Source organism: Sphingomonas sp. ABOLH (assembly GCF_003951715.1).
GTDB classification, from domain to species: Bacteria; Pseudomonadota; Alphaproteobacteria; order Sphingomonadales; family Sphingomonadaceae; genus Sphingomonas; species Sphingomonas hankookensis_A.
In genome coordinates, this window is the sequence record NZ_QQWV01000011.1 from 1 (window position 1) to 103,043 (window position 103,043).

Genomic DNA, 103,043 nt, shown 5'->3' on the forward strand with positions numbered 1-103,043 from the left:
TTCGGCCGCCTCAAGGACTGGCGCCGCGTCGCAACCCGCTACGACCGCTGCCCGACAGCCTTCTTCTCCGCCATCGTCCTCGCTGCCACCGTCATCTTCTGGCTGTAATCAACGAGTCCTGACCCTACGGTGTCCTATCGTTCTGACCGGCAAGAGCGGCAGCACGGTGGTTTGGCAGCGCCGTCGATGGGACGAACAGGCTTTTCCGTTGCGCTGCTATTGCTCCTGACCAATTGTTCGCCAGCAAATCGCGGCGACCTTTCACCAGTCGCCGGTCCGGGCGTGACGCTGGCATCGACCGAAGGCCTGCCGGACGACACCGCACGCCTGTCCGGCAGCGGGGTTACGGCTGACGTTACCGGGCGCTGGTCGCAGCAGAACGAGACGATCGAGATACGCTATCGGGCAGGAGCGGTGCCGGTTCGTATCGCGATACGGGGCGGAGCGACAGGTATCGCCCGCCCGGCGACCTCCGCGTGGGACCGCACGAAACCCTTTCCCGGCAATGCGATCGGTCGACCGTTGCTGGACGAGGCGCCGCTGACGATCGCGGCCAACGGCGAGGCGCGGGTACAGATCGAGTTCGCGCGGGCGAACGACACGCCCTTGTCGATCGGCGATAGGGTGACGCTGGCGGTGCCGATGCCCGACGGAGCGCGCGCGGTGACGTTTCGTGCAGGCGGGGAATAGGCGACCCGCTACGTCCTACGTCGCGCTGCAAGGTGACGCGAGCGATGGGACGTGACAGGATCGAACCGCACGCTGCCGAAACGGACGAACGACTCGCCCGGCGGCTGGTGAAGGAGAGGATCGATGTCGCGTCTGGTCAGGCAGCTGTCGGCCTATGCCGAATATCATCGCAACGGACATAATGTCGCGACGCACATGGTCGGCATTCCGCTGATCCTGTTCGCCATCGCCGTACTGCTGTCGCGGCCGGCAATCGCGCTGGGCGAGGGGCTGGTGGTCACGCCGATGATGATCGTCGCGGCGGTTGCGGCGGCCGGCTATCTGCGGCTCGACCTGATGTTCGGTGCGGTGCTCGCGGCGTTCCTCGCGCTGATCACGTGGGCGGGGAGCGGGGTGGCCGCCTGGTCGACCGGCGCGTGGCTGGCGGTCGGGCTGGGCAATTTCGTGGTCGGGTGGACGCTGCAGTTCGTCGGCCATTATTTCGAAGGGCGCAAACCGGCATTCGTCGACGACCTGTCGAGCCTGTTCGTCGGGCCGCTGTTCGTGGTGGCCGAGGCGGCGTTTATGCTGGGCCTGCGGCAGCCGGTGCGGCGGGCGATGGAAGGGGCCCTCCGCCCGCATTGACGCGGGCGGGGCGGCCCGTCCGGATCAGTCGAACAGGCTCGACACCGACGATTCGTCGGCGATGCGGCGGATCGCTTCGGCGAGTAGCGGGGCGATGGTCAGGTGGCGGATCTTCTGCCCCTGCGCGATCACGTCGTGGTTGCCGATCGAATCGGTGATGACCAGTTCCTCGAGCGCCGATGCCTCGACCCGGGCGACCGCGCCGCCCGACAGGACGCCGTGGGTGCAATAGGCGACGACGCCGACCGCGCCGGCCTGCTTGAGCGCCGCGGCGGCGTTGCACAGCGTGCCGGCCGAATCGACGATATCGTCGATCAGGACGCAGAAGCGGCCCTCGACATCGCCGATGATGTTCATCACTTCCGATTCGCCGGCGCGCTCGCGGCGCTTGTCGACGATGGCGAGGGGGGCGTTGTGCAGCCGCTTGGCGAGGCTGCGCGCGCGGACCACGCCGCCGACGTCGGGCGACACGACCATCAGGTTATGTTCGCCGAACCGGGTCTTGATATCCTCCGACATCACCGGCGCGGCATAGAGATTGTCGGTCGGGATATCGAAGAAGCCCTGGATCTGCCCGGCGTGGAGATCGACGCACAGCACGCGGTCGGCGCCGGCCTCGGTCACGATGTTCGCGACCAGCTTGGCCGAGATCGGGGTGCGGGGGCCGGGCTTCCGGTCCTGTCGCGCATAGCCGAAATAGGGGATGACGGCGGTGATGCGCCGTGCCGACGCGCGCTTCAGCGCGTCGATCATGATCAGCATCTCCATCAGGTTGTCGTTGACCGGATAGCTGGTCGACTGGACGACGAACACGTCCTCGCCGCGGACATTTTCCAGCACCTCGACGAAGATTTCCTCGTCGGCGAAGCGGCGCACGCTGGCCTTGGTCAGCGGGATTTCCAGATAGTCCGCGATCGCGGTCGACAGGGGAAGGTTGGAATTGCCCGCCAGCAGCTTCATGGGTGCGCCCGTATCCATGATGGAAAGAATGGGAGCGCCATAGAGCGCGCGGACGAATTGTGAAACCCATGTGACGCGAAGGGATGAACGATGGTCGAGGTGACGTTCACGCCGACGGCTGAGGATTATGTCGCGGTCCAGCGGGCGATGTTCGTGCGGTCGCGGCGGTCGCGGCGGTTCCGATGGCAGATGGCGCGGTTGCTGGCGTTCATGATCGTCGCCATGGCTGCGATCCCGTGGCTGGTCGACGGACGCGTGACGAAGGCGGCGCTGCTGTGGATGATGCCGTTCCCCCTGTGGGGCATGGGTGCCATAGGGATCATCATCGGCTGTAACTGGCTGCTGCTGCCACGGCGTGCGCGGCGGCTGTTCGCGCAGCAGAAGACGCTGCACCACGATCATCATGGCATGTTCGATGCGACCGGGGTCCGGCTCACCAGCGTGCGGTGTAACGTCGTGCTGCCATGGCACGAACTGCTCGGCTGGCATGCCGGGCGGAAGGTCGTGCTGCTCTACAACAACGAAATGCTCGCCAATTTCGTCCCGGTTCGTGCCTTCGGCCCCGGGGAGCTGGCGCAGGTCGAGACGCTCCTGACGCAAGCGGGCGTGCCGCGCCGCTGACGCGGTTGCCGCCGCCCCGTGCGCTCCCTAAACGGCGGGCATGACCGTCACCCGTTTCGCCCCCAGCCCGACCGGCTTTCTCCATATCGGCAACCTGCGTACCGCGCTCCACAACTGGATGTTCGCGCAGAAGGCGGGGGGCAGGTTCCTGCTGCGGATCGACGATACCGATGCACAGCGCAGCGAGGAGCGGTTCGTCGCGGCGATCAAGCGCGATCTGGCGTGGCTGGGGCTGATGCCCGATGGCGAGGAGCGGCAATCGGCGCGGTTCGATCGCTATGAGGCGGTGTTCGCCGACATGGTGGCGCGCGGGCGGATCTATCCGGCCTATGAGACGCCCGAGGAACTGGATCTGCGGCGCAAGATTCTGGCCGGGCGGGGGCTGCCGCCGGTTTATGATCGCGCGGCGCTGAAGCTGAGCGACGAGGATCGCGCGCGGCTGGAGGCGGAGGGGCGGCGGCCGCACTGGCGGTTCCGGCTGGAGGCGGAGCCGATCGCATGGGACGACATGGTGCGCGGGCCGCAGCGGTTCGACGGGGTGCTGCTGTCCGATCCGGTGGTGCGGCGCGCCGACGGGTCGTGGCTGTATCTGCTGCCCTCGGTGATCGACGATGCCGATATGGGGGTGACCCATGTCGTGCGCGGCGAGGATCATGTGTCCAACACCGCGACGCAGATGCAGATGTTTGCCGCCATGGGCGCAACGCCGCCGGCGTTCGCGCATGAGGCGCTGCTGGTCGGCAACGAAGGCAAGCTGTCGAAGCGGCTGGGGTCGCTGGGCGTCGAGCATTTCCGGGAGCAAGGGATCGAGCCGGAGGCGGTCGTCGCGCTGCTGGCGCGGCTGGGGACCAGCGATCCGGTCGAGCCGGTGGTCGATCCGGCGCCGTTGATCGCGGCGTTCGATTTCGGCCGCTTCGGGCGCGCGCCGGCGCGGTTCGACGAGGGCGAGCTGGCGCAGGTGAATGCGCGGATCGTGCACCAGCTGCCGTTCGAGCGGGTGCGGCAGGCGCTGCCCGAGTGGATGGACGCGGCGGCATGGGATGCGGTGCGCGGCAATCTGGAGCGGGTCGCGGACGCCGCCGACTGGTGGCGGGTGGTGACCGGGCCGGTCGATGCGCTGCCGGTGGCGGAGGAGGATCGTGCGTTCCTGACCCGCGCGGCGGAGGTTGCCGCCGGGCTGGCATGGGTCGATCCGTGGGCGGAGCTGACCAGTGCGCTGAAGGCCGAGACGGGCCGCAAGGGCAAGGCGCTGTTCCTGCCGCTGCGACGCGCACTGACCGGTATGGACCATGGGCCGGACATGGCCGCGCTGCTGCCGCTGATCGGGCGCGAGCGGGCGGTCGCACGCCTGACGGGCTGACGCGCACGTCAGCTTTACACCGCCCTCGATAGGGTATCTCATCGCATCGGCCGACTGGACGGCAGGAGATACGAATCGAGAAGGAAGGTGGCATGGCATATCAGGGACAACGTGGCCTGAACCCGGTGGGATTGGGCATTGCGATTGCGATCAACGGCGGCCTGCTGGCCGTGGCGATCCTGACGGCGACGACGGTGGTCACGCGGATCGATCCGTGGAAGCCGATCGAAGCGGTCAACGTCCCCATCGAACCGCCGCCCCCGCCCGTCGATATGCCCAAGCCGGTCGAAAAGGCGCTGCCCGATCCCGCGCCGGTCCCGCCGCTCTACGCACCGCCCGCGCCGATCCCGGTGCCGGGCCCGATCATGACCACCACGACCGACATGCCGGTGGCGCCACCGCCCGTCGCCCCGGTGGTGACCGCGCCCGGCGGTACGGGCACCGGCAGCCCGGTGACGGTCGCCAGCCCGCTGCCGGTGCTGGTCAATGCCAGCATCGACCCGCGCTACCGCGCCGATTTCCAGCCCGATTATCCCGCGATCGAACGCAATCTGGCGCGCGACGGCGTGGTGGTCCTGCGCGTGCTGGTCGGTGCCAATGGCCGGGTGAGCGCGGTCGAGCAGGTCAGCGCTACGAGCGATGCGTTCTTCGAAGCGACCAGGCGGCGCGCGCTGTCGAAATGGCGCTTCCGCCCGGCGACCCGCGACGGGGTGGCGGTGGAGAGCTGGCGCGAGATGACGGTGCGCTTCACCATGGAGGATCGCTGATCGGGGTGGCCCGTACCTCGCCGGGGTGCGGGCCTTTAGAAGAGTTGGTTCACGCGAAGGCGCGGAGGCGCGGAGGGGGTGCGTCCGCTGCAACCCGATCCGCGCCAGCAGCCTCGGATCGACCGGGGCAAGCGGCGAAATCGTCTCCCGTTCGCGAGAGACTCGCCTGGAACGCAACCCCTCCGCGCCTCCGCGCCTCCGCGTGAACCATCCTTCTTCTGCACCCGTCCCGAGGGGCTGGCGATCAGACGCCCCCGCGACTATCTTGGCCGGAGTGAAGATTCGCCATCTATTCTCGCCGGTTCATGCCATTCGCGATTTCGTGAACTTCGCCCGCGCGCGCGAAAAGCATGAATGGTGGTTCCTGCTGGCATCGATCTGCGTCGTGCTGGTGATCGGTTGGGCGTTCGTCCACGATTCGCATTTCGAACGCGAGTACAAGCCGAACATCATCTATGTCGAAAGCTGGCCGGCGAACCGCACCGACGAAGAGATCATCGCCCAGCAGCAGATCGACCTGGCCAAGGAACGCGCCGAGGCCGCCGAGTTCGAACGCGAACGTGCCGCGCGGCAGGCGGAATGGAAGAAGATCGACGACAAGCTGAAAAGCTGGGGCATCTGACCCGCTTGGCAACCGCCGGGACGCCCGACGACGCGCGCTGGATGGGCGTCGCGCTGACGCTGGCCGAGCGGACGCGGGGACGGACCGCGCCCAATCCCAATGTCGGGTGCGTGATCGTCCACGACGGTCGGATGGTCGGGCGCGGCTGGACCCAGAGCGGCGGGCGACCCCATGCCGAGGCGGCGGCGCTCGCACAGGCCGGGGAACGGGCGCGCGGCGCGACCGCCTATGTCACGCTGGAGCCGTGCGCGCATGTCTCGACGCGGGGGCCGGCCTGTTCGGACCTGCTGGTGGCCAGCGGGGTAGCAAGGGTCGTCATCGCCCTGACCGATCCCGATCCGCGGACCAACGGACAGGGCATCGCGCGCCTGCGGGCAGCGGGCATCGATGTCGTCTGCGACGTGCGGGCGGACGATGCGGCACGCAGCATGGCCGGGTTCCTGAAGCGGCGGGCGCTCGGGCGGCCGTTCGTCACCCTGAAGCTCGCCCTGTCGCTCGACGGGGCGGTGTCGCGCGCCGACGGGCAAAGCCAGTGGATCACCGGACCCCAGGCGCGCGCGCACGGCCATCTGGAGCGCAGCCGGCATGAGGCGATCCTGGTCGGACGCGGCACGGCGGAGATCGACCGGCCGGCGCTGAACGTCCGCCTGCCCGGCTTGGCCGAACGCAGTCCGCAGCGGGTGGTGCTGTCGGCGGACAGCGCGGCGCTGGACGGGTTCGCGATGCTGTCGTCGATCGATGCGCTGGCCAGCCTCTCCGGCGATCATGTGCTGGTCGAGGGCGGGGCGGCGACGGCGGCGGCGTTCCTGCGCGCGGATGTGGTCGACCGGCTGCTGCTGTACCGGGCGCCGATCCTGATCGGCCATGGCCGGACGCTGCCCGATATCGGATTGCCCGATCTGGCACAGGCGCATGGGCGGTGGCGGCTGTACGACGCCCGGATGCTTGGCAGCGACCGGCTGGAGGTCTACGAGCGCGTCAGGATCGGGCGATAGCACCCGTTCGTCATCTCCGCGCAGGCGGGGATCCGTATACGCCGTCGGTAGCGAACGTGCCGAACCGTCAGCGGCTATGGCTTCCCGCCTTCGCGGGAATGACGAAGGAGCAGTTACCGAGCGATCCGTGAGAAGGAGCGAAGCGTGTTCACCGGGATAGTCAGCGACGTAGGGCGCATCGAATCGATCGACGGGCCGGGCGACCTGCGCGTGAAGATCGCATGCGCCTATGACACCACGACCATCGACATGGGCGCGTCGATCGCCTGTTCGGGCGTGTGCCTGACCGTGGTCGAGAAGGGCCCGAACTGGTTCGCGGTCGATGTGTCGGGCGAAACCGTGTCGCGCACCGCCGACCAATGGGTCGCGGGCCGTCCGCTGAACCTCGAACGCGCACTGAAGCTGGGCGACGAGCTGGGCGGGCATATCGTTACCGGCCATGTCGATGGCGTCGGCACGGTCGTGGACGTCGAGGCCGACCAGGATTCGACCCGCGTGACCTTTGCGATTCCCCGCGCGCTCAGCCCGTTCGTCGCGACCAAGGGGTCGGTGACGATCGACGGCGTGTCGCTGACCGTCAACGACGTCGCCGACGATGCGGCGGGCACGCGCTTTACCGTCAACCTGATCCCCCATACCCAGGCGGTCACCACGCTTGGGACCCTTGCCATCGGGCAGTCGGTCAATATCGAGATCGACGTGCTCGCCCGTTATCTGATGCGAATGGAACAAGTCCGTGGCCAACGCTGAACTGGCGGGTCTCCGCCACGCCTTCCTGTCGTCCCCCGAAGAGATCATCGACGAGGCCCGCAACGGGCGGATGTTCATCCTGGTCGATGACGAGGACCGGGAGAATGAGGGCGATCTGGTCATCCCGGCGCAGATGGCGACGCCCGATGCGGTCAATTTCATGGCGCGCCACGGGCGCGGGCTGATCTGCCTCGCGATGACCAGGGGGCGGGTCGAGCAACTGGGTCTCGACCTGATGGCGCGCAACAACGGCACGCGGCACGAAACCGCCTTCACCGTCTCGATCGAGGCGCGCGAGGGGGTGACGACCGGTATCTCGGCAGCCGATCGCGCGCGGACCATCGCGGTGGCGATCGATGCGAGCAAGGAAGCGTCGGAGATCGTGACGCCCGGCCATGTCTTCCCGCTGGTCGCGCGCGAAGGCGGGGTGCTGGTGCGCGCCGGCCATACCGAGGCGGCGGTCGACGTATCGCGCCTTGCCGGGCTCAACCCCTCGGGCGTGATCTGCGAGATCATGAACGAGGACGGCACCATGGCGCGGATGGACGACCTGGTCGGCTTTTCGCAGCTGCATGGCCTGAAGATCGGGACGATCCGCGACCTGATCGCCTATCGCCGGCGCCACGACCATCTGGTCGAAAAGCGCGCGGAGACGGTGTTCGAGAGCGAGTGGGGCGGCGAATGGCGCGCCATGACCTTCTGGAACAAGGCGACGGGCAGCGAGCAGGTCGCGCTGGTCAAGGGGCTGATCGATCCGGGCAAGCCGACGTTGGTCAGGATGCACGCGCTGTCGCCCTTTGCCGACCTGTTCGGCGAGGGGGGCGAGCGCGGCGGGCTGCTCAGCAAATCGATGCGGATCATCGGCGAGGAAGGGGCGGGTGTGGTCGTCGTCATCAACCGCCCGCGTCCCGACGGGCTGACCCTCGCCATCCACGCCCGCAGCGGGGCGCCGGTGCCCGACATGGAGGAACTGCGCGACTATGGCGTCGGGGCGATGATCCTGAACGAACTGGGCGTCGAGGACATGGTGCTGCTGACCAACACCCATCACACGCTGGTCGGGCTCGACGGCTATGGGCTGAAAATCGTCGGCGAACGGCCGATCACGGAGGATTGAACATGGCGAAGGTGCTGATCGTCGAGGCGCGGTTTTACGACCATCTGAACGACCTGCTCTTGGAAGGCGCGCGTGCGGCGATCGAGGCGGCGGGGCATGAACATGAGACGGTCACCGTCCCGGGCGCGCTGGAAGTGCCGGGAGCGATCGCGATCGCCGACGCCGCCGAGACCTATGACGCGTTCGTCGCGCTGGGCGTCATCATCCGCGGCGAGACCTATCATTTCGAGGTCGTGTCGAACGAGAGCGCGCGCGGGATCATGAACCTGAGCCTCGAAGGCGTGCCGGTCGGCAACGGCATCCTGACCGTCGAGAACGAGGCGCAGGCGCTGACCCGGGCGAAGAAGGACGAGAAGGACAAGGGCGGCGAGGCGGCCAAGGCGGCGCTGGCGATGCTGGCGCTGCGCGAGCGGTTTTCGGTGTGACCTAGCTCCTCCCCGCCCGCGGGGAGGAGTTTTCAAGCCGGCGCTACCTCTCCGACCGGCCCCACCTCCGCCGGTTCCCCGCGCGAATAGACACCGGTGAGCAGCCCGGCGGCCAGCACGCGGCCGGCCATCGCCTCCACCACCGCGCTGCGGCCCGGATTGGGATCGAGGTGCGGGGCGTCCTTCAGCGCGAACAGCTGGAAGGCGTAGCGATGCTCGCCATGGCCGGTCGGCGGGTCGGGCGGCAGCCACCCTTCGCGCAGATAGCTGTTGCGGCCGACATCGCCGTGTACCGCGTCGCCGTCGCCATCGGGCTGGATCGCGTCTTCGGCCAGCTGTCCATCGGCCGGGGCGATGTCCCACAGGATCGCATGGACCAGCGGCTGGGGCGAGGGGGCGTCGGCATCCTCGACGATCAGCGCCAGCGACGTGGCAGCCGCCGGCACGCCGCGCCAGTGGAGCGGCGGCGACACCCCCTCACCATCGGCGGTGAAGCGGTCGGGCAGCCGCTGGCCATCGGCAAAGGCGAGGCTGGCGAGGTCGAGGCTGTCGAAGCTGCCCAGCGCCGGATCGACGATCGTCAGCTTGGAGGCGCCCGCACGGACGTTGCGCAACAACGCGCCCAGCCATCCCGGAACATGTTCGAGCATGTCGGTCCTTTCGATAATGGTCGGAACCAGAACCGGCGAAGGGCGCGGCGGGGTCCGTGGTGCGGAAATTTTGGACGGGGCACGATCGGATACCCGGCGGGGTTGCTGCGTTGCAGCAAGGGAACTTGCCGCAAGGAGCCGTCCATGTCCGCATCCACCGAAACACCGCGCCTCGCGCTCGCGTTGCAGGGCGGCGGCGCGCATGGCGCCTATGGCTGGGGCGTCATCGACCGGCTGCTGGAAGAGGATCTGCCTATCGTCGCGGTCAGCGGCGCGTCGGCGGGGGCGCTGAACGGTGCGGCGCTGGTCACCGGGCTGGCGGCGGGCGGACGGCAGGGGGCGAAGGACGCGCTCGAACGGCTATGGGACACGGTGTCGCGCAATTCGCCGCTGCAGGTGTTCGACTTCGGGATGTGGGCACCGCCCTTGTTCGAACCGGCGCTGCGCCGCTCGCTGGAGGTCGGCAAGCTGCTCGGCCGTTATGTCGCGCCGCTGTCGCCGACCCTGCGCGACATGCGGTCGCTCCGGCGGGTGGTGGAGGCGAGCCTCGACCTGTCGCTGCTGACCGATCCCCGTGCCATTCCGCTGTCGATCGCGGCGACGCGGGTGTCGACGGGTGCGGCGCGGCTGTTCGGCAATGCGGAGATCACGCTCGACGCGCTGATGGCCTCGGCCTGCCTGCCCGACCTGTTCGGCCCGGTGACGATCGACGACGAACCCTATTGGGACGGCGGCTTTTCGGCGAACCCTGCGCTCGAGCCGCTGATCTTCGACGGGCACGGACAGAGCGACCTGCTGATCGTGCAGATCACGCCGTTCGTGACGCAGGACACGCCCGAGTCGCTGGTCGAGGTGATGGGGCGGATGAGCGATATCGGCTTCAACGCTTGCCTGCTGCGCGACCTGAAGGCGTTGACACAGGTGCAGGAGATCGCCCGGCGCGCGCCGCCGATCGACGATAACTTCACCGCGCTGGCGAACACCAACCTGCATCTGATGGAGGCACCGCACGCGCTGGCGGCGCGGGGGCCGACCGGCAAGATCGACACGCGCCGCTCGCAGCTCGATGGCCTGCGCGAACTGGGCCGCGAAACGGCGGATGCGTGGTTGCGGGACCATGGCGCAAAGCTCGGCCGCAAGTCGACGCTGACCGCCCTGCCCGAGGCGGTGACGGCTTAGGCCGTCACGATCGCCCCGCCGACGACGGTGACCGGCCAGGGGGTGAGCGACCGGCCGGGGCAGGGGCCGCCGAGGCAGCGGCCGTCTCGAATCGCGAACAGCGCGGCATGCCAGCTGCACGTGATCGCGCTGCGGTCCGGGGTCAGATAGGCGTCGAGCGTTTGCGCCAGCGGCAGACCCATATGCGGGCAGCGGTCGACATAGCCGAATACTGCCTGCCCTTGCCGGACGACGAAGCCGTGGAAGCGTCCGGCGCGCAGTTGCAGGACGTAATTGCGCGCGGTGCCGTCGGGGATGTCGCTCAATGGCCCGATCGTCACCCCGGCCGGGGTCGCGAAGACGCGTTCGTCGGTCATCCGGGCAGCTGCGCCTTGGCGAAACCGGTCCACACATCGTCATAGTCGAGCTGCATCGTCGGCGTGGCCATCGCCCACGCGGTCGGGCGGACGACGTGGCGGGTCTCGAACATGAACGCCATGGTGTCGGCGATGCGGTGCGGCTTCAGATCGGCGGCGACGGCCTTCTCATAGCTCGCCTGGTCGGGGCCATGGCCGTTCATCTGGTTGTGGAGCGATGCACCGCCGGGCGCAAAGCCGCCTTCCTTCGCATCATAGGCGCCGGTCACCAGCCCCATGAACTCGCTCATGACGTTGCGGTGGAACCAGGGTGGGCGGAACGTGTCCTCCGCCACCATCCAGCGCGGCGGGAAGATCACGAAGTCGCAATTGGCGGTGCCGGGCGTCTCGCTGGGCGATGTCAGCACGGTGAAGATCGACGGATCGGGATGGTCGAAGCTGACCGTGTTGATCGTGTTGAAGCGGGTCAGGTCGTAGCGGCAGGGGGCGAGGTTGCCGTGCCATGCGACGACGTCGAACGGGCTATGGTCGAGGGTAGTTATCCACAGCCCGCCCTGAAATTTCTGGATGACGTCGCAGGGGGCGTCGCTGTCCTCGAACCAGGCGGAGGGCGTTTCGAAGTCGCGCGGATTGGCGAGGCCGTTGGCGCCGATCGGCCCCAGGTCGGGCAGGCGGAACAGGCTGCCGTAATTCTCGCAGACATAGCCGCGCGCCTGTCCGTCCGGCAGCTTCACCCGGAAGCGGACGCCGCGCGGGATCAGCGCGATCTGCAACGGCGCGACGTCGATCCGGCCCAGTTCGGTGTCGATCGCCAGCGCGCCCTGTTGCGGCACGATCAGCAATTCACCATCGGACGAGAAGAAGGCGCGGTCCATGTCCTTCGTCGCGGCATAGAGGTGGACGCCGACGCCGCTCTGCGCGGCGACATCGCCGGTTGCGCCATAGGTGACTAGGCCGTCGACCCAGTCGGTCGGATCGCTCGGGAGCTGTAGCGGGTCCCAGCGCATCCGGTTGGGGCTGGGCGGGGTGTCTATGGGGGCGGACTGGAGGTGGCTGGCGCCCACATAGGGCACGAACGCACCGTGATTGGCGGTCGGGCGCAGGCGGTAGAGCCATGACCGGCGGTTCTCGGCACGCGGCGCGGTGAAGGCGGTGCCGGACAGTTGCTCGGCATACAGGCCGAAGGGGACGCGTTGCGGGCTGTTGCGGCCGATGGGGAGCGCGCCGGTGACGGCTTCGGTGGCGATGTGGTTGGCGAAACCGGGGTGGTAGGTCATGGTCACCTCATCTTTCGTCCGGCGTTCTGTCGTCACCCCGGACTTGATCCGGGGTCCCGCTTCTTCGCTACTGTCGGAGAGGAAGCGGGACCCCGGGTCAAGCCCGGGGTGACGTCGTGGTTGGGTCGACCCGGTCGTTGCCCGCCGGGCCGTCAGTCGCAGCGAAGCCGCGCCCTGTGGCCCGGCTCCGTCGCGCTGGCCGGGCGCGGGGCCGGGGCCTTCGCCCCGGCATTCGCTCGACGCTTAGGCGTCGACCGTAATCACCCCGCGCCGAATCTGATCCAGCTCGATGCTCTCGTACAACGCCTGGAAATTACCGTTGCCGAAGCCCTCATTCCCCTTGCGCTGGATGATCTCGAAGAAGATCGGCCCGAACATCGGCTCGGTGAAGATTTGCAACAACAGCCCTTCGTCGCCGACATTGCCGTCGATCAGGATGCGGTTGCGCTTCAGGCGTTCGAGGTCCTCGCCATGGCCCGGCACGCGCTTGTCGACCAGTTCGTAATAGGTCTCGATCGTATCCTGCAGCTTCACGCCGCGCGCGCGCAGTTTTTCGACGGTTTCGAAGATATCCTCGGTAGTGAAGGCGAGGTGCTGGATGCCTTCGCCATTATAGTCGCGGATGAATTCCTCGATCTGGCTCTTGTCGTCCTGGCTTTCGTTCAGCGGGATGCGGATCGCCTTGTCCGGGGCGATCATCGCCTGGCTGAACAGGCCGGTCGCCTTGCCCTTGATGTCAAAATATTTCTGCTCTTCGAACCCGAAAATCTGGTTGTAGAAGGTCGACCAGGTCCGCATCTGCCCGCGCTTCACATTGTGGGTCAGATGGTCGAGCAGGTCGAGGCCGACATTGTTCTCGGCCTCCGCTTCCGCCGCGCCCGGCACCGCTTCCCAATCGTCGTACAGCGAACCCGCATCGCCATGCTGGTCGACCAGATATAGCATCGACCCGCCGATCCCCTCCAGCGCATAGCCTTCGCCCAGTACGCCGCGCGACGCGTCGGCCGGTTTGGCACCGCGCGCGACCGCTGCGTCGAACGCCGCCTTCGCATCCGCCACCCGGAACGCCATCCCCGACGCCGATGGGCCGTGCTGCGCAGCAAATTCCGCAGCATGGCCGTCCGGAATGCGGTTCAGCAGCAGGTTGATGCGGCCCTGCTTGTAGCGGACCACGTCGCGCGTGCGGTGCTTCGAGGCGGCGACGAAGCCGAACTGTTCCAGCTGCCCAGCCATGCGGTCGAGATCGGGGGCGGTGAATTCGCAGAATTCGAACCCGTCGAGGCCCATCGGGTTGACGTCCATGTGGTCCACGGCTGCATCCTCTCCAATTCGTATCAATTGATACCAATCTGTTCCTATGGATCAGTCGAGTCAAGCGTCTCCCATGGCGGCGGCGACCAGCGTGCGGCGAGGTGGTCGATGAAGGCGGTCACCGCCGGGCGTGGGTCTTCGCCATGAACGGCGTGGATGGCGAGGTCGCGGGGCCCCTCCCATGCCGGCAGCACGCGCACCAGCCGCCCCTCGGCCAGCGCCGGCCCGACATCCCATAGCGAACGCAGCGCGATGCCGACCCCGGCCAGCGCCAGTTCGCGAACGATCTCGCTGGAATTGGTGCGGACATGGCTGCGGCCGGTCACCTGCGCCCGACCGCCGGGGCGCAGCAGCGCCCACGGCAACTGGCCCTCGGCGGCGAGCAGCCGGTGGCCGGCCAGTTCCCGGGGGTGGGTGGGTACGCCATGCTCGGTCAGATAGGCCGGGCTGGCGCAGACGATGCGGCGATTATCGGCCAGCCGCCGCGCGACATGGCCGGCGGGCGGATCGGCCGTGATGCGGATCGCGCAATCGATCCGCTCGGCCGCCAGATCGACATAACTGTCGGACAGCGACAGTTCGAGCTGCACCGCCGGATGATCGCGCAGGAAGTCGCCCAGATGCGGCGCGACATGCAGCCGCGCGAACGAGGTCGGCGCGGCAATGCGCAAGGGGCCGGCGGGGGCGGCGGCGGCCCCGGTCACCCGCGCTTCGGCTGCCGCCAGTGCCGACAGGATCGGCGCCAGGTCGGCATGCAGTTGCGCCCCGACCGGGGTCGGGTGCAGCCGCCGCGTGGTCCGTTCGATCAGCCGGGCGCCGAGCCGTGCCTCGAACCGGGCCAGCCGCTTCGACACCATCGCGGGCGAGATGTTCAGCACCCGCGCGGCGGCAGCGATGCTGCCGGTGTCGAGGATCGCGGCGAACAGTTCGTGGTCGGGATCGAGCGGCATTCGTTCCTCGGCGGAATGGCTGTGCTGCGATTATGGGTGGTTCCGGCGGGAAAGACGAGGGCGTATGGTTCCTGCCATATCGTCATTCCGGCGAAGGCCGGAATCCATGGATTCGGGACGTGGCGGCCCCTTCGCGGCGCTTCGTGACCATGGATCCCGGCCTGCGCCGGGATGACGAATAGGAGACAATGCTATGCCGGAAACCTTCGTCGAACGCGCAGGATTGTGGGTCGCGGTCGAACTGGCCGCCTTCCTCGAACGCGATGCGCTGCCCGGCACCGGCATTCCGGCGGACTCCTTCTGGGAAGGGACCGCCGCGATCTTCGCCCGGTTCGCACCGGAGAATCGCGAGCTGCTGGCCCAGCGCGACCGGTTGCAGGCGCAGCTGGATGCCTGGTTCGTCGAACGGCAGGGGCAGGCGATCGATCCGGCCGAGCAGTCGGCGTTCCTGCGCGATATCGGCTATCTGGTCGAGCAGCCGGCGCCGTTCACGGTGCATCCCGACAATGTCGACCCGGAGATCGCGACTTTGGCCGGGCCGCAGCTGGTCGTGCCGATCCTGAATGCGCGCTTCCTGCTGAACGCGGCCAATGCGCGTTGGAGCAGCCTGTACGACGCGCTGTACGGCACCGATGCGCTTCCCGGCGCGCCGGCGGCGGGCGGCTATGACGCGGCGCGCGGGGCGGCGGTGATCGAGCGGGCCAGGGCGTTTCTCGACGAGGCAGTTCCGTTGGCGAACGGCAGCTGGCGCCACTGGGACGGTGGTACGCCCGAGCTTGCCGACGCTTCGCAGCTGGTCGGGCGGGCGGGCGACAATTGGCTGCTGCGTCACCATGGGCTGCACATCGAACTGGTGATCGACCGCGCCCACCCGATCGGCGCCGGCGATCCCGCCGGGCTGGCCGACATCCTGCTCGAATCCGCGCTGACCACCATCTGCGATCTGGAGGATTCGGTCGCGGCGGTCGATGCCGAGGACAAGGTCGCGGCGTACGCCAACTGGCTGGGGCTGATGCAGGGGACGCTGACCGCGCGCTTCGCCAAGGGCGGGCGCGAGGTGACGCGGGCGCTGGCGGAGGATCGCCGCTATGTCACGCCCGAGGATGGCGAACTGGTGCTGCCGGGGCGCTCGCTGCTGTTCGTGCGCAATGTCGGGCATCTGATGACGACGCCCGCCGTCCGCCTGCCGGACGGCAGCGATGCGCCCGAAGGCATGCTCGACGCGATCGTCACCAGCCTGATCGCGTTGCACGACCTGAACGGCCCGCGCGCCAACAGCCGCGCCGGATCGATCTATATCGTCAAGCCCAAGCAGCATGGCCCGGAGGAGGTCGCCTTTACCGACCGGCTGTTCGATGCGGTCGAGGACCTGCTGATCCTGCCGCGGTACACGATCAAGGTCGGGGTGATGGACGAGGAGCGGCGGACCTCCGCCAATCTGGCCGCCTGCATCCATGCGGTGCGGCACCGGATCGTGTTCATCAACACCGGCTTCCTCGACCGCACCGGCGACGAACTGCACAGCGCGATGCATGCCGGGGCGATGATTCCCAAGGGCGAGATGAAGGGCGCGGACTGGATCGTGGCGTACGAGGATCGCAACGTCCAGATCGGCCTTGCCTGTGGTCTCGGCGGGCGGGCGCAGATCGGCAAGGGCATGTGGGCCGCGCCCGACCGGATGGGTGACATGCTTAGCCAGAAGATCGCGCATCCGATGAGCGGGGCAAGCACCGCCTGGGTCCCGTCGCCGACCGCGGCGACGCTGCATGCGCTGCATTATCACGCCATCGACGTCGCGGCGCGGCAGGCGGCAAGGGCCGGCGAGCCGGTGGCGTCGCTCGACCGGCTGCTGACGCTGCCGTTGGCCGGGCGGCGCAACTGGGACGCGGCGGAGGTGGCGCGGGAGTTGGACAACAACGTCCAGGGCATTCTCGGCTATGTCGTGCGCTGGATCGATCAGGGGATCGGCTGTTCGAAGGTGCCCGACATCCATGACGTCGGCCTGATGGAGGACCGCGCGACGCTGCGCATTTCGTCGCAGCATGTCGCCAACTGGCTGCTGCACGGGGTCTGCACGACCGCCGACGTCGATGCCGCGTTCGAACGGATGGCGGTCAAGGTCGATTCGCAGAATGCCGACGACCCGGCGTATCGGCCGCTGGCGAGCGGCATCGCGCTACAGGCGGCGCGGGCGCTGGTGTTCGAGGGGCTGGAGCAGCCCAATGGCTATACCGAGCCGTTGTTGCACGCGTATCGGGCGGTCAGGAAGGCAGCGGGGTGAGCGGGCGGTATGGATCATCGCTGCATGGCTCTCCCCGCTAGTGCGTCTGCTGACGCCTGGTTGCGGACGCACCGGCATCCACTAGACTAGCCGCCATGAAGATGATGCCCGCACTTTGCATTGCGATGGCGACGATGGCCGGGTGTGTCGCGAATTTCGCGTCCGCTCAAGCCGGCGCTCCCCCGCCTTACGATCACTGCTTCGCGGGTCCCTTCGTGCTCACTTTCGAGCGCGGCTCGGCACAGCTTACGGAATGGCATAGAGAGGTGCTTGCCACGGTTCGATCGGAAGCAAAGCACTGCGGTGGTGTAATGATGATCGAAAGCTATCCTTCCGATGACGGGCCGCCTGATTTGCAAAGGCGGCGGGCATCTGTAGTGTTTGACCACTTGAAGAATAGAGGCGTCCTTCCGGACAGGGTTGCGATTGGGCTGCCGGCGCGGCCATGGCCGACACCCACCGAGGACGGACGCCAACGGCACATTCAAGTCTTTCTCGCGATCTGGCGCTGAACAGGCGAACGTCCGCTTCCCACCGGAAACTTGTCACCCCGCCGCGACACCGCCCGCCGCCGGCTCCAGCGCATTGATCGCGGCATGGACCCGCGCCTCGATCTCCTCGCGCGGCAGACCGGCCGGGATGGGATCGAGGAAGCTGATGGTAATCACCCCCGGCCGGCTCGGCCCCTTGCGCGGCATGCAATGCCCGCTGTCGAGCGCGACCGGGACCACGGGCATATTCAGCGCCTTGTACAGCCCGGCGAAGCCCGATCGCAGCGGCGGGGCTTCGCCGACCGCCACCCGCGTGCCTTCGGGAAAGATCAGCACCGAGCGGTTCTCCGCCCGCGCCACGGCGGCTTCCTTCAGCATCTGGCGCAGCGCCTTGGACGATGCGTCCCGGTCGACACCGATCGCGCCATAGGCCTTGGCCGTCTTGCCCCAGAAGGGCATGTCGATCAGCTCACGCTTCATCACGATCAGCGGACCATCGATCAATTCGGCCATCTCCAGCGTCTCGAACATCGCCTGGTGTTTGACCGCGAACAGATAGGTGCCGCGCGGGCGCTCCCCCTCCACCCGCACCCGAACGCCCAATATCCAGCGGGCGAGGAAGCGGTGGACGCGGATCCAGACATGGGCGTGGCCGTGCATCGCGTCGCGGCCGATCGCGGCGGAGATCGGCGCGGTCAGTACGATCGGCACCGACGCGCCATAGAACAGGATGCGGAACAGCCAGGTGCGGACCCACGCGATCACAAATCGATCCCCAGCCGCATCACCAATCCCCGCACCAGATATTTGTTGTACTCGCCGAACAGCAGCGCGAAGCCGGGATTGGCGGTGACCGGATCGCGCACGATCTCGACCGAGTTGCCGAGCGCATGGCGCAGCTCCATGGCTGCCCGGGCCATATGCCAGTTGGAGGTGACGAGGCGGATCGAGCGATAGCGGTTGCGCCGGACCCAGTCGGCGGTCTCGTCGGCGTTCGACCGGGTGTCGACCGCCTCATGGCCCAGATCGACGCAGCAGCGGAACAGCCGGCGCGGCGCACCGTTCGCGGCGGCAAGTTCGTCGGGGCGCACATCGGGATCGACGCCGGTGACTAGCATCCGCCTCGCCTCGCCCCGCTCGATCACGGCAAGGCCGCGCTCGATGCGACCGGGGCCGCCGGTCGGCACCACCACGCCATCGGTGCGGCGCGCATCGGTGAGCGGCGTCGGCAGCGTGACCGAGAACAGAGCAAAGCCCAGCGCATAGAGCAGCAGGACGACCGCGAAGATGCGCCCCATCACAGCACCCGCGCCAGTCGCCGCAGCACCGCGATCCGCGCCGCCAGCATCGCAAGGCCGGTAAAGGCGAAGGGCAGGGCGGCGATCAGCGCCCAGTCGGCACCCGCCAGCGTCACGCCGTCGGCCAGCTGCGATTCGAGCGTCGCCATGCGTTCGCCGAGCGCCACGATCACCAGCGCGCCCGCCAGCGCGCCGATCAGCCCACCGGTCAGCGTATCCTGCCCGATGCGGCGCTGGAACAGGCGTGCGATCTGAAGGTCGGTCGAACCCAGCATATGCAGGATGTCGATCGTTCCGCGATGCGTATCAAGCCCTGCGCGTGCCACGAGCAGCACGACGGCGGCGGTTGCGCTGGCCATCACCAGCACCAGTCCGAACGCGGTTAGCCCGATCGCGCCGACGAAGCTGCGCACCGGGGCGAGCCACGTCGCATGGCGGTCCACCCGGATGCCTGCGCCGACGCCCTTGGCCAGCGCCTCGACCCGCGCGACCGCCGCGTCGTCGCCGCTGCGCAGGTCGACGTCGATCATCGCCGGCATCGGCAGGTCGGCGTCCAGCCCCGCCTCGCCCAGCCAGGGTCGCAGCAATTCGGCGAGGCGGGCACGGTCGACCTCCGCCGCGCGGGCGACGTCGGCCGAGGCCTTGAGCCGCGCCAGCAGCCGGACGACCTCGGCATCGCGCCGGGCGGCGTCGCCTTCGATCACCTGCACCGTCAGTCGCGCGGCCAGCTGGCGGTCGAGCGCCCCCCCGGCATTGCGCGTCGATAGGCCGAGCGCGGCGCTCAGCGTCGTCAGGAAGATCATGATCGCCATGATCCACACCATCGCGCGGCGCCCCTGCCGGTCGTCGAGCAGCGGCTGTGCGGCCGAGCGTGCGGTCATGCCGCGCCTGCGACAAAGGGATCGACCAGCCGCCCGCGATCGAGCTGCATCAGCCGGGCATCCGGTACGCGGTCGAGCAAATGGTGGTCGTGCGTCGCCATGACAACCGTTGTGCCCAGCCGGTTAAGCGAGGCGAACAGCTTCAGCAACCGTTCGGCCATGTCGGGATCGACATTGCCGGTCGGTTCGTCGGCGACGAGGATTTCGGGCCGGTTGATGACCGCGCGGGCGATGGCGACGCGCTGCTGCTCCCCGCCCGACAGCGTCGGCGGACGCGCATCGGCGCGATCGCTTAAGCCCACCCAGGCCAGCATCTCCCCCACCGGCTCGGCAATGTCCTCCTCCGGCATACCCGCAACCCGCAGCGGCAGCGCGATATTGTCGCGTGCCGAGAGGTGCGGCACCAGCCGGAAATCCTGGAACACCACGCCGATGCGGCGGCGAAACCCTGGCAGGCGACCGCGCGGCGAGGTCACCATATCCTCGCCGAACAGGCGGATGACGCCCCGACTGGGCCGCTGCGACAGATAGAGCAGGCGCAGCAGCGACGTCTTGCCCGCGCCCGATGCGCCGACCAGGAAATGGAACGTCCCGGCACTGAGCGTGAAGCTGACATCGCTCAGCGTTTCCGGCCCCTGACCATAGCGAAGGCCGACATTTTCGAACTGAACGATGCTGGCCACGGGCGCCCTTGCTTCCACCGGTCTTCCGCCCATCGCACAAGGTCGCGATTGTCTCAAGCATCACGCAATCGCGCCTTGCCATGGACCGCCAACCCGCCGTAGATTCGGCGCTCGGATTATAGTCGCGCCCAGTTGGCTCCGCAGGTTGGCGGCCCGGCGCGGCCCATGCAGGGGGCAGGGGACGATGATCCTCGAATGTACGCAATGCCATATGCGCTATCTGGTCGCCGATTCCGCGATCGGACCGGCCGGGCGCACCGTGCGTTGCGCCGGTTGCCGGCATAGCTGGTTCCAGCCGCCCGCGATGCTTGACCTCGGCACCACCGCCGCGGTCACCCCGCCTAGCGAGCCGGCGCGCGTGGCCCAGCCGGCGATGGCCGATGCGGCTGCCGACGCCCCCCGTCCGCGCAGCGCGCCGCCGGTGGCGCCGGCGGCGACGCCCGACGCGCCCTATGCCGAAGCGCCGCGTCCCGCGCCGCTGCGCGCGCGCAGCACCGAACCGCGCTGCTATGTCGATCCGGAGGCCGAACGCGCCGAGCGGGGCGAACCGATCAACGCCTTCGCCCATCAGGCCCCGTTCGTGCCGCGCCGCAACCCGGCGCGCCGCCGCACCGCCATCGCGGTCGCCGCCGGCGTCGCGATGCTCGCGGCCTGTGGCGGCATCCTCTACACCGGAACGCCCGGCATCGCCGAACAGCTCGGCCTGCCGATCGCGTCGAGCGCCAGCGACGCGCTGAAATTCGCGATCAACACGCCCGAACGCCGCCTGCTGTCGAGCGGCAACGAACTGTTCGCGGTGTCGGGGCGGATCATCAACGAAACCGGCAGCCGCCAGCGCATTCCCGACATTCGCGCAGTGTTGAAGGACAGCCAGAACCGCGACGTCTATAGCTGGACGATCAAGCCGCAGACGCGGGTCATCGGGCCGAGCGGGAGCCTGAGCTTCAACAGCGCCGCGCTGGACGTGCCGGCGAACGCCAAGGAACTCGAACTGAGTTTCGCTTCGGGGCTGTAAGACGGTCGGGCACAGCGCGCTACCTCCCCCCATCGTCACCCCGGACTTGATCGGGGGTCCCGCTTCTTATTTTTCGCGCGGCAGATAAAAAGCGGGACCCCGCGTCAAGCCCGGGGTGACGTGAAAAGCAGGATTCACGCCGCGATCGGAAAGCGCAGCAGCCGGTCCTCCAGCGCGATCAGCGCCTCTGCGCCGGTCCCGACCGCGCGCACGATCTCCGGATGATGCGCGTCCAGCCCGCCGGTCAACGATCCGAACGCCGGCAGGATCAGCTTGCTGGCGGTCGCGACGAAACAGCGCCGCGATACGCCGCGCCCGCGCAGCTTCACCCGCAGCTTGGGATGGAAATGGCCGGACAATTCGGGACGTGGCTCGGCCGGATCGGCTTCGTGGCGTAGCACCACGCCGTCGACCACTGCCTCGTCGACCAACCGCCCGCCGCAATGGTCGGCGACGATCCGGTCATGGTTGCCGGTGATCCACGTCCAGTCGACCCCGCCGGTCAGCGCACGCAACCGGGCCTGCGCCTCTTCCGACAGCCGGTCGCACCCGCCGATATCGTGGAAACTGTCGCCCAGGCACCAGATTTCCGCCGGCTGCGTCCGGGAGACCACCGCCTCGATCCCGGCCAGCGTTTCAAGGGTGTCATAGGGCGGCAGCATCTGCCCGAACTGCGCGAACCAGCTGGCCTTTTCGAAATGCAGGTCGGCCAGCAGCAACGCGCGCCGCGCCGGCCAGTACAGGGCACCGGCCGGGAGGGCGGCAAAGGCGTGGCCGGCGAACGAAAGGCGAACCATGGCATGCCTATAGCGCAGCGCGTGTGGCGCTCAAGCCGCGGGGGCGTAACGATCGTGTTTGCGGCACTGCCCCAACCCAATCGTCACCCCGGACTTGATCCGGGGTCCCGCTTCTTCTTCTAGCCGCGGGAAGAAGCGGGACCCCGGGTCAAGCCCGGGGTGACGGTATGTGTAAGCACCCCCGCTCTTACAACCAAACATCAACCACATGGATCGCCAGCCCGACCATGCCGCCGACCAGCGTGCCGTTGATGCGGATATATTGCAGGTCGCGACCGACCGCGTTTTCCAGCCGGCCGGTGATCGTCTGCGCATCCCAGCCGCGTACCGTGTCCGACACCAGCCGGACGATGCCGTCGCCATAATCGGCGACCGCGCCGACCACCGCACGGCGGGCGAAGCGGTTGACCTTGGCTTTCAGCACCGGATCGGACTGGAGCGTCCGGCCGAGCTGGCGCATCGCCTCACCGATCGGCCCGGCGAGCGCGCGGTCGGGATCGCGCGCGGCGCGCAGCATGCCGCCGCGAATCTTTTCCCACACCCCCATCCACCATCCGGCGAGCGCGGGATTGTCGATCAGGTCGTTCTTCAACCGCTCGACCTTCGCCTGCATCTCCGGCGAATGTTGCAGGTCGTGCGCCAGCAGCGCGAGGCCCTCATTCGCCTTCGCGCGCAGTGGGTGAGCCGGGTCCTCGGCGACTTCAGCCAGCATCTTGTGCAGGCCGCGCACCACCGACGTCGCCAGCGTCTCGTCGAGGCCGGTCCAGCGCAGCACCGCCCCGGCGCGCTTCTGGATCATCGCGCGGACCAGTTCCTCGTTCGCGTCCAACGTCTTGGACGTCCAGCGGATGATCGCATCGACCAGCGGCAGGTGCCGGTCGTCGGCGATCGCCGCCTCCAGCGTGCGGCCGAGTGCGGGCGACACCTGCATCGCGCGCAGCCGGTTGGCCAGCGCACCGCGCACCATCGTCCCGAACTGGTCGGGGTCGAGCCCTTCGAGGACATTGACCGCCAGCCGCGACGCGCCATGGCGCAGCCGCCCGCTGCGCGCTGCCGGATCGGCCAGCCACTTGCCCGCCGCCCCCGCCGCATCCACCCGGTGCATCCGCCGCGCAACGACCCGCGCCGTCAGGAAATTGTCGCGCAGGAACGCGGCCAGCGTATCGCCGATCCGGTCCTTGTTGCGCGGGATGATCGCGGTATGCGGGATCGGCAGGCCGAGCGGATGGCGGAACAGCGCGGTGACCGCGAACCAGTCGGCAAGGCCACCGACCATCGCCGCTTCGGCAAAGGACTGCACGAAGCCCCAGGCGGGATGGACGCCTTCCATCCGCCGCGACAGCAGGAACAGCGCGGCCATCGCCACCAGCATGAACGTGGCCAGCCGCCGCATCCGGCGGAGCGGAACGGGAACCGCATCGCCGGCGCGGGTGAGAGGGGATGCCATCCCCGAAACAATCGCCGGATGGCCGGAAAGTTCAATAGGAGCGGTACGCCGCCCCCACTCAAATACGTCACCCCAGCGAAGGCTGGGGTCTCCTGCGGCTCTTGCTGCGTGCTGTCACCGGGAGACCCCAGCCTGCGCTGGGGTGACGCTTGGGGCCGGGCGGGTTCCATCCCCGTCCGGTCTGGCCGAACGGGGGAAAGCCGACTTACTCCGCCGCCGGCAGCGACTTCGGCCCATCACCCGGCGGCAGCGGCGCACCGGGCTTGTGGTCGATCGCCAGGCCATCGGCATCGCCCGGACGATAGGTCAGCAGGCGCCGCGACAGGCGCGGGCCGATCCAGCGTTCGAGGCCGACCGCCAGGCTGAACGCGCCCGGCACGATCAGCAGCGTCAGCAGCGTCGACAGCGTCAGGCCGCCGATCACGGTGATCCCCATCGGCCCGCGGAAGGACGAATCGCCCGAAAGCGCCAGTGCGGTCGGCACCATGCCGGCGACCATCGCGACCGTGGTCATCACGATCGGCTGCGCCCGCTTGTGCCCGGCATCGAGGATCGCGACCTCCTTCTCGACGCCCTTCTCCATCTCCTCCAGCGCGAAGTCGATCAGCAGGATCGAGTTCTTGGCGACGATGCCGAGCAGCATCAGCAGCCCGATATAGACCGGCATCGAGATCGGGTTGCCCGTCACCCACAGCGCCAGCAGGCCGCCCAGCGGCGCCAGGAACAGCGACCCCATGTTCACGAAGGGCGGCATGACCCGCTTGTAGAGCAGCACCAGCACCGCGAAGACGAGGAAGATGCCCGAAATCACCGCGACGATGAAGTTCTGGATCATCTCGCCCTGCCACTTCGCCTGACCGACGGTCAGTTCGGTGACGCCCAGCGGAAGGTTCTGCATCGTCGGCAGCTGATGGATCGCCTTCATCGCGACACCCGACACGACACCGGGGGCCAGGTCGGCACCGACGACCAGGCGCCGCTGCTGGTTGATGCGGTCGATCTTGGTCGGGCCGGCGCCGAAGCCGATATCGGCGACGACCGACAGCGGGACCGATCCGCCATTGGCGGTCGGCAACGGCAGGTTCTGGATCGTCGACAGCCGCGAGCGGGCATCGCGCGACAGCGCGACCCGGATCGGAATCTGCCGGTCGCTCAAGGAGAAGCGCGCGCTGTTCTGGTCGATATCGCCCAGCGTCGCGATGCGGATCGCACCCGACAGCGCGGCGGTGGTGACGCCGAGGCTGGCGGCGAGGTCGCTGCGCGGGCGGATGATGATTTCCGGACGCTTCAGATCGCCCGACACGCGCGGCGCCACGATCATCGGCAGCTTCTCCATCTCCTTGACCAGCTTGTTCGCGGTTTCGTTCAGCTTCGCCGGATCGTCACCGCCCAGCGTAATCGACAGGTCGCGGCTGGAGCCGCCCCAGCCGAACTGCGACCGGAACGACACGCGCGCATCGGGGATCGCCGCCAATTGGGGCGCGAGGCCGCGTTCGAACTCGGTGCTCTTGACCGTTCGCTTGGCGGCAAATTCCTCGTCGTCCAGCAGGCCAAACCTGTGGCGGACGCGCTCGCCGAAGCTGGGTTTGTCGATCAGCTCGGCGGTGACGCGGCCATTGCCGGCATAGCTCGACGAATAGACCGACTTCACCATCGGCTGCGACGCGAGCAGCCGTTCGACCCGCTTCACGACGGCGGCGGTCTGTTCCAGCGTGGTGCCGGGGACCATTTCGACCGTCGCGGTCACCCGCTCGCGATCCTGCGGCGGCTGGAACGTCTGGGGCAGGACCATGAACATGACGACGGTCAGCGCCAGCGCGGCGATGGCGGCGACGACCGTCGACCAGCGATGGCGCAGCGTCCAGCGCAGCACGCCCATATAGCGGTCCATCAGCCAGCCTTCGCCATGGCTGGCGGTGCCGTGGGCCTTCAGGAAATAGGCGGCGATCATCGGGGTGATGAGCCGCGCGACGGCAAGGCTCATCAACACCGACGCGACGACGGTCAGGCCGAAATTCTTGAAGAACTGGCCCGAAATACCCGGCATCAGGCCGACCGGCAGGAAGACCGCGACGATCGCCATCGTGGTCGCCAGCACGGCGATGCCGATCTCGTCCGCCGCATCGATCGATGCCTGATAGGCGGATTTGCCCATCCGCATGTGCCGGACGATATTCTCGATCTCCACGATCGCATCGTCGACCAGCACGCCCGCGACCAGACTGAGCGCCAGCAGCGTCATCTGGTTGAGCGTGAAGCCCAGCATGTCCATGAACCAGAAGGCGGGGATCGCCGACAACGGGATGGCCAGTGCCGAGATGAAGGTCGCGCGCCAGTCGCGCAGGAAGATGAACACGACGACGATCGCGAGCAGCGCGCCCTCGTACATCGCAGTCATCGCCGAATGATATTGGGTTTCGGTGAACTCGACCGAATTGGACAGCAGGGCGAAGCGGACCTGCGGGTTGCGCTTCTGCAGCTCGGCGAGCTTCTTTTCCGCTTCGTGGAAGACGGTGACGTCGGACGCGCCCTTGGCACGCTTGATGTCGAACGCCAGCACCGGACGGCCATTATATTCGGCGCGGCTCTTGGGCTCGGCATAGGTGTCGCGGACATCGGCGATGTCCGCGAGGCGGATCGACCGTCCGCCGGCGACCGGGATCTGCGTCTGCGACAGCGCATAGGCGGTCGAGGCATTGCCCAGCACGCGGACCGATTGCTGCGACCCGGCGATTTCCGCCTGACCGCCTGCCGCGTTCAGATTGACCTGCCGCAGCGCCTGGTTGACCTGGGATGCGGTCAGCCCCTGCGCCTGCAACCGCGCGGGGTCGAGCGTGACGCGGATTTCACGGTCGACGCCGCCGACCCGTTCGACGGTCGCCATGCCGTCGATCGACAGCAATTCCTTGGCCACCGTATTGTCGACATACCAGCTGAGCTGTTCGGGCGTCATGTCGTCGGCGATCGCGGTCCACGACGCGATATCCGAATCGGTCGTATTGGCGCGATAGATTTGCGGTTCGAGGATGCCGTCGGGCAGCTGGCTGCGAATCTGGTTCACCGCCTCGCGCACGTCGTTGACCGCGCGGTCGATCGGCGTGCCGATGTCGAGCTGGATGACGGTGGTCGACGACCCTTCGGTCACGGTCGATTCGATCTGGTCGATGCCCTGCAGGGCGCGCACCGCGGCCTCGACCCGCTGCGTCACCTGAGTCTCGAGCTCGGTCGGGGCGGCGCCTGGCTGGCTGATGACGACGATCGCGACCGGGAATTCGATGTCCGGGTCCTGGTTCACGTCCATCCGCATGAAGCTGACGATCCCCGCGATCGTCAGCGCGAGGAACAGCACCAGCGGCGGCACCGGGTTGCGGATCGACCATGCCGATATGTTGCGGAAACCCATGGCGCTATTCCTTGCGGGCGGGGGTGGCGGCGGCGCGGACCGGCACCACCTGCTGACCCGGATTGAGGAAGGCGCCTGCGCTGGCGACCACGCGCTCGTCGCCCATCAGTCCCGACGCGATCAGCGCGCCTTCGTCCGATACCTCGGCGACCTTCACGTCGCGGCGCACCGCCTTGTCCTGCGCATCGATGACATAGACATAGCTGCCCTTGTCGTCGCTCAGCACCGCCGATTCGGGCAGCAGTGGCGCGGTCGACGCGCCGGCACCGATCCGGGCGCTGGCAAAGCCGCCGGGCCGCAGCGCCGGGTCGTAGTTCAGCGCGATGCGGGCGATGCCCTGCCGCGTCTGCGGGTCGATGATCGGCGAGACCTGCCACACCTGCCCCTTGAACACGCGGGTGTCGCCGACCGGCACGACCTCCGCCGGCACGCCCGCGCGCACCGTCGCCAGATCGGCTTCGGACAGCTGCGCGCGCATTTCCATCTGCCCGCCCATCGCGATGCGGAACAGCACGCCGCTGCCCCCGCCGATCACCTGCCCCGGCTCGACCGCGCGGGTCAGGACGAGGCCGGCGGCGGGCGCGCGGATGTCGAGCCGGCGGTTGCGCGCCTGCGTCTCGGCCAGCTGCGCCTGCGCGACGCTCACGCGCGCATTGGCGGCGTCGCGGGTCGCGGTCTTGCGGTCGATATCGGCCTGCGACACGAAGCCGCGCTCGACCAGCTGCTTCGACCGGTCGAGTTCGGTCTGCGCGATCTGCGCGTCGGCGCGGGCGACGCGGACCTGCGCGGCCAGCGACTCGGCGGTCTGCGCCTGCACCGACCGGTCGACCGTGGCCAGCACCTGTCCGGCGCCGACCCAGCTGCCCGGTTCCACCAGGACCTGCGTGACGAGCCCGCCTTCGCCGACGACGCCGACCGGCATCTCGCGCCGGGCGGCCAGCGAACCGGTGCCGGTGACGGTACGGGTCACGGTGTCGCGGCCGGGTACGACAACGGTTACCTTGGGCAATGCGCCAGCGGCGGCACCGGCGGGCGGCGCCTTGGCTGCCGGGGCATCGCCGCCCTTGCGACCGAATGCCCAGAAGGCGCCGATGGCGACCAGCAGGATGACGACGATCCCGACGATGACCGCGCGGTGGCGCGATCGCTTGGTGCCGTCCGGGCCGGTCAGCATCTGGCGGTCCCCCGCGATCGACGTCGATTCGTAATTCATCCACCCCATCCCATTGAGGGCCCCCAGCCCCGGCCGAGCTGTATTATCTTAATACAGCACCTTTCTCAAGCATACACATCGCGTTTTTCGATAAGAACGACAAGCCTCGCATCGATTGCGTTCAGCGTGCGTTTTGGCGCGGTCCCGTAACGACCGCCGTGCCGTTGCAAATTGATTTCGAAAGAGGATGTGCCGATGCTCCGTTCCGCCCTGATCCTGGCCGCCATCGGCGGCGCGCTGCCCGCCGCCGCGCAACAGGTCGCGCCCGCCGTCGCGCCGGTCCTGACCGATGCGACGCTGCTGGACGTGGTGGCCGAAGGAAAGGCGACTCGCGTCCCCGATATCGCGACGATTCGCGCCGGCGTCGTCAGCCAGTCGCCGACCGCCGCCGCCGCGCTGTCCGACAATGCGCAACGCATGACCCGGGTCGTCGCGGCGCTGCGCAAGGCGGGCGTCGCCGACCGCGATATCCAGACCGCGCAGATCCAGCTCCAGCCGCAATATCGCTATGCCGAGAATCAGCCGCCGGCGATCACCGGTTATCAGGCGAGCAACAGCGTCTCGGTCCGCTTCCGTGACGTGGCGAAGAGCGGCTCGATCCTCGACGCGCTGGTGGCGCAGGGCGCGAACCAGATCGACGGGCCGAACCTCTCGGTCGATGCCGCCGATGCCGCGCTGGACGAGGCGCGCACCGACGCGATCCGCCGCGCCCGCGCCCGCGCCGAACTCTATGCCAAGGCGGCGGGGATGCGCGTCGACCGGATCGTGTCGATCGTCGAGAATGGCGGCGACCAGCCGCCGATGCCGATGCCGGTCATGGCACAGGCGCGGATGGTGAAGATGGCCGACTCCACCCCGCTGGCGGCGGGGGAGCAGGACCTGCGGGCAACCGTGTCGGTGCGTTTCCTGCTGCGGTAAAGGGCGCGGTGCGCCCCTTCTTCGTCACTCCCGCGAAGGCGGGAATCCATTGACGCCTCCGCTTGCGAACCAGCCGCGACGGCAGCGTGTATGGACTTCCGCCTTCGCGGGAGTGACGAAGGGTGGTCGGGCGGTTACCCCAGAAACCGCTCGGCAACATCCGCCGGCACCCGCACCAGCCGCCCGCTCTGCCGGTCGAGCACCGCCCAGGTCGTCCGCGCATCGACCTTTACCCGCCCGTCCGCGCCGGTGAAGCGCATCAGGCGGTCGAACCGTGCCCCGCGCGGCGCCTCGCCGACCCAGGTCTCGGCGGTCACCGTTTCCCCGGCGGCGACATTACCGCGATAATCGATCTCGTGCCGGGTGATGACCCAGACATAGGCGGCCTGCTGTTCGGGCGTCGCGACCGCCATCCAATGTTCGACCGCCACATCCTGAATCCAGCGGACCCAGACCGCGTTGTTCACATGGCCCAGTTCGTCGATATCGTCGGGGCCGGCGGTGATCGAACGGGTAAAGCGGGGGGCGGTCATTGCGGGACGATCGGCTCCGTTGCGGGACGGGGCTTCAGGCCGCTGTCCGAAATCCGCCATGCCCGTTGTTCGGCGGTCGCGCCATCGATATCGCCGCTCCGGTGCAACGTGACCGGCCCGGTCATCGCCACCGGGGTTCCGTCGCGCAATTTGCCCGTCACCCGCACCGGAATCGGGATATAGCGCTGTCCTGCCCCGGCATCGATCCGTCCGGGCGCGCCGACGACCGCGCGATAGTCGGCATATTTGGCGAAGGACTGGGCAAAGGCCGCCTGCGACATGCCCGATGCCTGTCCGCCATTGCCCCATAGCCGCCACGCATCGCCATAGCGGCGCTCGCCGATCGCGGCGAAATAGTCGCGCAGCACCTGCACCGCCGCATCCGCGCCGGGCTCGGCCATGGTCCCGCTGGGGGCGGGGGCAGGCGCGGGGGGCGGCGCGGACACGCCGGGGATACCCTCGCCGGCCGGCATGGTGGTCGCGGGCGTCACCGGCGTCGGCGCTCCGGCGGCGGGCTCGGGCGGCGCCGCCACCAGATCGGCTTCGGCCGTCTGGTTGACGACCGCGGCATTGTCTGCCGAACCGCCGCCCCCGCATCCTGCCAGCAGCAACGCCAGCACGGCTCCGCCCGCGATCCTCATGGCTCGATCGCGTCGCGATCGGCATCGTCGAGGTCGTCGTCCTCGGCGAGATTGTCGTCGTCGAAATCTTCCTGCAACTCGTCCTCGGACTGGTCGCCCTGTCCGGTGATCGTCACATCCTCGTCCTCCTCGGCGAGTTCGTCGTCGACCATGTCGAGTTCGTCCTCGTCCTCGTCGTCGGACATGCCCAGATCGGGTTCGAGGTCGGTCAGGATAGTGCCGTCGCTCGGCCCGTCGCGCGTCGCCTCGAGGATTTCGGCGCGCTGGCTTTCGTCATAGCCGTCCTCGTCATAGCCGTCGTCGCCGGTGCCCTGTCCATTCACCTGATGCCCGCCCATGGCGCGTCTCCTATCCAGTCAGGCTGGGGAAACCCGCATGCCGCCGGGCGGGTTCCTAAAGTTCGATCCACTGACGTGGAAACGGTGCCGGCCCACTCCCCCACCCGGCCACCCATTAAGGATACGCTGTGAGTGGCCGGGTGGGGGAGTGGGCCGGCACCGCCCTGATCCAGCTTCGCTGGATCGGCCACTACCCACGCCGGAACAGCCGGCCATGTTCGGTGCGAAACACGACGAGCAGAGCAAGCAGGCCGAGGCCGAGGAACCCGCCGTACAGCGGCACCGTCGTCCCGTCGAACGATTGGCCGATGATCGCGCCGAGCACCGCGCCGCCCAGCATCGACACGAATCCCTGCAACGACGACGCGGTCCCGGCGATCGACCCCATATTCTCCATCGCCATCGCCGAGAAATTGGAGGTGGCGAGGCCGAAGCACGCCATCATCATCGCCTGCAGCACGATGAAGCTGACCAGCGATTCGACACCCGCCAGCGTCACCGCCAGGTGCACGCCCGCCACCGCGACCAGCCCGAGCAGCGCCGCGTGCGAGATCAGCCGGGTGCCGAAGCGCATCACGATCCGCGAATTGAAGAACGATCCCGCCGCCATCGTGCTGGCGACGCAGGCGAAGACGACCGTCAGCAGCTTCGGCCGCTCGAACGTCACCTCCATGATCTGCTGGATCGACCCGACGAACCCGAACAGCCCGCCCGACAGCAATGCGGCGGCGATGGTGTAGCCCACCGCATAGCGATCGCGCAGCACGATGCGATAGCCGGCGAGGATGCGGCTGGGCTGGAGCGGCTGGCGCTCCGATTCCGGCAGCGTCTCGGGCATGCGCAGCACGAACCAGGCGAGGATGATCGCGGTGACGATCGCGATCCCGCCAAAGATCCAGCGCCACGACGCGAAGACCAGCACCAGTTCGCCGAACGACGGTGCCAGCACGGGGGCGGCCATGAAGAAGATGAACGCCAGGCTCATCACCCGTGCCATCGCCCGCCCCGAATAACAGTCGCGCACCAGCGCGATGGTCACCACCCGTCCCGCCGCCACGGCGGCACCCGATGCCAGCCGGGCGATCAGCAGCAGCATGAAGCTGCCCGAAATCGCCGCGACCAGATTGGTGATCGCGCTGGCGACCAGCCCGACGATCAGCACCGGCCGCCGGCCATAGCGATCGGCGAGCGGCCCATAGGCCAGCTGCGCGACCGAAAAGCCGATCAGGAAGGCGGTAATGACGAACTGCCGCATATTGGGCTCGGCGACGTCCAGCGTCTCGCCGATTGCGGGGAGCGCGGGCAGCATCGAATCGATGCCCAGCGCCGTCAGCGCCATCAGCGCCGCGATCAGCGTCACGAACTCGCCGAACGGGAGCGGCGAACGGTCGGCGGAGGGCGGGGGCGTGCGCGTTTCGGCGGGGGATTCGATGGTCTGCGACATAACGGAGCCTCCATGGCCCATGTCGCCCGCCGGGTCACGCACAGGATGACCCTGTTCCTGCCGCTCGCCTACGTCTATCTTCATGCGCATACCCGTATTGTTCAGGATGTTGAGACTCATGGCTGACACGCCGCTTTCGCAGGTTCCGCTGATTTCGATGGCGCAGGCGGAGCAGGACCCCGACGGTTTCGCCCGCGACTTCGGCGGGTCGTTCCAACGCTTCGGTTTTGCGATGGTGTCCGACCATGGCGTCGATCAGGGCGTGATCGATCGCGCTTGGGCGATGACCAAGGCGTTCTTCGACCTGCCCGAGGCGGAAAAGCGCCGCTATTTTGTCGAGGGCGGCGGCGGCGCGCGCGGTTATACCCCGTTCAAGACCGAAATCGCCAAGGGCGCGACCCATGTCGACCTCAAGGAATTCTGGCATGTCGGCCGCGAACTGGCCGCCGGCCACCGCTATGGCGACGTCATGCCCGCCAATGTCTGGCCCGACCGGCCGGAGGGGTTTCGTGAGGCGTTCCTCGACCTGTTCGCGGCGCTCGATGCGGCTGGCGACCGGCTGCTCTCGGCGATCGCGCGTTATCTGGGGCTGGAGCCGAACTGGTTCGACCGCGCGGTGAAGGACGGCAATTCGGTCCTGCGCCTGCTCCATTATCCGCCGGTTCCCGCCGACGCCCCCGAAGTCCGCGCCGGCGCGCATGAGGATATCAACCTTATCACCCTGCTGCTGGGCGCGGAGGAAGCCGGCCTCGAACTGCTCGACCGCGACGGCCGCTGGCTGCCGGTCGCCCCGCCGCCCGGCGCGATGGTGGTGAATGTCGGCGACATGCTGCAGCGGCTGACCAACCATGTCCTGCCCTCCACCACCCACCGCGTCGTCAACCCGGCACCCGAACGCCGCGGCCATTCGCGCTATTCGATGCCGTTCTTCCTCCACCCCGCGCCCGATTTCCTGATCGAGACGCTGCCCGGCTGCGTCAGCGAGGAGCGTCCCAACCGCTACGAAACCCCGATCACCGCGCACGACTATCTCTACCAGCGACTGGTCGAGATCGGTCTTATCAAGAAGTAGTTTGTAGAAACCGTTTGGTTCGAGCAGCTTCGAGCGAAGTCGAGAAGCGTCCGTCGAGAACGCGTTGCCAACGGGAACAGCGGGGTATGCCAACACCCTTCCCCTCCCGCGCCACACCCTCTAGAGACATGAAACCGGCCGGAGCGATGCTCCGGCCGCAATTTTGTTACGTGTGCAACAAGAGGAATATATGACCCAACCGCTCCGCATCGCCATCGCCGGTCTCGGAACCGTGGGCGCGGGGGTCATTCGGCTGATCGAGACCAATGGCGAGCTGATCGCTAGGCGTGCCGGTCGCCCGATCGAGGTCGTCGCCGTGTCGGCCCGCGACCGTTCGCGCGACCGGGGCGTCGACCTGTCGCGCTATCAATGGGTCGATGACACCGCCGCTCTGGTCCATGCCGGCGATGCCGATGTCGTGGTCGAGCTGATCGGCGGATCGGACGGCCCGGCACTGACGCTGGCGCGCACGTCGCTGTCGGCGGGCAAGAGCTTCGTCACCGCCAACAAGGCGATGATCGCGCATCACGGTCTCGAACTGGCCGAAGTCGCCGAGGCCAAGGGCGTGGCGCTGAAGTTCGAGGCGGCGGTCGCGGGCGGCGTGCCGGTCATCAAGGGCCTGCGCGAAGGGGCGGCGGCGAACGAGATTTCGCAGGTCTTCGGCATCCTCAACGGCACCTGCAACTTCATCCTGTCGAAGATGGAAAGCGAAGGCCGCGATTTCGCCGAGGTGCTGGCCGAGGCGCAGGCACTGGGCTTTGCCGAAGCCGATCCCAGCTTCGACATCGACGGCGTCGATGCGGCGCACAAGCTGTCGATCCTCGCCAGCATCGCGTTTGGCACCCGCCCGGCATTCGATGCGGTGGCGGTGACCGGCATCCGCCACGTGCTGGCCGCCGACATCGCCGAGGCGGCCGCCTTGGGCTATCGCATCCGGCTGGTCGGGGTGGGCGAGGCCGGGCCGCACGGGCTGTTCCAGCGGGTGCATCCCCATCTGGTCCCGCTCGACCATCCGCTGGCGCATGTCACCGGCTCGCTCAACGCGGTGGTGGCCGAGGGCAATTTCGTCGGGCGCCTGTTCTTCCAGGGGCGCGGGGCGGGTGACGGCCCGACCGCCAGCGCGGTGGTCGCCGACCTGATCGACATCGCCCGCGGCGAATTCGGCCCGCCCTATGCGATGCCCGCTGCGTCGCTCACCGCCGCCGCGCCCGAACAGGCCAGCGAGCGGCGCGGGCGCGCTTATGTCCGGCTGCATGTCGCGGACAAGGTCGGCGTGCTGGCCGAGATCGCCGCCGCGATGCGCGACGCGGGCGTATCGATCGAAAGCCTGATGCAGCGCGGCGCGAACGCCGATGGCAGCGTGCTGGTCGCGATCGTCACCCATGAAGGCCCGGAACGCTGCGTCGCGCAGGCGCTCGAGAAGCTGGAAAGCTCGGCCAGCGTGCTCGGCCGTCCGATGTGGATGCACGTGCTGGGCGGGTGAGGGCGCCCACGGCCTGACCGCGGCGGACAACTGAGCTAAAGCGTCACCCCGGACTTGATCCGGGGTGACGCTTTCTACCGACCGTCGTAAAATAAGAAGCGGGACCCCGGGTCAAGCCCGGGGTGACGGATGCCAAGGACGGTAACGCCAAGGCCGCCGGGACCGACCGACAATCCCTTACGGCAGCGGAATGCTCGACTCCGCCTTCGCCCGCGCCCGCCGTTCCGCCCGCGCCGCATTGGCCCGCTGCACGAAACACCCGGTCTGCCCGCCGACGCCCGCCGTCGAGCAGCTGCCGGTGCCGAACGAGCCGGCGTTCAGATTGTCTTCGACCCGCGTCGCCCAGCTTTCGCCGTCGCGCGTCGGTTCGGCGTCGCGCAGTTCCTTCGGGATGCGGAAGCGCTCGCGCTCGCTGCGGCGGACGCAGACCACGATTTCCTCGCCATCGGCATTGGTCGGGCATTTGTCATTGCCGTAAATGACCAGCGTCCCGTTCTGCACCTGTGCGGCGGCAGGGGCGGCGGGCAGGGTGAAGGCGGCGATCGCGGCGGCACCGGCCAGAAGCATGCGGGTCATCATTTCCTCCTGTCCGGATAACGCCCGGTCGGTCAAATACGTTTCGAAACTTCGATGGCGACGCGGCATCCTGCGCGGATCGCCGCCGACAGCACGGGATAGGCCGGCGCGCGTTCGGCACCATGCGCCAGCGCCGCTTCCTTGTGCTCCAGTTCCTCGGCCTGGAACCGGGCAATCGCCTCGCTCAACTCGGGATGATCGTCGCCCAGTTCGGCGAGCTGATCCTCATAATGTTTGTCGATTTCGGTCTCGACCGCCGCGGTGCAGGCCATTGCCGCCTCCGGCCCGATCGCCGCCGTCACCGCGCCCAGCGCAAAGCCCGCCACGTCCCAGAAGGGCTGGATCAGCGTCGGTCGCACGCCGCGCTCGGCGATCAGCGCGTCGAAATAGGCGCGGTGTTCCGCCTCCTGCAACGCCATGCCCTGGATCGCCGCCGACATGGGGCTGCGGTCGCCCATCACCGCCAGCTGCCCGGCATAGATGCGGGTTGCGCCATATTCGCCCGCCTGATCGACGCGGATCATCGATTTCAGCCCGCCGGGCCTGCGGTCGCCGGGTCGCCACTTGGTCATGTCCGCCTCCGTGTCGCGAGGATCAGTACCGCCAACGCACCAGCGATCGAAAGGATCGCGTTGAACCCGGCCAGCGAAATGCCGAACAACGTCCATTGCGGCACGTCGCAGCGTACCACCGGTTGCCGCACGATCGCCGCCAGTAAATCCCCCCCGGTCGCGCCCAGCGTGTTGGCGCAGGCGGTGATCCCCTGCCACCAATGATATTCGACCCCGGCATGGAACACGCCGATCGCGCCGCTGACGAGGATCGCGATCCCCGCCAGGATCACCAGCGCCCGCTTGCCCGACGTGCGCGGCACCACGAACGACAGCGCGGCGAGGCCGATCGCGGCATAATGCGGCCAGCGCTGCCAATGGCACATCTCGCACGGGTACAGCCCGCCCAGATATTGCGACGCCAGCGCGCCGGCGATCAGCGTGAGCGGCAGCAGCAGCGCGATCCAGCGCGCGAGCGGCAGGTCGTTGGCCCGCATCCGCTCAGCGCTTCGCCGGCCTGGGCGCCGGCGCCGCTGCCATGCGCGTGGTGGGGCCGACGCGACCCATGGTCTGGAGCGCATAATAGAGCTGAAAATCCTCGATACCGCGCTTCTTGAGCGATTCGGCGCTTTCGGCGAAGCGCGGATCGTCCTTGGTATCCTCGGTCAGCGTCTTGTCGTCGACCCCGGCCTCGTTGACCAGGTGGCGGCGCAGATCGGCCTCGCGATACACCGGCCGGTCCTTGTAATCCGGGTCGGAAATCTGCGGCACCTTCAGGTCGGGGTCGATGCCGCCTTCCTGCACCGACCGGCCCGATGGCGTATGGTAGCGCGCGGTGGTCAGGCGGACGGCAGTGTTCTTCGACAGGTCGAAGATCGACTGGACCGATCCCTTGCCGAAGCTGCGCTCGCCCATCACGATCGCGCGGTGATGGTCCTGCAATGCGCCGGCCACGATCTCCGACGCCGAAGCCGTGCCCGGATTGGTCAGCACGATGATCGGCAGCCCCTGCGCCAGGTCGCCCGGCACCATTTCCTCGGCGAAGTAGCGTTCGGTATCGGCCTTGTCGCGCCCGCGCTGCGACACGATCTCGCCGCGCGCCAGGAAGGTGTCGGACACCTCGATCGCCTGGGTCAGCAGCCCGCCGCCATTGTCGCGCAGGTCGATGATATAGCCCTTGGGCTTGTGGCCCAGCGCCTTGTCGATCCCGGCGATCGCGGCGCGGGTATCGGCGCCGGTCGTCTCGCTGAAGGTGTTGATGTTGATGACGCCGATGCCATCCTTGACTTCCCACTTCACCGGCTTCTGCACGATCGTGCTGCGCACCAGCGTCAGCTCGATCGGCTTGTCGCGACCCGGACGGACGATGGTCAGCGATACCTTGGACCCCGTGGGTCCGCGCATCTGCGCGACCGCCTCGTCCAGCGTGCCGCCGACGATCAGCTTGCCATCGACATGGGTGATGTAATCGCCCGACTTGATCCCGGCGCGCGCCGCCGGCGTATCCTCGGTGGGCGTAATGACCTTGACCGCGCCGTCCTCCAGCGTGACCGACAGGCCGAGGCCCGAATAATTGCCGGTCGTGGCGATGCGCAGATTCTCGAAATCCTTCGCATCCAGATAGCTCGAATGCGGGTCGAGCGCGGCCAGCATGCCGCGCATCGCGCCTTCCATCAGCGTCTTGTCGTCGACCTTGTCGACGTAGCTCGCCTTCACGCGATTATACACGTCCATGAAATTGTCGAGTTCGCGGAAACTGCGGGCATCGGCCTGCGCCATCGCGCCGGTGGCAACGGGAACCAGCGCCAGCGCACCGACGATGGCGGTGGCCTGGAAGAACGAACGGGACCTACGCATAAACGCTTGGATGCTTTCGACTGCGGTACGTTTGTCACATTAGCGATAATTCGCGCTGCGATCAAAGCGCTGTCTTGCTGAACGGGCGGTGACGTTCGGCCATGGTCCGCTCAGCGTCGACGGGCGACGCCAGTATCACAGGAAGCCGTCCCCCCGGGCTCGACCCGGGGTCCCGCTTCTTTTCTACCGTTGGAGAGAAGCGGGACTCCGGATCAAGTCCGGCGTGACGCAGACGTTTGTTCGATTCGTCGAAGTCGATCGATCCTCAGAACGCCGACCAGTCATCCTCCACGACCGCCAGCGCGGTGTTGCCGGCAACTTGCGGGCGCATCGGGACGACGGTTGCCGGTCGGGGAGCCGGCGCCGGGACGGCGCGGACCGGGGCGATGCGGTGGCCGGGTTCGCCCAGGCGGAAGCTGGTGATCTGCCGCGCCATGCCGTCGGCGTCCGAAGCGAGGCTGCGCACCGCCGCCGTCGCCTCCTCGACCATCGCCGCATTCTGCTGCGTCATGCCGTCCATTTCCGACACGGCGGTGTTGATCTGGTGCAGACCCGTCGCCTGCCGCTCGGCCGAGGCGGCGATGTTGGCGACCAGTTCGTCGATCTGCCCGATCCGGTTGATGATCCGGGTCAGCGCATCGCCGGTTTCGACGACCAGTTGCACGCCGCTGCCGATCTGGCTCGACGATGCGGTGATGCGGGTCTTCACGTCCTTGGCGGCATCGGCCGAGCGTTGCGCCAGCGCGCGCACTTCGCTGGCGACGACCGCAAAGCCCTTGCCGGCGTCGCCCGCCCGCGCTGCCTCGACGCCCGCGTTCAGCGCCAGCAAATTGGTCTGGAACGAGATGCCGTCGATCACGCTGATGATGTCGCTGATCTCGGCGGAGGCGCGTTCGATGCCGTGCATCGCCTCCACCGCGCGGCGGACGACCTCGCCCGACTGGTCGGCTTCGGCCCGCGCCTCGCTGACGATGCGGTTGGCTTGCGCGGCGCCGGCGGCGGTTTCGCGCACGGTCGATGTGATCTCGTCCATCGCCGCCGCCGTTTCCTCAAGGCTCGCGGCCTGCTGCTCGGTCCGCTGCGACAGGTCGTCGGACGCCTGGCGGATGTCGTCGGCGCCGTTGTTGATGCTGCTCGCCGCCTCGGTGACGGTCGCGAGCGTCGACTGGAGCGCGGCGACGGCGGCGTTGAAGTCCGCCTTGATCCGGGCGAACGGCCCGGTCAGATCGGCATCAATCCGCGAGACGAGATCGCCTTCGGCCAGCTTCGTCAACGCCGTGCCGAAGCTGTCGACGATCAGCGTCGTCTGTTCCTCCTTGGCCCGTTCGGCGGCGACCAGCTGATCGCGCAATTCCTGCGTCGCGCCGGCCAGCTGGCCCAGCTCGTCGCGGCGGTCGGTGGCGGGAATGGTCACCGCCATGTCGCCCGACGTCATGCGCTTCAGCGCGTCGACCAGCGCCAGCAGCGGCGACAGGACGAAGCGGCGGGTCGCGAAGCCGATAGCGAGGACGACGGCAAGCGTCGCGGAGGTCGTGAAGATCAACAGGATGTTGGCGAACCGGGCGATGGCGTTCGCTTCGGCACTGACACTGGCCAGATGCGCTTCGATCGCATCGGACAGCGTGCTCATGCCGCCCTCCAGCTTCTCGAACGCTTCCAGAAAGCCGGGCAGAAGCGCGGTGGCACGCGCCGGATTCGTGGCGGCAGCATCGGCGATGCGCTCTGCGGTGGCGATATAGGCGTCGACCAGCGGCTGGATGCGGCGGGCTTGTGCCGAGACGGCGGGTGCGTCGGCATAAGCGGCGTCGGCAGCCAGCGCCTTGCGCAACGCCGCCGAGTCGTCCGTCAGCGCCTGCCGGTTCGCCGCCAGATCGAGATCGCCGGCCGACGTGGCGCGCAGCACCGACAAGACGTCGCCCCGAATCGCATCGTGCATCATGTCGGCGGTCATGTGGTTGCGCAGCAGGGCGGTCCCCTGCGTGATGCTGGCGCGGGCATCGGCCTGTCGTCCATTGGACCAGACCCGGGCACCGGCCGATCCCAATACCAACAGCACGATTGCGGCGATGGCCGCCAGAACCATCCGGTTGATCGATTGCATGCGGCCGTTCCTCCGAATCTGTCGTTCGGTACGGTATGGACGCCAACGGATAATATACGGTTACCCTGCCATTGACGCTATGTCCTACAGCATCGCCGCCAGGTCGACCGGCACGCCGCGGCGGCGCAGTTCGATCGTCACCGGCGGCGCGTCGCCCGACGGCGCGCGGCCGATGGGCGTGCCGGCGACGACCCGACCGTCGACCGGACCGACACTGGCGGCAAGGCCGGTGACCGTCGTCGTCCACCCGTCGCCATGGTCGAGGATCATCACACGGCGATAACCGCGAAATCGCTTGCTGAACGCGATCCGCCCCGGCGCGGGCGCGACGACGGTCGCGCCGGGCGCGACGGTCAGCGTCAGCCCGCGGGCACGCACCCCGCTGTCGCTGATCTCGCCGAAGCCGTTGGCGACCGCACCTTTGACCGGCAGGTGATAGGCCGGCGGGGGTAACGCCGGCGCAGCGGCATCGGGGCGGAGCAGCGGGCCAGGCAGGGCTGCCAGCGCGGCACGGGTATCGCGCGCCTCGCCCAGTTCCTCCAGCCGGTCGACGATGTCGCGTGCCTGTTCGCCCAGCGCGATCGCCCGGTCGGATTCGACCATCGCCCCGCGCGCCAGCTCGCGCGATCGCAGCCGCTGCGCCGCCTCCGCACGGACCAGCGCCAGCCGCTCGCCTTCCAGCCGGGCATTGCTGGCGGCCAGCGCCGACAACGCGACCCCGGCCTGCGACCGCAACCGTGCGGCGTCCGTTACCCCGGCCCGCACCGCGGCGGTGCGCTGCTGCATCACCGGCACGACCGTTCCCAGCACCGCACGGACATGGACCAGATCGTCGGTCGATCCCGGCTGCGCCACCGCCAGCCATGCCGGCCGGGTGGCGAGCGACTGCAACGCGCCGACCAGCCGCGCGACCGGCGCCTGCCGCGCCGCCAGATCGGCACGCCGCCGAGCGAGCAGCTCGCCGATCAACGCCACGCGGGCCTGCGCCGCCGCGCGACTTGCCTCTGCCGCCGCGATCCGCGCGGTGAGGGCCGCCTGTGCCGCACCGGTCCGTTCGGCTCCTGCCTGTGCCGCCCGCGCCGCCTGTTCCAGCCGTTTCGACCGGGCGGCCGCCTCGACCGCTGCGCGCTTCGCGGCACCCAACCGTTCGCGCCCGGCCGCTACGGGGTCGTCCTGCGCCCAAACCGCCGCCCCTGCCAGCACGGCGAGGGCGGCAATCGGGACGAACGCGCGCCTCATCCTTCGCGGTGATAGGGGTGGCCGGCGAGGATGCTGGTCGCGCGCCACAATTGTTCGGCCAACATCGCCCGCGCCATCAGATGCGGCCATGTCGCCCGTCCGAATGCGAGCAACAGATCGGCCGCTTCCCGCTGCGCATCGTCGAAGCCGTCGGCCGCACTCAGCAGGAACCGCGTCTCGCGCACGCCATCGTCGCGCCAGCGGCCCAGCTGCGTCGCGAACGCCATCGACGGCAGGTCACGGCCCTTCTCGTCCAGCATCACGATCCGCGTCCCCGGATCGACCGCCGGCATCCTGCCCCCGGTATCGGGCAGTTCGGTGATCTTCGTCGGCCAGCTGACGCGCTTCAGATAGCGCTCGATCAACTCGCCCTCGGGACTGCGCCCGATCCGCCCGCGCGCGACGATATGCAGCAGCACGGGCGGGTCCGGTTCAGGCGTGCGCGGTCGGGTTCAGCGTATCGCCGAACGCCCACATCCGCTCCAGATTGTAGAAAGTGCGGACTTCGGGGCGGAACAGGTGGACGATCACGTCGCCGGTATCGATCAGCACCCAGTCGGCGGTCGGCAGCCCTTCGATGCGCGACGGACGCCCGAATTCGGCCTTCACCCGCTCGGCCAGCTTCTGCGCCATCGACGCCACCTGCCGACTCGACCGGCCGCTGGCGATCACCATGTAATCGGCGATGCTCGATTTGCCGGCGAGCGGGATCGACACCGTTTCGACCGCCTGGTCGTCGTCGAGGCTGGCCAGCACCATGCGATGCAGCGCTTCGGTCTCGTTCATCGCATCGCTCGGGTCGGTAGGGGTCGGCAAGTTCATCAGCTTTCAGGGGCCTGTGCGCCGGACCGGTCGGACGAGATCATCCGGCGGTGCCAGGCAGGGTCGGCGGCGCGGATCGCGGTCGCCGACGTCGGATCGGGACGGAAGCGCAAACGGACCAGTGCCGGCAAACTCCACATCGTCCATCGTTTCGCCTGGCCTGCGGGCCGCGCATGGCGCCGCAACCAACCCATCGCAGGACTAGCGAGGGCACGTCCATCATAGCCCGGACGCGCGACCACCGCAATCGCCACCGTCCGCGCGATCCCGCGCCAGTCCCGCCAGCGGTGGAACTCCGCCAGATTGTCCGCGCCCATCAACCAGATGAAGCGATGCTGCGGATACAACCGCACCAATTTGCGTAAGCTATCGACGGTATAGCGGGTGCCCAGCCGCCGCTCGATCGCGGTCGGCCGGATCGGTGCGTGGCGCGCCACCCGCTCAGCCGAGGCCAGCCGCGCGGCCAGCGGCGCCATCCCCGCCGCGGGCTTCAACGGATTGCCCGGCGACACCAGCCACCACACCTCGTCCAGCGCCAGCGCACGCTTCGCCGCCAGCGACACCCGGCGATGCCCGCGATGCGCCGGATTGAACGATCCGCCGAGCAGCCCGATCGCCTTCGCCTTCAAGGCCGCGTCTGCCCGGTGCCCCGCACGATCCACTTGTACGTCGTCAGCCCCTCCAGCGCGACCGGCCCGCGCGCGTGCAAGCGGCCGGTAGCGATACCGATCTCCGCGCCCAGCCCGAACTCGCCGCCATCGGCGAACTGCGTCGAGGCGTTCCACATCACGATTGCCGAATCGACGCGCGCCAGGAAATGCTCGGCGGTCGCCGCATCCTCGGTAAGGATCGCATCGGTATGGTGCGATCCATGCGCCGCGATATGCGCGATCGCGTCGTCCACCCCGTCGACCAGCTTCACCGACAGGATCGCGTCGAGATATTCGGTGTCCCAGTCGTCGTCATTCGCTTCGAGAATGGCGGGGTGCAGCGCCCGCACCTCCGCATCGCCGCGCAGCTCGCACCCGGCGGCGATCAGCCCGGACAGGATCGGCAGCGGATCGGCATAGCCGCGGTCGATCAGCAGCGTCTCGGTCGCGCCGCACACACCGGTCCGGCGCAGCTTGGCGTTCACCACCACGGCCTCAGCCATCACCGGATCGGCGGCGCGGTCGACATAGCTGTGGTTCAGCCCGTCGAGATGCGCCAGCACCGGCACCCGCGCCTCCGCCTGCACCCGCGCGACCAGGCTCTTGCCTCCGCGCGGTACGATCAAGTCGATCATTCCGTCCGCCCGCAGCATGTCCCCCACCGCCGCGCGATCGGTCGTCGGGATCAATTGCACCGCGCCCTCGGGCAGGCCGGCACTCGCCAGCCCCCGCGCCATCGCCGCATGGATCGCCCGGTTGCTGCGGATCGCCTCGCTCCCCCCGCGCAGGATCGCGGCATTGCCCGCCATCACCGCCAGCGCGCCAGCGTCCGCGGTCACATTGGGCCGGCTTTCATAGATGATGCCGATTACCCCGATCGGCACCCGCACGCGGGTGAGCGTCAGGCCGTTGGGCCGTTCGCGCCGGTCGATGACCTCCCCCACCGGATCGGGCAACCCCGCCACCGCCTCGACCCCCGCCGCCATCGCCTCCAGCCGGGCCGGGTCCAGCCGCAACCGGTCGAGCATCGCCCCCGACAGCCCGTTCGCCTCCGCCGTGGCGATGTCCTGCGCATTGGCGGCTAGGATCGCGTCGGCGTCCGCCCGGATCGCAGCGGCGGCGGCGCGGAGGGCAGCGGCCTTGGCGGCGGTTGGCGTTGTGGCCAGCGTCTGTGCGGCGGTCCGGGCGGCGGTGCCAAGCTCGGCGAGCGACGGGGATGCGGTATCGGGATTGGTCATGACAACTCTTCGGCGGCGTGCGGCACGATGTCGCGCAGTTTGCCCGACAGGTCCAGCCGCGTATCCGCATAAAGAAAAAGGGCGGGGGATTGCTCCCCCGCCCACGGATATTCGCAATATGCTACCGGATCAGAAGCGTGCGCGGAAACCCGAATAGAAGCTGCGACCGCGATAATCGTAGATCGCCGAGCCGGCACCCGTCGCGGTCGAACCGAGCGGGGGGGCCTGGTTGAACACGTTGTCGACGCCCAAGAAGAACTGCAGACCGTCCGGGCGAGTGTCGCCGCTTCCCTGCACACCGCCCACATTCCATTCGAACCGGAGGTCCGAATAGGTGATGACCGGATATTCCTGCGGCGAGGTGGCGTCGATGTTCGATGCGGGCAGGCCGTTCACACCGCTCCGGAAGCTTTCGTAAGCCCCGGTGAATTGCTCACCGATGAAGCGGAAGCGATAGCCGAAGTTGAAGTTCTTGATGCCCAGGTCAAGGTCGAGCCGAACCTCGTCCTGCGGATCGCCCAGTTCGCTCATGATCCGGTTTTCGAAGCTCGGGTTGGTCACGTCTTCGAAATTGCTGCGCTTCAGCACATGGACGTAGAGCAGGTTGGTCGTCAGGCTCACGTCCTGGCTGAACCGTGCCCGATAGATCAGCTGGGTATCGATGCCGCGCGCCTGGCGCTTGGCGAAGTTCAGCGGCGCCACGATCAGCGAGTTACCCAGGACCGCACCCGGCAGTTCGCCGTTCGGGCCCGTGCCCGGACCGGCGAAGCGCGTGAAGGCGCTGCAGAACACGTTGTTCAGCGTGGGGAAGTCGTAGCAGTTGTTGAGGATCTGCTGTGCACTGACGCTGGTGATGATGCCGTTCACCGTGATGTCGTAATAATCGACCGTCAGCGACAGGCCCGGCGCGAAGCGTGGCTGGAACACGGCGCCCAGCGTGTACGAGTCGGAGGTTTCCGCTGCCAGGTTCGGGTTTGACCCGCTGACAATCGGCAGCGAGTAGGTAATCGACCCGAGATTAGCTAGATTGCCCGCGCCGACCGCGGTGGTGCAGTTGGCACGACGCGTCGTGGAGCCACCATTGATCGCGGTAATGTTGCAGGGATCGGTGATCGAGCTGAAGTTCGGGACCAGCGGGAAGCCGGTTTCCGACACGTTCGGTGCGCGAACCGCGCGCGCATAGTTGCCGCGCAAGCGGATGTCGCTGATCGGCGACCACTGTACGCCACCGTTATAGGCATAGACGGTGCCCGTGCCGCCCTTGTAGTCCGACACGCGACCGGCGCCGGTCAGCGACAGTTCGTGGAAGAACGGAACTTCCTTCAACAGGGGGACGCGAAGTTCGCCATAGGCTTCCTTCACTTCGAACGACGGCGGATCGAAGACGGGAATCGAAACGGCGTTGTTGAAGCCTTGCGTCGTGAACGGGTCCTGACGGTAGAACGCCTTCTCGCGGCGATACTCACCGCCGATGGCGAAGCCGATCGGGCCGCCCGGCAGTTCGAACAGCTGGCTGAGGTCGCCCGACACGAATGCTTGGCCGACGATCTGCTCCAGGCTGGCCTTGTTCGAGAAGGTGCTGCTGAAATAGTTGATTGCATCGGCATTGCCGGTGCCGGCCCCGAACGGGTTGTACGGGCGGCAGGCGGCAATGTCGGCTGCGAGACGGGCGGCATTTGCGGCACGGTTTGCGACCGAGACGCCATCCGTCCGTGCGTCCGGCACGGCTGCCGACGCATCGAACTGCGACCGGCACTGGATGGCGCCGGTTACCGGGTTGCGACCAGCATCCATCGCCAGCGAGAAGCGCTGGCGGTCGATATAGCCTTCGGTGATCGACGATTGGTCGAACCGGCCATAGTTGCCCGAGATTTCATAGGACCAGTCGTCGTTGAACGTACCGCGTACGCCCAGGACGGCGCGATAGGTGTCGCGACGGAACTTTTCGTCGCGCAGACCGACGTCCAGCAGGTTCTTCGCCAGGATGAAGCGATAGGTGCCGGCGGCGATCGCCGCCCGGTCGGCGGCGCTGAGGTTGCCGGCGGCGGGGCAGGTCACCGTCAAGCTCGGGTTACAGCCCGAATTGAGGATGAGGTTCGAGAGCGTCGTACGGTCCGTCGCGTTCAGGAACGGGTTGTCGATGCGCGGGCGCTCGCGGAAGTCACCGATATTGCCCTGGTTGCCCGAACCCGTCTGGATGAACGACGGTCCGGCATTGTTGCCGACGGCTTCGGTGCGGTTGAACTTGCCTTCGAAGAACACCTCGAATGCCGGGCTGAACTCGAAATGCGACAGCAGGTTGAAGTTGTAGCGCTGCAGTTCGGGCAGAACCGACAGCGTGCGGCCTTCGCGGCCGGTCTGGCCGTTGCCGCCAATACGGTTGGCGTTGATGCCGGTGCCGAACGGCGTGCCGGTCTGCTGGACCAGGCGGCCTTCCGGCGTGAAGAGATAGTTGCAGCTGAACGCCAGACCCGAATTGTTCGGCGCGCCGTTATTGGCCAGCGTCGCGTTGCCGCAGGCGCCGCCCGCCGCATTGCGCTGGTTGATCGGGATCAGGCCGTACGGGTTGATCGTGCCGCTGCGCACGTCGCGCAGGAAGATCGCGTCGGGGAAGCCGTCGCTACCATTGGGCAGGCCACCGGTGTCGGCGTCGACCGTGAACAGGCCGTCCTGCTGGCGGAACGCCGGCACGTCCGATGCGAACACGCGCTCCTGGCGCGAATATTCGCCGTGGAGGGTGATGTTGCCCTTGCCGTCGGCGAAATTGCGGCCGGTCATGGCCGAGATATATTGCGACCCGCCAAAGCCGGCACCGGCGATGCTGGCCGAACCGCGGATCTGCGAACCTTCATAGGAGCGACGCAGGACGAAGTTGACGACACCCGCGATGGCGTCCGAACCGTACACGGCCGAGCTGCCGCCGGTGACGATATCGATCCGTTCAACCAGGTCATTCGGGATCGAGCTGACGTCCACCGAAACCGCGTTCGACAGGATGTCGGCGGCGACGTGGCGGCGGCCGTTGACCAGGACCAGCGTGCGCGACGTACCCAAGCCGCGCAGATCGAGCAGGTTCAGGCCGGCGATACCGATGCCCAGGCCAGGGTTCTGCTGCGAGAAGGTGCTGCGCAGCTGCGGCAGATCGTTCAGGAGCTCACCGACATTCTGGTCGCTGTTCTGGAAGATCACGTCGCCCGCGATCGAGGTGATCGGCACGTCGGCGGTCAGGTTCGGCGTGCGGATGCGCGATCCGGTAACCGTGATGGTTTCGGTAGGTTCTTCCTGACAGATCGCGCGCGGATCGTCCGGCAGGCACTGTTCTCTGGGGGTGGCCGCATCGGCGGCGGTTCCGGTCGATCCAGTCTGTGCAAAAGCAGCATGCGGCAGCAGCGCGACGCTGGCAAGCGCCGTCGCACCGAGAAGTCGGTTTAAGTTCATGATTGGCCCCGTTTTGACCGATACAAGCGTATCGGATTGGCGCCAGAAAATATGGCTACGCGGGCCGACGCAAGACACGTCAGCGCACCAAAATGCTTTAGAAACATGAATGTGACATGAATGTCACATCGCTGTAACGACCTGTTGGCGCGCTGATCGTTGCTGTAATAATTTTATTGCTTTGTGTAACTAAATTACAGGGAAACAGTTTGTTACGTCGGCTTCACCGCTCGACGCACATCGCAATGCCCATGCCGCCACCGATGCACAGCGTCGCCAAGCCCTTCTTCGCATCGCGGCGCTTCATTTCGTAGAGCAGAGTCGTCAGCACCCGCGCGCCCGATGCGCCGATCGGGTGGCCTATGGCGATCGCGCCGCCGTTGACGTTCACCTTGTCCGCGCCCCAGCCCATGTCCTTGCCGACGGCGAGCGCCTGCGCGGCAAAGGCTTCGTTGGCTTCGACCAGGTCGAGGTCCTCGACGCTCCAGCCGGCCTTTTCCAGCGCGCGGCGGGACGCGGGGACGGGGCCGATGCCCATGATCGACGGGTCGACGCCGGCGGTCGCCCAGCTCTTGATCGTGGCCAGCGGTTCGAGCCCGCGCTTGGCCGCCTCGTCGGCCGACATCACGACCAGCGCGGCGGCGCCGTCGTTCAGGCCCGATGCGTTGGCGGCGGTCACCGTGCCGTCCTTCTTGAACGCCGGACGCAGGCCCGACACGCCGTCGACGGTGGCACCGGCGCGGATATATTCGTCCTGGTCCACGACGGTGTCGCCCTTGCGGCCCTTGATCGTGACCGGCGCGATCTCGTCCTTGAAGCGGCCCTCGGCGCGGGCGGCCTCGGCGCGGTTCTGCGACTGGACGGCGAATGCGTCCTGTTCGCCGCGCGTCAGATCATATTGCGCCGCCAGGTTCTCGGCGGTGATGCCCATGTGGTAGCCGTTGAAGACGTCGGTCAGGCCGTCCTTGATCATCGTGTCGACCATCGATCCGTCGCCCATCTTGGTGCCGGCGCGCAGCTGTACCGCATGGGCGGCGAGCGACATGCTTTCCTGTCCGCCCGCGACGACGATCGTCGCATCGCCGGTCTGGATCGCCTGTGCCGCCAGCGCAACCGCGCGCAGGCCCGATCCGCAGACCTGGTTGATGCCCCATGCCGGGACTTCCTTGGGAAGACCCGCCGCCATCGACGCCTGCCGCGCCGGGTTCTGGCCGTGGCCGGCGGTCAGCACCTGGCCCAGGATCACTTCCGACACATCCTCCGGCGCGACACCCGCCTGCTCCAGCGCGGCCGCGATCGCCTGCCGCCCGAGTTCGTGCGCGGGCACCGCGGCAAAGGAGCCCAGGAAACTACCAACAGGCGTACGCTTGGCGGCAACGATAACGACGTCGGACATGGGCAATCCTTCTCCCTGAGGGTTCGCGCGCTATCTAATGGCAGGAACGTCGCTTAGCCAGCGCCCAAGCGGTTCCCACAACACGCCGCGGCCCCGGCTGCCGACGATCATGCCGACATGCCCCGCGGGCACGATCCGCTGGTCGGACAGGCCGATCGCGCTGGCGGCGGGAACGATGCGGTCGCTTTCCGCGACGAATTCGACCATCGGCAGCGGCGGGCGCGGCGACATGATCCGGCCGCCGACACTCCAGCGCCCGCGTCCGGGCAGGTCGGCGTCGAACAGGTCGTCGAACAATTCGCGGCCTGCGGCATAGGGGATCGGCGCGCCGCCATTGGCCCAGTCCTCCAGCGCGATGAACGCCTGCGCCGCCGCGCCGACGGGATCGAGATCGGCGAACCGGACGAACTTGTCGACGGTGCGCGCCGGGTCGATCTGCCAGAACATGGATTGCAGCAATTCCATCGGCAGCAGCCCCAGCTGCTCCACGGTCGTTTGTGCCGCGGTCCACATATCGGCGATCGCGGCGCGCCCGGCCTCGCCGAACCCGTCGAAGCGCCATGGCGTCGCGATCAGCGCGAGCCCGGCGACCGGCGCGAACGCCGCGGCGGCCAGTGCGATGGTGCCCCCCAGGCAATAGCCGACCAGCAGCGGCGGTTCGTCCAGTCCATCGCACAGCCGCGCCACCGCCTGCGCATGGTCGCCCAGGTCCATCGCCCGGTCGGCAGGCGTCGGCGTGCCCCAGTCGACCAGCAGCACCCGCAGCCCCTGTCCGGCCAGCCAGCGCAGCAGCGAATTGTCGGGCGCGAGGTCGAGGACGAAGGGCGGGTTGATGAGCGAGGGCACCACCACCACCGGCCGCCCGTCGCCGCCATAGTCGCGCAAGCGGATGCGTCCGTCGCACGCGATCGCCTCCGGCATCGCCACGCGCGGCAGGCGCGGTGCGTCCTGATACGCTCTCAATCCCGCCAGTGCGCGGGCGCGGGCATGGGGATCCTTAGCGGTTTCGCTGCGCAGCATCGACAGAAACAGCGTCAGCGGGCGCGGGCCGTGTTGCGGCGCGGTATCAAGCGGTGTACCCATCCAGTCATCTTTCGCGCAAAGGTTTTTTCCCATGAAGAAGGCAGCGGCCGACGGCAGCCCCGTCATCATCAAGAAATACGCCAATCGCCGGCTCTATAATACCGAGACGTCCTCCTACATCACGCTGGAGCATCTCGCGGCGATGACGCGCGAGCATCGCGACTTCAAGGTCGTCGATGCCAAGACCGACGACGACATCACCCATAATGTGCTGACGCAGATCATCATGGAAGAGGAAAGCCGGGGGCAGACGCTGCTGCCGGTCAGCTTCCTGCGCCAGCTGATCACCCTGTACGGCGATTCGATGCAGGCGATGGTGCCCGGCTATCTGGAGGCGTCGATGGACAGCTTCCGCCGCAACCAGGAACAGTTCAAGACCGCGGTCGAGGGCGCGTTCGCCCATTCGCCCTTCGCCGAGATCGCCAAGCGCAACCTGGCGATGTTCGAGGCGGCGGCGCATGCGTTCAAGCCGGGTGCGCCGGGCGCCACACCTGCGCCGGGCGCGACCGAAGCCCCGGCCAAGAATGACGAAATGGCCGCGCTGCGGGCCGAACTGGCACGGTTGCAGGACAAGGTCGACAAGCTGGGGTGAGGTTCGACCGATCTATTCGGTTCGAGCGGCTTTGAGTGTGTCGAGAGGCGTCGGTCGAGAATGCCCGCCCGGCGGAACCCCGTTCTCGATACGCGCTCTCGACTTCGCTCGATCGCTACTCGAACCGAACGGAGTGGGGAGTGGGGAGCGGGAAGTGGGAAAGCCGACACCCCCACCCGTTCGTCCTGAGTAGCCGCTGAGCTTGTCGAAGCGGCGTATCGACGGACCGGTGGTTCGGGGCGTTCGGCTTCGCCTAGTCTCTACTCCCCAACGGGGGAGCGTTGGGCCACACAAGCGTTCTCGACGGCCGCTTCTCGACAGGCTCGAAGTTGCTCGAACCGAACGGGGAGTATGGGGGAGGGGACATTGCCTCCCCCACTTCGCTCACTTCGGCTTCAAGAACCGCAGCGTCATCCGGTCGCTCTCGCCGATCGCGGCATATTTCGCGCGGTCGACGTCCTTCAGGCGATAGGTCGGCGGCAGCGTCCATACGCCTTGCGGCCAGTCGGCGGTATCCTTGGGATTGGCGTTGACGTTCGACCGCGCAGCCAGCTTGAACCCCGCCTTGGTCGCGAAGGCGATGACCGAGCTTTCCTTCATATAGCCCGATTTCTCCTCGGCGGCCGCGTCGCGCGCCTCGGGCAGGCGGTGTTCGACCACGCCCAGCACGCCGCCCGGCTTCAGCATGCGGAACATCGCATCGAACGCCGCCTGCGCCCGGTCGGCGCCGCCGAAGCGCCAGTTATGCACGTTGCGGAAGGTCAGGACCTTGTCGGCGACGCCGTCGGGCACGCCCGCCTGTCCGGCCTCCGCCGGGAAGGCGACGGCCTGCGCCTTGCCGAACGCGGTCGCGTCGCGTGCCTGCAGCTTCGTCAGCATGTCCGATGTACGCGGCAGCGGACCGGCGGCGACATAACGCCCCTTTTCGCGCAGCATCGGCGCCAGAATTTCGCTGTACCAGCCATTGCCGGGCCAGATTTCGACCACCGTGTCGGTTGGCTTCACGCCGAAGAAGGTGAGTGTCTCGACCGGATGGCGATAGCGGTCACGCGCCACATTGGCCGGGCTGCGCAGCGGCGACCCGACCGCCGCGGCGAGCGGGCGGCGCGGTGCCTGGGCCGGGGCGGGGGTGAGGGCGACCAGCGCGGCACTTAGGACTGGCAGGAACAGGGCGGTTCGACGCATGGGAGACTCCTGAACGGGAGGAACGGGTGGACGACGCACATCGGTGGTTATGGACGATTGCGGGCGCGGCGGCGATGCTCTTTGCAGTGTCGGTGCTGGCGGAACGTCGCCGTACCCTGCGCCGCGATCCCGACCGGGTCGGCTGGATGCCGTGGACGCTGGTGCAGCTGATCGCCGTGCTGGTGATGGTGTTCGGCGTGGCGATGGCGTTGAAGTAGGGGAAAGTCCGCCGGTTCCGGACGTCGCCGCAGCGAAGGCGGGGCCTCCCCAGTTCCTGCTGCGTGCTACAACCGGGAGATCCCAGCCTTCGCCGGGATGACGCTCGAATCGAAGCGGGTGGATCAGGCTTTAACGCGGTTTCCGATCAGATTGAACCACCGTCATCGCCCTGCGGACAACCGCTCACGCGGCGGGGTGATGTCGGTCCGGGGCTGCGTTGCTCGTCGGTGACGATGCCGATGCATCGCGGCCTCCTCGCGCCTTGTCCCGATCCTAAATCACCTCCGTGCCAGTGATCCAATCTGGTCGGAAATCGCTCTAGTAAAAATTCGCCAGCGTCAGCGAGCGTTCCGCGCCGTCGCACAGCGCCAGCTTCACGACCCGTCCGGGCGTATCGGTGCCCCAGCGCACATCGACCCCGCCATCGGGGGTCAGCGACACCGGCTTGCCCTCAACCGCGCAGATCAGTTCGTCCGCCTTCCACCCGGCCTTCGCCGCCGGTCCGCCCGACATGACATGCAGCACGCGCAGCCGGGCACGGTCATAGCCAAGCAGCAGCCCGCTGGTCGATTTGAGCGGCGGGGGCGGGGCGAACGGGTTGGGGGTGACGACCATCTGCCCGGCGACAGGATCGAGCAGTACGCGGTAGCGCAGCAGCAGCCCGGTCCCGACGCGTCCGGCGACGCGGACCTGTTTGGTGAAGCCGCCATCGCCCTCGATCCGGAGTTCGATCGGGCCGGTCGGCACCCCGCCCAACGCGACCTTGTCGGTCACGGTCATCCCTGCATCGACCACGCCCCCTGCGCCGAAGGCGATGGTCGAGGTCACCCGCGCACCCTTTAGTCCTGCCGCTCGCCACTGGCTGCGCGCGACGCTCAGCGATCCGCCATCGCCGGTATCGACCAGCAGCGGGCGGACGCGATGTTTCCCCAGCGTCGCTTCGGTCAGGTACAGTCCGCTGCCCGCCTGCAGGCTCATCGGAACCCTGGTGCCGGCAAAGGGCATCCGGCCGCTCGGCAACAGGCGGAAGCGGCGATTGGCGAAATCGATGTCGATCGCATGGCGCGCGATCAGGTCGGTGCCGACCAGCACCTCGGCATCGCCCGATGCGCTGGCGAGCAGTTTCGGCAGGTCGATCACCGCGACGCGACCGCCGCTGCGGCTGAACGCACCGAACGCGACCGTTTTCGTCGCGGCCCAGTCGACCCGGATCGCCCCGCCCAGCGCGACGCCGGCGGCAGCATCCTGCGTATCGACGGTCAACTTCGCCCGTCGCGCGAACTCCCGGCTGACCGCGCTATGGTTCAGCCCGGTATCGAGCAGCGCCTGCGCCGCGACGCCATCGATGGTCATTGCAAAGCGCAGATGGTTGGCGGCGGTCAGCGTGAACGGCACCCAGCGCGCCTCCGCATCGGCGGCAAGCTGCCCCTGCGCATGGGCGGCGACGGGCGCGCACAGCAGCAGCGCAAAGGACAGGCGGAGCATCACCGCGCGACTGTAGGCCGGCTAAATCCCCGGCGCTACAGGCATGCCTCCAGCAGCGCCTGGTCGAAACCGTACTGTTTGGCCTTGTCGAGCGTATAGGGGCGCATTCCCATCGAACGGTATTCGCCGATGATCTTGCCGTCGGCGCTCTCGTCCAGATATTCGAACTTGAACAGTTCCTGGGTGACGATCACCGGGCCTTCCATCCCGATCACCTCGGTAATGTTGGTCACGCGGCGCGAACCGTCGCGCAGGCGCTTCACCTGCACGATCAGGTCGACCGAATCGGCGATCTGGCGGCTGATCGCTTCCTTGGGCACCTTGATGTCCGACATCATCACCATGTTCTCCATACGCGCGAGGCATTCGCGCGGGGAGTTGGAGTGGAGCGTCGCCATCGATCCGTCGTGGCCGGTGTTCATCGCCGCCAGCAGGTCGAAACACTCCGACCCACGAATTTCGCCCAGGATGATCCGGTCCGGGCGCATACGCAGCGCGTTCTTCACCAGGTCGCGGATGGTGATCTCGCCTTGCCCTTCCAGGTTCGGCGGGCGCGTTTCGAGCGGCAGCCAGTGCGGCTGTTGCAGGCGCAGTTCGGCGGCGTCCTCGATGGTTAGCACGCGCTCGCCCGGGTCGATCATCTTCGACAGGGCGTTGAGCATCGTGGTCTTGCCCGAGCCGGTGCCACCCGAAATCACGATGTTGAAGCGGCTGGCCCCGGCGACCTTCAGCGCGGTCGCCATCTTGGTGCTCATCGACCCGAAGCCGGCCATCATGTCGATGGTGATCGGCTTGGCCGAGAATTTACGGATCGAGATCGCGGTGCCCTTGAGGCTCAAGGGCGGCACGATCACGTTGACGCGGCTGCCGTCCTTCAACCGGGCGTCGGCCAGCGGCGTGGTCTGGTCGACGCGGCGGCCGACCGAGTTGCAGATGCGCTGTGCGATCTGGAACAGATGCTCCTCGTCGCGAAACGCGATATTGGCCAGCTCCAGCTTGCCCTTGCGTTCGACGAAGGTCTGTTCGGGACCGTTGACCATGATGTCGCTGATCGCCGGATCGGCCAGCAATTCCTCGAGCGGTCCGAGGCCCAGCAGCTCGTCGACCAGCACCTTTTCCAGCGCGAACTGTTCGCGCCGGTTGAGCGTCAGTTTCAGCTCGGCCAGCACCTCGCCCACGATCGGGCGGAATTCCTCGGCGAGCTCGTCCTTGGTCAGGGTCGCGGCGGCTTCGGGGTCGACGCGTTCGAGCAGGCGGGGGAGCACCTGTTCCTTGATGCGGTGGATCGAGGTTTCGAACCCTTCGACCCGGCTGTTGCCGGCCTCACCCGACAGCGCCTGCCGATCGGCGAGGCGCTGCATCGCGTCGCCGACGCCCTGCGGCATCGCGCTCGCCTGTTCGCCGGGCATGGGTTCCAGGTCGCCGCCGGGCAGCGGCACCTGCCCCAGCGGCGGGAATTGCGGGGCGAGGTCGAGATCGGCGGGCCGCGCGGATCCCGATCCCTGCATCGGGCGGGCGACGCCGAACGATGGCCTGCCGCCCGATCCGCCCATTCCGCTGCGCCGTCCGAATGCGTTCACGCCTGCCACCCCATCGAATCCTGTGGAGCGAGCCTAGGCGACAAGATTTTACAACTTCCTAACCACGCGGAACGGCACCGTCCGGACGCAAGAAGGGCGGAGCATGTCGCCATGCCCCGCCCCTGTTGCAGCCGTTGTCGCCCGATCAGATGTGGATCGGCTTGCCCTGCACCGCCATTGCCGCTTCCTTGAGCGCCTCGGCATGGGTCGGGTGGGCATGGCAGGTATAGGCGATGTCCTCGCTGGTCGCGCCGAATTCCATCGCCTGCGCCGCCTGTGCGATCATCGTGCCGGCCAGCGATGAGACGATCCACACGCCGACGACGCGGTCGGTCTTGGCGTCGGCGATGACCTTCACGAAGCCGTCGGTGTCGCGGTTGGTCTTGGCGCGGCTGTTGGCGACGAAGGGGAACTTGCCGACCTTCACCTCGCCCCTTTCCTTGGCGGCTTCTTCGGTGAGGCCGACGCCAGCGATTTCGGGCATGGTGTAGACGACCGACGGAATGACGTCGTGGTTCACGATGCCGGTCTGGCCGGCGATGAACTCGGCGACGGCGACGCCTTCGTCTTCCGCCTTGTGCGCCAGCATCGGGCCGTGGACCACGTCGCCGATCGCCCAGATGCCGTCGACCTTGGTGCGGAATTCCTCGTCGATATCGACCTGGCCGCGCTGGTTGACCGACAGGCCGGCCTTGTCGAGCGCGAGACCCTCTGTGTTCGCGCGACGGCCGATCGACACCAGTACCGCGTCCGCGGTCAGGGTCGTGGCCTCGCCACCGGCCGCCGGTTCGAGCGTCAGGGTGGCGGTGCCGCCATCGACCGATGCCGCGGTGACCTTGGTCGCGGTCTTGAGGTCCATGCCCTGCTTCTTGAACAGCTTGGCCGATTCCTTGCGGACCTCGCCGTCGAAGCCGGGCAGGATCTGGTCGGCATATTCGACAACCGTAACCTTGGCACCCAAGCGGCGCCACACGCTACCGAGTTCGAGGCCGATAACACCGCCGCCGATCACGACCAGATGCTCGGGCACCTTGGGCAGCGCAAGCGCACCGGTCGAATCGACGATCACCGCCGCGTCATTGTCGACCTGCACGCCGGGCAGCGGCGTCACCGACGAACCGGTCGCAATCACGATGTCGCGCGCGGTGACGGTACGATCGCCGACCTTTACGCTGTGGTCGTTCTCGAACGACGCATAGCCCTTCAGCCATTCGACCTTGTTCTTCTTGAACAGATATTCGATGCCACCGGTCAGCTCGCCGACTGCCTTCTTCTTTTCGGCATGCATCTGGTCGAGGTTGAGCGACGCGCCCTGAATCTCGACGCCGAACTTGGCAAGGTGACCGCCGGTCGCTTCCTCGTACAGTTCCGACGCGTGCAACAGCGCCTTGGACGGGATGCACCCGACGTTCAGGCAGGTCCCGCCCAGCGTCTCGCGCCCCTCGGCACAAGCGGTCTTGAGGCCCAGCTGCGCCGCGCGGATCGCGGCGACATAGCCGCCCGGGCCGGCACCGATTACGAGGACGTCGAAGTCGTATTCAGCCATTGGTTTGCATCCCGTCCAAATCGTTTCAGGCGATCACGCGGATCGCACCGTCGCCGGTCGCCCGGCAATTCGCAGCGAAGCGGCGCAGCGCCGGCACCCCCTGCATCACATATTCGAGCGCCTCGGCACCCTCGTCTACAAAAACGTCCGCAAGATATACATCGGCGCGCAGCATGGCCGGAGGATCGTAACGGCGTTCGAGCGTCGCGTCGTCCAGTCGATCGAGCGCGTCGGCGAACGCCCGCATCATGGGCGGGGAGATCAGGCCGATCCCGCCCTCGCCATTCTCGTCTGCGCCCAATTCGGGCAGCGCGGCGATAATGATGCCTAGCGGATGACCGACATCGTCGGCCGATCCGGTGAGGAGGTAGTGGACCGCGTGCCACGCCTTGTCGAAGTCGACGAGGTCGAGATTCTCCACGGCTTCTTCGAACACGAACTCCTCGAACACCGATGGGTCGGCAATCAATCGGTCGAGGTCGGACTGACCAGCCCGACGCAGATAGATCACCATGCCCATCGGTGCTCGCCGTTCCTTAGAGGTCGATCAGCAGGCGCGTCGGGTCTTCGATCGCGTTCTTGAGCGCGACGAGGAAGGTCACCGCCTCGCGACCGTCGATCAGGCGATGGTCATAGCTGAGCGCGAGGTACATCATCGGACGCACCACGACCTGTCCGTTACGGACGACCGGGCGTTCCTCGATGCGGTGCAGGCCCAGCACCGCCGACTGCGGCGGGTTGATGATCGGAGTCGACATCAGCGACCCGAACACGCCGCCGTTCGAGATGGTGAAGGTACCGCCCTTCATCTCGTCCATCTTCAGCGTGCCGTCCTTGGCGCGCTTGCCGAAATCGGCGATCGTCTTCTCGACACCCGCGACCGACAGCTTGTCGGCGTCGCGGATGACCGGCACGACCAGCCCCTGCGGCGCGCTGACGGCGACCGAGATGTCGGCATAGTCGTGATAGACGATCTCGTCGCCCTGGATCTGCGCGTTGACCGCCGGAATATCCTTCAGCGCCATCGTCGCGGCCTTCACGAAGAAGCCCATGAAGCCCAGGCGGACGCCGTGCTTCTTTTCGAATAGGTCCTTGTACTTGGCGCGCGCCTCGATCACCGCCGTCATGTCGACGTCGTTGAAAGTGGTGAGCAGCGCGGCGGTGTCCTGCGCTTCCTTCAGGCGGCGGGCGATCGTCTGGCGCAGGCGCGTCATCTTCACGCGTTCTTCGCCACGGGTCGGTGCAGCGGCGGCCGGCGCAGCCGCGGCCGGGGCGGCAGCGGCGGGCGCTGCTGCGGCCGACTTGTCACCGGCGGCGGCAACGACGTCTTCCTTGGTGATGCGACCGTCGCGGCCGGTGCCCTTGACCTTCGCCGGATCGACGCCGTGTTCGAGGATCGCACGACGCACCGACGGCGACAGCGCGGCGGCGTCGACATTGGCGTCGCCGGCGGCCGGGGCCTGCTGTGCGGCTGCCGGGGCAGGGGTGGCGACAGGTGCCGGCGCGGCGTCCGCCTTGGGAGCCGGCGCGGCAGCGGCACCGTCACCCGATTCGATCGTCGCGATCATCGCGCCGACCGACACGGTGTCGCCCGGCTGTACGGCGTGCGCGCCCATGACACCGGCCACGGGCGCCGGAACCTCGACCGACACCTTGTCGGTTTCGAGGCTGGCGATCGGTTCGTCGGCGGCGACCGCCTCACCGGGCTTCTTCAACCATTCGCCCAGCGTCGCTTCGGTGATCGATTCGCCCAGCGTGGGGACCAGAACTTCGGTTGCCATCGGATCTTCCTCATCTCCCCCGTGTCGGGGGTAATAACACGGTTAGGATGCGGCCTTGCCGGTGGCGCGATCGCCCTCGGCCTGACGGGTGCGGCGGATTTCGTCGCGGACATTGTGGCCGAGCGCATCGGCGACCAGCGCGCCCTGTTCGGCCTGGTGGCGCTTCATCAGCCCGGTGGCGGGCGATGCCGCCGCCGCGCGACCGGCATAGCGGGCACGCGGAACGTTCGAACCGGCTTCGGCCAGCGCTTCTTCGATCAGCGGTTCGACCAGGAACCACGAACCGTTGTTCTTCGGCTCCTCCTGCGCCCAGACCACATCGGTCAGGTTCGGCAGGTTGCGAAGCCGCGCGACCAGCGCGTCCGACGGGAACGGATAGATCTGTTCCACGCGGACGATCTGCGTCGACGTATCGCCCGCCGCATCGCGCGCCTCGATCAGGTCGAACGCGACCTTGCCCGAACACAGCACCAGCCGCGTCGTGTTCGCATCCGCCGGGGCCGACGGATCGGACAGCAGCCGCTTGAAGTGGGTGCCCGGCAGGAAGTCCTCCGTCTTCGACACGACCATCTTGTGCCGCAGCAGCGACTTCGGCGTCATTATGACCAGCGGCTTGCGGAAATTGCGATGCATCTGCCGGCGCAGCAGGTGGAACAGGTTCGCCGGCGAGGTGACGTTGGCGACCTGCATGTTGTCGCCGGCGCACAGCTGCAGGAAGCGTTCGAGACGCGCCGAGCTGTGTTCCGGTCCCTGGCCTTCGTAACCATGCGGCAGCATCATCACCAGGCCGTTGGCGCGCAGCCACTTGGCTTCACCCGCCGCGATGAACTGGTCGATCATGATCTGCGCGCCGTTGGCGAAATCGCCGAACTGCGCTTCCCAGATCACCAGCGCCTTGGGGTCCGCCAGTGCATAGCCATATTCGAAGCCCAGCACGCCATATTCGGACAGCGGGCTGTCGAGCACCTCGAAGCTGCCATGCTCGATGGTCTTCAACGGCACGAACTTATGCTCGTCGGTCTGGTCGACCCATACCGCGTGCCGCTGCGAGAAGGTGCCGCGACCCGAATCCTGACCCGACAGGCGGACGCCGAAGCCTTCCGACAGCAGCGAGCCGAAGGCCAGCGCCTCGGCAGTCGCCCAGTCGAAGCCCTCGCCGTTCGCGAACATGCCGCGCTTGGCATCGAGCACGCGGGCCAGCGTCTTGTGGATCTGGATATTGTCCGGAACCGTGGTCAGCGTGCGGCCGAGCGAATCGAACAGCTTCTGTTCGATGCCGGTGTCGACCGAACGGCGCGATCCTTCCGGGTCCATCGGCGCATGCAGCCCCGACCAGCGACCGGCGAACCAGTCGGCCCGGTTGGGCTTGTAGCTCTTGGCGTTCTCGAACTCGCCTTCCAGCAGCTGGGTGAACTCGGCGGTCTTCGAAGCGACGAAATCGCCGTCGACGACGCCCTCTTCTGCCAGTCGCTTGCCATAGATCTCGCTGACGCCGGGATGGCCCTTGATCTTGGCGTACATCAGCGGCTGGGTGAAGGACGGTTCGTCGCCTTCGTTATGGCCGAAGCGGCGATAGCACCACATGTCGATGACGATGTCGCGCTTGAACTGCTGGCGGAACTCGATCGCCATCTTGGTGGCGAAGGTCACCGCCTCGGGATCGTCGCCGTTGACGTGGAAGATCGGCGCCTGCACGCCCTTCGCCACGTCCGAGGGGTAGGGCGACGAGCGCGCGAACTGCGGGCTGGTCGTGAAGCCGACCTGGTTGTTGATGATGAAGTGGACGCAGCCGCCGGTATTGTAGCCGCGGATGCCGGAGAAGCCGAGGCATTCCCACACGATCCCCTGGCCCGCGAACGCCGCGTCGCCATGGATCAGGACCGGCAGGACCTGTTCGTGCTTTTCGATATCGCCACGGAAGGTCTGTTGCGCGCGCACCTTGCCCAGCACGACCGGATTGACCGCCTCGAGATGGCTGGGGTTGGCAACCAGCGACATGTGTACCGACACGTCGTCGAAGCTGCGGTCGGTCGAGGTGCCGAGGTGATATTTCACGTCGCCCGACCCGCCGATATCGTCCGGGTTGGCGCTGCCGCCGGCAAATTCGTGGAACAGCACGCGGAACGGCTTGGCCATCACGTTGGTCAGCACGTTCAGGCGACCGCGATGCGCCATGCCGTACACGATCTCGCGCACGCCCAGCTGGCCGCCATATTTGATGACCGCTTCGAGCGCGGGAATCATCGATTCACCGCCGTCGAGGCCGAAGCGCTTCGTGCCGACGTACTTGCGGCCGAGGAACTTTTCCCACTGTTCCGCCTCGATGACCTTGGCGAGGATCGCCTTCTTGCCTTCGGGGGTGAACTGGATCGCCTTGTCGCGGCCTTCCATCCGGTCCTGCAGGAACTTGCGCTCCTCCACGTCCGCGATGTGCATATATTCGAGGCCGACATTGCCGCAGTAATTGGCGCGCAGGATGTCGACGATCTCGCGGATCGATGCCCATTCGAGGCCGAGCGAACCGCCCAGATACACCGGCGTGTCGATTTCGGCATCCGAGAAGCCGTAATATTCGGTGCGCAGGTCCTCGGGCAGCTCGCGGCGGGCGAGGCCCAGCGGATCGAGATTGGCGGCGAGGTGGCCGCGCACGCGATAGGTGCGGATCAGCAGCTGCGCGCGGATCGCGTCGCCGGCGGCCTTTGCGACATCGACCTTCGGCGCGGCGGGGGCGGCCGCTGCCGGGGCAGGCTTGCCGCCGCGCGCGGGCTTGGGCGCCGGCTCCATCTGCGTCGGGTCGAGCGCGGCGGTCAGCTCGTCGGTGTCGGTCAGCGGCCAGCGCTTGCTCTGCCAGCTGGGATGCTGGGTCGCACCCTCCAGCCCTTCGAACCACTGGCGCCAGCCGGCATCGACCGACGAGGGATCCTCGCGGTAGCGACCATAGAGCGTTTCCACGAATGCCGGGCTGACGCCGGCGGCGATGTCGAAATCCTGGCCTTCGTAGCCCATGGTCACATCCTGTCCGCTTTTGCCCGGTCGAACCGGGCGGTGCCCCGTGCGGTTCCGCGCACGGGGCAAGTCACCTTCAACCGTTCAGCACTTCGAGCAGCGTCGAACCCAGCTCGCTGGGGGAAGCCGCAACCTTGATGCCGGCGGCTTCCATCGCCGCGATCTTGCTTTCCGCGTCGCCCTTGCCGCCCGACACGATCGCGCCGGCATGGCCCATGCGACGGCCCGGAGGGGCGGTGCGGCCAGCGATGAAGCCGGCCATCGGCTTCTTGCGGCCGCGCTTGGCCTCGTCGATCAGGAACTGCGCGGCCTGTTCTTCCGCATCGCCGCCGATCTCGCCGATCATGATGATCGACTGGGTCTCGTCGTCCGCCAGAAACAGCTCGAGCACGTCGATGAAGTTCGTGCCGTTGACCGGATCGCCACCGATGCCGACGGCGGTCGTCTGACCCAGCCCGGCGTTCGACGTCTGGAACACCGCCTCATAGGTCAGCGTGCCCGAGCGCGAGACGACGCCGACCGAGCCCTTCTTGAAGATCGAACCCGGCATGATGCCGATCTTGCACTCACCCGGCGTCAGCACGCCCGGGCAGTTCGGGCCGATCAGCCGCGACTTCGAACCCGACAGCGCGCGCTTGACCTTGACCATGTCGAGCACCGGAATGCCTTCAGTGATCGCGACGATCAGCGGGATTTCGGCGTCGATCGCTTCGAGGATCGAGTCCGCAGCGAAGGGCGGCGGCACGTAGATGACCGAGGCATCGGCACCGGTCTTCGACTTGGCTTCGGCGACGGTGTTGAACACCGGCAGGCCCAGATGCTCGCTGCCGCCCTTGCCCGGCGTCACGCCGCCGACCATCTGCGTGCCGTATTCCAGCGCCGCCTTGGTATGGAAGCTGCCGGTTTCGCCGGTCATCCCCTGGGTGATGACCTTGGTGTTCTTGTTGACGAGGATGCTCATCTTCGTTTCCCTTGCTGCTCCTGTAACGGAGCGAAAATCAGGTCAGCTGTCCGAACAGATCGTGCCAGCCGGGGTTGTTCTCTTCGATCAGCCGCAACTTTCACTCGCGGTTCCATTTCTTGATCCGCCGTTCGCGAAGCCGCGCCTCTTGCAGATCATCATGGCATTCGTACCAGACCAAGAGTTTGCAGTCGTGCTCGGTCGTAAATCCCTCAACCGTGCCACCGCGATGCTGATGAATGCGCTGGATCAGATTGCTGGTCGAACCGGTGTAGATCGTTCCGTTTCTACGGCTGGCGACGATGTAGACAAAACCTGCCTTCATCTTGCCGCTCCGTCGTATCCCCGCGCAGGCGGGGATCCAGAGCCACGGGCGTTACGCTCTGTTACCCTGGACCCCCGCCTGCGCGGGGGTACGGTACTTATTTACGCCAGCGTCTCGTCGATCCCCTTGCAGGCGACCAGCAGTTCCTTGACCGCGTCTACCGAGACTTGGAGGTTTGCTTTGGCTTCGGCGCCCAGCTTTACCTCGACGATCTTCTCGACGCCGCCGGCACCGATCACGACGGGGACGCCGACATAGAGGTCATCGACGCCATATTCACCGGACAGATAGGCGGCGCAGGGCAGGACGCGCTTCTGGTCATAGAGATAGGCTTCGGCCATCGCGATGCCGCTGGTCGCCGGCGCGTAGAAGGCCGAGCCGGTCTTGAGCAGGCCGACGATCTCGCCGCCGCCGCCGCGGGTGCGCTTGACGATCGCGTCGACGCGCTCCTTGGTCGACATGCCCATCTCGATCAGGTCGGTGACCGGGATGCCCGAGACGGTCGAATATTCGAGCACCGGGACCATCGTGTCACCATGGCCGCCCAGCACGAAGCTGTTGACGTCCTTGACCGACACCTTGAACTCGTCTGCGAGGAAGTGGCTGAAGCGCGCCGAGTCCAGCACGCCGGCCATGCCGACGACCTTGTTGTGCGGCAGGCCCGAGAATTCGCGCAGGGCCCATACCATCGCGTCGAGCGGGTTGGTGATGCAGATGACGAAGGCGTCGGGGGCATTGGCCTTGATGCCCTCGCCGACGGCCTTCATCACCTTCAGGTTGATGCCGAGCAGGTCGTCGCGGCTCATGCCCGGCTTGCGGGCGACACCGGCGGTGACGATAATTACGTCCGCACCCGCGATGTCGGCATAATCGTTGGTGCCGGTGATCGTCGCGTCGAACCCTTCGACGGGTCCGCACTGCGACAGGTCGAGCGCCTTGCCCTGCGGCACGCCTTCGACGACGTCGAACAGAACGATGTCACCCAGCCCCTTGAGGGCGGCGAGGTGGGCGAGCGTGCCGCCGATGTTGCCAGCGCCGATCAGCGCGATCTTCTTGCGAGCCAAGACGTCTCTCTCCGTAGCAAGTCGGGCGCGGTCCTGCCGCGACGCGGGCGCTGTACGGGGTTTTGGACGGCAAAACAACCCTAAAGCGCCCTTTAATGATAATAGATCGCAAATGCAATAGTCGGCAATCAGGGCGGAATTGCGCGGAAGTAGCGAGGTAACTCCTAAAAAATCGCGACCACGGGCTGCGTTCCGTATCCCAAATGCCGATTCGCGCGTAACCGCGGTGCGACTCTGCTGGCAAGCCGCGCGGGCTTTGCTATGCAGGGCGGGACATTCGCGATCGCTTACAAGGTTTCGTCCATGCCCAACGCCCGTATCTACCAGATCCCCAAGAACGCCATGCAGTCGGGGCGCGCCAAGACGCACACCTGGATGCTGGAATTCGAACCGGCCGAGCCGAAGCAGGCCGATCCGCTGACCGGCTGGGCGGGATCGGGCGATACGCGCGAGCAGGTGAAGCTGAAATTCCCGTCGCTCGACGCCGCGACGGACTATGCGACGCGCGAAGGCATCGCGTTCCATGTCGTGCCGGCGCCCGAGCGCAAGCTGAAGCTGCAGGCCTACGCGGACAACTTCAAGTGAGGTTGCGCGCGCTGGCCTTGGTCGCGGTGCTGGCGGCGACGCCGGCGCTTGCCGCGACGCCGATCGCGGGCCGTTATCTGACCGAGGACGGCGCGGGCGTGATCGAGGTGGCACGCTGCGGCGACAAGGTCTGTGGCCGGCTGGTGCGCATCATCAAGGCGACGCCGGGCGCACCGACCACCGACGTCAACAATAGCGACCCGGCGCTGCGGTCGCGGCCGATCCTGGGGATGCCGATCCTGTCGGGCTTTGCCGATGCCGGGAGCGACTGGCGCGGGCGCATCTATGATCCGCGCAACGGCAAGAGCTACAAGTCGATCGTGTCGAAGAACGCCGACGGGTCGCTCAAGGTACAGGGCTGCATCGCGATCTTCTGCCAGACTCAGGTGTGGAAGCCGGTGCGGTAGAATTTAGTTTGCTATGTCGCCCGTATGCCAGCGTTGCAGTTGAGCGATGCGGGCGTAGATTTCTTCGAGTTCTTGCGCCTTTTTGAATGCATCATCCGCCAATATGTCGCGAAGATTGGTGATGACTGCGGCCGTCCCTTGCATATTGACGGTTGCGGCATTGTTGTTGGTAGTGCCGTAGTCGATGTCGACGCCAACAATGCAGTTTGCGCCCAACGATCTCGCTTTCATGGCGAGAAGCGACCTGGCCGCGGCTTCTCCTTTGTTGACCTTGTGGCTCATGCCGGAGTTAACATTGACCATCCCGGCGAAATCAGAAAATCCTTGAGTAAATTCGTTGAAGAACCCGGTTCCCACAGTAATATTGGCTGTTACTAGGTTCTTTAAGCGAATATCGGCGGTCGCCGGAAGCCATGACATCGTAAGCATAGGAAAGTCCGTCACTCGATCTTGGGCAAGTGCGGATTTATCGGCAAGTTCCGAAAGGATGGCTTGTTTGGCTTGCGCTTCGGGCGTCGTCCCGCATTTGTAGCACAAGCCGCTGTAATTCGTGCCCATGATAAGATTGACGAACGTCACCGTCTCGCTCGATTTACGCTCGTTGGCAGATTTGAAAGTCGAGCCGGGCGTAATTGCAGACCCGCAATTTTGGCATTCATCGGCCAAGTTTATGTGCTCCTATTTCAAAGCTAATCTTATCCGATCTGCATCCTGCCACAAGCGTGAGGTGATGTGCAGTCGTGCGTGAGTATCAGCAATTTATGCCGCCAGCGTGGTGGCCGGTACGATGATCTGCGGCAGGATGCGGAAGCCCGGTCGCGCAAGCAGATAGCCCTGGATGTAGCGGATGCCGAGGTCGCGCAGTACGGCATATTCCTCGGCCGTCTCGATCCCCTCGGCGATCACCTGCATGCCGAGCGAGGTGGCGATGCGCACCATGCCCTCGACGATCAGCCGGCGCGGCACGCTGACGTCGATGCCGCGGATCAGGTCCATGTCGAGCTTCAGATAATCGGTCTGGAAGTTCGCGAGCAGCCCAAGGCCGGCATGGCCCGCGCCGAAATCGTCGAGCGCGGTCGCAAAACCCATCGCGCGATAGGTGTCGACGATGGTGCGGACATGGTCGGTGTCCGCCATCTCCTCATTCTCGGTGAATTCGAAGATCAGCCGGTCGGTCGGGAAGGCGTGGGTCCGTGCGGCTGTCAGCGTCGCCTGGATACAGGCTACGGGCGAATAGACCGCGTTGGGGAGGAAGTTGATCGACAGCCGTGCGTCGGTGGACAGGATGCCCGCCTTGACCGCGCCTTCGATCGCCGCCGTGCGGCATTGCTGGTCGAAGGCGTAGCGATTGTCGGGGGTCACCTGCGCCAGGATCTGCGCGGCGCCTTCGCCGTTCCGGCCGCGCACCAGTGCCTCGAACGCGAAGGGCAGGCCGGTATCGGCGTCGACGATCGGCTGGAACGCCATCGCGATCGCGAAATCGGGCTGGTCTTCGCGGCAGCCCCTGCATCCTGATCGCGTCATTGGGTGATCCCTTCGCACGCTGGCGTAGGGGAGGGAGGTTTCGGGGGTGTTAATGTGGATATGGGTGACGTAAAAAAGGCCGGAAGGGGGTGTCCCTTCCGACCTTTTTCTGTTGGGGTTTGGATCCCGCGACGGCAAAGCCGCCGCGCGTCGGTCGGGTGACAGGCACCCGCCGGCCGGATCGATGTGAGTCCTGCGCGAGCCATCGCTCGCGCAGGCCACATTCGATCAGAAGTCCATGCCGCCCATGCCGCCCATGCCGCCGCCGGCAGGCATCGACGGAGCCTTGTCTTCCGGCAGTTCCGAAACGGTGGCTTCGGTGGTGATGAGCAGGCCGGCGACCGAGGCCGCGTTCTGCAGCGCGGTGCGGACGACCTTGGTCGGGTCGATCACGCCGGCGGCAACCAGGTTCTCATACTGGTCGGTCGAGGCGTTGAAGCCGAACGAGGTGTCGTTCTGGTCGAGCAGCTTGCCCGAGACGACGGCGCCGTCATGGCCGGCATTCTGCGCGATCTGACGCACCAGCGCGGTCAGCGACTTGCGGACGATGTCGACGCCGCGCGTCTGGTCGTCGTTCACGCCGGTCACGCCTTCGAGGGCCTTGGTCGCGTACAGCAGCGCGGTGCCGCCGCCGGGGACGATGCCTTCTTCGACGGCTGCGCGGGTCGCGTGCAGCGCGTCGTCGACGCGGTCCTTGCGCTCCTTCACCTCGACCTCGGTCGCACCGCCGACCTTGATGACTGCGACGCCACCGGCGAGCTTCGCCAGACGCTCCTGCAGCTTCTCACGGTCATAGTCCGACGAGGTGACTTCGATCTGCTGACGGATCGCGTCCGTGCGGCCCTTGATCGCGTCGGCTTCACCGGCACCATCGACGATGGTGGTGTTGTCCTTGTCGATCGTGACGCGCTTGGCGGTGCCGAGCATGCCGAGCGTGACGGTCTCGAGCTTGATGCCGAGGTCTTCGCTGATGACTTCGCCCTTGGTCAGGATCGCGATGTCTTCGAGCATCGCCTTGCGACGATCGCCGAAGCCGGGCGCCTTGACCGCTGCGACCTTCAGGCCGCCGCGCAGCTTGTTGACGACGAGGGTCGCCAGCGCTTCGCCTTCGATATCCTCGGCGATGATGAGCAGCGGACGGCCCGACTGCACCACCGCTTCGAGGATCGGCAGCATCGCCTGCAGCGACGACAGCTTCTTCTCGTGGATCAGGATGTACGGGTCGTTGAGTTCGACCTGCATCTTTTCCGGGTTGGTGATGAAATAGGGCGACAGATAGCCGCGGTCGAACTGCATGCCTTCGACGACGTCCAGCTCGAATTCGAGACCCTTGGCCTCCTCGACCGTGATGACGCCTTCCTTGCCGACCTTTTCCATGGCTTCGGCGATCTTTTCGCCGACTTCACGGTCGCCATTGGCCGAGATGATGCCGACCTGCGCGACTTCCGACGAACCCGACACTGGCTTCGAGCGCGACTTCACGTCCTCGACCACCTTGGTCACGGCGATATCGATGCCGCGCTTCAGGTCCATCGGGTTCATGCCGGCGGCAACCGACTTCATGCCTTCGCGGACAATCGCCTGCGCCAGCACGGTGGCGGTGGTGGTGCCGTCGCCCGCGATGTCGTTTGTCTTCGAGGCCACTTCGCGCACCATCTGCGCGCCCATGTTCTCGAACTTGTCCTTCAGTTCGATTTCCTTGGCGACCGACACACCGTCCTTGGTGATGCGGGGCGCGCCGAACGACTTGTCGATGACGACGTTGCGGCCCTTCGGCCCCAGCGTGACCTTCACCGCGTCGGCGAGGATGTCGACGCCGCGCAGGATGCGTTCGCGGGCGTCACGACCGAATTTTACGTCCTTGGCTGCCATGGTGGCTACCCTTTCAAATTCTGGAAGTTTGCGAAGGTGGCGCGAAATGAGGGTTCACGCCACGATATAAGTAGCGAAAGGAAACTTATTCTCAGCCAACGATGCCGAGAATGTCGCTTTCCTTCATGATGAGCAGGTCTTCGCCATTGACCTTGACCTCGGTGCCCGACCACTTGCCGAACAGGATGCGGTCGCCGGCCTTGACGTCGAGCGGAGCGACTTCGCCCTTGTCGTTCTTGGCACCGGCGCCGGCGGCGACGACTTCGCCTTCCTGCGGCTTTTCCTTGGCCGTATCGGGGATGATGATCCCGCCGAGCGTCTTCTCTTCGGCTTCGACGCGGCGGACGAGCACGCGGTCGTGCAGCGGACGGAAGTTCATGCGCGATTCCCTTTTGCGATAACTGAACATGTCTTGGCACTCGCCCGTGGGGAGTGCCAGCGCCCCGGATATGTGGAGCCGTTCAGGTGCCGTCAAGCGGCGCGGGAACAAATTTGATGCTGATGTGTGCCGTGCGTCAGACGGAGCGCACCAGGCCGAGTTTCTCCCGCCGCCGCCAGCGATCGACCAGCAGCAGCGCGACCGCCAGCAGCCCGAAGGCGAGGCCGATCCACACGCCGACCCCGGCGAGCGGCGTCCAGAAGCCGAGCGCCACCGATACCGAGAAGCCGACCGCCCAATAGCCGATCAGCGCGATCACCATCGGCACCCGCGTATCCTGCACCCCGCGCAGCACGCCGGCCGCCACCGCCTGCGCCCCGTCGGCCAGCTGGAAGATGGCGGCGATCGCCAGATATTGCAGCGCCAGTGCGATCATCGCCGCATTGGCCGGCGCGTCGACATCGACATAGACCGACAGGAAGGCGCGCGGGAACAGCCAGAGCAGCAGCGCGGTGAACCCCATGAAGCCGGTGCCGACCGCCAGCGCCGACCAGCCCGCGCGCGCCATCCACAGCCGGTCGCCCGCGCCATAGGCCATGCCGACCCGGATCGTCGCCGCCTGCGCGATGCCGAAGGGCACCTGGAACAGGAAGGCCGCGATCTGCAGCGCGATGGCGTGGGCCGCGATCTCGGTCACGCCGATCCGCCCCATCAGGAAGCCGGCGGCGGAGAACAGCGCGCCTTCGAACGTCATCGTCGCGGCGATCGGCACGCCCAGCACGACGATCTGGCGCAGGCGCGACCCTTCGCCGCGCCACCAGTTGCCGAACAGGCGAAAGCGCCGCAGCCGCCGGTCGACCACGAGGACGGCGGCATAGGCAAGCATCATCGCGATCGCGGTCGACAGGCTGGCGATCGCCGACCCCTCCAGCCCCAGCGCCGGAACGCCGAGATTGCCGAACACCAGCAGCCAGTTGGCGAAGATCGACACGCCCAGCCCCATGGCGGTGATCGCCATCGCCCAGCCGGGCCGGCCCAGCGCCGAAGCGGTGATGCGCATGACGGTGCCCGCCAGCGCCGGGATCATCGCCCAGAGCAATATGTCGAGGAACGCATCGGTCCGCGCCGCGACCCGCGCATCCTGTCCGGCGAAGAGCAGCAGCGATTCGCCATGCGCCATCAGCGCCATGAAGGGGATGCTGCCCAGCACCGCGATCCATGCCGCCATGCGGAAGGAGCGGCGGACCTCGCGCACCGCATGGCGCCGCTGGCCCAGTTCGGCGGCAATGATCGGCGCGGCGGCACCGACCAGCCCCGACATGGCGAACAGAATGACGCCATAGACATAGACGCCCAGCGTCGCGGCGGCGAGTTCGACCTCGCCCAGTCGCGCGACGAACACCACGTCGACGGCATAGACCGCCATCTGCAACAGGTTCGCGCCGACCAGCGGCGCGGCGAGGCGCAGCGTCGAACCCAGTTCGGCGCGGGCGGTCGCGGGCGCGGCGGGGGCGGCGGCGTTGGTCATGGGGGGGCGTGTAGTCGGTTGGGCGCGGGGACGCCAGTTTCGGGGGCAACTCCCTAGTCATTCCCGCGAAGGCGGGAATCCATACACGCCGACGTTTCGGCAGGAACCGCGCAGGTAGCGTTTATGGACTCCCGCCTTCGCGGGAGTGACGAGGGGGGTATGCTTGTCGGTAAAGGGGGGTGGCACCGGCTGAACGAGTTTTCGTCACCCCGGACTTGATCCGGGGTCCCGCTTCTTCTTCTGGCGCGGGAAAGAAGCGGGACCCCGGGTCAAGCCCGGGGTGACGATGGACGAGGGCAATTCGTCAAAGGTCGATCGGTCCCGACACGCGCTGCTACGACAGGGATGCCCGATGACCTTTGCCCCTTTTCCGGTTAGGACGGGGCGATGACCGACGATGCCGATCCCCGGCCGACGCGCGCGCCGCGTCGCGATGCCGCCCGGCGGCGCGATGCGCTGATCGCTGCTGCTGCCCACAGCTTCACGACCCATGGCTATGGCGTGCCGCTGGAAACCATCGCGGCGGCCGCGGGGGTCGGGCGGGCGACGCTGTACCGCAATTTCCCCGACCGGGCCGCGCTGGCGCTGGCGATCTTTTCGCGTGAGGCCGACCGGCTGGAGGAAGCGCTCGACCCGTCGCTGCCGATCGCGCAGACGATCGAGGCGATGGTCCGCAACGGCGCCGACGCGCTGGCGCTGAAGGCCCGGATCGCGGCCGAACTGCACCTCGACCGCGCCAACATCTCCCGTTTTCAGGAGCTGCGGCTGCGGATGGAGCGGATCCTCGCCCCCGCGCTGGCCGCCGCACAGCAGCGCGGCGAGGTGGCGATCGACATCACCCCGCGCGACCTGCTGTTCACGATCCGGATGGCCAGCAGCCTCGTCCAGCCCTATATGACCGAGGGTGAGGTCAGCCTGCAGCTGGCGGCGGCGTTGCGGCTGTTGCTGAACGGCCTGCGTCCGCGCTGACCGGATCGGTCCAGCCAAGGCCCAGCGCCTTGTTCACCGCGATATAATATTGGGTCAGCTGGGCGCGGGCCTGCGTCACCGCGGCGGTCGCCGACAGCTGCTGGCGTTCGACGTCGAGCTGGTCGATCAGCGTCGTCGTGCCCGCCGCCACGCGCTGGCGGTTGAGCGCGGTGGCGCGCCTTGCAGTCGTCTCCGCCTGTACCAGCTGGCCCAGCTGCCGGCGGCTGTTGCCATAGCGCGACAAGGCGGTCTCCGCATCCTGCAGCGCGTCGAGCACGGTCTTGCGATAGGCCGCGTCCGCCTGATCACGCTGCGCCTCGCTGACGCGGGTGGCGGCGCGGGCCTTGCCGAAATCGAGGAACGACCAGCTGAGCGAGGGCGCGGCGATCGCGGCGATGTTGCCGAGGTCGAAGATATCGCCGGGCGAGGTGCCGCCCAACCCCAGCAGGCCGAGGAAACGGATCCCGGGCAGCTCGCGTGCCCTGGCCACGCCGATCCCGGCGGTGCCGGCGGCAAGCTGGCGTTCGGCGGCGCGGACGTCGGGCCGCCGCGCGATCAGCGCGGCCGGGTCGCCGACCGCGACCTGTGCCGGGGGCAGCGGCACGAGCGCGACGGGGCCGAGGGTCGCGTCGAGCGCGCCCGGCGTGCGGCCGGTCAGCACCGCCAGCTGGTTGCAATATTCGTCGCGCTGGGCGGCGAGCGGGATCGCCTGCGCCCGCGTATTGTCCAGCTGGGTCTGGAGCCGTTCGACCGACAGTTGCGACGCGGTGCCGGCGGCGAGGCGCTGGCGGGTGAGGGTCAGCTGCTGTTGTTGCAGGCGGGTGGTCGCGTCGCTCAAGCCGATGCGGGCCTGAACGTCGCGCAAGGCCACATAGGCCTGCGCGACGGCGGCCGACAGCGATACCTGTACGTCGGCCAGATCGGCGAACCGGGCGTCCTCGGTCGCGCGGGCCTGTTCGGTGCGACGCCGGCCGCCGCCGAACAGGTCGAGTTCCCAACTGGCATTGGCGCCGACATTGTAGAACTGGACATCGGTGCTGCCGCTGCCCGGCTCGATCGGGGGCAGGCGCGCGCCGAGCACGGTCGCATTGGCGCTGACGCTGGGCAGTTGCGCGGTGCGCTGCTGCGTCAGCTGGGCCTGCGCCTCGCGCACGCGGGCAAGGGCAAGGTCGATGCTCGGGCTGTGTGCCAGCGCGTCGTCGACCAGGCGGGTGAGCAGCGGGTCGTTCAGCCCCTCCCACCAGCGCGCGAGGCCGGGGGCGGCGGTGAAGGCGGGGTCGGTCGCACGGGCGAACGATCCACGCCGTACCGCGTCGCCTGCGGTCGCGGGCGGGCCGGCATAGTTCGGGCCGACGGTGCAGGCGCCGAGCAGCAGCAGGGCGATCAGGGAAAGGGGTCGCGTCGTCATCAATGCACCGTCGCCGGTTTGGCGCCCTTGGGCAGGGGGCGGAGGAACAGGACGAGGGGCAGGACGCAGAAGGTGCCCATGCCCATGATCCAGAAGATGTCGTTGTACGTCATGGTCAGCGCCTCGGCCGAAATCTGTTGCGCGAGCAGCCGAAGTCCCACCGCCGGATCGCCGACCGCGTGGCCGAGCTGCGCGACATAGGTCTGCACCTCGGGGCTGTTGGCGTTCAGCGTCTCCTCCATCCGGCGCGAATGGAAATACATCCGCTGGTCCTGCAGGATCGAGATGCCGGCGAGCGAGAAGCTGCCGCCCAAATTGCGGAAGGCGTTGAACAGGCCCGACGCATCGCCCGCATCCTCGGGCGGGACCGAGCGGACGCAGGCCTGGCTGAGGAACAGCATGCACAGGATCTGGCCGACGCCGCGCAGCAGCTGCGACGCGGTGAAGTCCGGGCCGGAGGATTGCGCGGTGAGGCTGGCGTCGAGCAGCGCGGCGGTGCCCATGATCAGCAGCCCCATCGACACCGCGATGCGGATGTCGATCCGCTTCAGCAGGATCGGGACCATCGTCATCAGGATCAGGCTGGGGATGCCCGACAGCAGCACGACCTTGCCCGCCTGCAACGCATTATAGTTCGCCAGCGCGGCGAGGAACTGCGGGATGGCATAGCTGGTGCCGTAGAGGACGACGCCTAGCACGATGCCCATCAGGGCGACCGCGCCGAATTGCCGGTCGAGCAGCAGCTTGAGCTTGATGATCGGGCGCCGCGCGGTCGCCTGTCCCCAGAACAGCAGGACGAAGCCGACCGCGCTGGTGAACGCCATCCAGCGGATGAGTTCGGAATCGAACCATTGTTCGCGCTGCCCGTCCTCGAGGAACACGGTGAGGCCGCCCAGTCCCAGCGCGAGGCCGGCGATGCCCAGCCAGTCCGCCTCGCGGAACAGGTGCAGCTTCGCCTTTTCATGCGGCAGCCCGACCAGCAGCAGCGTGACGAGGATCGCGCAGATCGGCACGTTCAGGAAGAAGGCATAGTGCCAGCTGATATTCTCGGTCAGCCAGCCGCCGACCAGCGGCCCCAGCACCGGCCCCAGGATCGCGGTCACGCCGAACACGGCGATGCCGACCGGCTGCTGGTGCGGCGGCAGGCGCTGGGCGATGATCGTCTGCGCGGTCGGGATCATCGCCCCGCCGGTGAACCCCTGTCCGACGCGACCGACAATCATCATCGGCAATGTCGTGGCGATGCCGCAGATGACCGAGAAGATAGTGAACAGTCCGGCGGCGATCAGCAGGAAGGTCCGCATCCCCAGCATCCGCTGCAACCAGCCGGCCATGGGGATGATGACGATTTCGGCGACGAGATAGGCGGTAGCGATCCACGTCCCCTCGGTCCCGCTGGCGCCGATCTCGCCCTGGATGGTCGGCAGCGCCGAATTGACGATCGAGATGTCGAGCGTCGCCATCAGCGCGCCGAGATTGCCCGCGATCACCGCCAGCCATGCCGCAAGATCGGCCCGCTGTGGCGGGGCGGCGGTCACGGCCGCGCTGGCCATCTCAGCGGCCCGCCTGCTCGCGCAGTTGCTTCAGCTCGTCGCGTGCGCTGCGGGTGTCGACGGTGACCGTGACCGATAGACCGGGAACCAGCAGGCGGCGGGCCTCCGGTGTCGCCTCGATCGAGACGCGCACCGGCACGCGCTGCGTGATCTTGGTGAAGTTGCCGGTCGCGTTCTGCGGCGGCAGCAGCGAGAATTGCGCGCCGGTGCCCGGCGCAATGCTTTCGACCCGGCCCTTGATGTGGACGCCGTCGAGCGCATCCACGTCGATCTCGACCGGCTGGCCCGGGCGCATCAGCGCGAGCTGCGTTTCCTTGAAATTCGCGGTGATATAGAGCCGGTCGAGCGGCACGACCGACATCAGCCGGGTGCCGGCCTGCACGAACTGGCCGATGGTCACGGTCTTGTCGCCGATGCGGCCGGCGATCGGTGCGGTCAGCTGCGTCGCGCCGACATCGACGCTGGCGGCGGCGAGCTGCGCGCGGGCGGCCTGTCCCTGCGCGCGGCCCTGCGCGACCTGGCTTTGCAGCGAGGCGACGCGGCGCTGCTGCGCGGCGACGGCGGCTTCGGCGGCGCGGACATTGTCGGCCGACTGGCGCGCGGTGACTTCGAGCTGGGCCAGGGTCTGGCGGGTTTCGGCGCCCGAAGCGGCGAGCGGGCGGTAGCGCGCGACTTCGCCGGCGTCATAGGCGGCCTTGCTGCGCGCGGCGGCCAGCTGGGCGCGGGCCTGATCGATCGCGGCATATTGTTCGGTGATCTGCGCGCGGGCGGTATCGGCCTGCGCGCCGGCGACGGCGATCTGCGCCTCGGCCTGCGCCGCCCGCGCACGGGTGTCGCGCGGGTCGATGCGGACCAGCGGCTGGCCGGCGGTCACGTCCTGATTGTCGCGGACCAGCACTTCTTCGACATAGCCCGAAACCTTGGGCGCGATCGTCACCATGTCGGCCTGCACGGTGGCGTCATTGGTCTCTTCGAAGAATTTGCCGTTGTTCTGATAGTCGATGTACCACCAGCCGCCGACCACCGCCGCGACCACGACCAGCGCGATCAGGATCCATTTGGCCCGGCCGTTGCCGCGCTTCGCCTCGGTCGCTTCGTCCGCCGGCTGATTGTCGTGCTGTTGGTCGCTCATCGGTCGCCTGGGTCCGCCCTGTCCGGCCGCCCGTCGCGGCAGACCCTGTATTAAGTGGACGATTTGTCCGGATCAAGGCGGGCTTGGGTGCGGCGCACAAAAATTCAGGCAAAGATGCGCGGATCGGCCATGCGCAGCGTGGCAAGGATGGTGGCGATCACCAGCTGGTCGTCATGGTGCAGGAAATGCCCGCCAGGCAGGCCGACGACCTGCGCAGGGCTGCCGCGGAGCGTCGGGCACAGGCTGTCCGATTCCTCGCGGCCATAGATGCAGATGACCGGTGCCCAGTCGAGCGTACGCATCGCCGCGGAGGGACGGGCATCGGGCGTGCCGTGATAGAGGATGCCGGTGGGGTCGGAGCGGAAATAGACGGTTTCGGCAGGCACAACGACGCTGATCGCCGCGACTTTCGCGCGCAGGTCGGCGGGCAGGTCGGGGGCGGTGGCCGATACCATGTCGGCGCCGAACGACTGACCCATCAGGATCACCCGCTGCGCCCCGGTCCGTGCCAGCGCGGTGCGGATCGCGTTCGCGACGATCGCATCGACCTGTTCACGGGTCTTGCGCGTGCCGAAATTGACCGGGGAGCTGACCCCGACCACCGGGATGCCGTGCGCGGCGAGCGCGGGCACGACCTCGCTGCCCAGACCGAAGCGCAGCCCCATGTCGCCCGAGATATAGACGGCGGCGACCGCCGGATGCTTTCGGCCCCCGTCGAACAGGCGCAGCGACTGGCTGTCGATCAGATGGAGCGCTGGGGCAGCGAGACCGAGCAGCACCAGCAGCCCGGCAAGGAGCGCGCCGATGCCGAAGCGGCGGCGCAGGCGACGACGACGGTCGAGGCGGTTCATGGCTGGGATACTTTCGGTTCGGGCGCGAGGGTGTCGGCGGCGGGAGCGGGGGGCAGGTAGAGCGCGGGCTGGGGCCGCGAGATCAGGCGGGACAGGTCGCGCAGGCCCCGCAACAGGCCGACACCGCCGGGCCCGGCGATGTAGCGCGGCTCCCATCCCGGCGCGAACTTCTCCTTGTAGGTGCGCAGGCCCCGGAAACCGTAGAAGCGCTCGCCATGGCGGAAGATGAACGCCGCCGCCTTGGCCCATGCCGGAGCGAGCCGGCGATCCTCGATCCCCGACAGCGGCGCCATGCCGAGCGAGAAGCGGGCATAGCCGTGTTGCTGCGCCCAGAGCATCAGGTTGACGAGCAGATAGTCCATCGTGCCGGGCGGGGTGTCCGACCGGTGGCGCATCAGGTCGACCGACGCCTCCTTGCGGTTTTCGGTCAGCCACAGATTGGCGAAGGCGACGATGCGGTCGTCGATCGTCACCACCGCCATGTCGAAGAACGACAGATAGGCGCGGTCGAAATGGCCGAGGCTGAAGCCCTTTTCCCGCTGTGCCTTGGCCTGGAGCCATTCGTCGGAGACCGATTCGAGTTCGTCCATGATCGGGCCGAGTTCGCTGGCGGCGACGATGTGCATCCGCGCGCCCTTGCGCGCGACCGCGCGTTCCGACTTGCGCAGCGCGCGCAGGCGGGGGGTGTCGAGGGTGAAGCTGGTCAGATCGACTACGGCATCCTCGCCATATTTGACGATGCTCAGCCCCATGCCGATCGCGATATCGAGCACCGGCGACGAAATCTGATAGAGCAGCAGCCGCCCCTGGTCGCGGTCGGCGAGGTCGCGGAGATTCCACAGCAGCTCGCCCCATGCCTCGCGCGGGCCGACCGGATCGCCCATCACCACCCAGCTGGCACCGTGGACCTGGTACATGACGAAGGCGTCGCCGGCGTCCGACAGCAGGAAGCGCTTGTCGCCGGTCAGCGCCAGCATCGTGTCGGTCCGGTTCGCGCTGGCGAGGATGCGACGCACGGTCACCGAATCGACCTCCGACAGCGCGCTGCGGGCCGCCGTCGCGGTCGGCGACATCAGCCGCCAGACACAGGCACCGGCGAGCATGACGATGACGCCCAGCGTCGCGCGCAGGAAACGCGGCGCATCGCTGTGCAGCGCAAACTTCCACCACAGATTTTCGGAATAATCGACATGGCGATAGGCGAAGAAGCCCGCCCAGATCGTCAGTGCGATCACGGCGGCGACCGACGCGACCCAGCCGGGACCGACCGGTTGCCCGGTGAGGGCCGTGCGGCGGTAGAAGGCGCTGCGGGTCCATTGCAGCAACGCGGCGACGGTGAGGCAGGCGGTCGCCTCCTCATAATCCAGCCCCTTGAGAATCGAAAACAGCGCGGCGGCGATCAGCAGCGTGCGGGTGGCGAGGAACGCGCCGTCGAGGCGACGATAGAGGGCGGGGGCGAGCAGGAGCAGCGCGGTGCCGGTCAGGCTGGCAGCGATCGAACTGAACTCGATCATCGGCAGCGGCAGGATGGCGGCGAGGTCGCCCATGCGGGCGCGAACCGAGGGGAGCGAGCCGGACAGCAGCAGCATCGCACCGGCCATGAAGGTCGCGACGCTCAGCGCCAGCGGAGCGACTCCGGTGGCGACGGCGCGGACGCCCGAGAGGAAGCGGCTGGAGCGGCGGCGCTGGCGCGCACCTTCGTGCCACGCCAGGACGAAGACGCCGAAGCCGAGCGGCAGGAGGTAATAGAGCACGCGATAGGCGATCAGCGCGGCGAACAGGGTGGCGCGGTCGACCGGGACCACCGCCAGCACGACCGCTTCGAACACGCCGATGCCGCCCGGGACATGGGTGACGACGGCGGCGACGATGCCGAGCGTATAGGCGAGGATGAAGGCGGGCAGCAAAGCGGGCGCGGCGCCGGGGATCAGGACGAACAGCGCGGCACTGGCGCAGGCGATGTCGACCAGCGCGATGGCGATCTGGAGGAGGAGCAGACCGGGGCTTGGCAGGGGCAGGGTAAAGCCGAACAGGCGGATCGGCGCGCGCACGACCGCGCAGGCGCCGAGCAGCGCGATCGTCAACACGGCGATGCTCCAGCCGGCGGCCTGGACTTGCGTTGCCGACAGTTTCAGGCCGGCAAGGTCGAGCGCGCCCGGGTGCAGCAGCAGCGCGACTCCGGTGACGCTGACGACTCCGGCCCAGAAGGTGCCGCTGGCGATGGCGACGACGCGCGCGACGTCGGGGCCGTCCAGCCCGGCGGCGCTGTAGATGCGGTAGCGCGCCGACCCGCCGGTCAGCAGCGCGAGGCCAAGATTGTGGCTGAGCGTATAGCTGGTGAACGAGGCGAGTGCGGCGGTGCGCCAGGGGAGCGGGCGGGCGATGGTATGCAACGCCAGCAGGTCGTAGAAGGTCAGCGCCAGATAGCTTCCGGCGGTCGCGAGCAGGGCGAGGACGATCTTGGTCACCGACAGGTCGTGCAGCGCGGCGCGGACATCGGCGAAGCGGATCTCCTGCGTCAGATGCTGGAGCGCGGCGAAGCCCAGCGCGATGAGGGCAAGGACGACCAGGACGCCGATCGGCGTGCGATAGCGATCGAGCAGGCGGCGCAGCTCAGCCATGCGGCACCTGTTCGATCCGCGACCAGCTCTGGGTCCGGCAGAGCATGCCGCCCCACATACAGCCGCGAATCCGGAGCGTATCGGGGCGGGGCAGGTCGATGCGCGAGGCGAAGCGGCGGCCCATGTCGGGCACGAACACCGTGCCGGTCCACGCTCCGCTGCCATCGGCGGCGTAATCCTCGAGCAATTCGGTGCCGAGCAGCCGGTCGACGCCGCCATCCTTCGCATCGGCGCGCGCGGACGGGCTGGCCCACACCACCCAGCCGCACAGATGCGCGCCGCACGGACCGGTGCGGACCGCGACATTGTTGTGCGGGCTGAGCCACAGGCCGGCGGGCAGCTGGGCCGGCGTGTTGGCCGCGGCGGGCATGGCCAGCGCCAGCGCCGCGATTCCCGCCCATCCGCGCATCGTTCGATTCCCCTTCATGGGGAAGGGCGTAGCGAATGGCGGGTTGCCGGCGGTTCAGCGGGCGCTGAACAATCGGTAATGTTTGGGGGCTTTTCGTCATTCCCGCGAAGGCGGGAACCCATAACCGCCAACGGCCGAGAAGGAATCGCTAGCGTCGGCGTATATGGACCCCCGCCTTCGCGGGGGTGACGCATGGGGCGTGCGCCTACCGGTTCAACGCGTAGGTGATGATGAAGCATGCCGCCGTCAGCAGCAGCATCGCGAGGATGAAGGTCGCATCGGCGATCCGCTCCAGCCAGTGCAGCCGCCTGGTGCCCTGCACCCTGAGCGCGAAATAGGAGCTGAGCGTCGCGATCAGGAAGAGAAGCGCGTCGACCGAGAGCAGGTCGTCGGCGATCGTCTGGCGCGCGCGCATGGTGATGGTGACGTGCAGCAGCCCGATGCCGGTCAGGCAGACGCCGACCATCGCCGAGGCGATCGGGCAGATCATCCGGCAGGTGCGCTCATCCAGCGCGATGCGGCGGCGATGGGCGGAGGACGGGGGAGGTTCGCGCTGATCCATGGCGCCGCATGGCACCCCTGCCGGGTGAGTCGTCAAGCGCGAAGCGGTGCCGATTCGCCGCATGGCATGTGGCGGCAAGGCAACGCCATCGGCGCAAATCGGGGATTTCGCGCATCATATCGCCAAAGCGCATTCGGTTCGCTATGGGGCGCATCGCCGAACCGCGATGCCGACGCGTTGGGCGTGCGACGCTCCCGAAGAGCTGTCACACTTCGCCGATAGGGCGACACGTTCATTCGGCAGGGGAATTTCGATGACGAGCGCAGCGCTGGAGCGGGATGGACGCCCCGGCCCGAAACTGGACGACGGCTTCGGCCGCGCCGGTACGTTTGGATTCGCCACGGCGATCGTCGCCGCTCTCGGCTATGTCGTCTACAACGTCTATCACGATGCGGCGGCGGCCAGCGTCGATCCGCTGACGCTGATGCCCTTCGCGCTGCTGGTGCTCGCGCTGATCATCGCGCTGGGCTTCGAATTCGTGAACGGTTTCCACGACACCGCCAATGCGGTCGCGACCGTGATCTACACCAATTCGATGCCCGCCCATGTCGCGGTGGTGTGGTCGGGAGTGTTCAACTTCCTGGGCGTGCTGATGTCGACCGGCGCGGTCGCGTTCGGCATCATCTCGCTGCTGCCGATCGAGCTGATCCTGCAAGTGGGGTCGTCGTCCGGATTCGCAATGGTGTTCGCGCTGCTGATCGCGGCGATCGTGTGGAACCTCGCCACCTGGGCGCTGGGCATTCCGTCGTCGTCGTCGCACACGCTGATCGGGTCGATCATCGGCGTCGGCGTCGCCAATGCGATCCTGCAGGGGCGCAACGGGTCAGCCGGGGTGGACTGGGACAAGGCGACCGAGATCGGCAAGGCGCTGCTGGTGTCGCCGATGATCGGCTTCGGCGTCGCCGCGCTGCTGTTCCTCGCCATGAAGACGCTGATCCGCAACCGCAAGCTGTACGAGGCGCCGGTCGGCGACACGCCACCGCCGCTGTGGATTCGCGCGCTGCTGATCTTCACCTGCACCGGCGTCAGCTTCGCCCACGGGTCGAACGACGGGCAGAAGGGCATGGGCCTGATCATGCTGATCCTGATCGGCACGGTGCCCACCGCCTATGCGCTGAACCGCGCGGTGCCGGCACAATATGAGGCGCAGTTCGCGACCAACAGCGCCGCCGCGGTGCGCGTGCTGACGCCGCAGGGCGATGGCGCGCTGCCCGACGACGCGACCGCGCGGTCGCAGGCGCAGCGCTACATCACCGACCGCAAGCTGACCGCCGAAACCGTGCCCGCCGTGACCACGATGGTCGGCGCGATCGAGCAGCAGGTCCGCGAATATGGCACGCTGGCCAAGGTGCCGGCCGCCGTCAGCGGCAATATGCGCAACGACATGTACCTGACGTCGGAAGCGGTGAAGAGGCTGGCCAAGGAGCCGACGCTGTCGCTGACCGAAGGCGACAAGAAGGTGCTGACCGAATATCGCGGGTCGCTGGACGCCGGCACGCGCTTCATCCCGCTATGGGTCAAGGTCGCGGTCGCCTTCGCCCTGGGTCTGGGCACCATGGTCGGGTGGAAGCGGATCGTGGTCACGGTGGGCGAAAAGATCGGCAAGACCCACCTGACCTATGCGCAGGGTGCGTCGGCCGAACTGGTGGCGATGGGCACGATCTTCGGTGCCGACAGCCTCGGCCTGCCGGTGTCGACGACGCATGTCCTGTCGTCGGGCGTCGCCGGCACGATGGCGGCGAACCGGTCGGGGTTGCAGATGTCGACGGTGCGCAACCTGTTGATGGCATGGGTGCTGACGCTGCCGGTGTCGGTGCTGCTGTCGGGGTCTCTGTACCTGCTGCTCAACCGGATCTTCTGACCTGCGCGACGGGGAGCGACGCATGCCGACCTCCCCGCCGCTGCGTCGCGACCCGGTCGCGTGGGTGATCCTGATCCTCGTGTGGTTTTCCTGCGCGTGGTTCGGGTCGTGGGAGTTCAACCCCAACAACGCCGTCCGCATGTTCGCCACGCTGTCGCTGGTCGAGGAGGGCGACGCCACCATCGACGAATATGCCGCGCTGACGATCGACAAGGCGCATTTCGGCGATCATTATTATTCGGACAAGGCGCCCGGCATCACCGTGCTGGGCATCCCCGCCGTCATGGTCGCGAATGCCGTGTCGGGCCAGCGCGCCAGCGATTTCGTGCCGGGGTTCGAGAATCGCGAGTTCAACCGTTTCCTCAAAATTCGCATCCGGCTGGTGGCGATCACCATCTGCGCGGTCTTGAGCGCGCTGGCGGCGATGCTGCTCTACGATCTGGTGCGCAGGGTTACCCGCGATGTCGAGGCGGGGGCGGTCGCGGCTTTGTCCTATGGGCTGGGCACGACGGTCTGGGGATGGTCGACGACGATCTTCGGCCATGCGCCGGTCGCCGCGCTGCTGGTGATTGCGAGCTGGGCGGTGTGGCGCGGGACCGGGCCGGGGCGGTCGTGGTTTCATGCAGTGGTCGCGGGCCTTGCGCTCGGCTGGGCGGTGCTGATCGAACATTCCGCGCTGATCGCCGGGCTGCCGGTTGCGGGCTATGCCTTGTGGCGGCTGCGGTCGCTGCCGCGCGGGGAGGCGGTGCGGACCGTTGTCGTCGCGCTGGCGGTCGGGGCGAGCGCGCTGGTGGTGCTGGTCGGCTATAACCTGATCGCGTTCGGGACGGTGTTTCGGCTCGGCTATTCGGGGGTCACCGACTTTGCCGGCATGCAGGAGGGGTTTTTCGGGCTGACCTATCCTAAGCCCTATGTCCTGTACGAACTGACCTTCGGCGAGCGGCGGGGGATATTGTGGGTCGCGCCGATCCTGATCGTCGCGCCGTTCGGCATCGCGATGCTGGTGCGCGATCCGGCGACGCGGGCGATCGGCTGGTTGGCGGTCGCAGGGGCGGTGGTGCCGTTCCTGATCAACGCCAGCTATTATTACTGGGACGGCGGCAACGCGACGGGGCCGCGCCACGCGCTGCCAGCGGTCGGGTTCCTGTGCATCGGTATCGGCGCGTTCTGGGCGCAGGCGACGCGCTGGTCGCGAACCGCTGTCGCGGTGCTGCTGGCCGGGTCGGTCGTACTCAACATGGCGATCGCCAGTGCCGAGATCACCGCGCCGGGGGGCGAACCGCGCGCGCTGGCGGTGGCGGTGTTCCGCGAGCGGTTCGATCCCGGCTATCTGCGGACGGTGGCGGACGAGTGGTTCGGGTACACGCCGTGGCAGGGGCTGGCGATCTGGGCTGCGGTTGCCGGGGTGCTGACGGTCGCGTTGGCCGGGTTGGTTCGGCGGGCGAAGGTAAAAGAAAGATAGGGGTCCGCGCGGAGGCGCGGAGACGCGGAGGGGTTGCGCCTGTAGCAACCCTCTCCCGCGCCAGCGGTCTCTTTCCCGTTGCAACGGGAACAAGCGTCTCCCGATCGCGCGGCATTCGCCTGGAACGCAACGCCTCCGCGTCTCCGCGCCTCCGCGCGAACCCCTATTCCGCCGCTTCCGCCTGCGGCACCGGGATGGTGAAGCCGAACCGCGCCTCCACCTCCGGGTCGAGCCAGGCATGGATATGCGCGCGGTCGGTGTCGGAAATGTCGGCATAGGCGGTGGGAGTGAAGGGGCGCTTGCCCTGCCCCTTGTAGCTGTCCTGCGACACGAACGGGTCGGCCATGGGCAGGCCGGTGGCGGCGGACAGGTCGGCGATCACGCCGGCGGGGTCGGCGACGAACGCTTCATGGCTGAGCAGCGCGACATGGTGCGCGCGGTCGTGCAGGCCGCTCCAGTGGCGCAGCTTCGCCGTACGCTTGGCGAGCGGGTTGGCGAAGCGTTCGCCGGTATCGGGGCAGCGTTCGTGCAGCATCTCGCGCCCCAGCACCGGATGGTCGTCCTCTACCCCCCAGAACTCTTTGTCCCAATAGCTGTGCCACGGCGCGCGGATGAAGTCGGAGAAGCCGAGCGCCTTCAACTCCGGATGGGCGTGCCAGGGCTGGCGATGCAGGCTGCGCACCCAGTCTACGGACTCGCGCGCGACCGCCAGCACCATCACGTCGCGCGGGAAGAGCACCTGTTCGGGCACGAACCAGTGTTTGAAGCCGTAGCTTTCGGTAAAGGCGGCGCGGCCGAGATTGGCCTCGATCGATCGGATCAGGACGTTGGTCCCCGAACAACGCTGTCCATAGACCTGGATGGCGCGGATCGGGGTATCGCCGCGGCGCAGGATGGAGAGGCCGGCACGCGGGGTCGTCCAGGTCGACATGCAGTTCATATTCCCATGCGAATCATCGGAAATCATTGTGATCCCGAAATAATTTTCGCTTGTCGGGGCTACGCAGGGAGCCGGCAAGGGTTCCCGGCGTTCGTGCAGCCAGACGGGTTTCTCCGGGGGACATATGACGACGCGGCCGATCACCTTCTTCATCCATCATCAGGGGCGTGGCCACGCCAACCGGGCGATGGCGATCATCCGCGAGCTGCCCGCCGACCGCCGCGTGACGATCCTGTGTGCGCGGCCCGAATTGTTCGACGGGTTCGACCGGCCGGTCGATCTGGTGCAACTGCCCAACATGATCGGCGCGCCGGTGCCGACGGCCGCGCTGTTCGATCAGCCGACGCCGGAAGTGCTGCATTGCGTACCGCTGGGCGTGGACGCCACGCGGCGGACGATGCGCACGATCCTCGACCATCTCGACGATGCCGCCCCGGCCTTGTTCGTGGTCGATGTATCGGCGGAGATCGCGCTGATGGCGCGGATCGCCAGCGTGCCGGCGATCAAGATCCGCATGCATGGCGACCGCACCGATCCGGGGCATCTGGGCGCGTATCAGGCGTGTGTCGGGCTGCTGGCGCCGTTCGACGAGAGGATAGAGCAGGACGACTTCCCCGACTGGGGCCGGGCCAAGACCTGTTATACCGGCGGGCTATGCACCACCACCGATACGGTGCCGACCAAGGCGGAGGCGCGGGCGCGGCTGGGGATCGATCCGGAGCGCGAGGTCGTGCTGGTGCTGACCGGCGGCGGCGGGGCGGGGACGCCCTATGCGCCCCTCACCATGGCGGCGCGGGCGGTGCCGGACGCGCTGTGGCTGGTGGTCGGACCGGTGCTCCGCGAGGGGCATGAGACCGATTTCGGCAATCTGGTCGAGAAGGGCTGGGTCGACGGTGTGACCGACCACATTGCCGCCGCCGATGTCGTGATCGCATCCGCGGGCGACAATACGGTGCATGAGATCGCGCGGGTCGGGCGGCCCTATATCTGCGCGCCCGAATGGCGGTATTTTGCCGAGCAGACGCGCAAGGCCGACCGGCTGGCGGAAGTCGGCGCGGCGGTGGCGCTGCACCAGTGGCCGGGGTCTTTGGCGCCGTGGCGCGGGTTGCTGGATCAGGCGAAGGCGCTCGACCCGGCGGCTTTGGCTTCGCTGTACGACGCGCAAGCGGCGGCGCGGGCGGCGGATTATATTGAGGGGCTGGCGGTGCGGCTCTGGGCTGACTGACGCGCGGCACGGGCGAACAGCGCGGCGCTGGCGAGCCATAGCACGCAGAAGAAGGCTGTGCCGCACAGAGTCGTGCGAACGCCGACCGGGCCGGGTGTCGCCCAGCCGGCGGCGAGGCCGGTCAGCCCGATGGCGAGCTGCGTCGCGGCGGCGGCGACCATGGCACGGGCGACACCACGGGGGCGGAGGCGGGCGAGGAGCGTACCGCCGACCGCGACCAGCAGGACGAGGCCGAAGACCGCGTTGACGTCGTTATCCTCGCTGCCGAAGAACCCGACCGCCGCGTTGATCCACACCAGCAGGAACGCGGCGGCGACCGCGACCAGCGTGCCTGCACGATAGGCAAGGCCGGTCGACGCGCGCTGGCCCAATTCGATCGCGCCGCCTGCTACGCCGAGCATGACGGCCGCGAAGACATAGTCGGCGGGCGTCCATGGCGCGCCGGCGACGAACGGCACGGCGAGCAGCGCGGCGGCGGCGCTCCAGCCGAGCAGGTGCGGGTTGATCGAACGGGTCATGGGCGGTCCTTTCGCGGTCTCTGCCGGAGGGTATCGCAGGGCGATGTCGGCTGCGAAGGGAGGGGTTGTGCAGATTTGGTGGAGAATTATCGGCTCGTTCAAGCATGGCCGTACCCCCGCGCAGGCGGGGGTCCAGAGCCGCAAGCGCCGCGCTTCGTTACCCTGGACCCCCGCCTGCGCGGGGGTACGAAGAAGGAAGGGTGACGATAGGGTAGCTAGCTGAACAGCGCATCCTCGCGCCGGCTGGCGGTGATTTCTGCCAGCGTCGGCGCGCGCAGGCGGTCGATTGCGTCGCTGTCGGTGCTCCAGCGGATCAGTCCAGCCTGTGCGAACTGGCCCAGCCAATAATCCATGCACCACCGCCCCCAGCGTGCGCGGAAGCGGGTGGCGTTGCGCAGGATCGCGTCGAACTGGTGCAGCGGAGGGATGTGAACGGCATGGTGCTGGTGATAGGCGACCGCGCCGCCGACCCATGCCATCGGGATACCGGCCGCTTCCAACCGCCACGCAAAGTCGGTTTCCTCGCCGCCATAGCCGACATAACCGGTGTCCATGCCGCCCGCCGCGTCCCATGCCGAACGGGGCAGGGCGAAGGACAGGCCCCATAGCTCGCCATGGCTGGGGACGGGGCGGATGTCGTCGTCGGCGAGCGCGGGCTTGGCCGGGTGGCGGACGCCGCGTGCCGGATCGAATGCGCCGGGCGGCAGGTAGCGGACCTCGCCCAGATAGACGCCGGGCGCGGTGTCCAATGCCTGTTCGTAGCGTTCGACCAAGGTCGGCGAGGGCACGCAATCGACGTCGAGGAAGATCAGCCGCTCGCCGCGCGCGGCTGCTGCGGCGGCGTTGCGGGCTTCGGCGAGCGGCATCGGGTCGCCGGGTACGAAGACTTCGCGCACCGGTACGCCGGGGTCGGGCAGGCCGGCGGGCGCTTGCGGCTGCATATAGGCGATGACCAGCTCGTCGGGCTTGCGCGTCTGTGCGGCGATGCCGGACAGCAGGTTCGCCAGTTGCGCGGTCCGCCCGCGCACCAGCGTGCAGACCGAGATCACGCCGACAGACGCTGCGCCGGTTGCCCGCGGAAATGAGCGACCCCCTCCATGATGCCGAACGCATAGCCGCGCCGGGCGACATAGCTGTGGGCGAGGTCGGGACGCTGCGCCAGGCCGTCGGAATAATTGCCGACGATGATCGCATGGGCGCAGGCGCGCAGCATCTCGACATCGTTGCCGCTGTCGCCCGCGACGATCACCTGATCGCGTCGCATCTGCGCGCGGCGGCGGACATAGTCGACCGCCGTCCCCTTCGACGCGGCCAGGGGCAGGATGTCGAGATAGCGGCCATGGCTGTGGATCACCGATGCGGCAAAGCCAGCGCTGGCGAGCAGGTCACGGACGCGTTCGGCAATGTCGGGTTCGCCACCGGTGAAATAGCTCAATTTGTGGCTGCGCTGTTCGAGCGGGCTTTGCGGGCGCAGCTCGCCCTGTTCGGCCAGCAGGGCGGCGATGGCGGCACGATCCCAGCCGGCGTCGATGATCGCGGTCCACGCATCGTCGCGGGCGTACACGCCGCCATGGATGCGGTGGTAGATTTCCGATCCGACCGAGGTGATCATGACGGCGGGCGGTGCGACCTGGTTCTGGGCGAGGATCGCCAGCGCGCTGTGCAGGCTGCGCCCGGTGGCGATGCCGAACAGCATGTCGTGCTGGTCGCCATGCCACAGGTTGAACGCCTGCGCCGCCTCGGTCTCGCCCAGCAGCGTGTTGTCGATATCGGAGATCAGCAGCAGGCGCGGCGCCTCGATCGCCGGAGCCGGCGGCGAGATCACCGCCGACGCGAGTTCGGCATAGCGCGCGACATGGCCGTCCCAGTCGTACAGCTCGGCCGCCGTCGCGCCGGCGTGCGAATAGGTGTCCCATAGGGCATCGTCGGACAGGATCTTCAGCATCGCCTGCCCGATGGCATGCGGGTCGCGCGGGTCGACGAGGATGCCGTTGTTGCAGCCTTCGATGATGTCGTTCGGCCCGCCGCTGTCGGTCGCGACCAGCGGCAGTCCCGATGCCGCCGCCTCCAGCAGGGTCAGGCCGAAGGGTTCGTTGAGCGCGGGATTGACGAAGATGCCGCGCTTGGCACGCGCATGGGCGTAGATGGCGGGGACTTCGTGCGGGGCGTGGGTCTTGGGAATCGCGACCGATCCGTAGAGGTCGTAGCGGTCGATCAGCGCGAACAGCTCGGCCATGTTGCCGGCCAGTTCGGGTTCGAGGCTGCGCGGATCGTCGCGCGTGCCGGCCACGATGACGAGGTTCGCGGCGGTCTGTAGCGCCGGGCAGCGGCCATAGGCATGGACGAGGGCAGCCAGGTTCTTCTTGCTGACCGGGCGGGCCAGCGCGAGGATGACGGGCTTCGACGGATCGGCGAGGAAGCGGTCGATCCGCGCATCGACCAGCGCGTCGGTGCAATTGCCGGCGAACAGCCCGAGGTCGCTGCCCGGCGGGATGATGCGGATGCGGCCGGGATCGTAGCTGGGATAGCCGGCATATTGCACCTCCGCCTCGTCGCGCGAGGAGGCGATGATCGCATCGGCATGGGCGATGGCATGATCCTCGATTGCGATGCGGCGTTCGAGGCCGGCGGTTTCGGCGCAGTCGGTGCCGAACGCCACCTGCTTGACGCGGCCCAGCGAATGGGCGGTGAAGATATAGGGAATGCCGAGCCGCGCCTTGACCGCCGCCGCCACCGCGCCGGCATCGGCATAATGGGCGTGGATCAGGTCGGGACGGCGGTCGAGCGCCGCGATATGCGCGACCAGTGCGTCGACGAAGCTGTCGGTCTCCGTCCACAGCGCTTCCTTCGGCAGATAGGCGTCGCTGGCCGAGCGCAGGCGGACGATGCGCGTCGTATCGTCGATGATCTCGCTTTCGCGCCAATAGCCTTCGCCCAGCGGCCCGCCACGAAAGGCTCTGGTGACGATTTCGGTCCGCGTGATGCCCGGATGCCGGCCAGTCGCGGCGACCAGATCGAGGAGGTAGCGGATGTGGCCGCCGGTATCCGCCGTCACTCCATATTCCACCTCCCGCGCGCGAAGACATCCCTGCAGGGCGAGGTGGAGGATGAACATTACGGAACTTTCCCGTTGAAAAACGCGGACTTATTGCCGCCCTGACAGGAACCGTTGCCGCTTGGCTTTGTTCCGGTGGGCGATGGTATCCCCGCTTCGCATCGCGCAGATCGCCCCGGTCATCTACCCTACGCCGCCGCGCGGTACCGGGGGCACCGAACGGGTCGTGTCCGACCTGACCGAGGCGCTGATGGCGATGGGCCATGACGTGACGCTGATCGCGCCCAGCGACAGCGTGACCACCGCGCGGCACCTGTCGGCGCATCCCAGCCTGTCGGCGCTGGAGGCGTATCACGGCCCGGTCGCACCGGGCGTTCCTGCCGCGCTGGAGGCGGCGCAGCTGGGGCTGCTGGCGCAACATCTGACCGAGTTCGACATTGTCCATTGCCATGGCGAATTCGCCCATGCCGCGGTGCTGGGCGACCGGATCGGGCGCAGCCTGACGACAGTGCACTGGCGGCTCGACGAGCTGGACCGCAAGTTATTCTTCCACAGCTTTCCCGAATTGCCGGTTGCGGCGATTTCGCAGGCGCAGGCGCGCGACTTGCCGCGCGCGAACCGCGCCGGGGTGGTGCATCACGGCATCCCGGCCGAGCGGTTCGTGGCCGGACAGGGCGGGGAAGGCGTCGCCTTTATCGGCCGGATGACCGACCAGAAGCGGCCCGACGTCGCGATCCGCGTGGCCCGCGCCGCCGGGCGGCCGATCCGGCTGGCAGGCGGGATCGATGTCGGCAATCCGCGTTATTTCGAGGAGCGGGTCGCGCCGCTGCTGGGCGACGATGCGATCCATGTCGGCGAGGTCGACGACCGCGCGAAACAGGCGCTGCTGGGCGAGGCGGCGGCGCTGCTCTTCCCGATCGACTGGCCCGAACCGTTCGGGCTGGTGATGATCGAGGCGATGGCCTGCGGGACGCCGGTGATCGCGTGGGATCGCGGCAGCGTGCGCGAGGTGGTCGAGCCAGGCGTGACCGGCTTCATCGTGAAGACGGAGGAAGAGGCGGTCGCCGCGCTGGCGAAGATCGACACGATCGACCGGGCGCGGGTGCGCGCACGGTTCGAGGAACGCTTCACCGCGACACGCATGGCGGAGGATTATGTGACGCTCTACCGGCAACGGATCGCCCTCGCATCGGGAGCGGGCGCATGAGGATCGGGCTGCTGACCTGGGCCTATCCGCCCGAAAAGAGCGGCCTGTCGCGCGCCGCGTGCGAAATCGCCCATGCGCTGGCCGAAGCGGGGCATGACGTGCGCGTCGTCACGATGGACCGGACGGGCCGCAGCAGCAGCGATGGCGTGGAAGTGATCGGTGCGGCCGAGGACGGGTGGTTCGCCCGGCTGCGGCGCTGGCCCGGCATCGGCCATCTCTGCGGCCCGGCGATGGTCGCGCGGACGGTGCGGCGGCTCCATGCCGAGCGGCCGTTCGACGTGATCGAGGCGACCAACTGGTATGCGCCGGGCCTGTGGGTCGCGCTGACCGGGCCGGCACCGCTGGTGACGCGCAATTCGACGCCGGTCGCGACCAGCGCGGCGAAGCCACGGACGCTGCGCGACCGGATCGACCGCTGGGCGGCGGTGACGCTGGAGGCATTGTCGGCGCGGGCGTCGGCGGGGCTGATCTCCAATACCGAGGCGCATGGTGCCAAGGTCGCCGCACTCTATGGCACGCAGCCGCCGGGGCCGGGCCATGCGGTGATCGGCCTCAGCCTGCCGCCGGCGATCGTCGATGCGGGGCGGGCGGCGCCCTATCCGCCGGGCAACGACGTGCTGCGGCTGTTGTTCGTCGGGCGCAACGAACCGCGCAAGGGGACCGATGCGCTGATCGGCGCGCTGCCGGCACTGGCGGCGGAGGCGGATGCCGGCACGCTGCCCGACTTCCGGCTGACGATGATCGGGCTGCACCGGCAGGAACTCGATCGGTTACCGCCGGCGGCGCTCAAACGGATCGACAGCTATCACCGGGTCGAGGACGACATGCTGCATGCGTCGCTTGCCGGGGCCGATATCGTCGTCGCGCCGTCGCGCTACGAGAGTTTCGGGCTGGTCTATCAGGAGGCGATGACCTTTGGCCGGCCGATCGCGGCATGTGGCGAAGACCCGAGTGCGCGGCTGTTCGTCGGCGGCAGCGGCGCGGGGTTGCTGGCAGACGACTGCACCGCGGACGCGCTGGGCGCGATCTTGCGGCGGATGCTGCGCGACGACGATCTGCGGCAGGCGTTATCGACCGCGGCGCGGGTGGCGGCGGGACGCTTCACCCGCGCCGGCTTGGCCGGGGAGACGACCGCCGCTTATGTCGCGGCGGTGAACGGGCGCAGCAGCGCGGCTTCGTCGCCGGGGCGTCCGGCGCCGGCCGACATGGCCTCATAGACCCGCGAGCGTTCGATCACGCGGGCGCGGACGAGGTGATGGTCGATCGCCCCGGCCAGCGCCAGCGACGTGCGTTCGAACGGCACGACCGGGCGTTCGTGCACGGTGCCGGCGAAGCGGATGTGCGCGCGGGTCAGGCGATATTGGATGTCGGGCCACAGCGCGGATTGCGCGCCATCGACCAAGTTGCGGCGCGGCAGCCCCAGCGCCCACAGCCCGTCCCGATCCGCCGCTTCTGTCAACCAGCCGAGCGCGGCCAGCAGCGCAGCATCGGGCGTCTCGTCGCTGTCGAGTTGTAGCACCCAGCCGTCCGCCAGCGCCTGCACCCGGTTGCGCTGTGCCGCGAAGTCGCCGTTCAGCGGATGGGCGTGGACCTGCGCCCACGGCACCGCCTGCGCGAGCGATGCCGCATCGTCCGGCGTGCCGTCGAGCAGGACGATCGGGCGGGGAAAATGCGGCCGCAAATCCGTCAGCATCGCGGCGGTCGCATCCGCTTCCCTCGCGCGGGCGATCATGCCGAGCGTTACGGCATGCGGACATGGCGTGGCGGGTTCGCCGTCGACCAGTCCGAGCGCCCAGGCGGCGTTGCGCCGGGCATGGGGGGCGAGCGCGAAGCCCCGTTCCGGTGTGCCATCGCGCAGGCTTTCGGCGATAGCGTCGCGTAGCGTCGCGGCGTCGAAAGCGAGAGTGGCGACCACCAGACCGCAATGGGTGCATTCCGGCAGCGCGCGGTCGTGCCAGCGGTCGTTGCCGCAGATCGGACAGCGCGGCCCGGCGATCGCTTCGGTCATATGGCCACCCTCTTGCGTTACGGTCAGCGGGAACGCACGACAGGCTCGGCAGTTCGCCGGTGACAGGGCAACGGGGACGAACATGGACACGATCATCGTCGCGGGCGCGACCGGCGATTTGGGCGGGCGGATCGCGAAAGCCGCGGTCGCGCGCGGGGCGAAGGTGCGTGCGCTGGTCCGCCCCAGCACCGCGGCCGGCCGGATCGCCGCGCTGGCGAGCATCGGCGCCGATCCCTGCCCCGTGGATTTCGACGATGCGCAGGCGCTGGCCCATGCCTGTCGCGGGGTGGTGTGCGTCGTGTCGGCGCTGAACGGGCTGGGCGAGACGATCCTCGATACCCAGACGAAGCTGCTCGACGCGGCGCTGGGCGGTGGGGCGGCGCGGTTCATCCCGTCGGACTTTTCGATCGACTATCGCGCGTTGCCGACCGGCAAGAACCGCAATTTCGACCTGCGTCGCGCGTTCCGTACGCGGATCGACACCGCGCCGATCCTGGCCACGTCGATCTTCAACGGCGCGTTCGCGGACATGCTGAACGGGCAGATGCCGTTGATCCAGCGGCGGGTGCGGCGCGTGCTGTACTGGGGCGACGCGGACGTGAAGTTCGCGCTGACGACCAAGGACGATGTGGCGGCCTATACCGCCGCCGCCGCACTCGACCCCGCCGCGCCGCGCAACCTGCAGATCGCCGGCGCCGAGGTCAGCGCGCGCGATCTGGCGGCGTTGATGGGGGAGGTGACGGGCAAGCCCTATGGCCTGTTGCGCGCCGGGTCGCTCGGCGCGCTGGAGCGGATGATCGGGGTGACGCGACGGCTGTTCCCGGCGCGCGACCAGGTGTTTCCGGCGTGGCAGGGGATGCAGTATCTCCACAACATGTTCGACGGTCGTGCGCCGAGCGGGCCGGTGGATAATGCGCGGTACGAAGTGGCGTGGACGCCGTTGCGGAATGTCGTGAAGGAACAATGACGTATCCCCGCGCAGGCGGGGATCCAGGGTAACCGGGCGGCGCGCTATTGGCTCTGGACCCCCGCCTGCGCGGGGGTACGATCAGTTTTCGGGGGAGAAGGAGGCGAGCGGTAGCACCATCCCCGCCACCACGAACCAGCATCGGTCGACCGCCGCCGCCACCGCCTGGTTGAGCCGCCCCGCCTCGTCGCGAAACGCGCGGCCCAGCGGATGGTCGGGCACGATGCCCAGGCCCACTTCGTTGCTGACCAGCATCAGCGGGTGCCGCGCCGCGCCGATCGCCGCGATCAGCTCGGCGCTATGCCGCGCGACGTCATGCCCGCCCAGCATCACATTGGTCAGCCACAAGGTCAGGCAATCGACGAGCACCGGCCCCGTAGCCGCACCAATCGCCTGCGGCAGGTCGAGCGGACATTCGACCGTGCGCCAGCCGGGTCCGCGATCCGCGCGGTGGCGGGTGATGCGGTCGGCCATCTCCGCGTCCCACGCCTCCGCCGTGGCGAGATAGGTCCATGGTCTCGGCAGCGCTTCCATCGTCGTCTGCGCCAGCCGGCTCTTGCCCGAGCGCGCGCCGCCCACGAACAGGGTTGTCGTCGCCATCTTGTCCTGTGCCCCGATGCGCTCTAAGGGCGCGGATGCGACAGGTTCCCAGAAATGGGATGAAAAGGGAACCCGGAAGCGCGTTTGCGACGCGCCATCCGGGGCTGCCCCCGCAACTGTGACCGGCGAGCCTTGCTCCCCCGTGTGCCACTGGACCCAAGGTCCGGGAAGGCCGGGCAAGGCGATGACCCGCGAGCCAGGAGACCTGCCCGTCGCGGTTGTCCTTCGCGCGGACGGGGTGTGCCGGGCGATCGAGGGTTTCCTCGCGTGACGACGTCGTTTGGGGGTCGTGCGTGCGGAGAACAGCCTGTTCCGGCGCCCGCGCCGCGCGTCCCCTTGTTTGATGCCAAGGGGGATTACCCGAATGAAGACCCGTTTCCTGTTGCTGCCCTGCCTGTTGGCAGCGACCCCGAGTTTCGCGCAGAGCGCCCAGTCGACCACCGGCCTCGAACGCGTGGCGGACGGCGATGACGAGATCGTCGTCACCGCGAACCGCGAGGCACGCCCGGTCGATACCGTGGGGCAGGCGGTCACCGTGCTCGACACCGCGACCATCGAAACCCGGCAGGCGGTGGTCGTGTCCGACCTGCTGCGCCAGACGCCCGGCGTCACCGTCACCCGCAATGGCGGCATCGGCACGACGACCAGCGTCAACATCCGCGGCGCCGACAGCGATCAGACCGTCGCGCTGATCGATGGCGTGAAGCTCAACGACCCGTCGTCGCCCGGCGGCGGCTTCAACTTCGGCAATCTGCTGATCGGCAACATCGCTCGCATCGAAGTGCTGCGCGGTGCGCAGTCGGTGTTGTGGGGCAGCCAGGCGATCGGCGGCGTCGTCAACCTGATTACCCGGCAGCCGACCGAAGAACTGGCGATCAACGCCCGCGCGGAAGGTGGATCGTTCGGCACCGGGCAGGCCTTTGCCAACGTGTCGGGCAAGTCGGGGGCGGTATCGGCAAGCCTGGGCGGCGGGTTCTTTACCACCGACGGCATTTCGGCCTATGCGCCGGGACGCGAAAAGGACGGCTATCGCAACTATGGCGCGAACGGCAGCGTCGCGGTGGCGCTGGCCGACAATGTCTCGGTCGATGTGCGCGGCTTCTATTCGAACGGCCGGACCGAGATCGACGGCTTTCCGGCGCCCACGTTCAGCTTCGGCGATACCCGCGAGGTCGGGAACGCGGAGCAATGGACCGGCTATACCGGGCTGAACGCCGCGCTGTTCGACGGGCGGTTCCGCAACCGCATCGGCTATGCCCATACGTCGAGCAACCGCACCAACACCGATCCCGACGGCACGCCGACCGAAACCTTCCGGGGCAAAGGGCGCAACGACCGGATCGACTATCAGGGATCGTTCGACGTCACCGACGCCGTCTTCGCGACCTTCGGCGTGGAACGTGAAGTGTCGCGCTTCACCACGGCGAGCTTCGGCGGGCCGGCGACGACCGGTCGTGCGCGCCTCTTCGGGGTCTATGGCCAGCTGGCGGTGACGCCGATCGAAAACCTCACGCTGACCGGGGGCGTGCGCCATGACGATCATAATGTGTTCGGCGGAGCGACGGTGTTTTCGGGCAGCGGTGTCTGGTCGCCGAACGGCGGCAATACGCTGCTACGCGCCAGCTATTCGGAAGGGTTCAAGGCGCCGACGTTGTACCAGCTGCAGAGCGAATACGGCAACGCGCTGCTGACCCCGGAACGCTCGCACGGCTGGGACGCCGGCATCACCCAGCGTGGGCTGGACGGTGCTGTCGAGGCGAGCGCGACCTGGTTCGACCGCACGTCGAAGGACCTGATCGCGTTCATCTCCTGCCCCGCCAACGGCACCGGCATCTGCGCCGGGCGGCCGTTCGGCACCTATGACAATATCCAGCGCGCCGAGGCGAAGGGGCTGGAATTCGCGCTGAAGCTGAAACCCGTCGAGGCGTTCACCGTCGCCGCCGCCTATACCTATCTGGATGCGCAGAACCGCTCGGCCGGGACTGCCAATTTCGGGCGCAAGCTGCAGCGGCGCCCGGCGGACAGCCTGACCGTCAATGCGGACTATCGCTGGGCGTTCGGCCTGTCGACCGGGGCGACCGTCACCATGGTCGGCGACAGTTTCGACAATGCGTCGAACACCCGCCGGCTGGACGGCTATGTCCTGACCGACCTGCGCGCGGCGTTGCCGATCACGGAGCGGGTCGAGGTCTATGGCCGGGTCGAGAATCTGTTCGACGAACGCTATCAGACCATCTTCCAGTATGGCACGCCGGGCCGTGCCGCCTATGGCGGCGTGCGGGTCCGTTACTGATGGAAAGCCTCGCCGAATTCTGCGCGCATGGCGGCCGGGTCGCCGCTGCTGCGCGTGCGTTCGGCGGGGACGACTGGATCGACCTGTCGACCGGGATCGCGCCCTGGGCCTATCCGGTCGACAGCCTCGATCCGGGGCTGACCCGGCTGCCCGAGCCGGGCGAACTGGCGGCGCTGGAGGCGGCGGCGGCGCAGGCGTTCGACGTCGTCGATCCGGCGCAGGTGGTGGCGGTGCCGGGCACCGACCTTGCGCTGCGGCTGCTGGCGGTGGTGCTGGCAGCCGAGCGGCCGGCGGTGGTGCGGCCGGGCTATGCCGGGCATCTTGCCGCATGGGGTGAGGCGCGATGTGTCGCGGCGTTCGCCGATCCGGGCGATGCCGATCTGCTGGTGCTGGCGTCGCCCGCCAATCCCGACGGACGCGTGACGCCGGCCGCGACGCTGCGGGCATTGGCGCAGCGGATGACGGTGGTCGTCGACGAAGCCTATGCCGACCCCGCGCCCGGTCTGTGCGGTGAGGCATCCGACCGGCTGGTCGTGCTGCGGTCGTTCGGCAAATTCTATGGCCTGCCCGGCGTGCGGCTGGGCTTCGTCATCGCCGGACCCCGCGTCACCGGCGCGCTTCGGCATTTGCTGGGCGACTGGCCGGTGTCGACGCCCGCGATTGCGGTCGGCACCGCTGCCTATCGCGACACGGCATGGCGTGAGGGGCAGGTCGAGCGGATCGAGACGGTCGGCGCGCTGCTCGACTTCGCCCTGTCGCGCTTCGAGCTTGTCGGGACCGCGCCGCTGTTCCGGCTGATCGGCACGGCCGACGCCCATGCGCTGTTTCGTCACCTGTGCAACCATGCCATCCTGACCCGCCCGTTCGCCGACCGGGCGGATCGGTTGCGCATCGGCCTGCCGCCCGATGGCGCGGCGCTGGCCCGTCTGACCACCGCCCTTGCGGAGTATGTTCGATGACCGAGACCCCCGACGATTATGCGAAGCACAATGCGCGGATGCAGCGCATGGCGGTGGCGCGCGAAAAGATGCAGGCGCGCCGCACGCTCGAACGCGGGCTGCTGATCGTCCATACCGGCAACGGCAAGGGCAAGTCGTCCAGCGCGTTCGGCATGGCAATCCGCAGCATCGGATGGGGGATGAAGGTCGCGATCCTGCAATATGTGAAGGGCAAGTGGGAGACGGGCGAGCGCAACTTCTTCGACGCGCATCCCGACCTGGCGAGCTTCGAGGTGATGGGCGAGGGCTTCACCTGGGAAACGCAGGACCGCGCGCAGGACATCGCCGCCGCCCGCGCCGCATGGGAACGCTCGAAAGAGATGATCCTCGACCCCGCGATCGACTTCGTGATCCTCGACGAGTTGAACATCGTGCTGCGCGACGACACCCTGCCGATCGCCGAAATCGTCGCGTTCCTGAAGGACCGGCCGCTGACCAAGCATATCTGCATCACCGGCCGCAATGCGAAGCCCGAACTGCTCGAACTGGCCGACCTCGTCACCGAATTCGGCGAGGTGAAGCACCCCTATCATGCCGGGTTCAAGGCGCAGAAGGGCGTCGAATATTGATCCGCCTCGCTGCCTTGCTGCTGGCCGCGCCGGGGCTGGTGTCGGCGGCGCCGCGCCTTCCCCGCGTGGTGTCGATCAATCCGTGCGTCGATGCGGTGCTGGCCCGTGTCGCCGATCCGGCGCAGATCGTCGGTATCAGCCATTATTCGCAGGATATCCGCGCAACCTCGGTGCCGCTTAGCTGGTCGAACCGGTTCAAGGCGACGTCGGGCACGGCGGAAGAGGTCGTCGCGCTGCGGCCCGACATCGTCCTTGCCGGCCCCCATGTCGAACCTGCGACGATCGCTGCGCTCAAGCGGCTGAAGATCGCGCTGGTGCAATATCCGGTGGCGGAATCGGTGCCGGAAAGCATGGAGCAAGTCCGCGCCATCGCCGCCGCGACCGGCCATGCGGCGCGGGGCGAAGCGCTGGCGGCACGGATCGCAGCCGCCGCGACCCCGGCGCGGGTGGCGCCGGTCGGCGCGCTGGTGTGGCAGGGGAACGGACTGGTGCCCGGGGCGGGCACGCTGACCGACGACCTGCTCAAGCGTGCCGGTTTCCGCAACATGAGCGCGGCCTATGGCCTCAAGCAATGGGACGTGCTGCCGCTCGAATATCTCGTCGCCAACCCGCCGCGCGTGCTGCTGTCGACCGCGCCGGCGGGCGTGCAGGACGACCGGATGACCGGTCATCCGGCGGTGCGGCGGCTGGCGCAGCATATCAAAGTCGCCCCCTATCCGACGCGGCTGATGAATTGCGGCGGGCCGACGATCATCGCGGCGATGGCGCGGTTGCGGCAGGTGCGCGGGGCAGTCACGTCATGAAGCGATTGACCCTCGGCCTGATCGTCCTGCTGCTGATCGCCGTCGCGCTGTCGGTAGCGGCGGGCAAGGTGTGGGTGCCGCTCGACGCGTGGACCGCCGACGATCCGCGCTCGATCATCATCGTGGAGTTGCGCCTGCCGCGCACCGTGCTGGCGTTGCTGGTCGGGGCGGCGCTCGGCCTGTCGGGGGCGGTGATGCAGGGCTATCTGCGCAATCCGCTGGCCGATCCGGGACTGTTCGGCGTGTCGTCGGGCGCGGCGTTCGGCGCGGTGCTGGCGCTGTATTTCGGCTATGCCGCGCAGATGTGGCTGCTGCCGGGCTTCGCGCTGGTCGGCGCTGGCGTGACGATGACGTTGCTGGCGCTGATCGCCGGACGGTCGGGCAGCCTGATCCTGTTCACGCTGGGCGGCATGATCCTCACCAGCATTACCGGGTCGCTGACGTCGCTCGCGATCAGCCTTGCGCCGACGCCGTTCGTATCGTCGTCGATCGTGACGTGGCTGCTGGGCGCGCTGACCGACCGCAGCTGGGACGATGTGGTGGTTGCCGCACCGCTGATCGCGCTGGGCATGGGGGTGCTGGCGATGACCGCGCGGTCGCTCGACGCGCTGACGCTGGGCGAGGCGGCGGCACGATCGATGGGTGTCGATCCGGCGCGGCTGCAACGGCTGGTCATCCTCGGCGTCGCGTTGACCGTCGGGGCGTCGGTGGCGTCGGCGGGCATCATCGGGTTCGTCGGGCTGATCGTGCCGCATCTCGTCCGGCCGCTGGCGGGCAACCGGCCCTCGGCGATCCTGCTGCCCTCCGCGCTTGCCGGGGCGGTGTTGCTGACCTTTGCCGACAGCCTCGTGCGGCTGGCCCCGACCGTCAGCGAACTGCGGCTCGGTATCGCCATGTCGATGCTGGGCGGGCCGTTCTTCCTGTACCTGTTGATCGCGATGCGGCGGAGGCTGGCATGACCGATCTGGTGGCCGATGCGATTTCGCTGACATTGGGCAGCAACCGCGTGCTCGATCAGGTGTCGTTCGCGTTCCGGCAGGGGCGGGTGACCGCGCTGCTGGGGGCGAACGGCGCGGGGAAGTCGAGCCTGCTCGCCTGCCTCGCCGCGCTGCGCCGTCCGGATGCGGGTGCGGCACGGCTGGGCGGCGAGGATGTGCAAGCGATCGACCGGCGCGCGCGGGCGCAAGCGATCGGGCTGTTGCCGCAAGCGGCCGATGTGCACTGGGACATCGACGTGCGTACCCTGGTGGGCCTCGGGCGGTTCGCGCATCGCGGGCGCTGGGGCGAGACGCAGGCCGATCGCGATGCGGTGAAGGCGGCGCTGGCGGCGACCGACATGACCGACCTCGCTGATCGGGGCGTCGAGCGGCTGTCGGGGGGCGAGCGGGGGCGGGCGCTGCTGGCGCGGGTGCTGGCGGGAGAACCCGACTGGCTGCTGGCGGACGAACCGCTTGCCAGCCTCGACCCCGCGCACCAGCTGGACGTGCTGGCGCGGTTGCGCGGGGTGGCGGCGGGCGGGCGCGGCGTGGTGCTGGTGCTGCACGACCTGCATCTGGCGGCGCGGGTGGCGGACGACGCGGTGCTGTTGAAGGACGGGCGGATCGTTGCGGCGGGGGAGGCGGATGCGGTGCTGACCGCGCCGGCCATCGCCGAAGCCTATGGCATCGATGTCGAGATCGGCCGCACGCCGCAGGGGCATCGCTACATATTTCCGGTCGCGCGGTGATCGCGCTGGCGGCGCTGATCGTCGAGGCGGCGCTCGGCTATCCGCGGCGCTGGTGGCATCCGGTCATGGGCGTCGGCGCGCTGATCGATTCGTTCGAGCGGCGCTGGAACCGGCGGCGTCGTGCCGAGGGGATTGCGCTGGTCGTATTGCTCGTCGGGTTGTCGGTCCTACTGGGATCGGCGATCGAGCGGCTGGGGACGATCGTCAGCGTGGCGGTCGCGACGACCGGTCTCGCCCAGCGCAGCCTGCACGATCATGTCGCGGCGGTGGCGCGGCCGTTGGCGGCGGGCGATCTGGGCGCGGCACGGCAGGCGGTGGCGATGATCGTCGGGCGCGATACCGCCACGCTGGACGAGGCAGGCGTCGCGACGGCGGCGATCGAGAGCCTTGCGGAAAGTTTCTGCGATGGCGTGGTCGCACCGGCGCTGGGCCTGTTGCTGTTCGGGCTGCCGGGGCTGTTCGCGGTGAAGGGGATCAATACGGCGGACTCGATGGTCGGGCATCGCACGCCCGAGCTGCGCGCGTTCGGATGGGCGGCGGCGCGGGCCGACGATGTCGTCAATTTTGTGCCCGCACGGGTTGCAGGCGCGCTGATCGCGCTGGCCGGACACGGTGGCTGGCGGGAGATGCGGCGCGACGCCCCCCGCCATGCCTCACCCAATGGCGGTTGGCCGGAGGCGGCAATGGCCGGCGCGCTGGGACGGCGGTTGGGCGGGGCGGTCAGCTATGACGGCGAGCCGGCGCAACGCGCGGTGCTGGGCGATGGGCCGCCGCCGCATGCGGCCGACCTGACGCGGGCGCTTGGCATCTATCGCACCGCCTGCCTGTTGCTGTGGATGCTGGTCGGGATCGTCGCTTGGGCGCGGTGATGCTCCAGGGGACCGGATCGGATGTCGGCAAGTCGGTGCTGGTCGCCGGGCTGTGCCGGCTGCTGACCGACCGGGGGTTGCGGGTGCGCCCGTTCAAGGCGCAGAACATGTCGAACAACGCCGCCGTTTGTGCGGATGGTGGTGAGATCGGTCGGGCGCAGGCGTTGCAGGCGATGGCGTGCCGCGTGCCGCCGACGACCGACATGAACCCGGTGCTGCTGAAGCCGCAAAGCGACCGCACGTCGCAGCTGGTGGTTGGCGGACGCGTGGCCGGGGTGATGGCGGCGGGCGACTATCGGCGGCGGCGACCCGAATTGCTGGCCGAGGTGCTGGCGGCCTATCGCCGCCTGTCCGGCGAGGCGGATATCGTGGTGGTCGAGGGTGCGGGATCGCCCGCCGAGATCAATCTGCGCGCGGGCGATATCGCCAATATGGGCTTTGCGCGGGCTGCCGGAGTGCCGGTGGTGCTGGCGGGCGATATCGATCGCGGCGGGGTAATTGCGGCGCTGGTCGGCACGCAGGCGGTGATCGATCGGGCCGATGCGGCGATGATCCGCGGATTTGTGGTCAACAAGTTCCGGGGCGATCCGGCGCTGTTCGAGGATGGCAGGGCGGAGATCGTGGCGCGTACCGGCTGGCGCGATATCGGGCTGGTGCCATGGCTGCCCGATGCCGCGCGCCTGCCGGCCGAGGATGCGGTGGCGCTGGGACGTGGGGGCGAAGCGGGCGACGGGCCGCTGATCGCGGTGCCGATGCTGTCGCGCATCGCCAATTTCGACGATTTCGATGCCCTTGCCCATGATCCGGCGGTGCGGTTGCGGATGATCCCGCCGGGCCGGCCGTTGCCGGGCGATGCGTCCCTGGTGATCCTGCCGGGGACGAAGGCGACGATCGCGGACCTCGCTTTCCTGCGCGAACAGGGCTGGGATATCGACCTTGCCGCCCATGTCCGGCGTGGCGGGCAGGTGATGGGTATCTGCGGCGGATACCAGATGCTCGGCACCGGCATCGCCGATCCGGACGGGATCGAGGGACCGGCGGGACAGGTCGCCGGGCTGGGGCTGCTGCCGATCGATACGGTGATCGCGGGCGCCAAGACGACGCGGCCGGTCACCGGCACGCTGGCGGACGGAGCGGCCTTTGCCGGCTATGAAATTCATGCCGGCGTGACGACCGTCGCACCGGGTACGCCGCCGCTGCTGCATTTCGCCGATGGCACGCCCGATGGCGCGGTCGCGCGCGACGGGCAGATTGCCGGTTGCTACGTTCATGGCCTGTTCGATGCGCCCGCCGCGCGGGCCGGCCTGCTCGCGCGGATCGGCGCGCGCAGCGACCCGCTCGACCGGCGCGACGCCATCGATGCCGCGCTCGACGGGGTGGCGCGGGCGCTGGAAACCGCGCTCGATATCGACGCATTGCTGGACATTGCCGGGGAGGCCCTATGATCGACGAGATTCGCGCGCATCTGGACGCGCTCGCCAAGCCGCGCGGGGCGATGGGGCGGCTGGAGGCGCTGGCAACCGAACTGGCGCTGACCCAGGGACGGATCGATGCGCGCACCGCACCGCGCCGCATCGTGCTGTTCGCCGGCGACCATGGCTGTGCCGGTGAGGGGGTGTCCGCCTGGCCGTCCGAGGTAACGCAGATGATGGTGGCGACCATCTTGTCGGGACGCGCGACCAGCAACGCGCTGGCCGCTGCCGCCGACTGCGCGTTGCGGCTGGTCGATGTCGGGATGATGGGGCCGCGCGTTGCCGGTCCCGACTTCTTCCGCGACGCGCGTATCGGCGATGGTAGCGCGCCGCTTGGCACCGGACCGGCGCTGTCCGTCGCGCAGTTCGACGCGGGGTGGGCGGTCGGGGCGGCGGAGGCGGATGCGGCGATCGATGCGGGGGTCACACTGTTGATCGCGGGCGAAATGGGCATCGGCAACACGACGCCGGCCGCCTGCCTGACGGCGTTGCTGACCGCTCTGGATCCCGATGCTGCGGTCGGGCGCGGTGCGGGGGCGGACGATGCCGTGCTGGCGACCAAGCGTCGCATCGTCGCATCCGCCGTGGCAAGGGCGGCGGGGGTTGGCGATCTGCGCGAGGCTATCGCGTCGGTCGCCGGCTATGAGATCGTGGCGATGGCCGGTTTCTACGCGACCGGCGCGCGGCGCGGGGCGACGCTGCTGCTCGATGGCTATGTCGCGACCGCCGCCGCGCTTATCGCCGAACGGCTCGTCCCCGGCAGCGTCAGGGCGATGATCGCCGGGCATCGCTCCGCCGAACCCGGCCATGGCGCGGCGCTGGCGGCGCTCGGGCTGACGCCGGTGCTCGACTGGGAGATGCGGCTGGGCGAGGGGAGCGGAGCGCTCGTGGCCCTGCCGCTGCTCGACGCGGCGGCGGCGTTGTTGAACGATGTCGTACGGCTCGACCAGATCGGGGCGGATCGTGCCGACTGAGTGCCCGCGTTGGGCGCCGCCGCTGCTGGCGGTGCAGTTTCTGACCCGGTTGCCGGTGCCGTGGCTGGCGCGGCTGACGGCGGAACAGGCGGGCGTCGGATTGGCGCGGGCGATGGCGTGGCTGCCGCCGGTCGGGTCGCTGATCGGCGCGGCGACCGGCGTGACCTTCGTGCTGGCGCAAGGGCTATGGCCGCCGATGATCGCTGCGATCGTGGCGTTGATGGTCGAGGCGCTGCTGACCGGTGCGTTTCACGAGGACGCGGTCGCCGATTTCTGCGACGCGTTCGGCGGCGTTGCGAGCGGCGACCGCGCGTTGACGATCATGAAGGACAGCCGGATCGGCAGCTATGGCGCGCTGGGCTTGGGGCTGGTGGTGCTGCTGCGCCTTGCCGCGATGGTCGCGCTGCCG

The 103,043-nt window shown here is 68.0% G+C and carries 96 protein-coding genes, 2 pseudogenes and 1 riboswitch; of the genes and pseudogenes, 39 read left to right on the forward strand and 59 right to left on the reverse strand.

Going from position 1 to position 103,043, the window contains the following annotated elements; translation table 11 throughout:
• From CA237_RS07345 to CA237_RS07355, 3 genes and pseudogenes are all read left to right on the forward strand, one after another.
• A pseudogene (locus CA237_RS07345) lies at nucleotides 1-108 on the forward strand (IS5/IS1182 family transposase); the annotation flags it as partial.
• A gap of 78 nt (nucleotides 109-186) precedes the next feature.
• A complete protein-coding gene (locus CA237_RS07350) occupies nucleotides 187-690 on the forward strand; it encodes a hypothetical protein (RefSeq protein ID WP_126013541.1) in 504 nt (167 codons plus the stop codon).
• A 123-nt stretch (nucleotides 691-813) separates the two neighbouring features.
• Complete coding sequence (locus CA237_RS07355) at nucleotides 814-1,314, forward strand: Mpo1-like protein (protein WP_126013544.1); 501 nt, start codon at nucleotides 814-816, stop codon at nucleotides 1,312-1,314.
• Nucleotides 1,315-1,338: 24 nt separating this feature from the next.
• Here the strand turns inward: CA237_RS07355 and CA237_RS07360 are convergent, their stop codons facing one another.
• Entirely contained in the window at nucleotides 1,339-2,274 is a 936-nt protein-coding gene (locus tag CA237_RS07360; protein WP_066692211.1) for a ribose-phosphate pyrophosphokinase, read from the reverse strand.
• A 90-nt stretch (nucleotides 2,275-2,364) separates the two neighbouring features.
• On the opposite strand from CA237_RS07360, the gene CA237_RS07365 reads away from it, so the two are divergent.
• From CA237_RS07365 to ribH, 8 genes are all read left to right on the forward strand, one after another.
• The gene (locus tag CA237_RS07365) at nucleotides 2,365-2,895 is read left to right on the forward strand and encodes a YcxB family protein (RefSeq protein ID WP_126013547.1); all 531 of its coding nucleotides are present in this window, start codon (nucleotides 2,365-2,367) and stop codon (nucleotides 2,893-2,895) included.
• Nucleotides 2,896-2,935: 40 nt separating this feature from the next.
• A complete protein-coding gene (gene gltX / locus CA237_RS07370) occupies nucleotides 2,936-4,255 on the forward strand; it encodes a glutamate--tRNA ligase (protein WP_126013550.1) in 1,320 nt (439 codons plus the stop codon).
• 92 nt (nucleotides 4,256-4,347) lie between these two features.
• Nucleotides 4,348-5,022 (forward strand): TonB family protein, encoded by a 675-nt coding sequence (locus CA237_RS07375; protein ID WP_066692207.1) that lies wholly within the window; start codon nucleotides 4,348-4,350, stop codon nucleotides 5,020-5,022.
• Nucleotides 5,023-5,296: 274 nt separating this feature from the next.
• Nucleotides 5,297-5,644: a hypothetical protein gene (locus CA237_RS07380; RefSeq protein WP_066692205.1), complete on the forward strand. Its 348-nt coding sequence runs from the start codon at nucleotides 5,297-5,299 to the stop codon at nucleotides 5,642-5,644.
• Nucleotides 5,602-6,639, forward strand: a complete 1,038-nt coding sequence (gene ribD, locus CA237_RS07385; RefSeq protein ID WP_346773495.1) for a bifunctional diaminohydroxyphosphoribosylaminopyrimidine deaminase/5-amino-6-(5-phosphoribosylamino)uracil reductase RibD — start codon at nucleotides 5,602-5,604, stop codon at nucleotides 6,637-6,639. Before CA237_RS07380 ends, ribD begins: the two co-directional genes overlap by 43 nt.
• Before the next feature lie 144 nt (nucleotides 6,640-6,783).
• Nucleotides 6,784-7,389, forward strand: coding sequence for a riboflavin synthase (locus CA237_RS07390; protein WP_066692202.1), 606 nt, complete (start codon nucleotides 6,784-6,786; stop codon nucleotides 7,387-7,389).
• On the forward strand, nucleotides 7,376-8,506 hold the full coding sequence (gene ribB / locus CA237_RS07395; protein ID WP_066692193.1) for a 3,4-dihydroxy-2-butanone-4-phosphate synthase: 1,131 nt from the start codon (nucleotides 7,376-7,378) through the stop codon (nucleotides 8,504-8,506). Before CA237_RS07390 ends, ribB begins: the two co-directional genes overlap by 14 nt.
• Before the next feature lie 2 nt (nucleotides 8,507-8,508).
• Nucleotides 8,509-8,931, forward strand: a complete 423-nt coding sequence (gene ribH / locus CA237_RS07400) for a 6,7-dimethyl-8-ribityllumazine synthase (RefSeq protein WP_066692191.1) — start codon at nucleotides 8,509-8,511, stop codon at nucleotides 8,929-8,931.
• Between the two features lie 32 nt (nucleotides 8,932-8,963).
• On the opposite strand, the gene CA237_RS07405 is transcribed toward ribH, so the two are convergent.
• On the reverse strand, nucleotides 8,964-9,581 hold the full coding sequence (locus CA237_RS07405) for a YbhB/YbcL family Raf kinase inhibitor-like protein (protein ID WP_066692188.1): 618 nt from the start codon (nucleotides 9,579-9,581) through the stop codon (nucleotides 8,964-8,966).
• 144 nt (nucleotides 9,582-9,725) lie between these two features.
• Here CA237_RS07405 and CA237_RS07410 point away from each other — a divergent pair, with 144 nt between their 5' ends.
• Nucleotides 9,726-10,760: a patatin-like phospholipase family protein gene (locus CA237_RS07410; RefSeq protein WP_066692186.1), complete on the forward strand. Its 1,035-nt coding sequence runs from the start codon at nucleotides 9,726-9,728 to the stop codon at nucleotides 10,758-10,760.
• On the opposite strand, the gene CA237_RS07415 is transcribed toward CA237_RS07410, so the two are convergent.
• From CA237_RS07415 to CA237_RS07430, 4 genes are all read right to left on the reverse strand, one after another.
• Entirely contained in the window at nucleotides 10,757-11,116 is a 360-nt protein-coding gene (locus CA237_RS07415) for a Rieske (2Fe-2S) protein (RefSeq protein ID WP_066692177.1), read from the reverse strand. The genes CA237_RS07410 and CA237_RS07415 overlap by 4 nt on opposite strands.
• Nucleotides 11,113-12,393 (reverse strand): homogentisate 1,2-dioxygenase, encoded by a 1,281-nt coding sequence (gene hmgA / locus CA237_RS07420; RefSeq protein ID WP_066692175.1) that lies wholly within the window; start codon nucleotides 12,391-12,393, stop codon nucleotides 11,113-11,115. The genes CA237_RS07415 and hmgA overlap by 4 nt, the downstream gene beginning before the upstream one ends.
• A gap of 243 nt (nucleotides 12,394-12,636) precedes the next feature.
• Nucleotides 12,637-13,695: a 4-hydroxyphenylpyruvate dioxygenase gene (hppD, locus tag CA237_RS07425; protein ID WP_066692172.1), complete on the reverse strand. Its 1,059-nt coding sequence runs from the start codon at nucleotides 13,693-13,695 to the stop codon at nucleotides 12,637-12,639.
• A 53-nt stretch (nucleotides 13,696-13,748) separates the two neighbouring features.
• Complete coding sequence (locus CA237_RS07430; RefSeq protein ID WP_066692169.1) at nucleotides 13,749-14,654, reverse strand: LysR family transcriptional regulator; 906 nt, start codon at nucleotides 14,652-14,654, stop codon at nucleotides 13,749-13,751.
• Nucleotides 14,655-14,847: 193 nt separating this feature from the next.
• On the opposite strand from CA237_RS07430, the gene CA237_RS07435 reads away from it, so the two are divergent.
• Entirely contained in the window at nucleotides 14,848-16,935 is a 2,088-nt protein-coding gene (locus CA237_RS07435; protein ID WP_066692167.1) for a malate synthase G, read from the forward strand.
• A gap of 95 nt (nucleotides 16,936-17,030) precedes the next feature.
• Nucleotides 17,031-17,447, forward strand: a complete 417-nt coding sequence (locus CA237_RS07440) for a hypothetical protein (RefSeq protein WP_126013553.1) — start codon at nucleotides 17,031-17,033, stop codon at nucleotides 17,445-17,447.
• 33 nt (nucleotides 17,448-17,480) lie between these two features.
• Here CA237_RS07440 and CA237_RS07445 read toward each other — a convergent pair whose 3' ends face one another.
• Genes CA237_RS07445 through ftsE form a run of 4 tightly spaced genes read right to left on the reverse strand, consistent with a single transcriptional unit; the run spans nucleotide 17,481 to nucleotide 20,288 of the window.
• Nucleotides 17,481-18,191 (reverse strand): lysophospholipid acyltransferase family protein, encoded by a 711-nt coding sequence (locus tag CA237_RS07445; RefSeq protein ID WP_066692161.1) that lies wholly within the window; start codon nucleotides 18,189-18,191, stop codon nucleotides 17,481-17,483.
• Nucleotides 18,188-18,727 (reverse strand): YdcF family protein, encoded by a 540-nt coding sequence (locus CA237_RS07450; RefSeq protein ID WP_066692158.1) that lies wholly within the window; start codon nucleotides 18,725-18,727, stop codon nucleotides 18,188-18,190. The genes CA237_RS07445 and CA237_RS07450 overlap by 4 nt, the downstream gene beginning before the upstream one ends.
• Complete coding sequence (locus CA237_RS07455) at nucleotides 18,724-19,605, reverse strand: permease (protein WP_066692156.1); 882 nt, start codon at nucleotides 19,603-19,605, stop codon at nucleotides 18,724-18,726. The genes CA237_RS07450 and CA237_RS07455 overlap by 4 nt, the downstream gene beginning before the upstream one ends.
• Nucleotides 19,602-20,288 (reverse strand): cell division ATP-binding protein FtsE, encoded by a 687-nt coding sequence (ftsE, locus tag CA237_RS07460; RefSeq protein WP_066692153.1) that lies wholly within the window; start codon nucleotides 20,286-20,288, stop codon nucleotides 19,602-19,604. Before ftsE ends, CA237_RS07455 begins: the two co-directional genes overlap by 4 nt.
• A gap of 184 nt (nucleotides 20,289-20,472) precedes the next feature.
• Here ftsE and CA237_RS07465 point away from each other — a divergent pair, with 184 nt between their 5' ends.
• Nucleotides 20,473-21,303: a zinc-ribbon domain-containing protein gene (locus CA237_RS07465; RefSeq protein ID WP_066692151.1), complete on the forward strand. Its 831-nt coding sequence runs from the start codon at nucleotides 20,473-20,475 to the stop codon at nucleotides 21,301-21,303.
• Between the two features lie 134 nt (nucleotides 21,304-21,437).
• On the opposite strand, the gene pdeM is transcribed toward CA237_RS07465, so the two are convergent.
• From pdeM to CA237_RS07485, 4 genes are all read right to left on the reverse strand, one after another.
• On the reverse strand, nucleotides 21,438-22,100 hold the full coding sequence (gene pdeM / locus CA237_RS07470; RefSeq protein ID WP_066692148.1) for a ligase-associated DNA damage response endonuclease PdeM: 663 nt from the start codon (nucleotides 22,098-22,100) through the stop codon (nucleotides 21,438-21,440).
• A 187-nt stretch (nucleotides 22,101-22,287) separates the two neighbouring features.
• A complete protein-coding gene (locus CA237_RS07475; protein ID WP_066692146.1) occupies nucleotides 22,288-23,547 on the reverse strand; it encodes a DUF445 domain-containing protein in 1,260 nt (419 codons plus the stop codon).
• A gap of 205 nt (nucleotides 23,548-23,752) precedes the next feature.
• Nucleotides 23,753-26,950 carry an efflux RND transporter permease subunit gene (locus tag CA237_RS07480; protein WP_126013556.1) on the reverse strand — a complete coding sequence of 1,066 codons (3,198 nt, stop codon included), beginning with the start codon at nucleotides 26,948-26,950 and terminating at the stop codon, nucleotides 23,753-23,755.
• Nucleotides 26,951-26,954: 4 nt separating this feature from the next.
• Complete coding sequence (locus CA237_RS07485; RefSeq protein ID WP_066692142.1) at nucleotides 26,955-28,163, reverse strand: efflux RND transporter periplasmic adaptor subunit; 1,209 nt, start codon at nucleotides 28,161-28,163, stop codon at nucleotides 26,955-26,957.
• Between the two features lie 195 nt (nucleotides 28,164-28,358).
• Here CA237_RS07485 and CA237_RS07490 point away from each other — a divergent pair, with 195 nt between their 5' ends.
• Complete coding sequence (locus CA237_RS07490; RefSeq protein WP_066692140.1) at nucleotides 28,359-29,081, forward strand: SIMPL domain-containing protein; 723 nt, start codon at nucleotides 28,359-28,361, stop codon at nucleotides 29,079-29,081.
• 134 nt (nucleotides 29,082-29,215) lie between these two features.
• Here CA237_RS07490 and CA237_RS07495 read toward each other — a convergent pair whose 3' ends face one another.
• From CA237_RS07495 to CA237_RS07510, 4 genes are all read right to left on the reverse strand, one after another.
• Nucleotides 29,216-29,614 carry an acyl-CoA thioesterase gene (locus CA237_RS07495; protein ID WP_066692133.1) on the reverse strand — a complete coding sequence of 133 codons (399 nt, stop codon included), beginning with the start codon at nucleotides 29,612-29,614 and terminating at the stop codon, nucleotides 29,216-29,218.
• Nucleotides 29,611-30,255, reverse strand: coding sequence for a hypothetical protein (locus CA237_RS07500; RefSeq protein ID WP_066692131.1), 645 nt, complete (start codon nucleotides 30,253-30,255; stop codon nucleotides 29,611-29,613). Before CA237_RS07500 ends, CA237_RS07495 begins: the two co-directional genes overlap by 4 nt.
• Nucleotides 30,252-30,593, reverse strand: coding sequence for a DNA primase (locus CA237_RS07505; protein ID WP_066692129.1), 342 nt, complete (start codon nucleotides 30,591-30,593; stop codon nucleotides 30,252-30,254). Before CA237_RS07505 ends, CA237_RS07500 begins: the two co-directional genes overlap by 4 nt.
• 190 nt (nucleotides 30,594-30,783) lie before the next feature.
• On the reverse strand, nucleotides 30,784-32,037 hold the full coding sequence (locus CA237_RS07510) for a multidrug effflux MFS transporter (RefSeq protein WP_126013560.1): 1,254 nt from the start codon (nucleotides 32,035-32,037) through the stop codon (nucleotides 30,784-30,786).
• A 118-nt stretch (nucleotides 32,038-32,155) separates the two neighbouring features.
• Here CA237_RS07510 and CA237_RS07515 point away from each other — a divergent pair, with 118 nt between their 5' ends.
• Together CA237_RS07515 and CA237_RS07520 are read left to right on the forward strand one after the other, a co-directional pair.
• On the forward strand, nucleotides 32,156-33,109 hold the full coding sequence (locus CA237_RS07515) for a 2-oxoglutarate and iron-dependent oxygenase domain-containing protein (protein ID WP_066692127.1): 954 nt from the start codon (nucleotides 32,156-32,158) through the stop codon (nucleotides 33,107-33,109).
• Between the two features lie 190 nt (nucleotides 33,110-33,299).
• The gene (locus CA237_RS07520) at nucleotides 33,300-34,592 is read left to right on the forward strand and encodes a homoserine dehydrogenase (RefSeq protein WP_126013563.1); all 1,293 of its coding nucleotides are present in this window, start codon (nucleotides 33,300-33,302) and stop codon (nucleotides 34,590-34,592) included.
• Between the two features lie 177 nt (nucleotides 34,593-34,769).
• Here CA237_RS07520 and CA237_RS07525 read toward each other — a convergent pair whose 3' ends face one another.
• The 13 genes from CA237_RS07525 to CA237_RS07585 all read right to left on the reverse strand — a co-directional run bounded on the left by CA237_RS07525 (nucleotide 34,770) and on the right by CA237_RS07585 (nucleotide 49,543).
• Nucleotides 34,770-35,168: a hypothetical protein gene (locus tag CA237_RS07525; RefSeq protein WP_084401722.1), complete on the reverse strand. Its 399-nt coding sequence runs from the start codon at nucleotides 35,166-35,168 to the stop codon at nucleotides 34,770-34,772.
• A 32-nt stretch (nucleotides 35,169-35,200) separates the two neighbouring features.
• Entirely contained in the window at nucleotides 35,201-35,740 is a 540-nt protein-coding gene (locus CA237_RS07530; protein WP_126013566.1) for a demethoxyubiquinone hydroxylase family protein, read from the reverse strand.
• Nucleotides 35,737-36,216, reverse strand: coding sequence for a disulfide bond formation protein B (locus tag CA237_RS07535; protein ID WP_126013569.1), 480 nt, complete (start codon nucleotides 36,214-36,216; stop codon nucleotides 35,737-35,739). Before CA237_RS07535 ends, CA237_RS07530 begins: the two co-directional genes overlap by 4 nt.
• Before the next feature lie 4 nt (nucleotides 36,217-36,220).
• Nucleotides 36,221-37,576 (reverse strand): S41 family peptidase, encoded by a 1,356-nt coding sequence (locus CA237_RS07540; RefSeq protein ID WP_126013572.1) that lies wholly within the window; start codon nucleotides 37,574-37,576, stop codon nucleotides 36,221-36,223.
• Nucleotides 37,577-37,841: 265 nt separating this feature from the next.
• On the reverse strand, nucleotides 37,842-39,677 hold the full coding sequence (locus CA237_RS07545) for a methyl-accepting chemotaxis protein (RefSeq protein ID WP_126013575.1): 1,836 nt from the start codon (nucleotides 39,675-39,677) through the stop codon (nucleotides 37,842-37,844).
• Nucleotides 39,678-39,761: 84 nt separating this feature from the next.
• A complete protein-coding gene (locus CA237_RS07550; protein WP_126013578.1) occupies nucleotides 39,762-40,916 on the reverse strand; it encodes a peptidoglycan DD-metalloendopeptidase family protein in 1,155 nt (384 codons plus the stop codon).
• A complete protein-coding gene (locus tag CA237_RS07555) occupies nucleotides 40,913-41,335 on the reverse strand; it encodes a 23S rRNA (pseudouridine(1915)-N(3))-methyltransferase RlmH (protein ID WP_126013581.1) in 423 nt (140 codons plus the stop codon). Before CA237_RS07555 ends, CA237_RS07550 begins: the two co-directional genes overlap by 4 nt.
• A 13-nt stretch (nucleotides 41,336-41,348) precedes the next feature.
• Nucleotides 41,349-41,702, reverse strand: a complete 354-nt coding sequence (gene rsfS / locus CA237_RS07560; protein WP_055757643.1) for a ribosome silencing factor — start codon at nucleotides 41,700-41,702, stop codon at nucleotides 41,349-41,351.
• Nucleotides 41,703-41,737: 35 nt separating this feature from the next.
• Nucleotides 41,738-42,367 (reverse strand): nicotinate-nucleotide adenylyltransferase, encoded by a 630-nt coding sequence (locus tag CA237_RS07565; RefSeq protein ID WP_206432956.1) that lies wholly within the window; start codon nucleotides 42,365-42,367, stop codon nucleotides 41,738-41,740.
• Entirely contained in the window at nucleotides 42,364-43,626 is a 1,263-nt protein-coding gene (locus CA237_RS07570) for a glutamate-5-semialdehyde dehydrogenase (RefSeq protein ID WP_126013584.1), read from the reverse strand. Before CA237_RS07570 ends, CA237_RS07565 begins: the two co-directional genes overlap by 4 nt.
• 129 nt (nucleotides 43,627-43,755) lie before the next feature.
• Nucleotides 43,756-47,064, reverse strand: coding sequence for a TonB-dependent receptor (locus CA237_RS07575; protein WP_126013587.1), 3,309 nt, complete (start codon nucleotides 47,062-47,064; stop codon nucleotides 43,756-43,758).
• A 223-nt stretch (nucleotides 47,065-47,287) separates the two neighbouring features.
• A complete protein-coding gene (locus CA237_RS07580) occupies nucleotides 47,288-48,460 on the reverse strand; it encodes an acetyl-CoA C-acetyltransferase (RefSeq protein ID WP_126013590.1) in 1,173 nt (390 codons plus the stop codon).
• 30 nt (nucleotides 48,461-48,490) lie between these two features.
• Nucleotides 48,491-49,543, reverse strand: coding sequence for an alpha/beta fold hydrolase (locus CA237_RS07585; protein ID WP_232308023.1), 1,053 nt, complete (start codon nucleotides 49,541-49,543; stop codon nucleotides 48,491-48,493).
• 31 nt (nucleotides 49,544-49,574) lie between these two features.
• Between CA237_RS07585 and phaR the strand changes: the two genes are divergently transcribed.
• The gene (gene phaR / locus CA237_RS07590; RefSeq protein ID WP_066692097.1) at nucleotides 49,575-50,135 is read left to right on the forward strand and encodes a polyhydroxyalkanoate synthesis repressor PhaR; all 561 of its coding nucleotides are present in this window, start codon (nucleotides 49,575-49,577) and stop codon (nucleotides 50,133-50,135) included.
• A 384-nt stretch (nucleotides 50,136-50,519) separates the two neighbouring features.
• On the opposite strand, the gene CA237_RS07595 is transcribed toward phaR, so the two are convergent.
• On the reverse strand, nucleotides 50,520-51,320 hold the full coding sequence (locus tag CA237_RS07595) for a methyltransferase domain-containing protein (RefSeq protein ID WP_066692094.1): 801 nt from the start codon (nucleotides 51,318-51,320) through the stop codon (nucleotides 50,520-50,522).
• A gap of 26 nt (nucleotides 51,321-51,346) precedes the next feature.
• On the opposite strand from CA237_RS07595, the gene CA237_RS07600 reads away from it, so the two are divergent.
• On the forward strand, nucleotides 51,347-51,538 hold the full coding sequence (locus CA237_RS07600) for a hypothetical protein (RefSeq protein ID WP_066692090.1): 192 nt from the start codon (nucleotides 51,347-51,349) through the stop codon (nucleotides 51,536-51,538).
• A gap of 319 nt (nucleotides 51,539-51,857) precedes the next feature.
• On the opposite strand, the gene CA237_RS07605 is transcribed toward CA237_RS07600, so the two are convergent.
• From CA237_RS07605 to mdh, 9 genes and pseudogenes are all read right to left on the reverse strand, one after another.
• Nucleotides 51,858-53,024, reverse strand: a complete 1,167-nt coding sequence (locus tag CA237_RS07605) for an aspartyl protease family protein (RefSeq protein ID WP_066692085.1) — start codon at nucleotides 53,022-53,024, stop codon at nucleotides 51,858-51,860.
• 35 nt (nucleotides 53,025-53,059) lie between these two features.
• Complete coding sequence (locus tag CA237_RS07610) at nucleotides 53,060-54,577, reverse strand: CpaF family protein (protein WP_066692081.1); 1,518 nt, start codon at nucleotides 54,575-54,577, stop codon at nucleotides 53,060-53,062.
• Between the two features lie 172 nt (nucleotides 54,578-54,749).
• Nucleotides 54,750-56,150 (reverse strand): dihydrolipoyl dehydrogenase, encoded by a 1,401-nt coding sequence (lpdA, locus tag CA237_RS07615; RefSeq protein ID WP_066692078.1) that lies wholly within the window; start codon nucleotides 56,148-56,150, stop codon nucleotides 54,750-54,752.
• Nucleotides 56,151-56,175: 25 nt separating this feature from the next.
• Nucleotides 56,176-56,670, reverse strand: coding sequence for a YfbM family protein (locus CA237_RS07620; RefSeq protein WP_066692074.1), 495 nt, complete (start codon nucleotides 56,668-56,670; stop codon nucleotides 56,176-56,178).
• A 16-nt stretch (nucleotides 56,671-56,686) separates the two neighbouring features.
• Nucleotides 56,687-57,931 carry a 2-oxoglutarate dehydrogenase complex dihydrolipoyllysine-residue succinyltransferase gene (odhB, locus tag CA237_RS07625; protein WP_126013593.1) on the reverse strand — a complete coding sequence of 415 codons (1,245 nt, stop codon included), beginning with the start codon at nucleotides 57,929-57,931 and terminating at the stop codon, nucleotides 56,687-56,689.
• A gap of 42 nt (nucleotides 57,932-57,973) precedes the next feature.
• Nucleotides 57,974-60,937 carry a 2-oxoglutarate dehydrogenase E1 component gene (locus CA237_RS07630; protein WP_084401693.1) on the reverse strand — a complete coding sequence of 988 codons (2,964 nt, stop codon included), beginning with the start codon at nucleotides 60,935-60,937 and terminating at the stop codon, nucleotides 57,974-57,976.
• A gap of 76 nt (nucleotides 60,938-61,013) precedes the next feature.
• The gene (gene sucD, locus CA237_RS07635; protein ID WP_066692063.1) at nucleotides 61,014-61,898 is read right to left on the reverse strand and encodes a succinate--CoA ligase subunit alpha; all 885 of its coding nucleotides are present in this window, start codon (nucleotides 61,896-61,898) and stop codon (nucleotides 61,014-61,016) included.
• Between the two features lie 103 nt (nucleotides 61,899-62,001).
• Nucleotides 62,002-62,223 (reverse strand): annotated as a pseudogene (locus CA237_RS07640) (GIY-YIG nuclease family protein); the annotation flags it as partial.
• 101 nt (nucleotides 62,224-62,324) lie between these two features.
• On the reverse strand, nucleotides 62,325-63,287 hold the full coding sequence (mdh, locus tag CA237_RS07645; RefSeq protein ID WP_066692058.1) for a malate dehydrogenase: 963 nt from the start codon (nucleotides 63,285-63,287) through the stop codon (nucleotides 62,325-62,327).
• A gap of 303 nt (nucleotides 63,288-63,590) precedes the next feature.
• Here mdh and CA237_RS07650 point away from each other — a divergent pair, with 303 nt between their 5' ends.
• Together CA237_RS07650 and CA237_RS07655 are read left to right on the forward strand one after the other, a co-directional pair.
• On the forward strand, nucleotides 63,591-63,872 hold the full coding sequence (locus CA237_RS07650; protein ID WP_066692775.1) for an ETC complex I subunit: 282 nt from the start codon (nucleotides 63,591-63,593) through the stop codon (nucleotides 63,870-63,872).
• The gene (locus CA237_RS07655) at nucleotides 63,869-64,279 is read left to right on the forward strand and encodes a DUF2147 domain-containing protein (RefSeq protein WP_066692055.1); all 411 of its coding nucleotides are present in this window, start codon (nucleotides 63,869-63,871) and stop codon (nucleotides 64,277-64,279) included. The genes CA237_RS07650 and CA237_RS07655 overlap by 4 nt, the downstream gene beginning before the upstream one ends.
• 3 nt (nucleotides 64,280-64,282) lie before the next feature.
• Here CA237_RS07655 and CA237_RS07660 read toward each other — a convergent pair whose 3' ends face one another.
• The 5 genes from CA237_RS07660 to CA237_RS07680 form a co-directional block, all read right to left on the reverse strand.
• Nucleotides 64,283-64,945 (reverse strand): heavy metal-binding domain-containing protein, encoded by a 663-nt coding sequence (locus CA237_RS07660; RefSeq protein ID WP_126013596.1) that lies wholly within the window; start codon nucleotides 64,943-64,945, stop codon nucleotides 64,283-64,285.
• A 93-nt stretch (nucleotides 64,946-65,038) separates the two neighbouring features.
• Nucleotides 65,039-65,803, reverse strand: coding sequence for an EAL domain-containing protein (locus CA237_RS07665; RefSeq protein WP_232308022.1), 765 nt, complete (start codon nucleotides 65,801-65,803; stop codon nucleotides 65,039-65,041).
• 228 nt (nucleotides 65,804-66,031) lie between these two features.
• Entirely contained in the window at nucleotides 66,032-67,675 is a 1,644-nt protein-coding gene (groL, locus tag CA237_RS07670; RefSeq protein ID WP_066692045.1) for a chaperonin GroEL, read from the reverse strand.
• Between the two features lie 91 nt (nucleotides 67,676-67,766).
• Nucleotides 67,767-68,054: a co-chaperone GroES gene (groES, locus tag CA237_RS07675; protein ID WP_066692772.1), complete on the reverse strand. Its 288-nt coding sequence runs from the start codon at nucleotides 68,052-68,054 to the stop codon at nucleotides 67,767-67,769.
• Nucleotides 68,055-68,190: 136 nt separating this feature from the next.
• A complete protein-coding gene (locus CA237_RS07680; protein WP_066692043.1) occupies nucleotides 68,191-69,582 on the reverse strand; it encodes an MATE family efflux transporter in 1,392 nt (463 codons plus the stop codon).
• 387 nt (nucleotides 69,583-69,969) lie between these two features.
• Between CA237_RS07680 and CA237_RS07685 the strand changes: the two genes are divergently transcribed.
• Nucleotides 69,970-70,551 (forward strand): helix-turn-helix domain-containing protein, encoded by a 582-nt coding sequence (locus CA237_RS07685; RefSeq protein ID WP_066692041.1) that lies wholly within the window; start codon nucleotides 69,970-69,972, stop codon nucleotides 70,549-70,551.
• On the opposite strand, the gene CA237_RS07690 is transcribed toward CA237_RS07685, so the two are convergent.
• From CA237_RS07690 to CA237_RS07720, 7 genes are all read right to left on the reverse strand, one after another.
• The gene (locus tag CA237_RS07690; protein WP_126013599.1) at nucleotides 70,493-71,959 is read right to left on the reverse strand and encodes an efflux transporter outer membrane subunit; all 1,467 of its coding nucleotides are present in this window, start codon (nucleotides 71,957-71,959) and stop codon (nucleotides 70,493-70,495) included. The genes CA237_RS07685 and CA237_RS07690 overlap by 59 nt on opposite strands.
• Entirely contained in the window at nucleotides 71,959-73,512 is a 1,554-nt protein-coding gene (locus CA237_RS07695; protein ID WP_066692032.1) for an MDR family MFS transporter, read from the reverse strand. Before CA237_RS07695 ends, CA237_RS07690 begins: the two co-directional genes overlap by 1 nt.
• Before the next feature lies 1 nt (nucleotide 73,513).
• The gene (locus CA237_RS07700; RefSeq protein WP_066692030.1) at nucleotides 73,514-74,644 is read right to left on the reverse strand and encodes an HlyD family secretion protein; all 1,131 of its coding nucleotides are present in this window, start codon (nucleotides 74,642-74,644) and stop codon (nucleotides 73,514-73,516) included.
• 104 nt (nucleotides 74,645-74,748) lie between these two features.
• Complete coding sequence (locus CA237_RS07705; RefSeq protein WP_126013602.1) at nucleotides 74,749-75,495, reverse strand: AcvB/VirJ family lysyl-phosphatidylglycerol hydrolase; 747 nt, start codon at nucleotides 75,493-75,495, stop codon at nucleotides 74,749-74,751.
• Nucleotides 75,492-78,116, reverse strand: a complete 2,625-nt coding sequence (mprF, locus tag CA237_RS07710) for a bifunctional lysylphosphatidylglycerol flippase/synthetase MprF (RefSeq protein ID WP_126013605.1) — start codon at nucleotides 78,114-78,116, stop codon at nucleotides 75,492-75,494. The genes CA237_RS07705 and mprF overlap by 4 nt, the downstream gene beginning before the upstream one ends.
• Nucleotides 78,109-78,525 (reverse strand): DUF2147 domain-containing protein, encoded by a 417-nt coding sequence (locus CA237_RS07715; RefSeq protein WP_066692770.1) that lies wholly within the window; start codon nucleotides 78,523-78,525, stop codon nucleotides 78,109-78,111. Before CA237_RS07715 ends, mprF begins: the two co-directional genes overlap by 8 nt.
• Nucleotides 78,526-78,730: 205 nt before the next feature.
• Nucleotides 78,731-79,087, reverse strand: coding sequence for a hypothetical protein (locus CA237_RS07720; protein ID WP_066692027.1), 357 nt, complete (start codon nucleotides 79,085-79,087; stop codon nucleotides 78,731-78,733).
• Nucleotides 79,088-79,340: 253 nt separating this feature from the next.
• On the opposite strand from CA237_RS07720, the gene CA237_RS07725 reads away from it, so the two are divergent.
• On the forward strand, nucleotides 79,341-80,948 hold the full coding sequence (locus tag CA237_RS07725; protein WP_084401686.1) for an inorganic phosphate transporter: 1,608 nt from the start codon (nucleotides 79,341-79,343) through the stop codon (nucleotides 80,946-80,948).
• A gap of 22 nt (nucleotides 80,949-80,970) precedes the next feature.
• A complete protein-coding gene (locus tag CA237_RS07730) occupies nucleotides 80,971-82,410 on the forward strand; it encodes a glycosyltransferase family 39 protein (RefSeq protein ID WP_066692025.1) in 1,440 nt (479 codons plus the stop codon).
• Nucleotides 82,411-82,573: 163 nt separating this feature from the next.
• On the opposite strand, the gene CA237_RS07735 is transcribed toward CA237_RS07730, so the two are convergent.
• The gene (locus CA237_RS07735; RefSeq protein ID WP_126013608.1) at nucleotides 82,574-83,341 is read right to left on the reverse strand and encodes a hypothetical protein; all 768 of its coding nucleotides are present in this window, start codon (nucleotides 83,339-83,341) and stop codon (nucleotides 82,574-82,576) included.
• Between the two features lie 133 nt (nucleotides 83,342-83,474).
• Between CA237_RS07735 and CA237_RS07740 the strand changes: the two genes are divergently transcribed.
• A complete protein-coding gene (locus tag CA237_RS07740; protein ID WP_126013611.1) occupies nucleotides 83,475-84,575 on the forward strand; it encodes a glycosyltransferase in 1,101 nt (366 codons plus the stop codon).
• Here CA237_RS07740 and CA237_RS07745 read toward each other — a convergent pair.
• The 3 genes from CA237_RS07745 to CA237_RS07755 form a co-directional block, all read right to left on the reverse strand.
• Nucleotides 84,536-85,093 carry a hypothetical protein gene (locus CA237_RS07745; protein ID WP_206432957.1) on the reverse strand — a complete coding sequence of 186 codons (558 nt, stop codon included), beginning with the start codon at nucleotides 85,091-85,093 and terminating at the stop codon, nucleotides 84,536-84,538. The two genes, CA237_RS07740 and CA237_RS07745, sit on opposite strands and share 40 nt — an antisense overlap.
• A 215-nt stretch (nucleotides 85,094-85,308) precedes the next feature.
• Nucleotides 85,309-86,142: a galactosyltransferase-related protein gene (locus CA237_RS07750; protein WP_206432958.1), complete on the reverse strand. Its 834-nt coding sequence runs from the start codon at nucleotides 86,140-86,142 to the stop codon at nucleotides 85,309-85,311.
• A complete protein-coding gene (locus CA237_RS07755; RefSeq protein ID WP_241215447.1) occupies nucleotides 86,139-88,148 on the reverse strand; it encodes an HAD-IIB family hydrolase in 2,010 nt (669 codons plus the stop codon). The genes CA237_RS07750 and CA237_RS07755 overlap by 4 nt, the downstream gene beginning before the upstream one ends.
• A gap of 121 nt (nucleotides 88,149-88,269) precedes the next feature.
• Here CA237_RS07755 and CA237_RS07760 point away from each other — a divergent pair, with 121 nt between their 5' ends.
• Both CA237_RS07760 and CA237_RS07765 read left to right on the forward strand, forming a co-directional pair.
• The gene (locus CA237_RS07760) at nucleotides 88,270-89,355 is read left to right on the forward strand and encodes a glycosyltransferase family 4 protein (RefSeq protein WP_241215448.1); all 1,086 of its coding nucleotides are present in this window, start codon (nucleotides 88,270-88,272) and stop codon (nucleotides 89,353-89,355) included.
• Nucleotides 89,352-90,572: a glycosyltransferase family 4 protein gene (locus CA237_RS07765; protein ID WP_084401684.1), complete on the forward strand. Its 1,221-nt coding sequence runs from the start codon at nucleotides 89,352-89,354 to the stop codon at nucleotides 90,570-90,572. The genes CA237_RS07760 and CA237_RS07765 overlap by 4 nt, the downstream gene beginning before the upstream one ends.
• Here the strand turns inward: CA237_RS07765 and CA237_RS07770 are convergent.
• Entirely contained in the window at nucleotides 90,494-91,363 is an 870-nt protein-coding gene (locus CA237_RS07770; RefSeq protein ID WP_066692011.1) for a hypothetical protein, read from the reverse strand. The two genes, CA237_RS07765 and CA237_RS07770, sit on opposite strands and share 79 nt — an antisense overlap.
• Nucleotides 91,364-91,445: 82 nt before the next feature.
• On the opposite strand from CA237_RS07770, the gene CA237_RS07775 reads away from it, so the two are divergent.
• Nucleotides 91,446-92,330 carry an NmrA family NAD(P)-binding protein gene (locus CA237_RS07775; protein WP_066692009.1) on the forward strand — a complete coding sequence of 295 codons (885 nt, stop codon included), beginning with the start codon at nucleotides 91,446-91,448 and terminating at the stop codon, nucleotides 92,328-92,330.
• Nucleotides 92,331-92,411: 81 nt separating this feature from the next.
• Here the strand turns inward: CA237_RS07775 and cobU are convergent, their stop codons facing one another.
• Nucleotides 92,412-92,930 carry a bifunctional adenosylcobinamide kinase/adenosylcobinamide-phosphate guanylyltransferase gene (gene cobU / locus CA237_RS07780; protein ID WP_066692007.1) on the reverse strand — a complete coding sequence of 173 codons (519 nt, stop codon included), beginning with the start codon at nucleotides 92,928-92,930 and terminating at the stop codon, nucleotides 92,412-92,414.
• 25 nt (nucleotides 92,931-92,955) lie between these two features.
• Nucleotides 92,956-93,158: riboswitch (cobalamin riboswitch) on the forward strand.
• Nucleotides 93,159-93,294: 136 nt separating this feature from the next.
• Here cobU and CA237_RS07785 point away from each other — a divergent pair.
• The 10 genes from CA237_RS07785 to CA237_RS07830 form a co-directional block, all read left to right on the forward strand.
• Complete coding sequence (locus CA237_RS07785; protein ID WP_126013620.1) at nucleotides 93,295-95,223, forward strand: TonB-dependent receptor; 1,929 nt, start codon at nucleotides 93,295-93,297, stop codon at nucleotides 95,221-95,223.
• Nucleotides 95,223-96,182, forward strand: a complete 960-nt coding sequence (locus CA237_RS07790) for an aminotransferase class I/II-fold pyridoxal phosphate-dependent enzyme (protein WP_066692001.1) — start codon at nucleotides 95,223-95,225, stop codon at nucleotides 96,180-96,182. The genes CA237_RS07785 and CA237_RS07790 overlap by 1 nt, the downstream gene beginning before the upstream one ends.
• On the forward strand, nucleotides 96,179-96,790 hold the full coding sequence (gene cobO, locus CA237_RS07795) for a cob(I)yrinic acid a,c-diamide adenosyltransferase (RefSeq protein ID WP_066691998.1): 612 nt from the start codon (nucleotides 96,179-96,181) through the stop codon (nucleotides 96,788-96,790). The genes CA237_RS07790 and cobO overlap by 4 nt, the downstream gene beginning before the upstream one ends.
• Nucleotides 96,787-97,593, forward strand: a complete 807-nt coding sequence (locus CA237_RS07800) for a helical backbone metal receptor (RefSeq protein WP_066691990.1) — start codon at nucleotides 96,787-96,789, stop codon at nucleotides 97,591-97,593. Before cobO ends, CA237_RS07800 begins: the two co-directional genes overlap by 4 nt.
• On the forward strand, nucleotides 97,590-98,552 hold the full coding sequence (locus tag CA237_RS07805; protein WP_066691988.1) for an iron ABC transporter permease: 963 nt from the start codon (nucleotides 97,590-97,592) through the stop codon (nucleotides 98,550-98,552). The genes CA237_RS07800 and CA237_RS07805 overlap by 4 nt, the downstream gene beginning before the upstream one ends.
• Nucleotides 98,549-99,319: an ABC transporter ATP-binding protein gene (locus tag CA237_RS07810; protein WP_066691986.1), complete on the forward strand. Its 771-nt coding sequence runs from the start codon at nucleotides 98,549-98,551 to the stop codon at nucleotides 99,317-99,319. Before CA237_RS07805 ends, CA237_RS07810 begins: the two co-directional genes overlap by 4 nt.
• On the forward strand, nucleotides 99,319-100,188 hold the full coding sequence (gene cbiB, locus CA237_RS07815; protein ID WP_066692763.1) for an adenosylcobinamide-phosphate synthase CbiB: 870 nt from the start codon (nucleotides 99,319-99,321) through the stop codon (nucleotides 100,186-100,188). The genes CA237_RS07810 and cbiB overlap by 1 nt, the downstream gene beginning before the upstream one ends.
• Complete coding sequence (locus CA237_RS07820) at nucleotides 100,176-101,633, forward strand: cobyric acid synthase (RefSeq protein ID WP_066691983.1); 1,458 nt, start codon at nucleotides 100,176-100,178, stop codon at nucleotides 101,631-101,633. Before cbiB ends, CA237_RS07820 begins: the two co-directional genes overlap by 13 nt.
• The gene (gene cobT, locus CA237_RS07825) at nucleotides 101,630-102,634 is read left to right on the forward strand and encodes a nicotinate-nucleotide--dimethylbenzimidazole phosphoribosyltransferase (RefSeq protein ID WP_126013623.1); all 1,005 of its coding nucleotides are present in this window, start codon (nucleotides 101,630-101,632) and stop codon (nucleotides 102,632-102,634) included. The genes CA237_RS07820 and cobT overlap by 4 nt, the downstream gene beginning before the upstream one ends.
• A partial coding sequence (locus CA237_RS07830; protein WP_241215449.1) for an adenosylcobinamide-GDP ribazoletransferase occupies nucleotides 102,624-103,043 on the forward strand: 420 nt, incomplete at its 3' end. The genes cobT and CA237_RS07830, both read left to right, overlap by 11 nt.

Coding starts and splice junctions, on each gene's coding strand:
- CA237_RS07350 (WP_126013541.1), top strand. CDS start 187: ATGGGACGAACAGGCTTTTCCGTTGCGCTGCTATTGCTCCTGACCAAT.
- CA237_RS07355 (WP_126013544.1), top strand. CDS start 814: ATGTCGCGTCTGGTCAGGCAGCTGTCGGCCTATGCCGAATATCATCGC.
- CA237_RS07360 (WP_066692211.1), bottom strand. CDS start 2,274: ATGAAGCTGCTGGCGGGCAATTCCAACCTTCCCCTGTCGACCGCGATC.
- CA237_RS07365 (WP_126013547.1), top strand. CDS start 2,365: ATGGTCGAGGTGACGTTCACGCCGACGGCTGAGGATTATGTCGCGGTC.
- gltX (WP_126013550.1), top strand. CDS start 2,936: ATGACCGTCACCCGTTTCGCCCCCAGCCCGACCGGCTTTCTCCATATC.
- CA237_RS07375 (WP_066692207.1), top strand. CDS start 4,348: ATGGCATATCAGGGACAACGTGGCCTGAACCCGGTGGGATTGGGCATT.
- ribD (WP_346773495.1), top strand. CDS start 5,602: ATGGAAGAAGATCGACGACAAGCTGAAAAGCTGGGGCATCTGACCCGC.
- ribH (WP_066692191.1), top strand. CDS start 8,509: ATGGCGAAGGTGCTGATCGTCGAGGCGCGGTTTTACGACCATCTGAAC.
- CA237_RS07405 (WP_066692188.1), bottom strand. CDS start 9,581: ATGCTCGAACATGTTCCGGGATGGCTGGGCGCGTTGTTGCGCAACGTC.
- CA237_RS07410 (WP_066692186.1), top strand. CDS start 9,726: ATGTCCGCATCCACCGAAACACCGCGCCTCGCGCTCGCGTTGCAGGGC.
- CA237_RS07415 (WP_066692177.1), bottom strand. CDS start 11,116: ATGACCGACGAACGCGTCTTCGCGACCCCGGCCGGGGTGACGATCGGG.
- hmgA (WP_066692175.1), bottom strand. CDS start 12,393: ATGACCTACCACCCCGGTTTCGCCAACCACATCGCCACCGAAGCCGTC.
- hppD (WP_066692172.1), bottom strand. CDS start 13,695: ATGGACGTCAACCCGATGGGCCTCGACGGGTTCGAATTCTGCGAATTC.
- CA237_RS07430 (WP_066692169.1), bottom strand. CDS start 14,654: ATGCCGCTCGATCCCGACCACGAACTGTTCGCCGCGATCCTCGACACC.
- CA237_RS07435 (WP_066692167.1), top strand. CDS start 14,848: ATGCCGGAAACCTTCGTCGAACGCGCAGGATTGTGGGTCGCGGTCGAA.
- CA237_RS07440 (WP_126013553.1), top strand. CDS start 17,031: ATGAAGATGATGCCCGCACTTTGCATTGCGATGGCGACGATGGCCGGG.
- CA237_RS07455 (WP_066692156.1), bottom strand. CDS start 19,605: ATGACCGCACGCTCGGCCGCACAGCCGCTGCTCGACGACCGGCAGGGG.
- CA237_RS07465 (WP_066692151.1), top strand. CDS start 20,473: ATGATCCTCGAATGTACGCAATGCCATATGCGCTATCTGGTCGCCGAT.
- pdeM (WP_066692148.1), bottom strand. CDS start 22,100: ATGGTTCGCCTTTCGTTCGCCGGCCACGCCTTTGCCGCCCTCCCGGCC.
- CA237_RS07475 (WP_066692146.1), bottom strand. CDS start 23,547: ATGGCATCCCCTCTCACCCGCGCCGGCGATGCGGTTCCCGTTCCGCTC.
- CA237_RS07480 (WP_126013556.1), bottom strand. CDS start 26,950: ATGGGTTTCCGCAACATATCGGCATGGTCGATCCGCAACCCGGTGCCG.
- CA237_RS07485 (WP_066692142.1), bottom strand. CDS start 28,163: ATGAATTACGAATCGACGTCGATCGCGGGGGACCGCCAGATGCTGACC.
- CA237_RS07490 (WP_066692140.1), top strand. CDS start 28,359: ATGCTCCGTTCCGCCCTGATCCTGGCCGCCATCGGCGGCGCGCTGCCC.
- CA237_RS07495 (WP_066692133.1), bottom strand. CDS start 29,614: ATGACCGCCCCCCGCTTTACCCGTTCGATCACCGCCGGCCCCGACGAT.
- CA237_RS07500 (WP_066692131.1), bottom strand. CDS start 30,255: ATGAGGATCGCGGGCGGAGCCGTGCTGGCGTTGCTGCTGGCAGGATGC.
- CA237_RS07505 (WP_066692129.1), bottom strand. CDS start 30,593: ATGGGCGGGCATCAGGTGAATGGACAGGGCACCGGCGACGACGGCTAT.
- CA237_RS07510 (WP_126013560.1), bottom strand. CDS start 32,037: ATGTCGCAGACCATCGAATCCCCCGCCGAAACGCGCACGCCCCCGCCC.
- CA237_RS07515 (WP_066692127.1), top strand. CDS start 32,156: ATGGCTGACACGCCGCTTTCGCAGGTTCCGCTGATTTCGATGGCGCAG.
- CA237_RS07520 (WP_126013563.1), top strand. CDS start 33,300: ATGACCCAACCGCTCCGCATCGCCATCGCCGGTCTCGGAACCGTGGGC.
- CA237_RS07525 (WP_084401722.1), bottom strand. CDS start 35,168: ATGACCCGCATGCTTCTGGCCGGTGCCGCCGCGATCGCCGCCTTCACC.
- CA237_RS07530 (WP_126013566.1), bottom strand. CDS start 35,740: ATGACCAAGTGGCGACCCGGCGACCGCAGGCCCGGCGGGCTGAAATCG.
- CA237_RS07535 (WP_126013569.1), bottom strand. CDS start 36,216: ATGCGGGCCAACGACCTGCCGCTCGCGCGCTGGATCGCGCTGCTGCTG.
- CA237_RS07540 (WP_126013572.1), bottom strand. CDS start 37,576: ATGCGTAGGTCCCGTTCGTTCTTCCAGGCCACCGCCATCGTCGGTGCG.
- CA237_RS07545 (WP_126013575.1), bottom strand. CDS start 39,677: ATGCAATCGATCAACCGGATGGTTCTGGCGGCCATCGCCGCAATCGTG.
- CA237_RS07550 (WP_126013578.1), bottom strand. CDS start 40,916: ATGAGGCGCGCGTTCGTCCCGATTGCCGCCCTCGCCGTGCTGGCAGGG.
- rsfS (WP_055757643.1), bottom strand. CDS start 41,702: ATGAACGAGACCGAAGCGCTGCATCGCATGGTGCTGGCCAGCCTCGAC.
- CA237_RS07570 (WP_126013584.1), bottom strand. CDS start 43,626: ATGACCAATCCCGATACCGCATCCCCGTCGCTCGCCGAGCTTGGCACC.
- CA237_RS07575 (WP_126013587.1), bottom strand. CDS start 47,064: ATGAACTTAAACCGACTTCTCGGTGCGACGGCGCTTGCCAGCGTCGCG.
- CA237_RS07580 (WP_126013590.1), bottom strand. CDS start 48,460: ATGTCCGACGTCGTTATCGTTGCCGCCAAGCGTACGCCTGTTGGTAGT.
- CA237_RS07585 (WP_232308023.1), bottom strand. CDS start 49,543: ATGGGTACACCGCTTGATACCGCGCCGCAACACGGCCCGCGCCCGCTG.
- phaR (WP_066692097.1), top strand. CDS start 49,575: ATGAAGAAGGCAGCGGCCGACGGCAGCCCCGTCATCATCAAGAAATAC.
- CA237_RS07595 (WP_066692094.1), bottom strand. CDS start 51,320: ATGCGTCGAACCGCCCTGTTCCTGCCAGTCCTAAGTGCCGCGCTGGTC.
- CA237_RS07605 (WP_066692085.1), bottom strand. CDS start 53,024: ATGCTCCGCCTGTCCTTTGCGCTGCTGCTGTGCGCGCCCGTCGCCGCC.
- CA237_RS07610 (WP_066692081.1), bottom strand. CDS start 54,577: ATGGGCGGATCGGGCGGCAGGCCATCGTTCGGCGTCGCCCGCCCGATG.
- lpdA (WP_066692078.1), bottom strand. CDS start 56,150: ATGGCTGAATACGACTTCGACGTCCTCGTAATCGGTGCCGGCCCGGGC.
- CA237_RS07620 (WP_066692074.1), bottom strand. CDS start 56,670: ATGGGCATGGTGATCTATCTGCGTCGGGCTGGTCAGTCCGACCTCGAC.
- odhB (WP_126013593.1), bottom strand. CDS start 57,931: ATGGCAACCGAAGTTCTGGTCCCCACGCTGGGCGAATCGATCACCGAA.
- CA237_RS07630 (WP_084401693.1), bottom strand. CDS start 60,937: ATGGGCTACGAAGGCCAGGATTTCGACATCGCCGCCGGCGTCAGCCCG.
- sucD (WP_066692063.1), bottom strand. CDS start 61,898: ATGAGCATCCTCGTCAACAAGAACACCAAGGTCATCACCCAGGGGATG.
- CA237_RS07650 (WP_066692775.1), top strand. CDS start 63,591: ATGCCCAACGCCCGTATCTACCAGATCCCCAAGAACGCCATGCAGTCG.
- CA237_RS07665 (WP_232308022.1), bottom strand. CDS start 65,803: ATGACGCGATCAGGATGCAGGGGCTGCCGCGAAGACCAGCCCGATTTC.
- groL (WP_066692045.1), bottom strand. CDS start 67,675: ATGGCAGCCAAGGACGTAAAATTCGGTCGTGACGCCCGCGAACGCATC.
- groES (WP_066692772.1), bottom strand. CDS start 68,054: ATGAACTTCCGTCCGCTGCACGACCGCGTGCTCGTCCGCCGCGTCGAA.
- CA237_RS07680 (WP_066692043.1), bottom strand. CDS start 69,582: ATGACCAACGCCGCCGCCCCCGCCGCGCCCGCGACCGCCCGCGCCGAA.
- CA237_RS07685 (WP_066692041.1), top strand. CDS start 69,970: ATGACCGACGATGCCGATCCCCGGCCGACGCGCGCGCCGCGTCGCGAT.
- CA237_RS07690 (WP_126013599.1), bottom strand. CDS start 71,959: ATGACGACGCGACCCCTTTCCCTGATCGCCCTGCTGCTGCTCGGCGCC.
- CA237_RS07695 (WP_066692032.1), bottom strand. CDS start 73,512: ATGGCCAGCGCGGCCGTGACCGCCGCCCCGCCACAGCGGGCCGATCTT.
- CA237_RS07700 (WP_066692030.1), bottom strand. CDS start 74,644: ATGAGCGACCAACAGCACGACAATCAGCCGGCGGACGAAGCGACCGAG.
- CA237_RS07705 (WP_126013602.1), bottom strand. CDS start 75,495: ATGAACCGCCTCGACCGTCGTCGTCGCCTGCGCCGCCGCTTCGGCATC.
- mprF (WP_126013605.1), bottom strand. CDS start 78,116: ATGGCTGAGCTGCGCCGCCTGCTCGATCGCTATCGCACGCCGATCGGC.
- CA237_RS07715 (WP_066692770.1), bottom strand. CDS start 78,525: ATGCGCGGATGGGCGGGAATCGCGGCGCTGGCGCTGGCCATGCCCGCC.
- CA237_RS07720 (WP_066692027.1), bottom strand. CDS start 79,087: ATGGATCAGCGCGAACCTCCCCCGTCCTCCGCCCATCGCCGCCGCATC.
- CA237_RS07725 (WP_084401686.1), top strand. CDS start 79,341: ATGACGAGCGCAGCGCTGGAGCGGGATGGACGCCCCGGCCCGAAACTG.
- CA237_RS07730 (WP_066692025.1), top strand. CDS start 80,971: ATGCCGACCTCCCCGCCGCTGCGTCGCGACCCGGTCGCGTGGGTGATC.
- CA237_RS07735 (WP_126013608.1), bottom strand. CDS start 83,341: ATGTCGACCTGGACGACCCCGCGTGCCGGCCTCTCCATCCTGCGCCGC.
- CA237_RS07740 (WP_126013611.1), top strand. CDS start 83,475: ATGACGACGCGGCCGATCACCTTCTTCATCCATCATCAGGGGCGTGGC.
- CA237_RS07745 (WP_206432957.1), bottom strand. CDS start 85,093: ATGACCCGTTCGATCAACCCGCACCTGCTCGGCTGGAGCGCCGCCGCC.
- CA237_RS07765 (WP_084401684.1), top strand. CDS start 89,352: ATGAGGATCGGGCTGCTGACCTGGGCCTATCCGCCCGAAAAGAGCGGC.
- CA237_RS07770 (WP_066692011.1), bottom strand. CDS start 91,363: ATGACCGAAGCGATCGCCGGGCCGCGCTGTCCGATCTGCGGCAACGAC.
- CA237_RS07775 (WP_066692009.1), top strand. CDS start 91,446: ATGGACACGATCATCGTCGCGGGCGCGACCGGCGATTTGGGCGGGCGG.
- cobU (WP_066692007.1), bottom strand. CDS start 92,930: ATGGCGACGACAACCCTGTTCGTGGGCGGCGCGCGCTCGGGCAAGAGC.
- CA237_RS07785 (WP_126013620.1), top strand. CDS start 93,295: ATGAAGACCCGTTTCCTGTTGCTGCCCTGCCTGTTGGCAGCGACCCCG.
- CA237_RS07790 (WP_066692001.1), top strand. CDS start 95,223: ATGGAAAGCCTCGCCGAATTCTGCGCGCATGGCGGCCGGGTCGCCGCT.
- cobO (WP_066691998.1), top strand. CDS start 96,179: ATGACCGAGACCCCCGACGATTATGCGAAGCACAATGCGCGGATGCAG.
- CA237_RS07805 (WP_066691988.1), top strand. CDS start 97,590: ATGAAGCGATTGACCCTCGGCCTGATCGTCCTGCTGCTGATCGCCGTC.
- CA237_RS07810 (WP_066691986.1), top strand. CDS start 98,549: ATGACCGATCTGGTGGCCGATGCGATTTCGCTGACATTGGGCAGCAAC.
- cobT (WP_126013623.1), top strand. CDS start 101,630: ATGATCGACGAGATTCGCGCGCATCTGGACGCGCTCGCCAAGCCGCGC.